Genomic DNA, 115,343 nt, shown 5'->3' with positions numbered 1-115,343 from the left:
AAATGATATTAATGAAATAACAGGGCCGTCTCGTAAAGATAAAGCGCCAGAAGGCGAAAAGCGTGTAGAACTTCATCTTCACACTCCGATGAGCCAAATGGATGCTGTTACTCCTGTTTCTAGGCTTGTTGCCCAAGCTGGTAAATGGGGACATGAAGCTATTGCGGTTACAGACCATGCTGTGGCTCAGTCGTTCCCGGAGGCATATTCTGCGGGGAAAAAAGCTGGAGTTAAAGTTATATACGGTGTAGAAGCGAATTTAGTTAATGATGGTGTACCGATAGCGTATAACGAGGCGCATCGTTTACTTGCAGAGGAAACGTATGTTGTTTTCGACGTTGAAACGACAGGTTTATCAGCTGTATACGACACAGTCATTGAGTTGGCTGCCGTAAAAGTAAAGGGTGGCGAAATCATTGATCGCTTTGAATCTTTCGCAAATCCACATCAACCATTATCAGCGACGATTATTGAATTAACAGGTATTACAGATGATATGTTAACTGATGCACCAGAAGTGGACGAAGTGTTTAAAAAGTTTGAGGAATGGATGGGTGACCATACACTTGTTGCCCATAATGCAAGCTTTGATATGGGCTTTATTAACGTAGGTTTTAAAAAGGCTGGGTTAGAAAAAACGAATAACCCTGTTATTGATACGTTAGAACTTGCACGATTCTTATTCCCAGAAATGAAAAATCATCGATTAAATACGATGTGTAAAAAACTTGATATTGAATTAACGCAACATCACCGTGCGATTTATGATACAGAAGCGACGGGATATTTACTTGTGAAAATGTTGAAAGATGTAATTGAAAAGGGATTTGAATATCACGATCAATTAAATGATAGCATGGGACAAGGGGATGCGTATAAGCGTGGCCGTCCAAGTCATATGACGTTACTTGCCACATCAGATGTTGGGTTGAAAAATTTATATAAACTTGTTTCATATTCTCACCTTAATTACTTTTACCGTGTACCACGAGTACCGAGGTCACTATTAAAAAAATACCGTGAAGGAATTTTAGTAGGAACGGCTTGTGATAAAGGTGAAGTATTTGAGGCAATGATGCAAAAAGCTCCTGAAGAGGTAGAAGAAATTGCACAGTTCTATGATTACATTGAAGTAATGCCTCCAGAGGTGTTGCGTCATTTAGTAGAGCGTGAACTCGTTCGAGATGAAGGACAATTAAAAACAATTATCTCTAACTTAGTAAAACTAGGTGAGACGTTAGATAAACCAGTTGTCGCTACAGGGAACGTGCATTACTTAGATCCAGAAGATGCAATGTATCGTAAAATTTTAGTTAGTTCACAGGGCGGGGCAAATCCGTTAAATCGACATTCATTACCGCCAGTACATTTCCGTACAACTGATGAAATGCTAGAGTGTTTTTCATTTTTAGGTGAGGACAAAGCGAAAGAAGTTGTTGTAACGAATACACAAAAAGTTGCGTCATTAATTGGTGATGTTCGTCCGGTAAAAGATGATCTATATACACCGAAAATTGAGGGTGCCGATGATGAAACACGTGATATGAGTTATAAAATGGCACGCAGTATATATGGTGAAGAACTACCAGAAATTGTAGAGGCTCGCTTAGAAAAAGAATTGAAAAGTATTATTGGACATGGATTTGCCGTTATTTATTTAATCTCACATAAGCTTGTGAAAAAATCGTTAGTCGACGGATATCTAGTAGGTTCGCGTGGTTCAGTAGGTTCATCGTTCGTTGCAACGATGATGGAAATTACAGAAGTAAACCCATTACCACCACATTATGTCTGTCCAAAATGCAAGCAATCTGAATTCTTTAATGATGGTTCGGTAGGCTCTGGTTTCGACTTACCAGATAAAGATTGTCCGACATGTAATGTGGCATATGTAAAAGATGGACATGATATCCCATTCGAAACGTTCCTTGGATTCAAAGGAGATAAGGTACCCGATATCGATTTGAACTTCTCCGGGGAATACCAACCACGTGCCCATAACTATACGAAAGTACTGTTCGGTGAAGATTATGTATACCGTGCTGGAACGATTGGTACAGTTGCGGAAAAAACAGCTTATGGATATGTAAAAGGTTATGCAAATGATCACAATTTAACAATTCGGAATGCAGAGATTGACCGCTTAGTAGCGGGATGTACAGGGGTAAAACGTACAACTGGACAGCATCCAGGTGGTATAATCGTTGTGCCAGATTACATGGATATCTTTGATTTCTCCCCAATACAGTTTCCTGCTGATTCAATTGGTGCTGAGTGGAGAACAACGCATTTTGACTTCCACTCGATTCATGATAATTTATTGAAACTTGATATACTAGGACACGATGATCCGACCGTTATTCGTATGTTACAAGATTTAAGTGGTATTGATCCGAAAACAATCCCAACGGATGATCCAGAGGTAATGAAAATTTTCTCTGGTCCAGAAACGTTAGGGGTAACGGAAGAACAAATTAACTGTAAAACAGGTACACTTGGTATCCCAGAATTCGGTACGAAATTCGTAAGACAGATGTTAGAAGAGACAAAACCAACGACATTCTCAGAATTGGTCCAAATTTCTGGGCTGTCACATGGTACTGACGTATGGCTGGGTAATGCAAATGAGTTAATTTATAACGGTACATGTACGCTGAGTGAAGTTATCGGTTGTCGTGATGACATCATGGTATATTTAATCTATCAAGGTTTAGATCCATCATTAGCCTTCAAAATCATGGAGTCGGTTCGTAAAGGTAAAGGTGTACCGGAAGAATGGGAAGATGACATGAAAGGTAATAATGTACCAGGTTGGTATATTGATTCATGTAAGAAGATTAAATATATGTTCCCTAAAGCCCATGCGGCTGCTTACGTACTTATGGCTGTGCGTATCGCATACTTTAAAGTACATTTTGCACTTTTATTCTATGCGGCATATTTTACAGTCCGTGCAGATGATTTTGATGTAGAGGCGATGGCGAAAGGTTCAGCATCCATACGTGTGAAAATTGATGAAATAGCTCAAAAAGGATTGGATGCAGCGCCGAAAGAGAAAAGTTTATTAACGGTACTAGAAATGACGCTTGAAATGTGCGAGCGTGGATACTCATTCCAAAAGGTTGATTTATACCGTTCGCATGCAACGGAATTTATTATTGATGGAGACTCATTAATCCCTCCGTTTAATGCAGTGCCTGGTCTTGGTACGAACGCAGCCTTAAGTATTGTGGAAGCGCGCAAAAATGGAGACTTCTTATCAAAAGAAGACTTACAGCAACGAAGTAAGGTTTCGAAAACAATTATTGAGTATTTAGATAGCCAAGGTTGTTTAGGAGATTTGCCGGATCAAAACCAATTATCACTGTTCTAATAGGTAGGAAAAGTCTTTGCAAATCAATATTTGCTATGGTATACTATAAACCGAGATAACCATGTCATGTATATTTTGTGAAAAAGAGAGTGGGGAAACCCACTCTTTCGTGTTACTATCTACATTTTATTCATGTAGATAGTAAAGACATTTCTGTCGTATATACATATTTTGTTACAAGTTTTACTTCTTAAATTTGGTAATACTAAGACAGATATTCCCTGCTTAACGGCAGGGGCTTTTGTTAGCTAACGAGAAAGAATAAGATAGACCGTCTTTATGAACGGGATCTTTTCTTGTAAATGGTACATGGCGGCAGGAAGGAGGCTGTTTATGGATAAGAAAGTCACAGAAGTTGTAGAAGCATTTGCGCAGCCAATCGTTGAAGAGTTAAATCTTGAACTTGTAGATGTAGAGTATGTGAAAGAAGGACAAGACTGGTTCTTACGCGTATTCATCGATTCTGAAAAGGGAGTCGACATTGAAGAATGCGGTGCGGTAAGTGAACGTTTAAGCGAAGCTTTAGATAAAGAGGATCCAATTCCTCACCTTTACTTTTTGGATGTATCATCTCCTGGAGCAGAACGCCCATTAAAGAAAGAGAAAGACTTCCAGCAAGCGGTAGGAAAACAAGTGGCAATTAAAACATATGAGCCGATTGATGGCGAAAAGATGTTTGAAGGAAAGTTACTTTCCTACGACGGTACTACAATTACACTACTATTAACAATTAAAACACGTAAAAAAGAAATCCAAATTCCAATGGATAAAGTTGCAAATGCGCGACTTGCTGTTACGTTTTAGTAAGAAGGGGGATCTTCATGAGCACTGAGTTGTTAGATGCTTTGCTCGTATTAGAGTCAGAAAAAGGTATTAGTAAAGATATTATTATTGATGCGATTGAAGCAGCGTTAATCTCTGCTTATAAACGCAATTTTAACCAAGCACAAAACGTTCGTGTGAGCTTTAACCCAGAAGTGGGAACAATTCAAGTTTTAGCACGTAAGGACGTTGTTGATAATGTGTTTGATCCACGTCTTGAAATCTCTGTAGAAGAGGCAAGACAAATTAATCCAAACTACCAAGATGGCGACGTACTAGAAATTGAAGTAACGCCAAAAGATTTTGGTCGTATTGCAGCGCAAACTGCAAAACAAGTTGTAACACAACGAGTTCGTGAAGCAGAACGTGGTGTTATTTACTCAGAATTTAGTGATCGTGAAGAAGACATTATGGTTGGTATTGTACAACGCCAAGATGCTCGTTTCATCTACGTAAGCTTAGGTAAAGTAGAAGCTTTATTACCTGTAAGTGAGCAAATGCCAAATGAGCAATATAAGCCACATGATCGTATTCGCGTATTTATTACAAAAGTAGAAAAGACAACAAAAGGACCACAAATTTACGTATCACGTACACATCCTGGTCTTTTAAAACGTTTATTCGAAATGGAAGTTCCAGAAATTTATGATGGAACTGTAGAAATTCGCTCTGTAGCGCGCGAAGCAGGAGATCGTTCTAAAATCTCTGTGCATGCAGAAAACATTGATGTTGATCCAGTTGGTTCTTGCGTAGGACCGAAAGGACAACGTGTACAACGTGTTGTAGATGAACTAAAAGGTGAAAAGATTGACATCGTTCGCTGGTCAAATGATCCAGTTGAATATGTTGCAAATGCTTTAAGCCCATCACAAGTTGTTAAAGTACTTGTAGATGAAGATGAAAAAGCAACAACTGTTGTTGTTCCAGACCACCAGCTATCATTAGCTATCGGTAAGCGTGGACAAAATGCGCGTCTTGCAGCTAAATTAACAGGCTGGAAAATTGATATTAAAAGTGAGTCTGATGCGAAACAACTTGGAATTGTAACAGAAGAAGATAGCGTAATCGCATTCGGATTCGATTCAGTTGAAGACGAAATCGAATAGAGGTGATGAGTATGAGCAATCGAAAAGTTCCGTTACGAAAATGTATCGCGACGCAAGAGATGAAATCAAAACGAGAGCTCGTTCGCATTGTTCGTTCCAAAGAGGGCGAAGTGTCTATTGATTTATCTGGAAAAAAATCAGGACGAGGTGCATATTTGTCAAAAGATAAAGAATGCATTATGCAAGCCCAAAAGAAAAACATTTTGGAACATCATCTAAAAGCGAAAATCGACAGTTCTCTGTACGAAGAGCTTCTTGAGCTTGTTGAGAAGGAGTCGAAATAAGTGTCCGATTGGAAATCGTTTTTAGGACTAGCAAATCGCGCTCGAAAAATCATTTCGGGTGAAGAACTCGTTTTAAAAGAAGTACGAAGTGGTAAAGCAAAGCTCGTATTGCTTTCTGAAGATGCGTCAGCGAACACTACTAAACGTATCACTGATAAAACGACGTACTACAACGTACCAATGAAAAAAGTCGAAAATCGACAACAATTAGGGCATGCGATTGGGAGAGACGAGCGAGTCGTTGTAGCTGTGTTAGATGAAGGCTTTGCGAAAAAGCTACGTAGCATGCTCGATACAAATTACCGGGGGTGAAGGTATGAGTAAAATTCGAGTACATGAATATGCAAAAAAAAATAATATCTCAAGTAAAGATCTTATGACAAAACTTAAAGAGATGAATATCGAGGTTTCGAATCATATGACAATGTTAGAAGATGAAGTAGTAAATAAATTAGATAATGAATATAACACTGGAGCGGAAAAACCTTCTGTTGCAGATGAGTTTGAAGTAGAAGAGAAAGTTGTTCGCAGTAAAAAGAACAGCAATAAGAAAAAGAAAAAAGGCAAAGGAAATGAAGACAAACGTCAAGATAACTTTGCTGGAAGACAACAAACGCAAATAGTAGAAACACCAGATAAAATTACTTTCTCTGGAAGCCTTACAGTAGGTGAACTTGCTAAAAAGTTAAGTAAAGAGCCATCTGAAATTATTAAAAAGCTCTTCATGCTTGGAATTATGGCAACAATTAACCAAGACTTGGATAAAGATACAATTGAGTTAATTGCTACTGATTACGGTATTGAAGTAGAAGAAGAAGTAGTTGTAAGTGAAACTGAGTTTGAAACATTCATTGATGAGCAAGATGATGAAGAAAACTTAAAAGAGCGTCCAGCTGTTGTTACGATTATGGGACACGTTGACCATGGTAAAACAACATTACTTGACTCAATTCGTAATTCAAAAGTAACTGCTGGCGAAGCGGGTGGAATTACTCAGCATATTGGTGCATACCAAGTTGAAGTAAATGATAAGAAAATTACATTCTTAGATACGCCTGGTCACGCGGCATTTACAACGATGCGTGCTCGTGGTGCGCAAGTAACTGATATTACAATCCTTGTTGTTGCAGCTGATGACGGTGTTATGCCTCAAACAGTTGAAGCGATTAGCCATGCAAAAGCAGCTGGAGTACCAATTATTGTTGCTGTGAATAAAATGGATAAACCAGCGGCGAATCCTGATCGTGTAATGCAAGAATTAACAGAATATGAATTAGTTCCAGAAGCTTGGGGCGGAGATACAATTTTCGTACCAATTTCTGCAATCCAAGGCGAGGGAATTGACAACTTGCTAGAGATGATTCTTCTTGTAAGTGAAGTAGAAGAATATAAAGCAAACCCAAATCGTTATGCAACGGGTACTGTAATTGAAGCACAGCTTGATAAAGGTAAAGGAACTATCGCGACATTATTAGTTCAAAACGGTACACTTCGAGTTGGAGATCCAATCGTTGTTGGAACTTCATTCGGACGTGTTCGTGCAATGGTAAGTGATATTGGTCGTCGTGTAAAAGTTGCTGGTCCATCAACTCCTGTTGAAATTACAGGTTTAAATGAAGTACCACAGGCTGGAGATCGTTTCATGGCATTCGCTGATGAGAAGAAAGCTCGTCAAATCGGTGAATCACGTGCACAAGAAGCGTTAGTTGCACAACGTGGTGAGAAATCTAAATTAAGCCTTGAAGATTTATTCCAACAAATCCAAGAGAGCGATGTAAAAGAAATCAACTTAATCGTAAAAGCAGACGTACAAGGTTCTGTTGAAGCGATGGCAGCGTCACTTCGTAAAATTGATGTTGAAGGCGTAAAAGTTAAAATCATTCACACTGGTGTAGGTGCGATTACAGAATCTGATATCATTTTAGCTTCTGCATCTAATGCAATTGTAATTGGATTTAACGTACGTCCGGATGTGAACGCGAAGCGTACAGCTGAATTAGAGAACGTTGATGTTCGCTTACACCGCATTATCTACAAAGTAATCGAAGAAATTGAATTAGCAATGCAAGGTATGCTGGATCCAGAATTCGAAGAAAAAGTAATCGGTCAAGCGGAAGTTCGTCAAACATTCAAGGTAACAAAAGTTGGAACAATCGCAGGTTGTTACGTAATTGACGGTAAAATTACACGCGATAGTGGCGTTCGTATTATCCGCGATGGTATCGTAATTTTCGAAGGACAACTTGATACGTTAAAACGTTTCAAAGACGACGTAAAAGAAGTTGCACAAAACTATGAGTGTGGTATTACAATTGAGAGATATAATGACCTTAAAGAAGGGGACATCATTGAAGCATACGTTATGGAAGAAGTGAAGCGATGATTGTCGCTTCACTCTCATTCGAGTGTATGATTTACGATGTGCATTCTTTAAAAGAGAAACGGGCAATTTTGCAACGAGTGCTAACTCGTGTGAAACAGCGCTATAATGTAGCTGTTTCTGAAGTTGGGCATCAAGATGTATGGCAACGTACAGAAATTGCGGTTGTTTCCGTATCCTCAAATCGTGTTATCTGTGAAAAAGAAATGAATCGTGTACTGGAGTACATCGATTCATTTCCTGAAATTGAACGTACGATAACACAATTGGAATGGTATTGAATGAGGTGAAGAGTTATGAAATTACGTGCAAACCGTGTAGGCGAGCAAATGAAAAAAGAATTAGGCGACATCATTAGTCGTAAAATTAAAGACCCACGTATCGGATTTGTTACAGTAACAGATGTACAAGTGAGTGGTGATTTGCAAATTGCCAAAGTATATATTTCTGTTTTAGGTGACGAAGAACAGAAAGAAAATACGTTAAAAGGTTTAGCGAAGGCAAAAGGCTTTATTCGTTCAGAAATTGGCCAACGTATTCGTCTTCGTAAAACACCGGAAATTACCTTTGAGTTTGATGAGTCTATCGGATATGGTCATCGAATTGATACACTTTTACATGAAATTAATAAAGACGGTAAACGTGAAGAATAATGGATAGACATTTGTCTATCCATTTTTTCAATGCAAAATAAGTTTTGGATATTTACTAAGAAAGAATTATGATGAGGTGAACATATATGGAAGGTGTAGTATTATTACATAAGCCAAAAGGCATGACATCACATGATTGTGTATTTAAATTAAGAAAGATATTGCGAGAAAAGAGAATTGGTCATACGGGAACATTAGACCCAGATGTAACGGGAGTATTACCACTTTGTGTGGGGAGAGCAACGAAGATTGCACAATTTTTAACAAGTGAAACGAAAACATATGAAGGTGAAGTAACATTAGGGTTTTCAACAACAACAGAAGATGCATCTGGTGAAGTTGTGGAGAAACAAGATGTAAACCGTGTTATTACACGTAAAGAAGTAGAAGAGGTACTAGCGGAATTAACAGGCACGATTGAACAAATGCCACCAATGTTCTCAGCTGTAAAAGTAAACGGGAAAAAATTATATGAATATGCAAGAGCAGGACAAGAGGTGGAACGTCCAGTTCGTACAATTACGATTCATGAATTCGTATTACTTGATGACCGTGAAGTTTTTGAAGGAGAAAATATTTCATTCCGTTTCCGTGTAACGTGTAGTAAAGGAACATATGTAAGAACGTTAGCGGTAATGATCGGGGAGAAACTTGGTTTCCCATCACATATGTCTCACCTTGTAAGAACGGCATCTGGTGAATTTTTATTAGAAGATTGCATATCATTTGAAGAAATTGAAGAAAACGTGCAAAATGGAACAGTAGAGTCTATCTTCATTTCAATTGATGAAGCATTAAGTAAGTTTCCAAAAATGGTTGTAGATGAAAAGCAAGCAGAGAAAATCAAGAATGGTATGTTCTTAAAGAATGAATTAGAAATAACAGCACCATTTATTACAGTGTTTGATAAAAATGATCGTTGCTTAGCAATTTATGAACATCATCCGAAACATCCTGGCATGTTAAAGCCGATGAAAGTACTTGTGAATAATCAAGAACTAAAGCTATAATGAATTATTGGAAGGATTATTACAGAAAAAGGTGAATTCAAGCGTGAAACTTATTCATTTAACTCATCCACATGAACAAAATAAATTAGAATTACCACCTACTGTAATGGCATTAGGATTTTTTGATGGCATTCATTTAGGACATCAATGTGTAATTCGAACTGCGAAAAAAATAGCGGACGACCGAGGATATAAAAGTGCAGTTATGACATTTCATCCTCATCCATCTGTTGTTTTAGGGAAAAAGGATGCGCATGTGGAGTATATTACACCAATGCGTGATAAAGAAAAAATAGTCGAAAGCTTAGGAATCGATATATTATATGTAATTAAATTTGATGAATCATTTGCAGGGTTATTACCACAACAATTTGTAGATGATTATATTATTGGTTTAAATGTAAAGCATGTAGTAGCAGGGTTTGATTATTCATATGGACGTTTAGGAAAAGGAAAGATGGAGACTTTACCATTTCATGCAAGAGGGGAGTTTACACAGACTGTGATTGAAAAAGTTGAATTTCAAGAAGAGAAAGTAAGTTCTACAGCATTACGAAAGTTAATTCGAAATGGCGAAATGGAACAAATTCCATCTATTTTAGGTAGAGCCTATACTGTAGCGGGAACAGTTATACACGGCGACAAACGTGGGCGTCAAATTGGTTTTCCAACAGCTAATGTAGGTTTAAGTGATGAGTATTTATTGCCACCTGTAGGTGTTTATGCAGTGAGATTAAAAGTTCACGATGAATGGTACGATGGTGTATGTAATATTGGATATAAACCGACTTTTAAAGAAGATGAGCGTCAATTATCAATTGAAGTGCACTTATTTGAATTTAACAAAGATATATACGATCAAAATGTTACAGTAGAGTGGCATATGCGTATAAGAGAAGAGAAGAAATTCAATGGCATTGATGAGTTAGTTGAACAAATCGCAAAAGATAAGAAAACAGCACAAGAATATTTTGCGAGCGAAAAGAATATACTTGCTTTTTCAAATGAAAAGTAGTATTCTATGTTATGTACTTTATGACAACCATTGCTTGGCATTGCGACTCACCGACGCTTGCTAGGTAATTGGGGGTTTAATTAATAGGAGGTGAAATAGGATGGCTTTAACACAAGAGCGTAAAAATGAAATCATTGCACAATTTAGAACTCATGAGACTGATACTGGTTCTCCAGAGGTTCAAATTGCTGTCCTAACGGAGCAAATTAACACTCTAAACGAGCACTTACGTACTCACAAGAAAGATCATCATTCACGTCGTGGTCTATTAAAGATGGTTGGTAAACGTCGTAATTTACTAACTTACCTTCGTAATAGCGATATCACACGTTACCGTGAATTAATCACAAAGCTTGGCTTACGTCGATAGTCAAAGAAGCGGGAATATTCCCGCTTTTTTGTTAGGTAAAAATATATCTTCTACGCTTTATAGCTTACTTAATTTTAGGCAATACTAGAGGTAGAATATTGTGATATACTATCCATTTACATAGAAGAATTGAATACTTTAAATTGAGAGGGGTACTTAAATGAGTCAAGAAAAGCAAGTCTTCTCGATAGATTTAGCTGGTCGCCAGCTAACAGTTGAAACTGGTCAGCTTGCCAAACAAGCGAACGGAGCAGTATTAGTAAGATATGGCGATACAGCGGTTCTATCTACAGCAACTGCATCAAAAGAAGCTAAAAATGTAGATTTTTTCCCACTTACAGTAAACTATGAAGAGCGTTTATATGCAGTCGGAAAAATTCCTGGCGGTTTTATTAAGCGTGAAGGTCGTCCAAGTGAAAAAGCAATTTTGGCAAGTCGTTTAATCGACCGTCCAATTCGTCCGCTATTCGCAGATGGTTTCCGTAACGAAGTACAAGTTGTCAGCATTGTAATGAGTGTTGATCAGGATTGTTCTTCTGAAATGGCAGCTATGCTTGGTTCTTCATTAGCGTTATCGATTTCAGATATTCCATTTGAAGGTCCAATCGCTGGTGCGACAGTTGGTCGTATTAATGGCGAATTCGTTATTAATCCAACAGTAGAACAGCAAGAACAAAGTGATATCCACTTAGTTGTAGCTGGTACGAAAGATGCGATTAACATGGTTGAAGCAGGAGCAGATCAAGTGCCTGAAGAAACAATGTTAGAAGCAATTATGTTTGGTCATGACGAAATTAAACGTTTAATTGCATTCCAAGAAGAGATTGTACAAGCTGTAGGTAAAGAGAAATCAGAAGTGAAACTTTATGAAGTTGACGCTGATCTTAATCAAGCTGTACGTGAAATGGCTGAGAAGGATATGCATTCTGCAATTCAAGTACATGAGAAACATGCACGTGAAGATGCAATTAACGAAGTGAAAAAGCGTGTAATTGAGCATTACGAAGCTGAGGAAGCTGACGCTGATACATTAGGACAAGTAAATGAGATTTTATATAAAATTGTAAAAGAAGAAGTACGTCGTCTTATTACAGTTGAAAAAATTCGCCCAGATGGCCGTAAAGGTGACGAAATCCGTCCTTTAGCATCAGAGGTTGGTATTTTATCTCGTACACACGGTTCTGGTTTATTCACACGTGGACAAACACAAGCATTAAGTATTTGTACATTAGGTGCATTAGGCGATGTGCAAATTTTAGATGGTCTTGGTGTAGAAGAATCAAAACGCTTTATGCACCATTACAATTTCCCATCATTTAGTGTTGGTGAAACAAGACCGATGCGTGGACCAGGTCGTCGTGAAATTGGTCACGGTGCACTAGGAGAGCGCGCACTTGAGCCTGTAATTCCATCTGAAAAAGATTTCCCATACACAGTACGCCTTGTATCTGAAGTATTAGAATCAAATGGTTCTACTTCACAAGCAAGTATTTGTGGTAGTACTTTAGCAATGATGGATGCAGGTGTTCCACTTAAAGCTCCAGTTGCAGGTATTGCAATGGGTCTGGTTAAATCTGGTGAGCATTACACAATTTTATCTGATATTCAAGGTATGGAAGATCATTTAGGTGATATGGACTTTAAAGTAGCAGGTACAGCACAAGGTGTAACTGCGCTGCAAATGGACATTAAAATCGATGGTTTATCACGTGAGATTTTAGAAGAGGCATTACAACAAGCGAAAATTGGTCGTGTGCACATTCTAAATCATATGTTATCTGTTATTGCAGAGCCACGTACTGAATTATCAGCTTACGCTCCAAAGATTATTACAATGACAATTAACCCAGATAAAATCCGTGACGTTATTGGACCAAGCGGTAAACAAATCAATAAAATTATTGAAGAAACTGGCGTTAAAATTGACATCGAGCAAGATGGTACAGTATTCATTTCATCAATAAATCAAGAAATGAACGACAAAGCTAAGAAGATTATCGAAGATATCGTTCGCGAAGTACAAGTAGGTGAGATCTACGAAGGAAAAGTGAAACGTGTTGAGAAATTTGGTGCTTTCGTTGAATTATTCAGCGGTAAAGATGGATTAGTTCATATTTCTGAACTTGCACTTGAGCGTGTAGGTAAAGTAGAAGACGTTGTGAAAATCGGTGATGTAATTACAGTTAAAGTTATCGAGATTGACAAGCAAGGTCGCGTAAATCTATCTAGAAAAGTATTGCTAAAAGAAGAGCAAGAAAAAGAAGCTGCTAAAGAAGAAAACAAACAAGAGCAGCAATAAGTAAAAGCCAGTTAAACTGGCTTTTTTTGTTATGTAAAAAACATGATGTTCATATATTTTTATGTCGGTATAGGTATAGTTTTCATTATAACGCTCAAATTAACAAAGATAAGAAGAAAATGTTTTTATATAGTTAATTTGGGAGGGTTTATATGAAAGTTCGTATATTGGCATACATATGTATATTTTCTTTATATGTCAGTTTAGGCTCTTATTCTGTTTTTGCACAAGATAACTTGCATGAAGAAATTCAAAAGCATGCAAAACAGTATGAGATTGCACCTCAAAATGCGATGATTGATAAAATATGGAAGGCAACACCTGGATATAATGGAAGACAAGTGGATATTGAAGCATCGTATAATAATATGAAGAAGCTAAAGGAATTTGATCAAAAATATCTTGAATTCAAAGAAGTCTCACCGAGTGTTCATTTGGAAGATTTATCACCAGCTCCAATTTATAGAGGGCATCCAAATAAAAAGATGGTAGGATTAACAATAAATGTGGCATGGGGAAATGAGTATTTGCCTCGCATATTAGAAATCTTGAAAAAGCATGATGTGAAGGCCACTTTCTTTTTAGAAGGACGTTGGGTGAAAGAAAATTTGCGGTTTGCAAAAATGATTGTCGATGCAAAACAAGAAGTTGGAAATCACTCATACACACACCCTAATATGAAAACGTTATCGTCAGATGAAATACGAGATCAGTTACAAAAAACAAATCGAATGATAGAAGTAGCAACGAATCAAAAAGTAAGATGGTTTGCCCCGCCGAGTGGAAGCTTTCGAGATGAAGTCGTAAAGATTGCAGATGATTTTCAAATGGGAACGATTATGTGGACTGTAGATACAATTGATTGGAAGCGACCTGAGCCGGATGTACTATTGCAGAGAGTAATGAGAAAAATACATCCAGGTGCTATCATATTAATGCATCCTACTTCGTCTACAGCAGAGGCTTTAGAAACAATGATTATAAAATTGAAGGAACAAGGATATAAAGTGGGGAATATAACTGAATTACTGGATGAAAAACGTGTGGATTAAATACATTTGCATGACATTCATCCTTAAACTTGTTATCATTAAATAATAGCGTTTTATTTAGAGAAACTGGCAGTAGGAGGAAAGTTTTTGATTAAAAAATATACTTGTAAAAATGGTGTAAGAATAGTTATGGAGAATATACCAACTGTAAGATCGGTTGCAATTGGTATTTGGATCCATGCGGGATCAAGAAATGAAAATGAAAAAAATAATGGGATTTCTCACTTTTTAGAGCATATGTTCTTTAAAGGGACAGAAACACGTAGTGCACGAGAGATTGCAGAATCATTTGATAGCATTGGTGGTCAAGTGAATGCATTTACTTCAAAAGAATATACTTGTTACTATGCAAAAGTATTAGATGAGCATGCTAAATATGCTCTAGATGTTTTAGCAGATATGTTCTTTAATTCAACATTTGATGAGGAAGAACTGAAAAAAGAGAAGAATGTCGTATGTGAAGAAATTAAAATGTACGAAGATGCGCCAGATGATATTGTGCATGATATGTTAACGAAAGCAACATATGAAACGCATCCACTTGGATATCCTATTTTAGGAACAGAAGAAACGCTTAATACGTTTACAGGTGATACGTTACGTCAATATATAAAAGATCATTACACACCTGAAAATGTAGTTGTATCAGTTGCAGGAAATATTGATGAAGCATTTTTACAAACAGTGGAGCAATATTTCGGTAGTTATGAAGGAACAACAAACCGTGAACAAGTACATAGCCCAATTTTCCATTTCAATAAGGTAGCCCGTAAAAAGGAAACGGAACAAGCTCATTTATGTCTAGGATATAAAGGCTTACAAATGGGACACGAAGATATTTATAACTTAATTGTATTAAATAATGTTTTAGGCGGTAGCATGAGTAGCCGTTTATTCCAAGAAGTACGTGAGCAACGTGGATTAGCTTACTCGGTATTTTCTTACCACTCTTCTTATGAAGATACAGGTATGTTAACACTTTACGGTGGAACAGGTAGCCAACAATTAGATACACTGTATGAAACAATGCAAGAAACATTAGAGACATTGAAAAATACAGGTATTACAGAAAAAGAGCTTATGAATAGTAAAGAGCAATTAAAAGGAAACTTAATGTTAAGTTTAGAAAGTACAAATAGCCGTATGAGTCGTAACGGTAAAAATGAATTGCTTCTTCGTAAACATCGTTCACTTGATGAGATTATTGAAAGTGTAAACACTGTAACAAAAGAAAATGTGGACGGATTAATTCGCAACATGTTTACTGATGAATTCTCTGCGGCACTTATTAGTCCAGACGGAAAACTTCCAAAAGGAATAAAACTATAATCGATTTTTATGATGTATCTGATAATAACCTTCTCTCTTTTTAAATGAGAGAAGGTTATTTTTTTTATACATATAGAATAGGTACTAATTATAGACAATGCAAATGAAAAATTCAGTAGGGGAGTGGAGTATGTATGCGATTAAGTGAATTAAGTGGTAAAGAGGTTGTAGATATAGAAAAAGCGGAAAAAATGGGAGTCTTAGGTTATATGGATTTAGAGATTAATGAGAAAGACGGACAAATACAAACACTTATAATACCTGTAGGGAAGTGGGGAGGTTTTAAAAAGGAACCACAAGAAGTAAGGGTGGCATGGAATCAAATAAAGAAAGTCGGACATGATATGCTTCTTTGTGATAGTATAGATCGTTCAAATTCGGAGTGAAGGATGGCCATTTTGGTCATCTTTTTTTGTATCTACATAGAAACCTGATAAATCATATGTGCATTTGGATTTTCAATCACCATAAACTCGTACATTACATATGATGTGGAGGAAAAAGAAAAAGTAGGCACTTTTCTTATAAATGACAGAAAAAGAAGGTGAATTAGGGAATGTTGACTGAGATGCATATTGCTGTCATAGGAGGAGATGCAAGGCAGCTAGAAGTAATTCGTAAGCTAGTTGAATTGGATGCGAAACTTTCTTTGATAGGGTTTGATCAGTTAGATCATGGTTTCACAGGGGCAGCAAAAGAAAGTATACAAAATTTAGATTTCACTTCTGTAGACGCAATCATTTTGCCGGTTGCAGGTACAAATGCTAAAGGAGAAGTAGATACTATTTTTTCAAATGAAAAAGTTTCAATAACGAAAGAACAAATTGAAAATACACCAGAACACTTTACTATATATTCGGGTATTGGTACACCTTACTTGGAAAATCTCGTATCTACTACGAACCGAAAACTTGTTAAATTATTTGATCGTGATGATGTGGCAATATACAATTCTATTCCAACTGTAGAAGGTACATTAATGATGGTAATTCAACATACCGACTATACAATTCATGGGTCCAATGTAATGGTTCTAGGATTTGGTAGAACAGGAATGAGTGTTGCGAGAGCATTTCAATCATTAGGAGCCCATGTCAAAGTTGGAGCAAGACGATCTGAACATATTGCACGTATTACAGAAATGATGTTTTCTCCTTTTCATATGCAAGACATAGAGAAAGAAGTAGGGAATATCGATATTGTAATCAATACAATTCCGCACCTCGTTGTAACAGCGAATGTTATTGCAAAAATGCCAGCTCATACGTTAGTAATTGATTTAGCTTCTAAACCAGGTGGTACTGACTTTAGATATGCGGAAAAAAGAGGAGTCAAAGCGTTGCTAGCACCTGGATTACCAGGTATTGTTGCTCCCAAAACGGCTGGGCAAATTTTAGCAAATGTTCTTTCTCAGTTATTAGCAGCAGATGCAATTGCAAAGGAGGAAAAGAAATGAGTTTGAAGGGGAAACGAATTGGTTTCGGATTTACGGGTTCACATTGTACGTATGAGGAAGTTATGCCGCACTTAGAAAAATTAATTGCTGAAGGGGCAGAAGTACGTCCCGTTGTTTCATACACTGTTCAATCAACAAATACTAGATTTGGAGAAGGAGCAGAGTGGATTAAGAAGATTGAAGAAATAACAGGTTTTAAAGCAATTAATTCAATTGTTGGAGCAGAGCCACTTGGACCTAAAATTCCATTAGACTGCATGGTAATCGCTCCTTTAACAGGAAATTCTATGAGTAAATTTGCAAATGCAATGACAGATTCTCCAGTACTAATGGCAGCAAAAGCGACGCTAAGAAATGGCAAGCCTGTCGTATTGGCAGTTTCGACGAATGATGCTTTAGGATTAAATGGGGTAAATCTCATGCGCCTAATGGCCACAAAAAATATCTATTTCGTCCCATTCGGTCAAGATGCGCCAGAGAAAAAACCGAACTCAATGGTAGCTCGTATGGAGTTACTGGAAGATACAGTATTAGAAGCGCTGCAAGGAAAGCAATTGCAACCGGTGGTCGTAGAAAAATTCAGATATATGAATTAAAAAACGAAAAAAAACGGACAATTTTTGATGAAACCATCATTCTTACTGTAGAATATGATAAAATTAACGTTATTAAGATTAGAAGGGGTATTGTATACTCCTTCTGATTCTAAGTTATAGAAGGATTGGTATCTAGAAAGGGGCATAGTGATGGAAAAGCAAAAAACTTTTCATGTCGCTGTAGTTGGAGCAACCGGCGCAGTTGGTGAACAAATGTTAAATACTTTAGAGAAACGAGAATTTCCAATCGGGAAATTAACGTTACTTTCATCTAAACGATCTGCAGGTAAGAAACTTGTATTTAAAGGCGAAGAATTTACAGTTCAAGAGGCAACTCCTGAAAGCTTTGAAGGAGTAGATATCGCACTATTTAGTGCTGGTGGATCTGTATCGAAACAATTAGCGCCAGAAGCAGCAAAACGCGGTGCGATTGTTGTTGATAATACAAGTGCATTCCGTATGACAGAAAACGTGCCACTTGTTGTACCTGAAGTAAATGAAAACGACTTAAAAGAACATAATGGTATTATTGCAAATCCAAACTGTTCTACAATTCAAATGGTAGTAGCTCTTGAGCCAGTTCGTCAGCAATATGGTTTAAAACGAGTAATCGTTTCCACATATCAAGCTGTATCAGGTGCTGGTGCGGCAGCTATTGAAGAACTTCATGAACAATCACAAGCAATCTTAAATGGCGAAGAAGTTAAGGCAAATGTTCTTCCTGTATCAGGTGATAAGAAGCATTTCCCAATTGCTTTTAATGCGATTCCACAGATTGATAAGTTCCAAGATAATGGATTTACATTTGAAGAAATGAAAATGATTAACGAAACAAAAAAAATTATGCATATGCCTGAATTAGAAGTAGCGGCAACATGTGTACGTTTACCAGTTGTATCAGGACACTCTGAGTCTGTTTACATCGAAGTAGAAAAAGAAGGCGTAACAGTAGCAGAATTAAAGAGCTTACTTGCAAATGCGGAAGGTATTGTTCTGCAAGATAATCCAGAAGAGCAGTTATATCCAATGCCAGCTACTGCAGTAGGTAAAAACGAAGTATTCGTTGGAAGAATCCGTAAAGATTTAAATAACGATAAAGGATTCCATCTTTGGGTCGTATCTGATAACTTATTAAAAGGCGCTGCATGGAATTCTGTTCAAATTGCAGAGCGCTTAGTAAAATTACAATTAGTGTAAACGGCTAAGAGAAGGTGCAAAATATGAAAATAATTGTTCAAAAATTTGGTGGCACATCAGTACGTGATGACAATGGACGTAAGCATGCGCTTCATCATATAAAGAAATCATTAGCTGCTGGTTATAAAGTAGTTACTGTCGTATCTGCTATGGGTCGTAAAGGTGAACCATATGCAACGGATACGTTATTAAGTCTTGTAAATCAAGAGGAATCTACTATTTCTAAACGTGAGCAAGATTTATTATTATCGTGCGGAGAGTTAATCTCTGCAATTGTTTTCTCTAATATGTTGAATGAGAACGGTGTAAAAGCAGCAGCATTAAATGGTGCACAAGCTGGTTTTGTAACGAATGATGACTTTACGAATGCAAAGATTATTGAAATGAATTGCGATCGTATACATGAAGAGTTAGAAAATGTAGATGTAATCGTCGTTACAGGATTCCAAGGGCAAACGAAAAAAGGTGATACGACAACACTTGGACGCGGAGGTAGTGATACTTCAGCTTCAGCATTAGGTGTTGCACTTCATGCTGAATACATCGATATCTTCACTGATGTAGAAGGTGTTATGACTGCGGATCCTCGTATTGTAAAAGATGCACGTCATCTTCAAACTGTAACGTATAACGAAATTTGTAACATGGCTTATCAAGGTGCGAAAGTCGTTCATCCACGTGCAGTTGAAATTGCGATGCATGCAAAAGTGCCACTTCGTGTACGTTCTACGTATTCTGATAGTGAAGGTACGCTTATTTCAGCATATGACGGTGCTACAAGAGGTCGTGATGTAGAAGAACGTCCTGTTACAGGTATCGCCCACGTATCAAACGTAACGCAAATTAAAGTGCTTGCAAAAGAAACGGCATATGATTTGCAACAACATGTGTTTAAAGAGATGGCGAACGAAGGAATAAGTGTCGATTTAATTAATATTTCACCTACTGGTGTAGCATATACGGTGAGTGATAATGTATCAAGTCATGCAGTTAAATTATTAAAGAACCTTGGATATGAGCCAATTGTGACAGAGCATTGTGCGAAAGTATCTATCGTTGGAGCTGGAATGGCAGGATACCCAGGGGTTACTGCGAAAATCGTTACAGCTTTAGCGGAAAAAGGTATTCAAATCCTGCAATCGGCAGATAGTCATACAACAATTTGGGTTCTTGTAAAAGAAACTGATTTAGTGGAGGCTGTAAATGCATTACATAGTGCGTTTGAGCTTTCAAAAGAAAAGCAACTGGAACAATAAGGAGTGAGACCATGATAGATTTTGGGACAATTGCAACCGCGATGGTAACACCGTTTGATATAAACGGGAATATCGATTTTGCAAAGACAACGAAATTGGTAAATTATTTAATTGATAACGGTACAACAGCAATCGTGGTAGGAGGAACGACAGGAGAATCTCCTACATTAACTTCAGAAGAGAAGGTAGCGTTATATCGCCATGTCGTATCTGTTGTCGATAAAAGAGTGCCCGTAATCGCTGGAACAGGTAGCAATAATACGCATGCTTCTATTGACTTAACTAAAAAGGCAACAGAAGTTGGTGTGGATGCAGTAATGCTAGTAGCACCGTATTATAATAAGCCGAGTCAAGAAGGAATGTATCAGCATTTTAAAGCAATTGCTGAAAGTACGCCGCTTCCGGTTATGCTATATAACGTTCCAGGACGATCTATTGTACAAATCTCCGTTGATACAGTTGTTCGTTTATCAGAAATAGAAAACATTGTTGCTATTAAAGATGCCGGCGGCGATGTGTTGACAATGACAGAAATCATTGAAAAAACAGCGGACGACTTTGCGGTATACAGCGGTGATGACGGTTTAACGTTACCGGCTATGGCAGTTGGGGCTAAAGGTATCGTTTCGGTAGCATCTCATGTTATCGGAAATGAAATGCAAGAAATGATTACAGCATTTCAAGCAGGAGAGTTTAAAAAGGCACAAAAATTACATCAATTACTTGTAAGAGTAACTGATTCGTTATTTATGGCGCCAAGTCCAACTCCAGTAAAAACAGCGTTACAAATGGTTGGATTAGATGTAGGTTCTGTACGTTTACCACTTCTTCCATTAACAGAAGAAGAAAGAGTAACGTTACAATCTGTAATGCAATCTATTCCTCGTTAATAAAAATGACCTAGTGTGAAACTAGGTCATTTTTTTATTGATATGAAAATGTTTGAATCTGTTTTAAAGTGAATATTTTGTAAAATGATTTTAGGATCGCCTTTCTCGTCTGTATATGACCCTATAATATAGAAAACATTTTATGTTGAAAACGAGTATATTACGCTACGCGTTCTCTACTTGTTAAAGTATGATATTGTTCTTTCATTAATTTGGTTCCAACATCTTGTTCTCGATAATGGCTGTCAAATCCTGCTAAAAATTTAACCTTATTAAATTTCTATTAGATTTTGTAATTCATAGCCTTTTGTCATGTAATGCAATGTTTATAAGAAAAGGATCTTACATCTTTAATTTTGTTGAAAAGTAGTTGCTAGTACAGAAAATACTTTCGATTATGTTTTTATAGGAATTGCCTCAAATATGACGTAATCTATAAAAAAGCTTCATTTTATAAGTGTTTTTGTGCAATTCAAGAAAAAAATCTAGGAAATCCATCAAATGAAAGTAATTTACAGTGTTTAAGGTTTTTTTTCAAATAACATGGAGTATAAAAGCAGCGGAAATAAGCCATATACTTTTAGTGCTGTTCCTTTCTTTTACTTTTTCTTTCGCACGATTTAACTTGTGTTCTATTTCTTGTATCAGGTATAATATGGCTAAGTAGCTTAGTACGGGTATGCTTAGCAAAATTGGGAAAAATTATAATTTAATTAAATTTTCATATCATATCGAATAAGATATTTGATTTATATAATGAAAGAGAGGTGAAACCTGGTTTAAAAAATAAACAAGGACATGATATCGCATAACGGTAAGGACATTCGTCTTGGACGGTGAAAATATGGTGGTTGTAGAGTTTCCCCTGGTGTCTCTGCAATTTTAGTGAAATCAGTGTTTGCAAGATTTTTAAACCAGGCAACAACATGAAGAGAAAAGAGAATGAGTCTGTTAAAGTATTTGCTCTTGGTGGAGTAGGTGAAATCGGGAAAAACATGTACTGTGTTGAAATTGATTCTGAAATCTTTATCGTAGATGCGGGGTTAATGTTCCCGGGAGATGAAATGTTTGGAATTGATATCGTTATTCCTGATATTACATATTTAGTGGAAAATCAAGAGCGAGTAAAAGGTTTATTTATTACTCACGGTCATGAAGATCATATTGGTGGAATTGTGTATGTGCTTCGTAAATTATCTATTCCAGTCTATGCAACGAAATTAACAGTAGGACTTATACAAGAAAAACTTGGTGAAGCGGGCATGTTAGGCCGTGTAGACCTAAAAACAATCGATTCAAATTCAACAGTAGAGTTTAACACTACAACAGTGTCATTCTTCGGAACGACACATAGTATTCCGGATTCTGTTGGCGTTTGTTTCCATACATCAAAAGGTGCAATCGTATATACGGGAGACTTTAAATTCGATCAAACTCCAATTGGAAATAGTGGAGCAGATCTTGGGAAAATGGCGCAAATCGGAAATGAAGGTGTACTTTGCCTATTATCTGATAGTACAAATGCAGAGCGTCCAGGGTATACAGGTTCAGAAAAAGAAGTTGGTGTAGAAATTTCTAAAGTGTTCTACGGCGCAGAAGGTCGTATTATCGTTGCTTCATTTGCATCGAATGTACATCGTATTCAACAAGTATTTGATGCAGCTGCCGAAACAGGGCGAAAAGTAGCGGTAGTAGGACGTAGTATGGTGAAAGTAGTAGACATTGCAAGACGTCTTGGTTATTTAGATGTTCCAGAAGGTATGGTTATTTCATTACAAGAAGTAGACAACTTCCCAGAGAAAAAGGTAGCTATTTTAACGACAGGTAGTCAAGGTGAACCGATGGCTGCTCTATCTAGAATGGCAAAACAAGCACATAAACAAATTTCAATTCGTAAAGGTGATACTGTTATCATTGCTGCTTCGCCAATTCCGGGTAATGAAATATCTGTATCAAAAATTATTGATTTGTTATTTAGAGCTGGAGCTGAAGTTGTTTATTACGGCGAAAGAAAAGTTCACGTTTCAGGTCACGGTAGCCAAGAAGAATTAAAATTAATGTTAAATTTAATGAAACCGAAGTACTTTGTACCCGTACATGGTGAGTTTCGTATGCAAAAAGCACATGCGTATTTAGCTGAAGATGTAGGTATTACAAGAGAAAATATCTTTATCGTAGAAAAAGGCGATGTAATTGCTTTTGGTGACGATGAAGCGAACTTAGTCGGTAAAGTACAAGCTGGTAATGTTTTAATTGATGGATTAGGTGTAGGTGACGTTGGTAATATCGTTCTTCGAGATAGAAAGATGTTATCTCAAGATGGAATATTAGTAGTTGTTGTAACACTTGGTAAAGATGAAAAGAAAATTATCTCTGGTCCAGAAATCATTTCACGTGGTTTCGTATATGTTCGTGAATCAGAAGCGTTAATTGAACGATCTACAGAGATTGTACGTATGATTGTTGAGCAGTCAATTAAAGAATATTCGATTGAATGGTCAATGTTAAAACAAAATATTCGTGAATTATTAGGACAGTTCTTGTACGAAGAGACAAAGAGAAAACCTATGATTTTACCGATTATTATGGAAGTATAAAAAAGATCACCCTTATGGGTGATCTTTTTTTCTTTTTAACCCTATCGAATGAAATTTATAACTTAAGAAATAATAGTTATATACGAGTGAAAGGGGATGCGAAATGACAGAACGTGATCGATATACAAATGAAGAAAAAGAAGCTGAGCCAAAAGAAGCTGGAAAAGAGGCTTCAATAGTAGAAAAAATTCAACAGCTTGGACAGACAAATGTACCACAGATGAATGAATCACGTATTCATTGTTTAACGATTATCGGACAAGTGGAAGGTCATGTTCAATTACCGCCGCAAAATAAAACAACAAAATACGAGCATATCATTCCGCAAATTGTTGCGATTGAACAAAATCCAAAAATTGAAGGTTTGCTGTTAATATTAAATACGGTTGGAGGTGACGTTGAAGCTGGACTAGCAATTTCTGAAATGGTAGCTTCACTTTCAAAGCCAACAGTATCTTTAGTTTTAGGTGGGGGACATTCCATTGGTGTACCGATTGCTGTTTCTACTGACTATTCGTTTATTGCGGAAACTGCGACGATGACAATTCATCCAATTCGTTTAACAGGTCTTGTCATAGGTGTGCCACAAACATTTGAGTATTTGGATAAGATGCAAGAAAGAGTCATTCGTTTTGTGACGAAGCACTCGAAAGTAACAGAAGATCGTTTTAAAGAGCTTATGTTTGCGAAAGGAAATTTAACGCGAGATATTGGGACGAATGTAATTGGTGGGGATGCAGTAAAGTACGGTCTTATAGATGATGTTGGTGGTATTGGAAATGCAATTCGAAAATTAAACGAATTAATCGATGTTCGCGCGGAAGGTAGTGCAGAAGGGACAATGTTACAATGATTTTATATACAATTATGCCAGAGCAACTTGTGTATCCGGCCGATTATTCACAATGTGAAAGTCAAAAAGTTGTAAATATAAATGGTGTGGAATTAATGGTTTCTGAAGAGGAACATGGGTGTTATTCTATTGTACGTGTGCTAAGTACGGACCCACTTCACTATTTAGAGTTTGAGCCAGGTCAGAAAATAACCTTTTAGCAAAAAGAAGGATTTTGTTTAGAAGCTATGGTATAATATAAAAAACAAGACGGTTGAGCAGCCATGAGTAGGCTGCTTTCTTCTGTTTATTTAGCATTTTACAAGAAGTGTAAAAATAGAAGATATAAAGACCTGAAAAATAGAGAAAACAGACATATAAATAGAGCGTTTTTAGGAGAGCTTTACTTATATGTAGAACACGAGGTGAAGAAATGGCAAAACAAAAGCAAAGAGGGACGAAGGCAAAGGCAAGACGTACGATAAAGCCAACTTTGTATTATGAAATCGTCGGTTTAACTCTTTTTGCACTTTCAATCATTACGATTTTACAGCTAGGCGTTGTAGGGAAATCGTTTGTGTTATTTTTTCGCTTCTTCTTTGGTGAGTGGTACATAATTGGTGTGTTAGGTGTAATAGCTTTATCGGTTTCCTTTGTTATAAAACGCGGATGGCCGAACCTTTTAAATAAACGGTTAATTGGATTTTATTTAATTGTATTGGCAATATTAATGTTTAGTCATATTACATTATTTAACCTTCTTACAAAAGATGGAGCAGTGCAAAATACTTCTGTTATTGTGAGTACGAAAGATAACTTCTTTCTTGAAATGAAAAAAGGGCCAGATAGCGTTCATTTAGGTGGTGGTATGTTTGGTGCGCTTATGTTCGCGACATGTTACTTCCTATTCGACGAAGTAGGAGCCTATATCATTGGAATTATTTTAGTTATTCTCGGGGTACTCTGTATAACAAATAAACATATTGGAGAAGTGTTAGCTCCAGTTGGTAGAATTCTTAGAAGTCAATTTCAAGTGATACAAGGGGATTATAAAGATTGGAGATCCAAAAGAACGGCTGAACAAACAGAAAAGAAAAAAACAACAAGAAGTACAAGAAGCAAACGTGCTGCAGAACAAGAAGAAGTTATTGAGCCGATGGAAGAAATCCAAATTGATCCGCCAATTATTTCAAATTTCACTGAGAATTATCCTGTAAATGAAGAAGAGGATAAACGAATTGAAGTAGAGCAAGAAGATTTGATCACTTCACCGTTTATTGATGAGACTCCACCAATTGAAGAATCAAAGAAAAAGCGTGGAGAAAAAATCGTTGAATCGTTAGAGAGTGAAGCGCAAGCACCTCCTATGCAATTTTCAAATGTAGAAAATAAAGATTACAAGCTTCCTTCACTTGATATATTAAAATTTCCAAAGAATAAGCAAGTTACAAATGAAAACGCGGAAATTTATGAGAATGCTCGTAAATTAGAACGTACATTCCAAAGTTTCGGAGTGAAAGCGAAAGTAACCAAAGTGCATAGAGGTCCTGCAGTTACAAAATATGAAGTGTATCCTGATATGGGGGTAAAGGTAAGCAAAATTGTCAGTTTAAGTGATGATTTAGCCCTTGCTTTAGCTGCAAAGGACATTCGTATTGAGGCGCCAATTCCCGGGAAATCAGCTGTAGGGATCGAAGTTCCGAACTCAGAAGTTTCGATGGTAACGCTGAGGGAAGTTCTTGATTCTAAGGCTAATAATCATCCGGAAGAGAAGTTGTTAATTGGTCTTGGCCGAGATATTACAGGTGAAGCTGTATTAGCCCGTTTAAATAAAATGCCCCATTTACTCGTAGCTGGTGCGACAGGTAGCGGGAAAAGTGTATGTATTAATGGTATTATTGTTAGTATTTTAATGCGTGCAAAACCGCATGAAGTAAAATTAATGATGATTGACCCGAAAATGGTAGAGTTAAATGTATATAACGGTGTGCCTCATTTGTTAACGCCAGTTGTAACTGATCCGAAAAAAGCATCGCAAGCATTGAAAAAAGTTGTGAGTGAGATGGAACGTCGTTATGAATTATTTGCTCATAGTGGTACACGTAACATTGAAGGATACAATGATTATATAAAAGAACATAATAGTCAATCAGAAGCGAAACAACCCGAATTACCGTATATTGTAGTAATTGTGGACGAGTTAGCAGATTTAATGATGGTTGCTTCGTCTGATGTAGAGGATGCGATTATGCGTCTAGCGCAAATGGCTCGTGCTGCTGGTATTCATTTAATTATTGCAACGCAACGTCCGTCAGTTGACGTTATTACGGGTGTTATTAAAGCAAATATTCCATCGCGTATTGCATTCGCTGTATCTTCTCAAACAGATTCTCGTACAATTCTTGACGGTGGTGGTGCAGAAAAGCTACTAGGTCGTGGCGACATGCTGTTTATACCAATTGGTGCATCGAAACCTGTACGTGTACAAGGCGCATTTTTATCAGATGATGAAGTTGAGAGAGTTGTAGAATATGTTATTGGACAGCAAAAAGCACAATATCAAGAAGATATGATTCCGCAAGATGTTCCTGATACGAAGCAGGAAGTAGAAGATGAATTATATGATGAAGCGGTTCAACTTGTAGTGGAAATGCAAACAGCATCTGTTTCTATGCTACAACGTAGGTTTAGAGTAGGTTATACGCGAGCTGCTCGTCTAATTGATGCAATGGAAATGAATGGTGTAGTAGGTCCATATGAAGGTAGTAAACCGAGAGAAGTACTCATTAATGATGTACAAGAAAAAAGTTCTTAAAAAAAGCCTAATTGTTTTTACAATTAGGCTTTTTTATATAGTGTTTTTGTTATATACTATACTCAGCAATAAAGAAAGGGCTTACATTTATAGGGTCCCTATAGAATACGAATACTTTGAGTATGTTTTATGTAAATGTTCGATATTTAATGCAGAAAAATGTTGGATTTTGTTGACACGTATGAGAGCAAGTGGTAAGATTACTTCGAAAAGAATCACTGCCTCATATAATCTTGGAGATAAGGTCCATAAGTTTCTACCTGGCAACCATGAATTGCTAGACTATGAGGGGAAAAGTGTGTAACAAAGGATGTAAAGGATCTTTGTGCCGAACTTTTTCTCGAAATGAGGAATGTTTATGGTGCAAAGTTTTTTTTATACAGTAAAGAGTGAAAATTTCATTTTAAAAAATTATTATTATTTATTCGACAATTGTGCTTATTTTTAGTGGTTAGTCATTTGTACTATGTTGTAAGTTGAAAAAAGAGAAAAGAAGTCTTACATCAGAGGTCGAATAATTGAAATGCGGGGGAGTCTTATGTCAGTAAAATCCGATAGTCGTCACCTATATTTACGGGTGATTGATCACATCAAAGAAAAAATTAAAGATGGGGCTTATAAAGAACGACAAAAGTTACCATCAGAGTTTGATTTAGCGAAAGAACTTGGCGTAAGTAGAGCGACTTTAAGGGAAGCGTTACGTATTTTAGAAGAAGAAAATGTTGTCATTCGTAGACATGGTGTAGGGACATTTGTAAATGCAAAGCCATTATTTTCTTCTGGAATAGAACAACTTTCTAGTATTACAGATATGATTTCTAGTGTGGGGAAAACACCAGGAACGATTTTTTTATCATCATCTACTACAACTTTAACAGAAGAGGAAAAAGAGAAGTTTAATAGTGAAGATGGTTTTAATGCAGTGATGATTGAACGCGTGCGTACAGCAGATGGGGAACCTGTTGTATATTGTATCGATAAACTTGCAAAAGAAATATTGCCAGATTTATCGGGTTACAATGAGGAATCATTATTAACGGTGATACATAATAACACGCATAAGCGCATAACATATGCGGTTGCTCACATTGAGCCAATTGGCTATCACCCTAAAATCTCACCAATTTTAGAATGTGAGCCTGAAACAGCACTGCTTGTATTAAAACAAATGCACTATGATCAAAATGATGAGCCAATCTTATATTCTATCAATTACTTTAGAGCTGATAAGTTTAGCTTCCACGTATTAAGAAAGCGTATGTAGGTAAGTTCCTTTTTAGGGAGGTGACAGCAAGAAGTAAGGGACAGCAGCGAAAGAATAAATATATATCATTTTTGGAGGGGTTTCTAGTATGAAGAAAAAAGCAGGTCTTTTATTATCATTAACATTAGTAGCAAGTACAGTTTTAGGTGCATGTGGTAACTCGGATAAGGCAAGCAGTGACAAGAAAGACACGAAAGACTTCAAGGTTGGTATGGTAACGGATGTTGGGGGCGTTGATGACAAATCGTTCAACCAATCTTCTTGGGAAGGACTAAAAAAGTTTGGTAAAGATAACGGATTAAAGGAAAAGACAAATTATCGTTACCTACAGTCTGAAAAAGAAGCGGATTATATTCCAAACTTAAAGAAATTTTCAAAAGATAAGTATGATTTATCTTTCGGAATTGGTTATAAATTAGAAGGTGCAATTAAAGAAGTAGCAAAAGAATCTCCAAAACAACAATTTGCAATCGTTGATACTGTAGTAGATGCACCAAACGTAACGAGCATTACATTTAAAGATCATGAAGGATCATTCCTTGTAGGTGCGGTAGCAGCTATGTCAACAAAATCGAATAAAGTAGGATTTGTTGGTGGGATGAAGAGTGATTTAATTAGTAAATTCGAAAATGGATTTAAAGCGGGTGCAAAAGCAGTAAATCCAAACATTGAAATCGTATCTGAATATGCAGAAGCATTTGATAAACCTGAAAAAGGTACAGTTCTTGCATCAGCAATGTATGGTCAAGGCGTAGATGTAATTTATCATGCTGCTGGTGGTACAGGTAACGGTGTATTCACTGAAGCGAAAAACCGTAAGAAAAAAGGTGAAAATGTTTGGGTAATCGGTGTTGACCGTGACCAAAACCAAGAAGGTATGCCTGAAAACGTAACATTAACTTCAATGGTAAAACGTGTAGATATCGCTGTTGAAAAAGTAGCACAAGAAGCGAAAGACGGTAAGTTAAAAGGCGGTAAAGTAGAAGCATTTGGTTTAAAAGATGACGGTGTTGGTATTGCAAAAACAACTGACAACGTGAAAAAAGTTAACCCTGAAATTTTAACAAAAGTAGAAGAGCTTGAAAAGAAAATTACAGACGGTGAAATTAAAGTACCAGCTACAGATAAAGAGTATAAAGAATATGAAGCTTCTCTAAAAAAATAAATAGAGAAATAGCAAAGGTTAGTTCATAGAACTAACCTTTGTATGTATAAAACTTCCGAATTGCTTAATAAGTTAATAGTGTAATAGGGAATGTTCCCTGTTAAAAGGAGGAACACAATGGAATACGTAATTGAGATGAATAACATTACGAAAGTATTCCCAGGCATTGTAGCGAATGATGATATTACGCTGCAAGTAAAGCAGGGTGAGATACATGCTTTACTTGGAGAAAATGGTGCAGGGAAATCCACATTGATGAATGTACTATTTGGTTTGTACCAACCAGAACAAGGTGAAATTAAAATTAAAGGAAAGTCTGTAAACATTACCAATCCGAATGTGGCAAATGAACTTGGTATTGGAATGGTTCATCAGCACTTTATGCTTGTTCATAATTTTACAGTTACAGAAAATATTATTCTCGGAAATGAACCGAAGAAAAAAGGGAAAATTGCTGTTGAGGAAGCTGCTAAAGAAATTCAAAAACTGTCTGAACAATACGGTTTAGCTGTAGATCCATATGCGAAAATACAGGATATTTCAGTTGGTATGCAACAGCGTGTTGAGATTTTGAAAACTCTTTACCGCGGTGCAGAAATTTTAATATTTGATGAACCAACAGCTGTGTTAACACCGCAAGAAATTCATGAGCTAATTCAAATTATGAAAAAGCTTGTGCAAGAAGGAAAATCTATTGTTCTTATTACACATAAGTTGAAAGAAATTATGGAAGTTTGCGATCGTTGTACGATTATTCGTAAAGGAAAAGGAATTGGAACGGTTGACGTTGCAAATACGGATGAAAATAAACTTGCAGAATTAATGGTCGGACGTCAAGTGAATTTTAAAACAGAAAAAATAGACGCGAAACCAAAAGAAGAGGTACTTTCAATTGCAAACCTTGTTGTTCACGATGCACGTCAACTACCTGCTGTAAAAGGCCTTGACTTAACTGTTCGTGCGGGGGAAATTGTTGGGATTGCAGGGATTGATGGAAACGGACAAAGTGAATTAATAGAAGCAATTACTGGTTTACGAAAAGTTGAGTCAGGTTCTATTGCAATTAAAGGGAAAGAAATAACAAATTGGCCTGTTAGAAGAATAACAGAAGAAGGAATTGGTCATATTCCAGAAGATCGTCATAAACACGGACTCGTCCTTGATTTTTCTGTTAGAGATAATATAGTTCTGCAAACGTACTATAAGAATCCGTTTTCAAAGAAAGGGATTTTAAATTTCAGCAAAATTACAGAAAAAGCAAAGGCTCTTATTGAACAGTTTGATGTACGTACACCTAGTGAGCAAACGTTAGCACGCGCTCTATCTGGGGGAAATCAACAAAAAGCAATTATTGCACGTGAAGTAGACCGTGATCCAGATTTATTAATCGCAGCACAGCCAACACGTGGTTTAGATGTAGGAGCAATTGAATTTATTCATAAGAGATTAATAGAGCAAAGGGATAAAGGGAAAGGTGTATTACTTTTATCACTAGAGTTAGATGAAATCTTAAATGTTAGCGATCGAATTGCTGTTATTTATGAAGGGAAAATTGTAGCAATAGTTGATGCGAAAGAAACGAATGAACAACAGCTTGGATTGTTAATGGCTGGAGGAACAAAGAAGGAGCAGGTGGGTACAAATGGCTAAAAAACTTTTAACAGAACGAACGATAAATATTTTAGTCCCAGTACTATCCGTTATTTTTGGCTTACTTGTCGGAGCGATTGTAATGCTAGTTAGTGGTTATGATCCAATTGTTGGTTATAGTGCACTTTGGACAGGGATGTTCGGCAGCGCAAGTGCGATTGGTGAAACGCTTCGTACAATGATACCGCTTATTCTTGCTGGTTTGTCAGTGGCGTTTGCATTTCGTACAGGTTTATTTAATATCGGGGTAGAGGGTCAATTGCTAGTTGGTTGGCTTGCAGCGGTTTGGTTCGGTTATGCAGTTTCACTACCAGCTTTCCTTCATATTCCATTATCTATTTTATTCGCAGCATTGGTAGGAGGAATTTGGGGCTTCATTCCTGGATATTTAAAAGGAAAGTTTCAAGTTAATGAGGTTATTGTAACAATTATGATGAACTATATCGCATTATATGTAACATATGACATCATTAAGCGCTTTTTACATGAAGGTAATGATAAAACGTATGACATTAAAGAGAGTGCATCACTATCTTCAGACTGGCTTGCTTCTATTACTGATGGTTCGCGTCTTCACTGGGGAATTATTGTAGCAATATTAATTGCTATTTTAATGTGGTTCTTATTAGATCGAACAACTTTAGGCTACGAATTAAAGTCGGTAGGATTTAATCAGCATGCTTCTCAATATGCAGGTATGAAAGTTTCTCGTAATGTAGTATTCTCCATGACAATTGCTGGTGCATTTGCGGGGATTGGTGGAGCGATGGAAGGATTAGGAACATTCCAGAGTATGACAGCGATGTCTTCGTTTACAGGAGTAGGATTTGATGGGATTGCTGTAGCATTACTTGGAGGGAATAATCCGTTTGGGATAATCCTTTCAGCTTTATTATTTGGTGGTTTGAAAAGTGCTTCCCCTCAAATGAACTTTGAGGCAGATGTACCATCAGAGCTTATTAATGTAATTATTGCATGTATCATCTTCTTTGTTGCATGTAGTTATGTGTTAAGATGGGCGCTTACACGCATGAGCAAGGAGGGGAAATAAATGAGCTTTTTAGATATATTAGCCATTCTTGTGACGGGTACGTTATATACATCGGCACCTATCATTTTCACAGCACTAGGTGGTGTATTTAGTGAACGATCGGGTGTTGTAAATATCGGATTAGAAGGACTAATGCTATTTGGTGCATTTATTGGAGTTGTTACAAACTTATTAATGGGTGATACTTGGGGAACGATGACTCCGTGGATTGCGTTATTATTTGCGGCAATTGGTAGTGGATTATTTGCATTACTTCATGCGGTAGCTTCTATTACATTCCGAGCAGATCAAGTTGTAAGTGGTGTAGCAATTAACTTCTTATCTCTTGGTTTAACGGTATTTGCAATTAAGAAGATTTTTGATAAAGGGCAGACTGACTTTATTCAGTATCGTATTGAAAAGATTGATATTCCAGGCCTTTCGGATATTCCGGTTTTAGGGAAAATATTTTTCTCGAACGTACCAATAACGTCGTATATTGCCATTATTTTAGCATTCGTTGTTTGGTATGTTATTTATAAAACACCGTTCGGTCTTCGTCTACGTGCTGTTGGTGAACACCCAATGGCAGCGGATACGATGGGGATTAACGTATATAAAATGCGCTATATTGGAGTCTGTATTTCAGGAGTGTTTGCTGGAATTGGTGGAGCGATTTTTGCAATGTCAATTTCTAATAACTTCTCAGGGGCAACTATTACAGGACAAGGTTTCTTAGCTTTAGCTGCTATGATTTTTGGAAAGTGGAATCCACTAGGCGCACTAGGTGCAGCTCTATTCTTTGGTTTTGCACAATCTCTTAGTGTAACGGGCGGAACAATTCCTGTATTAGATCAAATTCCAAGTGTTTTATTAACGATATTACCATATGTATTCACAATATTAGCGCTTGTTGGTTTTGTAGGTCGTTCTGAAGCTCCGAAAGCATTAGGAACTCCTTATGAAAAAGGAAAACGATAAGTATTTTATAAGTATAAAAAAGCTCGCACATTAGTGTGGGCTTTTTTACATAGAATATATTTAATACGGAATTTTACTATGTTCCTTACATATTAAAGTTTTTAGAAAGAATCATATGTAAGCATAATAAGGGAGAAAAGTTGATTTTTTATTTCTAAAAACTGTATATTGAAGAGGAATATTCCTATATACGTAAAGGAGGGCTATAAATGAAACTAATGGAACAACAACTACATGAGTTAGGTGGTTTGCGCGTACATATTATTCCGACTGATAAATATAAAACGAATACCTTTGTATTTCGTTTTAAAGCGCCTTTAAATGAGGAGACGGTGACAGAGCGTGCCCTATTGCCATACGTATTGCAAAGTGCGACAGAAAAATTACCTTCTGTAATTCGTCTTCGTCAATATTTAGAAGAATTATACGGGTCTTCTTTAGCAGTAGATGTAAGTAAAAAAGGGGAAGACCATATTATCTCCATTTATGTAGACATTGCAAATGAAGTATATTTACATGATGCACCACCGTTATTTGAAAAAGCGCTTTCTATGTTGTCGGATATTGTGTTACATCCAGCGACGGAGGGGAACGGTTTCCTACCTTCTATCGTAGAAAGTGAAAAAAGAGCACTGTTACAGAGAATTGAAGCTACTTATGACGATAAAATGCGTTATGCAAACGAGCGTTTAATTGAAGAAATGTGCAAAGTAGAACCGTATCGTTTAAGTGCAAATGGAAAAAAAGAGAGTGTTGCTTCTATTACAAATGAAAGTCTGTATCAATATTATCAAAAGGTGTTAGCGGAAGATGAGATGGATCTATATATTATTGGTGATATTTCAGAAAACGCCGTTGATCTTGTAAGTAAGTATTTTTCTATTTCAGCTCGTCCAGTGAGAGAAAGAAATGTACTCCTTCATAGACGAAATAATGAAGAAAAAGAAGTTGTTGAAAAACAAGAATTAAAACAAAGTAAATTACACATCGGTTATCGTACATTTGTCACATATAAAGATGAAGATTATTTTGCATTGCAATTGTTCAATGGATTGTTTGGTGGTTTTTCTCATTCGAAGTTATTCGTAAATGTGCGTGAAAAAAATAGTTTAGCGTACTATGCAGCATCGCGCTTTGAAAGTCATAAAGGTTTATTATTTGTTATGTCAGGAATTGAAGCGAAAAATTATGAAAAAGCAGTTGAGATTATTAAAGAACAAATGCTTGCGATGCAAAACGGAGAGTTTTCTGAAGAAGAAATACATCAAACAAAAAGTGTCATCCAAAATCAAATATTAGAGGCGATTGATACACCGCGTGGATTTGTAGAAATGCTATATCATGGTATTATTTCAGATCGTACACGTCCAGTTGAAGAATGGCTTACAGGTATAGAAAGTGTGACAAAAGAAGAAATTGTAAAAGTTGCTAAAAATATTGAACTAGATACAATTTACTTTTTACAAGGAACGGAGGGAGAGTAAATGGAGAAAATTATTTATGAGCAATTAAAAGAAACACTCTATTATGAAAAACTTCCTAATGGATTAGATGTATATGTTTTACCGAAACAAGGATTTAATAAAACATTTGCGACGTTTACGACGAAATATGGTTCAGTAGATAATACATTTGTACCATTAGGGAAAGAAGAAATGATTCGTGTACCTGATGGGATTGCACATTTTCTTGAGCATAAATTATTTGAAAAAGAAGATCACGATGCTTTCCAATTGTTTAGTAAACAAGGAGCATCGGCAAATGCTTTTACATCCTTCACACGAACAGCTTACCTTTTTTCATGTACTTCAAACGTAGAACAAAATTTAAATACATTACTAAACTTTGTGCAAGAGCCTTATTTCTCTGAAAAAACAGTTGAAAAAGAGAAGGGGATTATTGGGCAAGAAATTCAAATGTATCAAGATAACCCAGATTGGCGTTTGTACTTTGGGTTAATTGATAGCTTGTTTGTAAAACACCCAATTAAAATTGATATTGCAGGGACAATCGAATCTATTAGTAAAATTACGAAAGATTTATTATATGAATGTTATGAAACATTTTATCATCCGAGCAATATGTTATTATTTGTTGTGGGTGCAATTGATCCAGAGAAAACAATGGATTTAGTACGTGAAAATCAAGCAAAAAAAGATTATAAAAACCAGCCAGAAATTGTGCGTTCATTTGAAGAGGAACCAAATGAGGTAAATGAAAAGAAAAAAATTATTTCAATGCCTGTGCAAACACCGAAATGTTTAGTTGGTATTAAAGCGACTAATTTAAAAGAAAAAGGGCAAGCGCTTTTAAAACAAGAAATTGCGCTTACGTTACTTTTAGATTATTTATTTGGAAAAAGTTCTGTTCATTACGAAGCTTTATATAATGAAGGGCTTATTGATGATTCATTCTCGTATGACTATACAGAAGAAAATAACTTCGGTTTTGCAATGGTTGGCGGTGATACGAAACAACCTGATGAATTGGCAGATCGTTTAAAAGATATTTTATTAAAAACAGATTATGATCAATTAGATGCGGCGGCATTAGAACGAGTGAAGAAAAAGAAAATTGGTGGTTTTTTACGCTCGTTGAATTCACCAGAATATATTGCAAATCAATTTACACGATATGCGTTTAATGAATCTAGTCTATTTGATGCATTGACTGTATTAGAAGGGCTAACCGTTCAAGACTTACAAGAAGTAGCAAAATTATTGTTATCAGAAGAAAAAATGAGTGTTTGTCAGGTGTTACCGAAAAAATAACATTTTAAAGATACCCTCATCTTATCATTGAAAAATTGTAAGATGAGGGTATTATTTAGTTGTGTAAAAAGTGAACTTGTAGAGATAAGAGAGGGAATTTATGAAAAAGTATGCGTTAGTAACTGGAGGGAGCGGAGGGATTGGCTCTGCTATTTCGAAACAATTAATTCAAGATGGATATACAGTTTATGTTCATTACAATAACAGTGAAGGAAAGGTATTGGAATTGCAGAAAGCATGGAGGGAAGTTATCCCTGTGCAAGCGAATTTGGCTTCTAGTGATGGAGCTGAGCAATTGTGGAGACAAATTGAACATCCTATTGATGTTATTGTATATGCAGCTGGGAAGAGTATTTTTGGACTAGTAACAGATGTAACAAACGATGAATTGGATTATATGGTAGAACTTCAAGTGAAGAACGTATATAAATTACTTTCAATGGCACTTCCGCCTATGATTGGGAGGAGAAGTGGTAATATTGTAATTGTTTCATCTATATGGGGACAAATAGGGGCTTCTTGTGAAGTGCTTTATTCAATGGTAAAAGGGGCGCAAAATTCATATGTGAAAGCTTTGGCGAAAGAAGTGTCTTTAAGTGGATTACGTGTGAATGCGGTAGCACCAGGAGCAATTGAAACGGAAATGTTAAGTGTTTTTTCTGAAGAAGATAAAATGGGAATTGCTGAAGATATACCATTAGGTAGAATAGGGTTACCAGAAGAAGTAGCAAAAACAGTTGCATTCCTCGTATCACCAGGAGCATCTTACATAACTGGACAAATCATCGGAGTGAATGGTGGTTGGCACTGTTAAAAATTTCTTACATAAAAAATGAACAGTTGCACAAATTAAGCATGATTTTATTACTCAATAGTGAGGTGCTTAATTATGTCAGTATTAGATAATTTTGATCAGTGGAAGAGCTTTTTAGGAGATCGTTTAGAGCAAGCGCAAGGAAAAGGTTTAGACGGCGGTGCGGTATCAGATATGGCATTTCGTGTTGGCGACTACCTTGCTAATGAAGTAGAAGGACGCAATGACCAAGAGAAATTATTAGCTGAGCTTTGGAAAGTTGCTGATGAACAGGAGCAACATACCATTGCAAACTTAATGGTTAAGTTTGTACAACATAAGTAAAAGTAGAGAGGAGATTCTCCTCTCTACTTTTTTTGTATAATAATTACACAGGATAGATTATACATTTAGCTTCCCTATTAAGGTGAAATCATATAATATAGTACGTAGGTGTAAAGTAAGCAAGGGGAGTGATCTTGGATGATTGAATGGTATTTTGAATATGAAATACATAAAAACCGACCTGGCTTGCTTGGTGACGTTTCTTCGTTAATCGGTATGCTCGGCATTAATATTGTCACAATTAATGGTGTAGATAATGCACGACGTGGGTTACTTCTTATGTGTGATAATCAAGAGCAAATCTCTAGACTTGAATCAATTTTAAATACGATGGATAACATAACGGTAACGAAATATCGTCCGCCCAAGCTAAGAGATAAGCTAGCGGTTAGGCATGGTAGGTACATACAACGAGATGCAGATGATAAGAAAACATTTCGATTTGTGCGTGATGAATTAGGCTTACTTGTAGACTTTATGGCAGAAATTATGAAAAAAGAAGGCCATAAACTAATTGGGATACGCGGAATGCCTCGTGTCGGAAAAACAGAATCCATTGTTGCTGCAAGTGTTTGTGCAAATAAAAGGTGGTTATTTGTATCATCTACTCTTATTAAGCAAACTGTTCGTAGTCAATTAATTGAAGATGAGTATAGCGATGACAATATTTTCATCCTAGATGGAATTGTGTCAACGAAGCGTGCTAACGAAAGACATTGGCAGCTCGTTCGTGAAATTATGAGATTGCCTGCAACAAAAGTTGTAGAACATCCTGATGTATTTGTGAGTCAGTCAGAATACACATTGGATGATTTTGATTATATTATCGAGTTGCGCAACGATTATGATGAAGAAATTCAATATAATTTAGTAGATGAAATTGAGCAAGGTACGCAAAATAATTTCTCTATGTTTGACTTTTAAAGAAATATTGAGGTGTTAGTAGTGACGGAATTGGGACAAAAGCTGAAAGAAGCAAGAGAAGCGAAAGGCTTGACTATTGATCAGCTGCATGAGATTACAAAAATTCAAAAACGCCATTTAGTGGCAATTGAAGAAGGCAATTATGATGTATTGCCAGGAGCTTTTTATGCGCGTGCATTCATTAAACAATACGCAGATGCGGTTGGATTAAATGGAGAAGAACTGCTTGTAGAACATCAGAGTACGATACCACAATCTGAAAAGCGTGAAGTTCCACAAGTATCAACGGGACAAAAAACACAAGAAACAATGCAAAAATCTTCATCATGGCCAATTGCAGATCACATGCCGAAAATCTTAGTTGCGTTGTTAGTAATCGCAGTTGGAGTGGTAATCTGGTTTGTGTTTCAAGCGTTAACTGGAAAAGATGATGAAAAAGTTCCGAGTGCTCAAAGTGAGAAAATTGAAGTTCAAAAAGCAAAAGATTCTCCGTTAGATACGAAGAAAGATGAAGCGAAAGCGGAAGAGCCAAAAAAAGAGGAACCAAAGAAAGAAGAACCAAAGAAAGAAGAGCAACCAGCACCACCAACGGGACAGCAAGAAGTGAAAGTAGTTGGAACAACTGGTAAGGTATCTACTTTGGAAATTCATAATAATAAAACGTTAGAATTGGAAATCATAGCGAAGGGTACAAGCTATGTAGATGTTAAAGATGATGCGGGTAACGAAATTTTAAACACTACAGTACAAGGTGGTCAAACAGAAAAACGTGATGTATCAACATTAAAAGAAGTACGACTTAATATTGGAAATGCAACGAATGTTGAAGTTAAACTGAATGGCCAAGTGGTTGCTTTCCCATTGGACCCAGAAAAAGAACTTCACCAAAGATTGGTGATAAAAAACCAAGGGATAGGGCAACCTGCACAATAACAGTCATCGCTTCGATGACTTTTTTCAATGAACAAATGTTTTTGATATGATGGAGGAATAGCTGTGAATTTACCAAATAAAATTACAATATCTAGAATCTTCTTAATTCCAATTTTCATGGTAATTATGTTAGCGCCCTTTAATTGGGGTTCATACACAATTGGTGATGTTGATTTACCAATTCAACATTTAGTGGGGGCACTTATCTTTATCGTTGCTTCAGCTACAGATTGGATTGATGGACATTACGCAAGGAAGTATAATCTTGTAACGAACTTAGGAAAGTTTCTTGATCCGTTAGCTGATAAATTACTTGTTTCAGCAGCACTTATTACATTGGTAGAGATGCGATATGTACCGGCTTGGATTGTTATTGTAATTATCAGTCGTGAGTTTGCTGTAACAGGTTTACGTCTTGTACTTGCTGGAACAGGGGAAGTAGTTGCGGCAAATCAGCTAGGGAAAATTAAGACATGGACACAAATTATTGCGATTGCAGCATATTTATTACACGATGTACCTTTAAATTTAATCCATATTCCAGTTGCGGATATCTTCATATGGATTGCATTAATCTTTACTGTTATTTCAGGATGGGATTATTTCTGGAAAAATAGAGCTGCTTTTGTAAACTCAAAATAGAAGTTTATGGGGGAATTGGGATGAATGCTGAGATTATTGCGGTTGGAACTGAATTATTACTTGGACAAATTGCAAATACAAATGCCCAGTTTTTATCTGAAAAGTTGGCTTCAATTGGAATTAACGTGTACTATCATACTGTTGTTGGTGATAATAATAAGCGACTGCAAAAGGCGATTGAAGCTGCGGAAGAACGTGCTGATATCCTTATTTTTACAGGTGGATTAGGACCGACAAAAGATGATTTAACGAAAGAAACAATAGCGACTAGTTTAGATGAAAAGCTTGTGTATGATGAAAAGGCATTAGCCTTAATAAGTAATTACTTTAAGCGTACAGGCCGTGAATTTACGGAGAATAATAAAAAGCAAGCGCTCGTTTTAAATGGAGCAACAGTATTTGCAAATGACCACGGTATGGCGCCGGGTATGGGGGTAAATAAGAACGGAAAAGTTTATATTTTATTACCAGGGCCGCCAAAAGAAATGAAACCAATGTATGTAAGTTACGTAGAGCCTTTTTTACGTAATTTTACAACAGGAGAAAACATTTATTCACGTGTGCTTCGTTTCTTCGGTATTGGGGAGTCCCAATTAGAGGTGAAAGTTCAAGATTTAATTGATGGACAAACAAACCCAACAATTGCCCCGCTAGCAAATGATGGAGAAGTGACATTACGTTTAACCGCTAAGCATCAAAATGTTAGCGAAGCGGAGAAACTAATTCAACATGTGGAAGATTTGATTTTAGAAAGAGTAGGAGAATTTTTCTACGGATATGACCAAGAATTTTTGCATTATAAGGCAATCGAGTTATTGAAGAGAAAAGGGTTAACTTTAGCATGTGCAGAAAGTTTAACAGGTGGTCTTTTTGGAAATCAAGTAACTGAAAATGCTGGTGTTTCTTCTGTATTTAAGGGCGGTGTCATTTGTTATCATAATGATGTGAAGCAACATGTTTTACGTGTGCCTGAAGAAGTATTGCATACTGATGGTGCAGTTAGTAAGGAATGTGCTCGTTATCTTGCTGAAAATGTTAAGGATTTATTAAAAGCGGATATCGGAATTAGTTTCACTGGGGTAGCAGGGCCAGATGCTTCAGAACAGAAAGAGCCAGGAACAGTATTCGTTGGATTAGCGATTAAAGGTGAACAAACTGCAGTCTTTCCTCTTAATTTAAGTGGAAGTCGTCAACAAATTAGAGAACGATCAGCAAAATATGGATTTTATCATTTATATAAAAAGCTAGAAGAGATATAAGTCTCTTCTAGCTTTTTTTATAGTTAAATTCCGTATTTGTGTGATGGAAAATAAAAAAATCGAATAAATGTTCGATTTTTGTTGGCAAATTGAATTGAAAATAGGTATAATAAGATTAGCAATTCAGTTAAGGAGGAATTTTGAATGAGTGATCGTCAAGCGGCATTAGATATGGCGTTAAAACAAATAGAGAAGCAATTCGGTAAAGGTTCAATTATGAAATTAGGAGAACAAGCGGAACGTAGAATTTCTACAATTTCAAGTGGTTCTTTAGCACTTGATGTGGCGCTAGGGGTAGGCGGATACCCACGTGGCCGTATTATCGAAATTTACGGACCTGAAAGTTCAGGTAAAACGACAGTTTCATTACATGCAATTGCAGAAGTACAACGTCAAGGTGGACAAGCAGCATTCATCGATGCGGAGCACGCAATGGATCCTGTATATGCACAAAAATTAGGCGTTAACATAGATGAATTACTATTATCACAGCCTGATACAGGGGAGCAAGGATTAGAAATCGCAGAAGCACTTGTACGAAGTGGTGCGGTTGACATTATCGTAATTGACTCTGTAGCAGCTCTTGTACCGAAAGCGGAGATTGAAGGAGACATGGGTGACTCACACGTAGGTTTACAAGCACGTTTAATGTCACAAGCACTTCGTAAGCTTTCAGGAGCAATCAACAAATCAAAAACAATTGCAATCTTTATTAACCAAATTCGTGAAAAAGTTGGGGTTATGTTCGGAAACCCAGAAACAACTCCAGGTGGTCGTGCGTTGAAATTCTATTCAACTGTCCGTCTTGAAGTGCGTCGTGCGGAGCAATTAAAGCAAGGTAACGACATCGTTGGTAATAAAACAAAAGTAAAAGTAGTGAAAAATAAAGTAGCGCCACCATTCCGTGTTGCTGAAGTTGATATTATGTACGGAGAAGGTATTTCAAGAGAAGGTGAAATCTTGGATATGGCTTCTGAGCTTGATATCGTTCAAAAGAGCGGTGCTTGGTATTCTTATAATGAAGAACGCTTAGGACAAGGTCGTGAAAATTCGAAGCAATTCTTAAAAGAGAATACGGACTTAAGAGAGGAAATTGCCTTCTTTGTTCGTGATCATCACGGAATTGGTGAAGATTCTGGTGTGGAAGACGCGGAAGATTCAACTCTTCAAGATTAAAAAATAAAAGACACGGGTCCCGTGTCTTTTATTTTTTTACCTTCTATTAAAGAGGTATCTATCGTAGTGGTTAAAATATTTTTTTGACTCAAATGGGATGTGTAAAGAGGAATATTCATACGTTTTAAGGGAATAAAATGGTATTTACTAAGGTTTTCCAGGATAATATGCTATCAATTTTTCAAATTCAGATAACATTCAGGACTGAAGGTAAAGAAAGTAAAAGTAGACAACGCTTGACAATGAAAATTACGATAGATACAATGAGAATGTATATTTTTTCTTATATACGATATACTCTTCTCAAGAAGAGAAGTAATATTCGGAGTAAGGTTTAAATCTTACCGAAATAATAATATGACATTTTAATTGTGAAATGAAGAAAGTCCCTTAAAAAAGCGGGACGACGGTCTTTGCTGTATGTTGTAATCAATGTACATGCCGACAGTCTTTTTTCATTCATAGCAAGGGGAGGTGAAATCATGAGTAATACAGTTTGGATACTCATCTCCATTTTGCTTGCAACAACAGTCGGTGCAGTTGTTGGCTTTTTTGTTCGAAAGTCTATTGCTGAAGCGAAGATTAATGGTGCGGCTAATGAAGCGAAACGTATTCTAGACGAAGCGAATCGTGAGGCTGAAGCACTTAAGAAAGAAGCGCTTTTAGAAGCAAAGGATGAAATTCATACACTTCGTACAGAAGCTGAATTAGAAATTCGTGACCGTAGAAGCGAATTACAAAAACAAGAAAATCGTTTAATGCAAAAAGAAGAGAACCTTGATCGTAAAGACGAAACGCTCGATAAACGCGAGCAGCAGTTAGAGAAGAAAGAGGATTCTCTTGTAGCGAGACAACAACAGATTGAAGAGTTGGAAAGCAAAGTGGGAGAGTTAGTTCAAAAGCAACAAACAGAATTAGAGCGCATTTCCAATCTGACACGCGAACAAGCGAAAGCAATTATTCTTGGTAAAGTAGAAAATGAAGTTTCTCATGAAATCGCTGTTATGGTAAAAGAAAGTGAAGTTCGCGCGAAAGAAGAAGCGGATAAGAAAGCAAAAGAGATTTTATCTCTTGCAATGCAAAGATGTGCAGCTGATCATGTTGCTGAAACAACCGTTTCGGTTGTAAATCTTCCAAATGACGAAATGAAGGGACGTATTATCGGGCGTGAAGGTCGTAATATTCGTACGTTAGAAACGTTAACGGGTATTGACTTAATTATCGATGATACACCAGAGGCGGTAATCCTTTCTGGATTCGATCCAATTCGTCGTGAAACAGCTCGTATCGCTCTTGATAAACTAGTACAGGACGGACGTATTCACCCAGCGCGTATTGAAGAGATGGTCGAAAAATCAAGACGTGAAGTGGACGAGTATATTCGCGAAGTCGGAGAGCAAACAACGTTTGAAGTGGGTGTTCACGGATTACACCCAGATTTAATTAAAATTTTAGGTCGTTTAAAATACCGTACAAGTTATGGACAAAACGTCTTAAAACACTCTATGGAAGTTGCATATTTAACTGGACTTATGGCAGCAGAGCTTGGCGAGGATGAAAAACTAGCAAGACGTGCTGGTCTATTACATGATATCGGAAAAGCGATTGACCATGAAGTAGAAGGTAGCCACGTTGAAATTGGTGTTGAACTCGCAACGAAATATAAAGAGCATCCTGTAGTTATAAACAGTATCGCATCTCACCATGGTGACACAGAACCAACTTCTATCATTGCAGTTTTAGTTGCAGCAGCAGATGCTTTATCAGCTGCAAGACCGGGAGCTCGTAGTGAAACGCTTGAAAACTACATTCGTCGTCTTGAAAAGTTAGAAGAGATTTCAGAGTCTTATGAAGGCGTTGAAAAATCATTTGCAATTCAAGCAGGACGTGAAGTTCGTATTTTGGTAAAACCAGATACAATCGATGATTTAGAAGCTCATCGTTTAGCTCGTGATATCCGAAAACGTATTGAAAATGAACTGGATTACCCAGGACATATTAAAGTAACTGTTATTCGTGAAACACGTGCAGTGGAATACGCAAAATAAAGTGGTGAAACACCACTTTATTTTTTTGTGTTGGAATTGGATAAAATAAAGACAGTTAGTTATATAGCGTAAAAGTGAAACAAACTTATAATAAACATATTATAAGGAATTTCCTTAATGCTATAGCAATAAAAAATGCAGTACATAGAAAGGGTAAGACATATGAGAATATTATTTGTTGGGGATGTAGTAGGATCTCCTGGTAGAGGTATGATTCAACAATACGTACCGGCATTAAAGAAAAAATATACACCTACAGTAACAATCATTAATGGAGAAAACGCAGCAGGTGGCCGTGGGATTACAGAAAAAATATATCGAAACTTTTTAGAGTGTGGGGCGCAAGCAGTTACACTTGGAAACCATGCTTGGGATAATCGTGAAGTATTTGAATTCATCGATGATGCAAAATATCTTGCAAGACCAGCTAACTTCCCAGAAGGAACTCCAGGAAAAGGACTTATCTTTGTGAACTGTAATGGAACAGAAGTTGCAGTTATTAACTTACAAGGACGTACTTTCCTTCCTCCGATTGATTGTCCATTCCGTAAAGTGGATGAATTAATTAATATTGCGAAAAAACGTACGAATATTATCTTTGTTGATTTCCATGCGGAGACTACAAGTGAAAAACAAGCGCTAGGTTGGTATGTAGATGGACGTGCTACAGCAGTAGTAGGTACGCATACGCATGTCCCTACAGCGGATAACCGTATTTTACCAAGCGGAACGGCATATATTACAGATGTTGGGATGACAGGGCCATATGATGGAATATTAGGTATGGACCGAGAAGCGGTATTGAAGAAGTTTTTAACGAACTTACCGGTACGATTTGAAGTAACAAGTGGTAGAACGCAATTAAGTGCAGTGTTAATTGATGTGGATCCAAATACAGGAAAAGCAAAGAAAATTGAGCGCATTTTAATTAATGACGATCAACCATTTTTTGAGTAAATTTCCGTTAAATTTTAGATAAGTTATTATATTTTAATTTTTTAGAAAAATTACGAAAATTTAGCAGGAATACGCGCCATTCCTCGTGAATATAAGTTAAAGTGAAATAATTGCTAATACTTTTTAAAGAAACGAGGAGGAAACGCGGAATGGAAATATTAAAAGTTAAAGCAACGTCGGTCCCTAATTCTGTAGCTGGTGCACTTGCAGGTGTTATTCGCGAACGCGGAACAGCAGAAATTCAAGCTATTGGTGCAGGTGCATTGAACCAAGCGGTAAAGGCAGTAGCAATCGCAAGAGGATTTGTAGCGCCTAGTGGTTTGGACCTGATTTGTATCCCAGCGTTTACAGATATTATGATTGATGGCGAAGAGCGTACAGCAATAAAATTAATTGTAGAACCTCGTTAAGTTTTAAACAACCTGTTTGCAGTATGCAAACAGGTTGTTTTTATAATGGAGGAATGAAAATGAAAATTTTTGATGCTCATTGTGACGTGCTTCTTCAGTTATGGAGTGCACAAGGGAAAAGGAATTTTAACGATGATTCACAATTACATATTACATTTGAACAGTTAAAGAGAAGAAAAGGAAGTATACAATGTTTTGCTATATATGTACCAGAAACAGTGGCATATGAAAACCGATTTGAAGCAGCATTACAAATGGTAGATATTTTTTATAATGAAATTTTATCCCTACCAGGTGTAAAGTTTATTCAGACACAAGATGATATTAACATGTTAAAACAGGACGAGGTTGGAGCGATATTAACACTAGAAGGATGCGAAGCAATTGGAAAAGAAGCAATGAAATTACGGTTGTTGTATCGCCTAGGAGTACGTTCTTTTGGGCTAACATGGAATTATGCCAATCTCTTAGCTGATGGTGCGCTAGAGACACGTGGGGCGGGTTTAACGAATTTTGGTAAACAGGTTGTACAAGAACTGAATGCGCTACATGTATGGACTGATGTGTCTCATCTAAATGAAAGAAGTTTTTGGGATGTTATAGAGATTGCAAAAAATCCTATTGCTTCCCACTCAAATTGTATGAAACTTTGCGAGCACCCACGTAATTTAAACGATGAACAACTTAAAGCTCTTATAAAGAAAAATGGCATGATCGGTGTCACTTTTGTACCGCAGTTTCTAACAAGTGAAAGGCAAGCAAATATAACTGATATCATAAAACATATCGAATATATTTGCTCGCTAGGTGGAGAAAACAATATAGGGTTTGGTTCAGATTTTGATGGGATTGTAGATACGGTTGTCAATGTATCTGCCTATGGAGATTATGAAAATGTCATGAATGAGCTTTATAAATACTATGCTGCATCTACTGTAGAAAGATTTTTATATGATAATTTTGTTGAACATATGAGTTTTTAAGTTTGTGGTTTAAAATTCAGAAAAATTAAAATTAATTCATTTGATTTTATTGCTTTTTTTAAGACCTAATACTAGAATGAAAAACAAAATAGCTTTATACTAAAGATTCAGGGAAATCAGAAGAGGCATAATTTGCGTCCGTTGTAGTTTATTTGCATAAAAAATGCTAAACTATTACTGTAAAAAAATACACTACAATGAATGCAGCCAAAAGGGGTGTAGGAGATGATTAGTCAACTTTCATGGAAAGTTGGAGGCCAACAAGGTGAAGGAATTGAAAGTACAGGAGAAATCTTCTGTATTGCATTAAACCGATTAGGATATTACCTATACGGTTACCGCCACTTCTCATCACGTATAAAAGGCGGCCATACAAATAATAAAATTCGTGTAAGTACAACAGAAGTACGCGCGATCTCAGATGATTTAGATATTTTAATTGCTTTTGACCAAGAAACAATTGATTTTAACTTCCACGAACTACGTCCAGGTGGAATTGTAGTTGCGGATGCGAAATTTAATCCAACAATACCCGACAATACAGATGTAAATCTATATGTGATACCGTTTACAGATATTGCTTCAGAATTAGGCACATCATTAATGAAAAACATGGTTGCTGTTGGAGCATCAAGTGCAGTATTAGGATTAGACGAAACAGCTTATTTAGATGTTGTTGAAGAAATCTTTGGTCGTAAAGGAGAGCAAGTCGTTCAAAAGAATATGGACGCAATTAAACGCGGCTCTCAATATATGAAAGAATTACTAGGTGAGAAAGTAAACATGATGCAGCTTGAAAAAGCTGATGGTAAAAAACGCATGTTTATGATTGGAAACGATGCAATCGCATTTGGTGCGGTAGCTGGTGGTGCTCGTTTTATGTCAGCATACCCAATCACACCTGCATCAGAAATTATGGAATACTTAATTAAAAAATTACCGAAAGTCGGCGGAACAGTAATCCAAACTGAGGATGAAATTGCAGCTTGTACAATGGCAATCGGCGCAAACTATGCTGGTGTTCGTACATTAACTGCATCTGCTGGTCCTGGTCTGTCATTAATGATGGAAGCAATCGGTTTAGCAGGTATTACAGAAACCCCATTAGTAATTGTTGATACACAACGTGGTGGTCCAAGTACGGGATTACCAACGAAACAAGAACAGTCTGACTTAATGGCGATGATTTACGGTACGCATGGTGAAATTCCAAAAATCGTAATGGCGCCAAGTACAGTTGAAGAAGCTTTCTATGACATTGTAGAAGCATTTAACTTATCTGAAGAATACCAAGTTCCTGTTATTTTCTTAACAGATTTACAGCTTTCGTTAGGAAAACAAACAGTAGAACCACTTAAATTAGATAAAGTGGAAATTCGTCGTGGTAAGCTTGATTTAGAAGCAGAATTACCAGAACGTGAAAATAAAGCATACTTCAAGCGTTATGAAGTAACAGAAGACGGCGTTTCGCCGCGTGTTTTACCTGGTATGAAAAATGGTGTTCACCATGTTACAGGTGTAGAACATGATGAAACTGGAAAACCATCGGAATCAGCAATAAACCGTAAAGATCAAATGGACAAACGTTTCCGTAAAATGGAGAACTTGAAGTTTAATACCCCTGTTTATAAAAATGTTAAGCATGAAGAAGCAGACGTATTGCTTGTTGGATTTAACTCAACTCGTGGTGCGATCGAAGAGGCAATGACGCGTTTAGAACAAGAGGGTATGAAAGTAAACCACGCTCATGTGCGTTTAATTCACCCGTTCCCAACAGCTGAAATCGATCCACTTGTGAAAAAGGCGAAGCGTGTTGTAGTAGTAGAAAACAATGCAACAGGTCAACTTGCTAACATTATGAAAATGAATCTTGGTAATGGTGAGAAAATTTCTAGTCTTTTAAAATATGATGGAAACCCATTCTTGCCGAAAGAGATTTACAACGAATGCAAAAAAGGGGTTGTATTAAATGGCAACATTTAAGGACTTTCGTAACAGTGTAAAGCCAAACTGGTGCCCAGGTTGCGGAGACTTCTCAGTGCAAGCTGCAATTCAACGTGCAGCAGCTAACGTTGGCTTAAATCCAGATGAACTTGCTGTTATTTCTGGTATCGGCTGTTCAGGCCGTATTTCAGGTTATATTAATTCATATGGTGTGCATAGTATTCATGGTCGTGCCCTTCCGATTGCACAAGGTGTGAAAATGGCAAATCGTGATTTAACAGTTATCGCTTCAGGTGGTGACGGTGATGGATTTGCGATTGGTATGGGACATACAATCCATTCTATTCGTCGTAATATCGACATTACGTACATCGTAATGGATAACCAAATTTACGGGTTAACAAAAGGGCAAACTTCACCACGTAGTGAAGCGGGATTTAAAACGAAAAGCACACCACAAGGTTCAATTGAACCATCACTAAATGTAATGGAAATGGCTTTAACAGCTGGTGCGACATTTGTGGCGCAAAGCTTTTCGAGTGATTTAAAAGAATTAACACAAATTATTGAAGCTGGTATTAATCATAAAGGATTTTCATTAATTAACGTATTCAGTCCATGTGTTACTTATAATAAAGTAAATACTTACGATTGGTTTAAAGAGAACTTAACGAAACTAAGCACAGTAGAGGGATATGATCCATCTAATCGCATGATGGCTATGCAAACGTTAATGGAAAATAACGGTTTAGTAACAGGTTTGATTTATCAAAATACTAAGCAACCATCATATCAAGAACTTGTTAAAGGCTATAGTGAAGAGCCTTTAGTGAAATCTGATTTAAATATGGATCAGAAAATGTTTGATGAGCTTGTTGCTGAATTTATGTAATGTAAGAAGAGGAGGTTGCCGATTTGGCAACCTTTTTTATGTGCAAAAAATATAGGGTAGTTTTATTTACTTAGAAAATTCAGAATGGTAAAATAATATGTAAATCGTTGTATGAAAATGGCAAGTTCATTGCTTATGAAATGTAAGATAATAAAGGGCCTCTGGATTGTTAAAATTGGCGAAACACGTCATACTATGGTAATGTTTATAGGGATAAAGCAATATGCTTTTGGGTAGGACAACAAGAAATGATAAAAAGGGAATGTCTATTTGCGTGGGGAAGACTTCATTCTTATGAATGATTAGATTGATTACTCAAGTTTCAAAGGACAAGTTATCTCCAAGCTATCTAACCATTTTTGAGGTGAGTCTAAGCGCATTAAAATGGACTATAGAGTGTGTATAGTTAAGGGTGAAAGGAGATTACCGATGAACGAGCAACAACGATTAGCAAGTCAACAAGCAAATTCCTCTACGAAAAAAGAAGAGAAAGATTATAGTAAATACTTTGAAAGTGTATATCAACCACCTTCCTTAAAGGATGCGAAAAAGCGCGGGAAAGAAGAAGTTAAAATTGAACGGGATTTTGGCTTACCTGAAGAGTTTCGCAATTTTGGTACAGGCCGAAAGTTCTATATTCGTACATATGGTTGTCAAATGAATGAGCATGATACGGAAGTAATGGCAGGTATTTTCACAACGCTTGGATATGAACCAACTTTTTCAACTGAGGATGCAGATGTAGTTTTATTAAATACTTGTGCGATTCGTGAAAATGCTGAAAATAAAGTGTTTGGTGAACTAGGCCATTTAAAGTCACTAAAACGAAGAAATCCGGACCTTTTAATTGGTGTATGTGGTTGTATGTCTCAAGAAGAATCTGTTGTAAATAAAATTATGCAAAAAAATCAGCATGTAGATATGGTATTTGGAACGCATAATATTCATAGATTACCGTACATTCTAAAAGATGCGATGTTCTCGAAAGAGACGGTAGTTGAAGTATGGTCAAAGGAAGGCGACGTAATTGAAAACCTTCCGAAAGTACGTCGTGGTGATATTAAAGCTTGGGTAAATATTATGTATGGCTGTGATAAGTTCTGTACGTATTGTATTGTACCGTATACACGCGGAAAAGAGCGAAGTAGACGTCCAGAAGATATTATCCAAGAGATTCGTCATTTAGCTGCAAATGGTTATAAAGAAATTACGTTACTTGGACAAAACGTAAATGCATATGGTAAAGACTTTGAAGATGTAGAATACGGTCTTGGCGATTTAATGGACGAACTTCGTAAAGTTGATATTGCCCGTATTCGTTTTACAACGAGCCATCCACGTGATTTCGATGATCACTTAATTGAAGTGCTTGGCAAAGGTGGCAACCTAGTAGAACATATCCATTTACCAGTTCAATCTGGAAGTACAGATATGTTGAAAATTATGGCGCGTAAATATTCACGTGAGCATTATTTAGAACTTGTAAGAAAAATTAAAGAAGCAATTCCAGATGCAGTATTAACAACAGATATTATCGTTGGTTTCCCAAATGAAACAGATGAGCAATTTGAAGAAACGATGTCGTTATATCGTGAAGTAGGATTTGATACTGCCTTTACATTTATTTATTCTCCTCGCGAAGGTACACCAGCTGCAAAAATGAAAGATAATGTACCGATGGAAGTAAAGAAAGAACGTCTTCAACGCTTAAATACACTAGTAAATACGTTGGCAATTGAAAAGAATAGTCGTTATAAAGGTCAAATTGTAGAAGTGTTAGTTGATGGGGAAAGTAAAAATAATCCGGAAGTACTTGCAGGTTATACTCGTACGAATAAACTTGTAAACTTCGTCGCTTCAAAATCTTTAATTGGTCAGCTTGTGAAAGTAAAAGTAATGGAAGCAAAAACTTGGTCTCTTAACGGGGAATTAGTTGAAGAGCCGATTGAGGTGAAATAATAGATGAAAGTATATTCGAAAGATGACATTGTTGAACAAGCGAAAGAATTAGCAAAAATGATTTCTGAAACAGAAGAAGTTGATTTTTTTAAGAAAGCAGAGGCGCAAATTCATAAAAATGAAAATGTAAAGCGCGCAATCGATGAAATTAAAGCACTGCAAAAACAAGCAGTAAACTTGCAACATTACGGGAAGTGGGAAGCTTTAAAAAAGGTAGAAGCTGAAATTGATGCATTGCAAGATAAGTTAGACAGTATTCCAGTCGTACAAGAATTTAAATCTTCACAAACATACGTAAATGATTTATTACAGTTAGTTGCTAGTACAATTTCTAACAACGTTACAGATGAAATATTAATTTCAACTGGTGGCGATGTACTTAAGGGTGAAACTGGCGCAGCGGTAGAAAGTAAAAAAGGAAATTGTGGTTGTTAAAGAGATGTCATATTGACATCTCTTTTTTTTAGTTGATTAAACGTAAGTTCTTCTCAAAAAAAGAATGACACATTCCGCTATTGTCACGCATATGATTAAGTGAATAGTGATTGAGGAGGGTTACGAATGTCCGAATTTAGAGAGATTATTACAAAAGCAGTGGTTGGAAAAGGACGTAAGTATACAAAGTCAACGCATACATGTGAATCGAATAATGAACCAACAAGTATTTTAGGGTGCTGGGTAATTAACCACTCGTACGAAGCAAGAAAGAATGGGAAGCATGTGGAAATTGAAGGTTTCTATGATGTGAACACTTGGTATTCATTTGATGGAAATACAAAGACTGAAGTTGTAACAGAACGTGTGAACTACACGGACGAAGTAAGCATTGGTTATCGTGATAAAAACTTTTCTGGTGACGATTTAGAAATTATTGCTCGTGTTATTCAGCCACCAAATTGTTTAGAAGCGCTTGTATCACCAAACGGTAATAAAATTGTTGTAACTGTAGAACGTGAATTTGTAACAGAAGTAGTTGGAGAAACGAAAATTTGTGTAAGTGTAAATCCTGAAGGCTGCGTAGAATCAGATGATGATTTCCAAATTGCTGATGATGAATTTGAAGAATTAGATCCGAACTTTATCGTTGATGCAGAAGAAGAGTAATAGAAAGCTAGGGAGAAGTTCTTCCTAGCTTTTTACTTTATATAAGTGGCGCTGAATGAACATGATTCTTTATGAAATATGTTATAATGAAGAAAGACTCCTGAAATAGGAGATATGGATGTCCGTGAAATGTGACATATATGAAAATTGATTACTATGTAAGAATTATGGAGGAAAAGTATGACGCAATATACCCCTATGATACAGCAATATTTAAAGGTTAAGGCAGACTATCAAGATGCCTTTTTATTTTTCCGATTAGGCGATTTTTATGAAATGTTCTTTGAAGATGCCGTTAAAGCAGCTCATGAGCTTGAAATTACATTAACGAGCCGAGATGGTGGCAGTAGTGATCGTATACCGATGTGCGGTGTACCGCATCATGCAGCTAAAAACTATATTGAACAACTTGTTGAAAAAGGATATAAAGTAGCTGTTTGTGAGCAAGTGGAAGATCCAAAAACAGCTAAAGGTGTAGTGCGCCGTGAAGTAGTACAACTAATTACGCCAGGAACGATGATGGAAGGGCGTACGATTGATGAGAAAGAAAATAACTTTTTAGCCGCATTAACACATTTTGAAGATGGATCATATGCATTAGCTTGTAATGATTTAACGACTGGACAAAATACAGTAACGTTGTTAACAGGTTCAGTAGAAGATATTTTATTAGAAGTGTATGCAACTGGTTCGAAAGAAATTGTTGTAGATTCTTCATTTTCTAAAGATGAATTAAATAAATTAACTGAAACGTTAAAAATGACAATCTCATATGAAGATGCAACGGCAATTCCTGAAGGATTAGAACATCTTGTGAAAAATGTTTCGCAAGCAAAGTTAATTAAAGCAATTGGACGCTTATTTAACTATGTGATAAGAACGCAAAAACGTTCATTAGATCATTTACAACCTGTAGAAATTTATTATACGAATCAATTTATGAAAATTGATGTGCATTCAAAGCGAAATTTAGAGCTGACAGAAACACTTCGAACGAAAGAAAAAACAGGATCATTATTATGGCTATTGGATAAAACAAAAACAGCTATGGGTGGTCGTATGTTAAAACAGTGGATGGAACGTCCACTTATTCAGAAAGAAAAAGTTGAAGAGCGTTTAGAAATGGTTGAAACATTTGTAAATGATTACTTCTTACGTGAAGATTTAAAAGAAAAATTAAAAGAAGTATATGATTTAGAACGTTTAGCAGGAAAAGTTGCATTTGGTAATGTCAATGCAAGGGACTTATTACAGTTAAGACGATCTTTACTTCAAGTACCAGCTATTTTAGAAGCGATTAGTTTGTTAGATAATGCTTATGCAGCAAGGTTAATTCAAGGGGCGGATCCATGTGAGAGCTTAACTGAATTACTAGGAAGAAGTATTCAAGAAAACCCACCGCTTTCTATTAAAGATGGAGATATTATTAAAGACGGTTATAATGACAAGCTTGATCAATATCGTTACGTTAGTAAAAACGGAAAAACGTGGATCGCTGAGCTTGAAAAACGAGAGCGTGATATTACAGGAGTTAAATCGTTAAAAATCGGGTACAACCGTATTTTCGGCTACTACATTGAAGTGACGAAGGCGAATCTTGCAGCACTTCCAGAAGGCCGCTACGAACGAAAACAAACGCTTGCTAATGCTGAACGTTTCATTACAGATGAACTGAAAGAAAAAGAAACGTTAATTTTAGAAGCAGAAGAAAAAATTGTACAACTAGAATACGATTTATTTACAGCGCTTCGTGAAGAAGTAAAAGTATTTATTCCGAAATTACAACATTTAGCGAAAGTAATTAGTGAATTAGACGTACTGCAAAGTTTTGCGACAGTTAGTGAAGAAGAACAGTTTGTAAAACCTGTACTAACAACGAAGCGTGAAATCTTTATTAAAGATGGTCGTCATCCTGTCGTTGAAAAAGTATTGAACGGGAAATTGTATGTACCGAATGATTGTATTATGCCAGAGAAGATGGATGTCTTTTTAATTACAGGACCGAACATGTCTGGTAAAAGTACGTATATGAGACAGTTAGCACTTGTAACGGTTATGTCACAAATTGGTTGTTTCGTACCAGCAACAGAAGCAGTATTACCTGTATTTGACCAAATCTTTACGAGAATTGGTGCAGCAGATGATTTAATTTCAGGTCAAAGTACATTTATGGTCGAAATGTTAGAAGCGAAAAATGCAATTGCAAACGCATCAGAAAGAAGTTTAATTTTATTCGATGAAATTGGACGAGGTACATCTACGTATGATGGCATGGCACTTGCACAAGCGATTATTGAACATATTCATGACCAAATTGGTGCAAAAACGTTATTCTCTACGCATTATCACGAATTGACTGTGTTAGAAGAGAGTTTAGATCAACTGAAAAATGTACACGTTTCAGCAATTGAAGAGAATGGAAAAGTAGTATTCCTTCATAAAATTCAAGATGGAGCAGCTGATAAAAGTTACGGAATTCACGTTGCGCAACTTGCAGAGCTTCCAGATAGCTTAATCGCTCGTGCGAAAGAAGTATTAGCACAACTAGAAGGACAGGAAGAAATTATTATTCCAAAGCGTGTAGAAGTAAAGGTACAAGAAGTTGTTCCAGAACCTGTAGTTGTAAAAGAAGAACTGGCAGAAATACAAGAAAAGAAAGAAGAGACTGAAGAAGAGTCACAACTATCTTTCTTTGGAGGAGACCAATCTTCAAAAAAACAAGACAAGCCTGTGCTTGATCAAAAAGAAAGCGCAGTACTTGCGCAAATTAAAAAAATCGATTTACTTGATATGACACCTTTAGAAGCGATGAACGAATTGTATCGCTTACAGAAGAAGTTAAAGAAAGGATGAGTAAGTAGATGGGGAAAATTCGCAAACTCGATGACCAACTCTCTAATTTAATTGCGGCAGGGGAAGTAGTAGAGCGCCCTGCCTCAGTCGTAAAAGAACTTGTGGAAAATTCTATCGATGCGAATAGTACATCTATTGAAATCCACTTAGAAGAAGCTGGGTTATCGAAAATTCGTATCATTGATAACGGTGATGGTATTGCAGAAGAAGACTGTATCGTCGCTTTTGAACGCCATGCGACGAGTAAAATTAAAGATGAAAATGATCTGTTTCGCATAAGAACACTCGGTTTCCGCGGTGAGGCATTGCCGAGTATTGCCTCTGTTAGTGAATTAGAATTAATTACTAGCACAGGTGATGCACCTGGTACACACCTTATTATTAAAGGTGGAGACATTATAAAGCAAGAGAAGACTGCGAGCCGAAAAGGAACAGATATTACAGTACAAAACTTATTCTTTAATACACCAGCGCGTCTTAAATATATGAAAACCATTCATACAGAGCTCGGAAATATTACAGATATCGTGTATCGTATTGCAATGTCACATCCAGAAGTATCGTTAAAACTGTTTCATAATGAAAAGAAATTGCTTCATACATCAGGTAACGGTGATGTAAGACAAGTACTTGCATCGATTTACAGTATTCAAGTTGCGAAGAAGCTTGTTCCAATTGAAGCTGAATCTTTAGACTTTACAATTAAAGGCTATGTAACATTACCAGAAGTAACGAGAGCATCTCGAAATTATATGTCAACGATCGTAAATGGTCGTTACGTTCGAAACTTTGTACTAATGAAAGCAATTCAGCAAGGATACCATACATTACTGCCAGTCGGCCGGTATCCAATTGGCTTCTTATCTATTGAAATGGATCCAATGCTAGTTGACGTTAACGTACATCCAGCGAAGTTAGAGGTTCGTTTTAGTAAAGAACAAGAATTGCTAAAGCTGATCGAAGAAACATTGCAAGCTGCATTTAAAAAAATACAGCTCATTCCAGATGCAGGCGTAACAACGAAGAAAAAAGAAAAAGACGAAAGTGTGCAAGAACAGTTCCAGTTTGAGCATGCGAAGCCGAAAGAACCATCTATGCCGGACATTGTTTTACCAACTGGCATGGATGCAAAACAAGAAGAACCGCAGGCTGTGAAACAGCCAGCGCAGCTTTGGCAACCGCCGAAACAAGATTGGCAACCACCACAGTCGCTCATAAGAGAAGAGCAAAGTTGGCAACCATCCACTAAACCGATAATCGAAGAACCAATTCAAGAAGAGAAATCGTGGGACAGTAATGAAGAGGACTTTGAACTAGAGGAATTAGAAGAAGAAGTTCGGGAAATAAAAGAGATTGAAATGAACGGGAATGACTTACCACCACTTTATCCAATTGGACAAATGCATGGAACATATATTTTCGCTCAAAATGATAAAGGCTTATATATGATTGACCAGCATGCCGCGCAGGAACGTATTAATTATGAATACTTCCGTGATAAAGTAGGAAGGGTAGCGCAAGAAGTACAAGAGTTACTTGTACCGTACCGTATTGATCTATCTCTTACTGAATTTTTACGTGTCGAAGAACAGTTAGAAGAACTAAAAAAAGTCGGGCTATTTTTAGAACAATTCGGCCATCAATCCTTTATCGTCCGCTCGCATCCAACATGGTTCCCGAAAGGACAAGAAACAGAAATTATCGATGAAATGATGGAGCAAGTTGTTAAACTAAAAAAAGTTGATATTAAAAAGTTACGTGAAGAAGCAGCCATCATGATGAGCTGTAAAGCGTCCATTAAAGCGAATCAATATTTAACGAACGATCAAATATTTGCCTTACTGGAAGAATTACGTACAACAACAAACCCATACACATGCCCACACGGAAGACCGATTCTTGTGCATCATTCTACTTATGAGTTGGAAAAGATGTTTAAGAGGGTTATGTAGAGTGAATAAAATTACTTTTCAAAAGGGAGCAACATTTACTGTTGCTCCCTTTTAATATGTAGATTTAATTGTTAAACGAAAATAAGGTGGAGTAATTTTGCAGTTTATTTCTTGGTTGCGTTAGCTTAAATTTATCTATGTATAAAAAAGCGCTGTATACAGCACTTTTTAAAAGGTGCATGAATTGTATAATAAAGATTTCTACATTACTAACCAAATAACTATGCATGGCCAAATGTTGCTTCTTATTTGGCTAATTGTTATAAGGATCTATACAATTATTTATTTTTATTATTATTGATTTTTTCAGTGTATAGAACTTGCTCTTTATAGTGCTTCTTAATTGGAAAGTTATGTGTACCTGTCCCGTTCTTGAATTTTTTGTCAATGGGGTTCTTTAGAGGAACTGTTGTAGTTTCAGTAAATTCATATGGGTAATTTATTTTAGATTTATCTTCAAACATGAAAATGCCTCCTTTTAGGATCTCCTAAATTCTTTACTATAACATGATATGCATATAGATATTTTTTGGACTAGTTATTTATATAGGTTAATGGAATTTAATTACATAACTACTGAAACATTTTAAAGGAAAACAATTTGAGAAAGAAATGGTATGAATAGCTGTTGGCTCTTATTGTTTTTTTTGTTTGACAGCACAGTGAATTATGTATATAAATTCAATATAGATTGTTTTTATAATATGGTTTATATGGGATTTTCCTGATAATATAATGTGGAATATTATAGTGTTATTAGGTTATTAGGAACATTTAATGCTGTTTCATAACTGAAAGGGAATTGAAAAAAAACTGAAACTTTTCTCATAAAAATTCAATCTAACTTGAAAAATGAAAGGAAAATGAAATTTTCCAAAAGATATTCTTTGTTAAGATAAAAAGCATACATACAAAAAGTATTGATATATCTTAAAAATGTATTTTCAAGATATAGTGGGGGAAAAGATGAGATTAGAAAAACAATTAATAAAAAAGATGTATTATGAAACATTCCTAATGGAGAATGAAACAAAACCAACTCTTGACGTACTTGGACAAGCTTATGTAAACGAAGAAAAAAATGAGATTTCTGATGGGTCTTATATTCGTTTTGCACAAGGTGAATTTTATTATCGTCATCAAGATTTTGAAGCAGCTATTTTTAAATGGGAGAAGGTTAGTAATGAATTAGCACCATGGGCACAAAAAAATATTGCGGATGCTTATTTCGAACTTAATCAGTTATCATTTGCTGAAAATATTTATACTTCTATTACCACTGATAATAAAATATTGATGACCGAAATTAGACTACAATTACTTTCTCTTTACATTGAGCAAAATAATTTTGACTCAGCTTTCGGTGTTATTAAAGAAGCAGTTTCTTTAAATCCTGATTATCCGAATGTCACAAAAATTGCCCGTTCCTTTTATGAGGAACAGCAAGATTTTGATAGTGCAGTAGAGCTTGCTGTGAATGAGTTAATTCGCATAGAATCGTATCCTTGGTTTGAGGTGTTAAAAGGATATATCGATAAAGGGTTTACTAAACATATTTCACCAGACTATTTTTATGATGCATTAGCTACATTAAATAATGTAGATCAAGTACAATTTACGCAAATGGTTTCATCACTCTGGAACAGTTATAAAAATGAAAAAAATTACTTATTGTGGCTTAACACAATAAATGAATTTTTCTTACATATTGAAATACATTCGTCCGATATATGGAACAAAGTTTCTGCTCTTTACGAAGAAACGTACTTTGCATTAATTCAAGGTCAATATACGCTTAGACAATTAAACGATATCATACCAAATCTGTTAGCAAATTGGTTAAAGGTAGTCAATCCATCTTATGCTGTATTTCCATCTGCAGCTGTATTGGCATGGGATGAGATTTTCCCTTCCAAAATAGATTCAGCAAATATAGAACATGCGGAAAACTTATTGTCACATTCTATTAATCATGTAAATGGCTTAGAGTACAGCTTACATCTTTTTGAATCTATTACACAATGGGCACAAAAGCACAATATAGAAATAGGTCACCGATTTAAATGGCTAGTTGACGAGCTCGCAGATTTAAGAACAAATCGTATTTTAGTAACGGGAACTTCAGGAAACGGAAAAACTACATTTATTAACTCTATATTAGGAGAAAATATATTAGAAAAATCAATTTCAAATGTAGTAGTTTTAAAAAATGATGCTCATATAGAAATAAACGCCATAACAGACTCAGCAATTACAACAACGGAAGATGTCTCTGATTACCATAATATGATGTCCCAGCACCATCAAACATATAGAGATAGAGCATGTGTTGAATTTAAATTACCATGCAGATTTTTAAATGAAAATAAACTTACATTTGTAGTGACACCTGGCTTTAATAGGAATAACGACACTAGAGATGAGATATTCGAATATTTAAATTCTGTAGACGAATTACTGTTCGTATTGAATGCGGATTCACCTTTTACTGATAAAGAACGTGACATTCTATTAAGTATTCAAGAACATACGCCAAATTTACAAATTCATTTCTTATTAAATAAAATTGATAACATTTACAGTGAAGCAGAAGTAAAAAGGGTATTACATGATACGGCAGCGAGAATAAACACATATTTCCCACATGCGAGAATTTTCCCTTATTCTTCGTTATATACAAGTAGTCAACAATTAAATGATTTAACTGAGTTTATTCATTTTAACTTTAATCATAAACATATCGATGCAGAACGTACTGAAAAGTTATTATATTTCATTCGAAAAACAATTACATATCTTTTGGGTAAACGTGTTGAGAAAGAAAACAATCTAGTGGATGCTATTAATTGGAATGAAGATATGCTAGTGAAACTAAACGGTAGCATTAATAACCTTACTGCATTTGAGAGGGAAAAAATTCATTTCATTACACAATCATATCGTTCAATGAAGACTGAAATTACGAATGATCTTACTGAAAATATCCCGAAGATATTAAAGAGTTGTTCTAATATAATTAGTGAAGAAAGTGATTTCGGGCACATGGATACGGAACTAAATAAAGCAATGAATGAAAGAGTGCATAAATATTTAGAACAAACTGTACTATCTAATCTTGCTCTTTCTATGCAAAATTGGATTGCAACTTCTAATAATGAGCTTCTTCAAAGTCAAACGTATTTAGAAGAACTTAGTGAAGGGCTTAATTCACTATTTGGAGAAAATAGAATACAGTTAGAATGTGACTTTAAAGTGCTTGATGACTGGCGCAGAGATACTGACAGGATGACGACTAGAATACAAATGGACGAAGTAAATATTTTACGTCGATTTACGCCAGCACAATTTTTACTGAAAAGTGCCGGTAAATTATTTGGAGTTCTTCCTAAAAATAAATCTATGCTATATAACAAATACAAACAGTATGTAGAAAATGAAGATTATACTGAGGTAACGGCTTCTATTATGAAGAAATTTTTCTTGCAATTTGAGCTGTTTGAAAACACACAAGAGCGAGATATTAATATATTCTTTAGGAATCCATTTAACTCCTTAAAGCAAGCTGTAGAAAACACGCATATAGAAATACAAGAAAAACAAGAGATATTACATAAGATGAAATCAAATCCTGAAATCTATCATGATTCTATCATGCTCTTTGAATTGAGATTGCGTCAATGTGAAGTAATTTTAAATATAGGTAATGATAATACCTATACGGATGTAGCTTTAGAAACAAGCGTAGAATAAAAGTAAAAGGGAGCAACTGTAATAAGTTGCTCCTTTTTCATATATAGATTATTTTTCTGTTTCTTTAATTTTAGTTTGTACTTCGCCAGTTTTAATTTTATTGCTTTCTGAGAAGCGTAATAAATCGCCTTCAATAATTTTGTCAGACATTCGTAATTCATTTTGGGCACGTTTAATGAGGGTTTGAGCTTCTTTTTTTGGTAAATCTACAATTTCACCTGTTATACGGTCGTAGAAAGTGTTGTTTTTGTATGCATACTTATCTGTAACGAAGCTACCATCACGTAAAACAACAAAGCCAGTATATTCATCTGAAAACATATCATGGCCAAAACGGATATCATTCGTAGAATCAACACCTAATAAATTTAGAATAGTAGGTTTCATATCGATTTGTCCCGTAGGCTTTGAAATAGTTTGACCTTCTGTTTGTCCAGGAATATGAATATATAAAGGTGTACGTTGTAAATTTAAAGTATCAAATTCTGTTATTTGATCTTTTTCTAAAAACTGTGCCATTGCACGATTATGTTTTTCGGAAATGCCATAATGATCACCGTATAACACAATAATAGAATTATCGTAAAGCCCCTCGGCCTTTAGACGTTCAATAAATTTTTTAATGGATTCGTCTAAGTAACGTGCTGTTACGATGTAACGATCGAATACGCCATTATCAGAGTTGTATGGTTCAATGAATTTTGTATCTTCATCATACGTAAATGGATAATGGTTTGTTAAAGTAAGGAAACGGGCATAGAATGGTTGATTAACAGTTTTTAATATATCTACTGATTGATCAAAGTATTCGATATCTTTTAATCCCCAATTTAAATTTGTTTCTGGTGTGATTTTGTAATCAAGCTCATTATAGTAACGGTCATAACCAAGAGCAGAGTACATAATATTACGATTCCAAAATGTTGCGTTATTCGCATGAAATACAGAAGTGAAATAACCTTGCTGACGTAAAATTTCTGGAGTTGCAGTATAATCATTGTTACCGTGTGTAAAGAATACAGCTCCTCGATTTAATGGATACAACGACGTATCGATTAGAAATTCAGAATCAGATGTTTTCCCTTGACCAGTTTGATGGAAAAAGTTATCAAAGTAATAACTTTCATTTATGAATTCATTTAGGAATGGTGTAACTTCTTGCCCGTTCACTGATGCGCCTATTAAGAAGGTTTGCAAGGATTCAAGAGTGACGACAATTACGTTTTTTCCTTTCGCTGTACCAAACATATTAGGGTTTGGCTCGCTTTGGTTTGCTTTTACGTAGTTTTCAGTTTCTTGTAATTTACTACTATCAGCAAGCGCTTTTTGTGAACCGGCTTTTACTTGCAGTGTTAAGTCATATACTTGGTGAGTATATAGGCCTAAATTTTTGACAAGCATTACTCGGTCGAATGATCTCGTTAATAATTCAGGGCGCTCTTTTTCTGCAAGATGTAGATTCGCAAAGAATACACCAATTGTTAAAAGAAAGTATAACAAGCGTGTAGAATGAGTTACACGTTCTGTTTTAAAGACCAATGATTTCTTTTTTAATAAAATAAAGAAGAAAACAATGTCTACGAATGCGAGTATAATTTTGTAGTTTAATATTTCTATAATACTGCCGCCTAATTGTCCAAAGTTTGAGGTTTGTCCAAGTACTGGTAATGTAACGAAATCACTATAAAAATCATAGAACATTACATTTCCAACGAGTACGATTGTTAATAAGAAATTAATACATAGCGCTATATAATTTCGCTTTTCACCAGTTGAAAATAATGCTAATCCAACAAATGCTAATGATGCGGCTAGAGGACTAATAAACAAAATAAGCTCTTGCGTTGAAGACTCGATTTTTAAATCAAAACTGAATCGCGTAATAAGATATGTTTTTAACCATACTGCTAAAGCCATTATTATAACAAAGCTTATATTTTGCATTTGTAAATTTATTTTATTCTTCATTTTTACACCTTCTTTATACAATTTATTTAACTGAAGTTATATATTATGTTTTTATAACTATTAGAGTGTAATGAACCATTTAGACTCTGTTTTCTAAAGGGAATAATTTGAAGTATTCATATACATACAATGGGGATTTTTAAAGCGTAGTAGCATAAATATAACTCTTTTTGAGAAACGGGCAGAACCAGTCATAGTTGTAGTGAAATTGACTTATAGACATCCTACCATATTAAACACTATGATGATGTTACAAAATATCGAACAAATGAAAGTGAAAATGGATAGAGACTTTTAAAACTGTTGACATTCAATTTATTAGAATTGAATACCAACAGTTTTAAATATGTAGTTATATTACATATGTATCTTGTAAAATTCCGATTTTTTGTCGGTTAATCATTAGCCGGGAAGGATAGGAGGGCTTATTAATATATTTTTACTATATAAGTAAAGTGTTTTGAAATTAGGAATATTTGACTAGAATCTTAATGATAGAAATTAAATGTCAGATAAGTACTTTCCAACATACAGACCACTTGCAGCTGCTTGAGATAATGAGTGCGTAACGCCTGAACAATCTCCAATTAAAAATAGCCCATGTATACTAGTTTCAAAATGATTATTAATTTTTATCGTAGGAGCATAGAACTTTCCATCAATTCCATATAGTAAAGTATGTTGATCAATAGGTTCTTGTATAAATTGTTCTAAACGTAATAAAAATTCTTTGAGCCCTTCAATATATAATTGAGGAATTTCTTGATTCAAATCTCCATAATCCCCCTGTAGTGTAGGCTGTATACGGCTATGTTCCATGCTGTTTTCCGCTGTAGGTTGTTTCTTTAGTAAGTCCTCTAAGCGCTGTATAACAACCCGATCTCGTCCTTGGTTAATGCCTTTAATAATTGAACTTGCGTATACATTTGCTTCTTTGAGAGTTGGAAAATAGCGAGGAATAAATAAAGTGAAATTTAAATTAGAAGTGCCAGTTCCTTGCTCTCGAAAATTTTGACCGTCAGGCATAACTAAACCTTCTTCGTACTTTCGAATGATGCGTCCTTTTGGATTCATACAGTAAGTAGTTGCTGTGAAATGCTCACCTTGATAAGAAAGTTTTGTTTCAAAAGTATCTTTTAATATAGAACGTAATTGATGTTCTTTCATTTCTACTCTAATTCCTAAATCTACACGTGTTTGCTCCTGAGAAATATTTAGGGAACTGCACATTTCTTTTAACCAATCGGCCCCAGAGCGCCCAGTTGCAAATACTAGTTGCTTAGTTTGAACTGTTCCTTGATTTGTATCTATTGTAAAATGATCTTCCTGTTTCAGAATATGTTGTACATCTATATGAAATTGGATCTTTATTTTCGTCAGTAAAAATTCATAGAGCTGCTGAAAAATGTTACTGGAAAGTGTAGTACCAAGATGTCTTACTTCTGTTGTTAGCATTTGTAAACCACACGCTTCAGCTCTCTTAGTGAGACTTGAATTTTCAGTAGAATATTTTGAAACCGAACTTCCACCAAACTGACATAGAATTTCATCTACTTCAGCCATGAGTTGTATAAAACCCTCTTTACCGACTTTTTTCTCAAGTTCTCCGCCAAATCCGTTTGTATAATTAAATTTCCCTTCAGATTTGCCTAAACCACCAAACCCGAAATATTTATCACATGTAGTACAATTACACACTTTTCCTTCGTCTAAAGGACAATGGCGATCTTCTAGCGCTTTACCTTTATCAAGAATTAAAACTTTTTTGTTACTTTTAGCTAGTGAATAAGCCATAAAAATGCTACTTACTCCAGCGCCGATAATTGTAACATCATACATATTCTTTCACCTGCTAACGAATAGTTTGTTTTTTATTTTTCTAGTGTATAACAATTTTATGAAGGTAAGAAATAGCTTTTATTAATAAAGTGGGAGTTTTTGAACTTGATGCTTTATTAATTTCTCCGAGTGGTGGAGTAAATACAAAAATTTTTATTTGAAAGAAGAAATAGTTTAAAAAATCACTATGTCATATGATTAATAACATCTTACATATAAAAAAACAGACCTTTTAAGTGAAGAGGCCTGTTAATGATTTTAAATCTTATTTAGCAAACACATGGTTACCAATTACTGCTACTGTTTGACGTGTCGTAATCCACTTGTCCGTTGATGTTTTTGGATTGTAGAAATAAATCCAGTCTGAATCTACTCCATTTGTGGAGATAGCCTCTTCTATAGCCATTTTTGCTTCTGCACTTGCAGGTTGATTAATTCTTCCATCTGTAACAGGAGTAAATGCATATCCGTATTTAATAGGTTCATAAATAACGCCTGTTATTGTATTTGGAAAACCTTTTGCATTTACACGATTTAGTATAACTTTGGCTACTGCTACTTTTCCTTTATAGGATTCGCCACCTGCTTCAGCGGTAACTAAGCGTGCCATTAAGTCTTTTTCTTTTTGTGAAATACTTGAGTTGATTTTTAAATGTTGTCCTGTATAAAGCTTGTTTCCGACTGTATTGTTAATTTGTTTTATAGATTGGACAGTGACATTATAACGCTTTGCTATCGTTTCTAATGAATCTCCCGGTTGTACTTGATAAATAATTTGTTCAGAAATGTTCGCAGGCTTGGCGTTTTGAGGAACAGTGATTTCATTTGATTTCACGGACCCTGGAATATGTAACTGTTCGCCAATAAAGGTTTTATCGTTTCCTTTATTATTAGCCTGTTTAATGGATTGTATTGAAACTCCGTATTGTTTACTAATGCCCCAAAGTGTATCGTTCTTTTTTACTGTATGAATGGTAGAAGCTTCAGCTGTACTTTGACTACATACGAATGTAATTGCGGCCGCAGATAAAGGAATTATATGTTTTATTTTTAGTAATTTCATTGTAAATCCTCCTAAGAAAAAATTAAGGTGAAACGATTAAGTAATGTAGTTTGAAATGTGTATATGCGTAATATATTAATGTAAGTATATTAGCACATATAAAATAAATAATCACTATAAGTTTCATATTCGTTTAGTGTAGAGTCAGAATATGAAATATTGCATATGAAAATACATTGAAGTTCATATTTCTGATTACTATAATCTATTTAGTAGAAAGGGAATACGTTATAGAATTAATCATTATAGATTAATATAATGATTAATAATTATTAATAGGAGGATTGATGTAATGAAAATATTTCAAAAAATGTGTGCGTCAACTGTAATCATTACAACACTTTTAGGAACAGGAGGCACTATCAATAGTGTATATGCTGATTCTATAGAACAGCAGAGTAAATTAGGGATAGAACAAGAAACAGATAAGCAAATCATTGTAAAATTTAAAGCGGATTTGGATTTGCCATATGAAGATGGTATTGAAAAACAAATACAATCTCAAACGAATGATAAAGTAATAAAAGATCTTTTGACAGAATATCCAGATGTAACATTTACTCGTTTATTCACATCTGTAAGCCCGGAACAAATACAAAACCTTGAAGTGAAAGCACCTAATCATGTATCTACAAGTCTATTAAACTACTATATTCTTCAAAATCAAAATAGTGGGTATGAAGAAGAAATAGTAGATAAGTTAAAGGCATCTTCTTTAATAGAAGATGCGTATATGAAGAAACAAGAGAAAATAATGCCACCTGAAGTGCAATCATCAAGTGTAGCTCTTAATCCTAATAACAATCCTAGATTTAAAAAACAAGGTTATCTTGAAGCAGCCCCATACGGTATTAATGCGCCTTTCGCCTGGGGAATTCAAGGCGGTAATGGAAATGGTATTACTTTTGTTGATATGGAATACGGATGGCTATTAAATCATGAGGATTTATTACATCAAAATATTGAATTAATGTCTGGAAGAAATATAAATCAGCATGTCGGTCATGGGACGTCTGTACTAGGAATTGTATCCTCTGAGGACAATGAAGTCGGGAATATTGGGATTGCGCCAAAAGCGAAAGCAAAGGTTATCTCTCAAATAAGAGATAACGGACAGTATAATACGGCTGATGCAATATTAAGCGCTGTAAATCAGTTAGAAGCTGGGGATGTTTTATTATTAGAGGCGCAAGCATCCTTTGATGGATATGGTGATAAATATTTACCTGTTGAAGTACAACCAGATATTTTTGATGCAATTCGTGCTGGTACAGATAAGGGAATTGTAATTATAGAGGCTGGAGCAAATGGGTGGAATGATTTAGATCAGTTCAAAGATAGAAAAGGTAAGCAAGTCTTAAATCGTAATAGTAAAGATTTTAAAGATTCGGGTGCAATTATGGTAGGAGCTGGCTCTTCATCTTTCCCTCATGAACGTATGTGGTTTTCGAATTATGGAAGCCGTATTGATGTGTACGGATGGGGAGAAAATGTAGATACAACTACAGCCGAGCAAAGTAGAAGTGCTGTAAATCTTTATACTTCAAGCTTTAGCGGAACATCTAGTGCCTCGCCAATTATTGCTGGGGCAGCGACTTTAGTACAAAGCATTGCTAAAGAAAATTTAGGACAACCATATAGACCAAGTGAACTAAGAGCAATATTAAGCAACCAGAGCACAGGAACAAAATCTAAAGATCCATATGCAGATAAAATTGGTGTTTTACCAGATTTGAAGTCTATACTAGTAAACTTAGGTTATGAACAAAGAAAATCAAACGGTGGAAATGAGTTACAAGTAACAGAAAATGAACCAAACAATGAGCCTAGACAGGCAAATAAAGTTAACTTTCATACACCGGTGAAAGGAACGCTACATAATAGTGATAGAGTAGATGTATTTACTTTCCAAATTGACTCACCGGAAAATATTAATATTTCTCTACTAAATGAACAAAATATCGGAATGACATGGGTACTTCATCATGAATCAGATTTAAATAACTATGTAGCATATGGTGAAAATGAAGGAAATGTAGTTAAAGGAACTTATAATGCAAAGCCAGGGAAATATTATTTATACGTCTATAAATATGAGAATAAAGATGGTTCATATGTATTGAACATAAAATAAGCAAAAGGAACTTCAGATGAAGTTCCTTTAAATTTTTCTAATTTAGTATATGTGAATGATTTTTTAACTTTACTTCTATGCAATATTTCATATTGATGAAATGTTATTTATTTTTTATGAACTAGCTTATATTATATTCAATAAGTTTGATGTAAAAACAGAAAAAGTGAGGGATAATAATGAGCAATAAGAAGTTAATTTTGAAATTATTCATATGTAGTACAATATTTATCACATTTGTATTTGCTTTACATGATAAGAGAGTAGTTGCAGCTAGCTCTGTTAATGAGCTTGAAAATTGGTCAAAATGGATGCAACCTATACCTGATAATATCCCGTTAGCACGAATTTCAATTCCAGGAACACACGATAGTGGGACGTTCAAGTTGCAAAATCCGATTAAGCAAGTGTGGGGAATGACGCAAGAATATGATTTTCGCTATCAAATGGACCATGGAGCTCGCATTTTTGATATAAGAGGACGTTTAACAGATGATAATACGATAGTTCTTCATCATGGGCCATTATATCTTTACGTAACACTGCATGAATTCATAAATGAAGCGAAACAATTTTTAAAAGATAACCCGAGTGAAACAATTATTATGTCTTTAAAAAAAGAGTATGAGGATATGAAAGGGGCAGAAGGTTCATTTAGTAGTACGTTTGAAAAAAATTATTTTGTTGATCCTATCTTTTTAAAAACAGAAGGAAATATAAAACTTGGAGATGCTCGTGGGAAAATTGTACTACTAAAAAGATATAGTGGTAGTAATGAATCTGGAGGATATAATAATTTTTATTGGCCAGATAATGAGACGTTTACCACAACTGTAAACCAAAATGTAAATGTAACAGTACAAGATAAATATAAAGTGAATTATGATGAGAAAGTAAAATCTATTAAAGATACGATGGATGAAACTATGAACAATAGCGAGGATTTAAATCATCTATATATTAATTTTACAAGCTTGTCTTCTGGTGGTACAGCATGGAATAGTCCGTATTACTATGCCTCTTATATAAATCCTGAAATTGCAAACTATATAAAACAAAAGAATCCTTTGAGAGTGGGCTGGGTAATTCAAGACTACATAAATGAAAAGTGGTCACCATTATTGTATCAAGAAGTTATAAGAGCGAATAAGTCATTAATAAAAGAATAAAGATGATGAGAGTAAGAAGCGATAAAATATATCGCTTCTTATTTCTTTTCCAATAACCAACAATAGAAATTGTACTTTTATAATAGAAAAAAATAAAAACATAAGATATAATCATACATATAAAATTTGTACCTATAAATTTTATATATGTGAATGAATTTGATTTGTTGTAATGAAATGGAGGTATATACTATGAAGTTTCCACATGATTTTTTATTCGGAGCTGCTTCAGCTTCTTATCAAGTAGAAGGTGCATGGAATGAAGATGGAAAAGGTGTTACGAATTGGGACGAGTTTTCAAAAATTCCTGGCAAAACATACAATGGAACAAATGGTGATGTAGCTGTTGATCATTATCATCGATATAAGGAAGATGTTCGCTTAATGGCTGAGATGGGATTAGAATCGTATCGTTTTTCTATTTCTTGGGCGAGAATATTGCCGACTGGAGATGGAAAGGTAAATGAAAAAGGGATTGAATTTTATAACAACTTAATTGATGAATGTTTAAAATACGGGATTGTGCCGTTTGTCACTTTATATCATTGGGATTTACCATTACCGTTAGAAAAAGATGGTGGATGGACGAATAAAAGAACAGCAGAGGCTTTCGTAAAATATGCAGAAACTTGTTTTAAGGCATTTGGTGACAGAGTTAAGCATTGGATTACTTTTAATGAGACAGTAATGTTTTGTGGATTAGGTTATTTAAAAGGTGCACATCCACCAGGAATCCAAAATGATGTTCCAAAGTATTTTCAAGCGACTCATTATGTATTTTATGCACATGCGAAAACAGTTGCGGTGTACAAGCAGCTGAAACAATATGGTGAGATTGGGATTACACATGTTTTCTTACCTGCTTATAGTGTGGATGATCAAAAAGAAAATATACAAGCAGCAAATCATGCGAATGAATATGAAACGTATTGGTATTATGATCCAATTTTAAAGGGCGAGTATCCGTCTTATGTTGTACAACAATTAAAGGAAAAAGGATGGACTCCTAATTGGACGGTTGAAGAATTAGAAATCATTAAACAAAATGCAGAAGAAAATGATTTTATTGGCTTGAATTATTATCAACCAATACGAGTAGAAAGATACGATATGGATATAAAGAGTGAGGAACATTCTCGAGAAAACTCAACGCTTGCTCCAGGTAACCCTTCTTTTGATGGTTTTTATCGAACAGTTAAAATGGATGATAAAACATATACAAAATGGGGATGGGAAATATCTCCCGAAGGTTTCTTAGAGGGATTGCATATGTTGAAAGCGCGTTACGGTGACATAAAGATGTATGTAACGGAAAATGGACTTGGTGATGAAGATCCAATCATTGACGGAGAAATTGTAGATGTTCCGAGAATTAAATTTATTGAAGCGCATTTAAAAGTAATGAAGCGTGCAATTGAAGAGGGAATTAACTTAAAAGGTTATTATGCATGGTCAGTGATTGATCTTTTAAGTTGGTTAAATGGATATAAAAAGCAATATGGCTTTATTTTTGTCGATCATAATGATAACTTAAAACGTAAGAAGAAACTTTCGTTTCATTGGTATAAACGTGTGATCGAAACGAGAGGGGAAGAGTTATAACAGATAAAAGCGTATTTTAGGAGAAAGTGTATGAGTGCAAAGTATAAACAAATTGCAGATGTGTTAGAGCAAAACATTCGAGATGGGCTTTTTAATGAAACGAAAAAACTACCTACAGAAGAAGCGTTGATGAATCGATTTGAAGTAAGCCGTAATACGATACGTAAAGTAATTAGTCAGCTTGTGAATAGAGGTTATATTTTTCAAGTGCAAGGTAGTGGCATGTTTTTACGCGAAACTTCTGTAACAGATTACATTAATTTAGGAAGTTTACGTGGATTAACGAAAAATCTTGTTTCACAAAATATTGAAACGAAAGTGTTAGAGCTGGAAGTAATAGATGCGGACGAAGAGATAGCAAAGCGGATGCAATGCGAAGCTGGAACTAGGTTGTATTTTTTGAAGCGCTTAAGAATTGTAGATGCTAAACCATTCTCTATTGAAGTAAGTTATTTCAAAAAGGATATTATTCCATATTTGAACGAAGAAATAGCATTAAGCTCTGTATACAGTTATTTCATTGAAGATTTACGATTAAATATTGGTTTTGCTGATAAAGTTATTAGTTGTGAAAAAGTAAATAAAGAAAATGCACAGCTTTTAGAATTAAATGAAGGTGATCCGGCGCTTCTTATTGAAAATACAGTGTATCTTGTAAATGGAACAATTTTTGAGTTATCTCAGTCGATGTTTCATTATGAAAAGGCGAAACTTTTAAATCGAATTAATTTTAAATGAAAAATTATCGTGTGAAAAAAGCAACTGGTCCTAAGTGATCAGTTGCTTTTTATTTTTTAAGTGGATGAGCAAAAAAACACGAAAGTGGTTGGTCCGCTTTTTGCAAACATCTATTATGATAAGAGAAGAAAGGTAGTATGTTATCAACGTTTTAAAGAGGAAGGTTTTTATGTAAGTTCTTTAATTAAAATAGATGGGTCTTAGAGAGGTGAAAAGACAATGAGTTTTGCAATTTCACTAGTCGTTATTATTGTAATTGTATCGCTATTTGGGACTGTACTAGTTGCAAGAAACGTGGAGGAGAATTACGGTAAGTCTACAAAAAGAAATGTGAAAAACTTATCTGCAATCTATATTCTTCTTCTTTTTGTTCTACTGGCCGGGGTAACATGGTACGCGGTAATGATTTAATAGTTTGTAAAAGAACTGAAATGAGAGTATGAAGTTGGAATTTCAGAAGCTATTGAGTAATCAGAAAGAGAACCATTTTGGATATATCCATTTACGGATAAGAAAATGTGACTAATTAATACTATTTTTACGGTGAATACTGTTAGTAAAAAATGAGGATAGTTCGTTTTGAAAGGAGGAAACTAGATGGAATGGAAACCAAATCGTGCAGATAAGACACCTGTATATAAACAAATTGCTGATTATATTGAAAGAGGCATTTCTTCAGGTGAATTTCCTTCTGATAGTAAGTTACCTTCTGAGCGTATATTGGCAAAGGAATTACAGGTGAACCGGAGTACAATAGTAGCTGCGTATGAAGAATTAAAATCACTTGGAGTAGTAGAACGGCAAAAGGGAAGCGGAACACGGGTTAATACAGACATATGGGGTGTCTCACATAAACGAATACCGAACTGGGGTAGGTACGTGGAGGATGGATCGTTCTTACCTAACGTACCACTCGTTCAACAAATTCGAACGGAAACACAAAAAGATGATTTAATTAATTTAGCGAGTGGTGAACTGTCACCAGAATTAATTCCGAGTGATAGATTTCGAACAATTTTGGCGGAGAAAACATTTATGGAAAATCTCGGCTATGACCATCCACTTGGAAATGAGATGTTGAGAAAAACAATTGCAGCACATGTTCAGCAATATAAACAAATTGAAGCAGATTCAAGCTCTATTCTTATTACGTCTGGAGCACAACAGGCGCTTAATCTTATCGTTCAATGTTTATTAAAACCTGGCGATGCGATTGCGATTGAAGATCCTTCATATTGTTTTTCACTTCCAATGTTTAAATCGGCCGGTTTAAACATATTTCATTTACCTGTTGATGAGCATGGAATGAATCCAGATGACTTAATCGATTTGCACAAAAAGCATCGTATTCGTATGGTCTTTTTGAATCCAGATTATCAAAATCCAACAGGTACTGTGCTTTCATTAGCGAGACGTAAAAAGATTTTAGAACTGTCTTCTGAGTTCGGTATACCAATTGTAGAAGATGATCCGTATAGTTTAATTTCTTTTAATGGAGAAGTGAACCCGACATTAAAATCAATGGACCAAAATGGAAATGTTCTTTATATAAGTTCATTATCAAAAATTGTTGCATCAGGATTACGTATTGGATGGATAATTGGTCCTACACGCGTAATTGAGCGTTTAGCAGATGCAAAGCAACAAGTTGATTTTGGCCATAGTGTATTTACGCAGTGGGTAGCAAATCAATTTTTAGAATCAAAGGATTTTCATACACATATTACGATACTTCGTGGACAATTGAAGCAAAGAAGAGATGAATTAATTGCAGAGCTTGAAGGAACATTGGGAGACCGAGTTGAATGTTTCGTGCCAGAGGGTGGAATACATGTATGGTGTAAAGTGAAAGGAAAGTTTGATGAATATCACTTATTAGGTGAATCTATACGGCATGGTGTCGCATTTGTTCCGGGCAGTGTTTTAGGTTCGAAAAATGAATATATACGATTTACGTTTGGTAGAGCGAATATAGAACAAATTCAACTTGGAATTAAACGGTTTGCCGACACGCTAAATGAAATTTCATAATATGGATGTGTAATAGTGAAATGAGGGAAAGAAATGAAGTACGTGATGCTTTTACTTCAAGTAGGCGTGCTATATATATTTAGCTTAGTGGGTACGTGGATTCAGGAAATATTCCATCTATCAATACCGGGAAGTTTAATAGGGATGTTAATGCTGTTCCTGCTCCTTTTCACTCGCATTTTACCGTTAAAATGGTTTGAGTTAGGTGCGGAAAAGTTAATCGTATTTTTACCGTTATTTTTAATCCCTTCGACAACAGGGCTGATGGAATACGGGTCTTTTCTTTTAAGTAAGGGGAGTATTATATTCCTTTTAGTAGTTGCAAGTACTGTAGTAACTTTGATTGTTTCAGGGTATATAAGTCAATTATTAATAACAACAAAAAAATAAAATCGACAAGGTGCACGATTCAAATGGTCTTAATTATTATTACTGTAGCAATTTATTTCTTGGCGACAAAGCTATATAAAAAATTTACGTTTGCATTTACGTTACCGGTGTTAACAGTTACGGCAATTATGATTTGTTTATTTTTCATTTTTGGTATTTCTCATCATGAGTATAGGGAAAATGGAGGAGACATTCTTTCAAGCTTATTGAGCCCTGCAATTGTAGCATTAGCCATACCTCTATTTAAAGAGCGAAAGATACTTATGAAAAATTTTTTATCGATACTTATTGGAGTAGTAATAGGTATAGTGGCTGTAACGAGTATGAATGTAGTGATTGGCGGAATTTTAAATATAGATAAGGAACTTATATTAACTACTTTACCACAGTTAGCAACGATGCCTATTGCCCTATCATTAGCGGATCAAATTGGTGGTATTCCATCTATGACTTCTAGTTTTGTAGTTGTTGCAGGAATAACAGGTGCTATTATCGGACCAACAGTACTTAAGCTTTTCAGTATAACAAGTACGATTGGAAAAGGAGTTGGAATGGGCTGTGCATCACATATTATCGGTGTGAGCCGTTTAGTGAAGGAAGGCGAGAAAGAGGCGACAATCGGTTCGGTAACGATGATTGTAACTGGAATACTCATTAGTATACTAATACCGTATGGAACGAAATTTATTTTTTAAATGTAATGGAGATGATAACAATGACAACATGGTTTATAGTTACATTATTTGTTTTTGGAGCTATTAAAGTATTAGTTTCTAGCATGCCCACTTCTGTTGTAGAATCAATTATTAGTAGATTTGAATTGCATCAAAAGCTTGAGGCGGAAAATACTTCTATATCGATAGATGGAAAAAATATAGAGGGAGAAATGAAACTACAAGTTATTCATGAATTTAATGAGGCTTTGTTTTTAGATAAACATTATTTCCCGCCGCACGGAGAAGGGACACCAATAGTCATTGATACGAAGAAAGGGAATAAAGAGATTAGATTTTCGCTATATAGCTATGAAGAACATGTTGATGTCATTAAGCAATATAAGAAGAAAGTCGTTGCCTATCGTTTACGCTCTAAAAGCCTTCAAACACTGGCACCATTAGCAATAATGGAAGAGTATGCTTAAGAAGGGACCTATAATGGTCTCTTTATTTTTTTATCCAATTATATACGTTCCAAATAAAAGAATAAAAAATCATATAACCAAATAAAGAATATGTATGGTTCCAATTCGCACTATGTACAAATAAATCTAAACTTTCAGCAATCTGTTCAAAAAGGCTAGCGCAAATACCGATCGAAATAATAAATAGAATTCTAGAAACTTTAGATAATTTTTTTGAAATGTGTATAAAGATAACTGTTAAAATCGGTAGTACGAACAATGTAAAAGCTATATTAACTGAAAATGTGGATGAGAAGGGTCTAGCTGGAAAGGAATATATTTGTTTATGAACAAAAAAAGCATCTAAACAAGTTCCAATAATAGAAGAGAGAAAGATTGTAACTACTAATGCTAGAAACTCATTCTTCTTCTCGGAGGAGGACATTTTTCTTTGCGAGAATTGCGAGTTCAATTTTTTCGAGTGTTTTGCAGTAGTCTTCTGTAATTTGTCCATTTATATTTTCCTCCTTATCAACTAAGTAATTTACAACTTGCCAATCGGTAAACCAATCTTCACTGTCAACTTCTTCATGCTTCATATCTCGCCATGCATAGATGAGTGAAGGACTGTATATACGATAAGCGCCAATTCGCAACTGGCATTTCTTTATTCGGCGCTTATAAAACTCACGGGAAAAAGATTCATTTACACTTGAAAATAAATGGGGCCAGTAATCTTTCCTTGATCCTGTATGCGGATGATGTTGGGCCCAGCTTATTATTTGAGATAAAACATGTGTATCTCGAAATAATAATGAATACAATCTTTTTCCAATTAATATTCGTTCATGTAAGGAAGTGAAATGTTTCATTGTATCACCAAATAGTAATACTTTTTGTTTTTTATCATTTTCGTAGAATGGGAAAAGGATATGATTAAACTGAAAGAAATCAAAGAGTTTAAATCCAATACTATTTAGTACAGTCTTTTTAAATTGTACATTTTGAATCACTCTTTTTTCTAAGTAGTTTTGTTCATTAACAATAGTTGCAATCGCTAATGTTTTTTTGTTGCCTGTTTTCCAAAAATCGTTCCACATCGTTTCCATAAATGTAGAAACATTTAGGTGAGGGAGAAGGTGAAATAACTTTTGTGATCTCTTTACACTTTGTTCGTAAAGTAAAAATTGAGGGTATACATCTTGGAAAATAAGCCAATTCCCTCTTTCTAAAAAAGAAAAAAATATGAATTGATCTTTCTCTGATAAAATTCTCGTATATAAATCGCCCTTTAAATCAGTCATATTCCAACCGCCGTTACGTGATACCATATGCCCAAGCAGTGCCCAATGTATTTCTGGATATTGAATGTAAAATTGGTAGTATGCGCGTGTTCTTGTAACATTATTTTTATTTAGCTGTTCTGTTTGTATTTTTATTTTGTTGATGATGAGTTGCTCTTCTTTCGTTAATTTATACATGGTATCAGAAGGAATAAGTTTGCTTTTTTGTTTCAATTCATTTTTTACATCGAATAGGGAGAGAGGCAGTGCTTTGGAAGGTCCGTTATATGTATGATATGAATTGTTTCGGTCCATTCCGTTACCTCCCTTTTTCATAAATTTAAACATGATTATTGGCTATGAATCATTCTATTTATTTTATTACGAGTATAAGAAATAAATGAGCGGTGTTTTTTTACAAGGAATTTATTTATCATGCAAACAGTATAAAAAATCTTACTGTTGTGAGGTGAAATGAAAAACAGAAACTAAGTTTAATAGTTTCTGTTTTTTTATTTTGTCAATTAAATGTAACAAACGACGATTATGATTTGAATCAATTGAAAATAATTCAATAAATATTATTTAAATTGAGATGTTTCGTAGGAGGAAAAGGAATGTTAAATAAAATAATTTTAATTACTGGTGGTACAGGTTCGTGGGGGCATGAACTTATAAAACAACTATTAGAAAAATCACCGAAAGAAATTAGAGTTTTTTCAAGAAATGAAACGGTCCAGTTTGAAATGCAGCAACAGTTTATAAATGATGATAGGCTAAAATTTATTATTGGAGATATTCGTGATAAAGATCAACTAGTCTATGCATGCCAAGGTGTACATTATGTATTCCATCTTGCAGCTTTAAAACACGTTCCAGTATGTGAGTATTATCCTTATGAAGCTATAAAAACTAACATACATGGTACGCAAAATGTAATTGAAGCCTCTACACAGACGCAAGTTGAAAAAGTTATATATGTTTCAACGGATAAAGCAGCTGATCCATCAAATACGTATGGGATGACAAAAGCAATTGGTGAAAAATTAATGGTTCATGCGAATATACAAACGAAGAAAACAAAATTCATTTGTGTTCGTGGTGGAAATGTTTTAGGAACGAGTGGAAGTGTAGTACCGCTTTTTAAACAACAAATTAAAAGATCTTCACAAGTAGCGATTACCGATGCGAATATGACTAGATTTTTCTTAACAGTTGAAGATGCTGTTGGATTGTTATTTAAAGCAGTATATCAAGGTAGAGGCGGGGAAATCTTTGTTATGAAAATGCCGGCATGTAAAATAACAGATTTAGCAGAAGTGTTAATTGAAGATTCAGAAAAAAACGTTAAGGTAAAAGAGGTAGGGATAAGACCGGGTGAAAAATTAAGTGAAATGCTTCTATCTGAGGTAGAGAGTAAAACAAGTATAAGTTTTGATCAAAATTATTTTGTGGTACTACCGACTATTCCTATAGAAGGACTTCAAGAATATTATTCTAGCTATCCGCTAGTGGATGTAAAGAGTTTTAGTTCTCAACAAGACTTGCTTGCAAAACATGAGGTGAAACAAATGCTATTAAAAGGAGGGTTTTTGCGATGAAAAAAAATGCGAGCCTTTTAATAACTGGTGCAAATGGTTTCACAGGACGCCATGCTTGCCAATATTTTTTAGAGCAGGGCTTTCATGTAATTCCTATGTTTCAAAATCGTGCACATAGAGAAAAAATTAGAAATGGTATTACTTGTAATTTAACTAATAAGAGCGAAGTAATGAAGGTAATGAAACAAGTAAAGCCAGACTACGTATTGCATTTAGCAGGAAGGAATTCGGTTATAGAATCTTGGACAGCTGCTCTTGAGTATATAGAGATTAATGTAATAGGAACGTTATATTTATTAGAAGCAATTAAGCAAGAAGCCTCGGATTGTAGAACATTAGTTATAGGATCTGCTTTGCAAGCAGATAGTATGAACGAAATAAAAATTTCAAATCCATATAGTTTAAGTAAAACGATGCAAGTCATTATTGCAGAGGCTTGGGGAGGATTAATGGATTCAAATATTATCATTGCAAAGCCCTCAAACTTAATTGGTCCAGGGGAATCGAATGGCATTTGTTCGATTCTCGCAAAGAAAATGATAGATATAGAATCAGGTAGAAGTAAAGCCATTATTGAAGTAAACAGTTTGAAAGATAGTAGAGATTTTCTAGATGTACGTGATGCGATTAAAGCGTATCATGTGTTATTACGAGATGGAATAAATGGAACACAATATAATATCGGATCAGGAGTAAAACGATCTTTATTAAATGTACTAGAACAATATAAAGAATTAACACAGCTAAATTTTTTTATAGAGGAAACAGAGAAAAATGGGAGCGACTCAAATGAGAGTTTAGCAATAGAGGAAATAAAAAGGTTAGGTTGGATCCCAGAAATTGAATTTCATCAATCATTAAAAGATGTACTTGAGTATGCGAAGTGTAGTGACATCTGCATGCAATGAAAAACAAAAAAGGGTGTAAGAAATATATGAATGATTATGAAATAATAGATAATCAAAATACGCTATTTCTTTCAATTGTTGATACGTTGGATTGGAGAGATGAAGAAGCGCATGTATTGCGTCTTTATGAGGCAATACATAAATATCAAGCGTATGTAGAAGAAAAAAGGGTTAATCAAATAAAATCAGCATTAGAGACGGAAACTAGATATGTAATTCAAATCTTTGCTCAATACGAGTGTAGTGAGTATGGAAATGATTTTTATGAACTCATTAACGATCTTTTACAAGATATAGAGGTGGAGTTAAAGATTTATATAAAAAATAATAAGTTTATTTACATTTAAAAGGTAAAGAGAAAGATAGATTTTTAATAATAAAGGTGGGTATAAGTTATGAGCAAAACGATTCTTTTTACTGGGGGCGGTACAGCCGGACACGTTATGATTAATATTGTATTAATTCCTAAATTTATAGAGAAAGGCTGGAGAGTCGAGTATATTGGATCAAAAAATGGAATTGAAAAATCATTAGTGCAAAATGTTAAATACAATAGTGTTTCAACGGGCAAGCTTAGGAGATATTGGGATTGGGAAAATTTTAAAGATCCTTTTAAAATTATACGAGGTTGTTTACAAAGTTATAAATTAATTAAGAAAACAAAGCCTGACGTTATCTTTTCAGCAGGAGGATTTGTTTCAGTTCCTGTAGCTATAGGAGCATGGTTAAATCGTGTGCCTATAATTATACGTGAACCAGATAGCACATTAGGACTTGCCAATAAAATAGCATTACCTTTTGCTACAAAGCTATGCACAACATTTCCTCAGACAGGAGAAAATGTAAGTAATGAGAAGAAGGTTTATGTAGGACCAATTGTAAGGGAAGAAATTGAGAAGGGTAACGTATTACGAGGAAGAAGATATTGTGAATTTCAGCAAGATAAACCAGTATTATTAATTATGGGTGGGAGTCAAGGTGCTAAGTGGATAAATGATATGGTAAGGGAATGTTTAGATACAATACTATTAAACTTTAATATTATTCATATATGTGGTAAAGGGAAGGTAGACCCATCTATTGGCATGGAGGGATATATGCAATTTGAATATATAGGCGACGAGTTGCCGCATATACTAAATATGGCAAGTGTTGTAGTTTCTAGAGCGGGTTCTACTGCTATTTCTGAATTGTTATTTTTGAAGAAACCGATGTTGCTTATCCCGTTAACTAACAGTTCCAGTAGGGGAGATCAAGTTTTAAATGCTGAATATTTTTCACGGCAAGGATATGCTGAAGTTATACTCCAAGACAGAGTAAGTACGAATACATTTATACATGCAGTAAATAAGTTGTATACAAATAAAGAGAAATATATTCAAAACATGAATGGATATAAGAAAACAAATGATGAGGGAATTCATCAAATAATAGATATAATAAATGAAGTGGTGAAGTAATAGAAATGTAAATAGAAAAACAAAAGGAAAGAAGGTATCTTCTTTCCTTTTTACTATATTTGTTCAAATTCATTATTATTTATTCTAATTAGTTATGTACTATCGGTGAATGCCGTTTTCTAATAGCTCAGTAAATGCATGAATATGAATAGGTTTACTGTAATAATAACCTTGAATAAACTGACATTTATTTTTTTGAAGGAAATTTACGTGCTCTTTTGTTTCTACACCTTCAGCAATGACAGACATTCCTAATGTATTTGCTAATGTGATGATCGTTTTAATAATTTCCATTCCATCATCACATGTTTCAGACATTGTAATAAATTCTCTCGGGATTTTTAACGTATCAATTGGATATAAAGGTAAGTAGGCTAGCGAAGAATAACCTGTACCAAAGTCGTCGATTGAAATGTGAATCCCTAAACTTTTTAGTGTACGCAGTTTTATCAATGTTTCTCGCTCATCCATCATTGCAATTCGCTCTGTTAATTCAAGATCAAGAGAGCTTGCTGGTAAACCTGTATTTGTTAAAGTAGAAGAAATAGATTTTACAAAATCCTCTTGTTCAAATTCTTTAGCAGATAAATTTACACCTATTTTTAAATGTGAATATCCGAGTGCGTGCCAACGTTTCATTTGCTTACAAGCCTGCTCTAATGTCCATTTACCTATTGAAATAATTTGTAGTGTTTCTTCTGCAATCGGAATAAACTCGTATGGAGAAATAATACCTAATTCAGGATGATTCCACCTAATTAAAGCTTCTGCACCGATAATTTTATTAGATTCACTATCAACTTGAGGTTGATACAAAAGGAACAATTCTTCATTTTGTAGTGCGTTTGGTAAATCTTTTTCTAATCGCAATCGTCTTTCAATTTTTTTAGCGATTACATCGTCATAAATAGATACAGAGTTAAGTTCTTTTGCTTTTGCATCATACATTGCAACATTAGCGTTTTTCAAAAGTGTAGCGGTATCGATTCCGGAATGTGGATAAATAGCGATGCCGATACTCAGTGATAAAGTTAATTTATGCTCATGTATGATAAATGATTTTTTCATGCATTCAAATAATTGGTTACATAATTGGAATAAGTAATCTTCGTCAGTATAGTTTTCAATTATGATTGTAAATTCATCGCCACCGATTCTTGAAAGATGAGTATGTGATGGAAGACATGATTGGAATCGCTTTGCTACTTCTTCTAATATGTAATCTCCTGACGAATGTCCAAGTGTATCGTTAATTGCTTTAAAGCGATCTAAATCTAAATATAATAATGCAAACTCGCTTTCTGTTATTTTAGCATTTTTTATAACTCTCTTTAATTTCTTATGGAAAAAGGCACGGTTCCCAATTTTCGTTACAGTGTCATGGAATGCTAAATATTTTATTTCTTCTTGCTGTTTTTTTAGTGCAGTAATATCTTTCACCATAATATAGCTTCCTGAAATTTGTCCGTCTATTATAATAGGAATGATTGTAACGTATAAAAAATAAGTAAAGCCATCTTTATATTGAGAACTAAGTTGTAAGAATGCCGATTCTTGTTGTTTCACTTTTTCTAATGCCAATGCTAGCTTATGCTTATCTTCATCTAAAATGATCGAAAAACAAGTTTCGCCTAGTAACTCATCCGTTGGTGCCCCAAGTAGTACACTCCCAGCCTTATTTACATTTAAGAATGTTCCATTTAAATCAATGGTGAAAATAGGGTCAGGATGATATTCATATAATGATTTAAACTTTTGTTGTTTTTGAGAAAGAGCCTCTGATTTATGAACTAAATCAGACGTCCGTACAGTAACTTTTTCTTCTAGTTGGGCATTAAATGCCTGTAAACGTTTTGTTAAGGAATTGTTTTGCATACGTACGATAGAATGACGAATGAGTACGAAAATAAAAGTAATACAATTCCCTGTAATGAGAGTTGAAGATGATGTTTGTTCTTTTAATGTAAACCCGATTAGTATTGCAACAGCAAGATAGGGAAATACAACTAAAGCTTTTTTTCCTATTATAGGGTTTACAATGAAATAATTTTTATGGCTATTATGATCTTCTGAAATAGAGCCAGCTATTGCAATAAGTAATATAGGTATTCTATATAAAAGACGTAATAAAGTTATTGTTTCTGTTGATAAGTGGTTATTTAAGTAAAAATAAATATAGTTAAAAGTTGCAGAACTTATTAATACAAAAATAAATATATAAATTTTCCGTTTGGAATTAAAAATTGTTGGACGGAAAAAGAGACTAACACCTAGCAGTAGAAATAATAAATCTGCAATTGGATATAAAAATGAAAGGAAAACATCTCCTAGTGAAAGAGCGAATATATTTAAATTTGGTTGATTAAATAAATACCATTCTAATGTAAATATGGAAGTAAGCACTATGCATATATCACAAATAAAGAACGCTTTTTCCCATTTATTGCATTCCTTTAAGATTTTATAGGAGAAAGCGATAAGACAGAAAAATAGAAAAAACATGTAAAATACATCAGAAACCGTAAAACGATGTATTGGAATTTCGAAGAAGCTATCTTGATATGTATATACTATTTTCCCTAATAAAAAACTACCAATTGCTATTGTAATACATATCCAAAACGGATTTGAACTGACTTTTTTAGAATATATAGAGTAAATTAGTGATACAAATGTAATGGCTTCAACGACAAGTGAAGCGAAGCGTACATCTGAATTTGAAAAATGAGTAGGGAACAGATAGAAAAACATAAAATAGATTGAATAGCATATTAATGTTCCGATTAATATACATAATTGTAAATTTTTATTTAATTTCAATGAAATCACCTTCTTTAATTATGCACTATGTTCGTTATATCTATACATAATAATATTATTTAAGAATTGTATCAGATTTCCTTATAAAAATCATGTTTATAAGGAAAGTGTTAAAGAGTATAAGTATTCTCAAAATTGAAAAAATATTACAGTGGATAGTATAGACTGTATCAAGACTTTAAATAGAAATTGTATATTTAGTCATCCTTTGAATTGTAAAGTTTTTTTAGTGATTTGTAAGTGGAGATGCAAAATTGCATATAAAATGATGAGGATTTTTTTTAGGTGAGATTTTTATTTTTAGTCTGAAAATTAATATTTGTAGAAATGTTAGGAAAAGATATAAAATAAGAACGTGTATTCTTACAGAGTGGAATAGTATTGCCACTCAATAGGGAGGTTTTTTTATGATATATCGAATTAAAGATGCAGAAATATACTATGAAATTGTGGGGGAGGGTAAACCGGTCATTATCATACATGGCTGCGCTCCTGACCATAGGTTAATGATGAAATGTATGGAATCAGTATTTCAGAAATATGAAGGTTATAAGCGAATATATATTGATTTACCTGGAATGGGAAAATCGAATGCTCCAAATTGGATAAATAGTTCACATCGTATAGTAGATGTGCTTATCACATTTATTGAGGAAATCATTTGTACTGAAAAATTTTTATTGGTAGGAGAATCATATGGAGGCTATTTAGCCAAAGGTATACTTGCAAAGATGTTTGAGAGAGTTAGCGGATTACTATTAGTATGTCCTGTTGTTGTAGCGGAGCCAGAAAAAAGGATTCTTCCAGATAAACAGATAATTGTACAAGATGAGGAATTTTTAAATACGCTCACTTCCACAGAAAGAGAGGAGTTTTGTGAGTTAGCTGTAATAGCAAATGAATATACATATACGCGATTTAAAGAAGAAATTAAGCCTGGGTTAGATGTTGCTAATTATGAATTTATTGAAAGGTTGCAAAAGAATTACTCTCTTACTATGGATTTTCAGCATGAAAAATATGAAAATCCCGTTCTTTTACTGACTGGAAGACAAGATATATCAGTAGGTTATCAAAATATTATAGAAATTATTGAAGAATATCCAAGGGCAACATTAGCAGTGTTAGATATGGCAGGGCATAATTTACAAATTGAGCAGCCTGAATTATTTGAGAGTTTAGTAGGAGAATGGATTAGACGAACAAATCAGCACAGTTTATAAAGTATTTTAGTATTACCCCTAAGTGTTGAAATGGGATAAATGAACGTGATTTATTAACTTATCTCGCTATTTGCCGGGCAGCCCGATTAGTGAGGGCTGATTAAAGATTCACTTTATAAAAAATTTTAAGGAGAAATTATGAGCACATATATTTATATGGTTAGACATGGTGAATCACCAAAACTAGAAGGAAATGAAAGAATGCGTGGATTAACTGAGAGGGGACATATGGATGCCCGTGGAGTAACTGACATATTAAAAGCGGAGAGGATTGATACTTTTATTTCCAGTCCTTATAATCGGGCTATGCTAACGATAGAGGAGTCAGCTAATTTCCATGAAAAAGAAATAGTAGTATATGAAAATCTTAAAGAGTGTATGTTTTCAAGTGAGGATCAGGTTATATCAGACAAGGAGGTGTATCCACTTGTACAGAAGATGTTCTCTAATCCGGACTTTGCACGAACGGAAGGAGAGTCATATGCAGATTGCCAGAGAAGAGTAGTGAAAGTATTAAAAGAAATCTTAATGGATTTTCGAGGATGCAAAATTGTAATTGGTACACATGGGCTTGTCATGACATTAATGATGAACTATTTTGATAAACAATATGGTTTTGAATTTTTAATGAATACGTCAAAACCGGATATATATAAGATGGAGTTTAAAGAAGAACAATTAATGAATGTAAAGAGATTATGGAAAGCGGAATAAAATTAGTTGCATGGATTTTGTTGTAAAAGTTACTTTTATAGCAAAGTCTTTTTTTGAATAGAAAGCATCTTTATCAACTATTTTTAGAATGTTAAATCAATAAGTAATTATTCAGTATTTGAATAAATTATTGGGAAATTGGTTTAGGGAAACAATTTTAAATGTGTCAAAACTCCAAACGTTGGATTTATATTCAATAGGAGAAAAAGATGTAGAATTTTGTCTTACAGTCCCCGTTTACTTTTCATTTCATTACATATAGGCTTTGTGGTGTAAGGGAGGACATTACCTTTACGCAAAATCTATAAGGAGGTCATTGTAATGAAACAGATTAAAAAGTTTGCGGGAGTTGCTTTAGCGGGGACGATTGGATTAAGTGGACTACTGTTTTTAGAACCAAGTGTAAGCGTTGCGGAAGCACAGCAAGTGAAAGTGGAAAATTTCAATACAATTGATGTATCGATGAATCTAAATGAATTGTATGTATTAAGTGGCAGAAGCATTGATATTCTTTCTGGAGATAAAGAAGCAATTCAGTTAAATAAATACACAATTAGTTTTAATAAACCTGGGAAGTATGTGATTAAAGTAAATGGCTGTATTCATGATGATGTATATACTTTTATTGTGAATGAGTAGTATATATTCTTAAATTGCGAGATAAAAACAGAAACACCCTATTTGCGATGAGAGTCGTAAATAGGGTGAATTTATTTGTATTAAGCTGTACTTTAAATATGCTCACTAATTTTCTTTTTGCCATGTAAAGTATGTAAAAGTGTTTGAAACATCTTAAATGATTGCTGAAAGATTGGACTTTGAATAAAGGTATACAGAAAAGTTACGATGAAAACAGGACCTCCTAGCATAAATCCAATAACTAGTACAATACATTCTACTATGATTCTAGCACGGCTAATAGAAAGTCCTGTTTTGTCGGAAATAGTAAGCATGAATCCATCACGGGGGCCAGCGCCAATCCCAGCCGCAACGTACATACCTCCCCCGATACCTGTAATGGCAATACCAGAAAATAAAATGAGTAAGTTTATCCATAAATAATTACTAGTGTCTGGAAGCATGTTTGATTGTAAGAAAAAGTCCATAATGGGACCGATAAGTAGTGCATTCAAAAATGTACCCACATTTATATATTTTCGATCTACTAGTAAAGATATTAGAACGAGACATAACCCACATATGACACTCCACGTACCGATGGTCCATCCAAACTTTTGGTAGAGAGCCATATTTAAAACTTCCCAAGGGTGCAAGCCTAGAAATTTAACTTTGACTGCAAGAGCGTTTCCAAGGCCAAAGAAAATTAATCCTAAGAAAAAAAGAAAATAGCGAAAGAGAGTTAGCCTCATCTTTAAAACCTCCCATATTTTATAATTATGTATGTTACCTGTTACGGTTTTAATGTACAAATATTATGTCTTTTTATCATTCGTTTAAAAATGTTAACAATGTAAATGAAATATACATCTTCACAGTCAAAAAAGTTAAAATATTTCGTTTTAAGGATTATAATGGAGAGAGAAACATAAAAGGGAGTGAATGAACTTGAAGCAAGAACTTATTGAAAGATTTACGAGATATGTAAAAATTGATACGCAATCGAATGAAGAAAGCCATACAGTACCAACAACACCAGGACAAATTGAGTTTGGTAAGTTATTAGTGGAAGAGCTAAAAGAGATTGGGTTAACAGAAGTAACGATGGATGATAATGGCTATGTAATGGCAACACTTCCAGCTAATACGGACAAGGATGTTCCTGTAATCGGATTTTTAGCTCATTTAGATACGGCAACAGACTTTACGGGGAAAAACGTCAAACCACAAATTCATGAAAATTTTGATGGTAATGCAATTACGTTAAATGAAGAGCTAAATGTTGTGTTAACACCAGAGCAGTTCCCAGAATTACCATCATATAAAGGACATACGATTATTACAACTGATGGTACAACACTGCTAGGAGCAGATGATAAAGCTGGTCTTACCGAAATTATGGTTGCAATGAACCATTTAATACATAATCCGCAAATTAAGCACGGGAAAATAAGAGTAGCATTTACACCGGATGAAGAAATTGGTCGTGGGCCAGCGCATTTTGATGTAGAAGCGTTTGGTGCATCATTCGCTTATACGATGGATGGAGGTCCATTAGGTGGTTTAGAGTATGAAAGTTTTAATGCTGCAGGTGCTAAGTTAACGTTTAACGGAACGAATACACATCCTGGAACAGCGAAAAATAAAATGCGCAATGCTACTAAACTTGCTATGGAGTTTAATGGGGATTTACCAGTAGAAGAGGCGCCAGAATATACAGAAGGCTATGAAGGATTCTATCATTTACTTTCTTTAAATGGTGATGTTGAGCAAAGTAAAGCGTATTATATTATTCGAGACTTTGACCGTGAAAATTTTGAGGCACGTAAAAATAACGTTAAAAATATTGTGAAGACTATGCAAGAAAAATATGGCGAAGATGCAGTCGTTTTAGAAATGAATGATCAATACTATAACATGCTTGAAAAAATTGAACCGGTAAGAGAAATTGTTGATATTGCATATGAAGCAATGAAAAGTTTAGACATTGAACCAAATATTCATCCGATTCGCGGAGGCACAGATGGATCACAATTATCATATATGGGATTACCGACGCCGAATATTTTCACTGGTGGTGAAAACTATCACGGTAAATTTGAGTATGTTTCGGTAGATACTATGGAAAAAGCCGTTCAAGTTATTGTGGAAATTGCAAGACGTTTTGAGGAGCAAGCTTAAAAAAGAACCAAGTAGTACGAATGTGCTACTTGGTTCTTTTAATATAGTACTCGCCACAAATAAAAAGTCGCATAAGACTCCCAATTAGCCCAGTTTGCCGCGAAATCTTTTATTTCATTTTTTGTCGGTTTATTTTCGGAACCTGTTATAAATTTAATTGCATTATGCAGACCAACATCATCAATTGGAAAAGCCGAAGGAAATCTTAAACAACGCATTAAAACATAGTTGGCAGTCCATGGTCCTATACCATGGATAGTAGTTAATTGTTTCTCAGCAACCTTTACATCTTGTGTTTGCAGTAAATCCTCTTTTGATAATTTTCTCTCTGTAATAAGCTTCGCAATACCGATTAAATATTCACATTTTCTAGTCGTCATTTTTAATTGTTGAAGATTTTCTACATGTAGATTTGCAATTGTTTCAGGTGATGGGAATATCCAATGTTTTCTACCGTCCCATTCTACATAACTTCCAAATTGCTCAACTAATCTCCTTTTTAGCGTATAAGCATATGTTAGGTTAATTTGTTGACCGATAATTCCCCAGGAAAGTGCCTCAAATAAGTCTGGAATGCCTAAAGTACGAAGGCCATAATATTGTTCAATTGGTCCTTGAAGGAGTAAATCATGTTTAGCTAATGTATAAAATGGGGCTAAATCAGTAGTTAAATCAAACCATTCTTTTACATAGTTAACTACAGCTTCACGTATCGATTTTTCAGATGTATATGGTTCTTCTAAACAACGTATTTGAATATTTCCATCTGTATTCACACTAATTTCAACTAAAGGATTTACATCTTGAACAGGGATAACTTTATAAATTTTGTTATCTTCAATATGGAACATACATTCATTGTTAGAACGTGATAGATAACGTAAATTTTCTTGGAAACAAAATTCTTTTGGAACTGCTATAGATAATGCGCTATTATATTCTGTTGTCATATGAATTCCACCTGCAACTTTTCTAATGTAAGCAATTTTTTCTTCATTTCTAATCCGCCCCTAAATCCGGTTAGTTTCCCATTCTTCCCAATAACGCGGTGACAAGGAATGGTAATAAGAAGAGGGTTAGCAGCAATAGCAGAAGCAACGGCGCGCACAGCTTTAGGTTTTTGAATTCTTTCAGCAATTTCTGTATAAGAATATGTCTTTCCATAAGGAATTTCACGTAACGTATTCCAAACAGATAATTGAAAATTAGTTCCATAAGCATCGATAGGAAATGTGAAAGTTTCTCGCTTGTTTTCTAAATACTCGATAACTTCTTGCGTATATATTTGCAAGTAATCTGGACTATGGGTCAATATATGTTGGGGCAGTTTTTTTCTAGCCCATATATTTAATTCTTCAAAGTTTTCGTCTTGTGATCCAATGAAACATAGTCCATTTTCAGTTGCAGCAATATGAAATCGCCAATTTTTATGTGTAAGTAGCGTCCAATATATATAATTATTTTTGTAGGAATTCATTATCGTATCCCTCTTTCATTTCGTTCTTTTTTCGATATTCAGTAGGAGTAAATCCGGTTTTCTTTTTAAATAAAGTTGCGAAATACTCTGGGTTTTCTATCCCGACAGCAGTACTAATTTCTTTAATAGATTGATTTGTGTGTAAAAGGTATTCGGTTGCTTTAAGAACCCTGAATTGTTGTATATATTCTATAGGAGTTAACCCTATTATTCTTTTGAAAGTACGTTGTAAATGAAAAGGGCTACCGTGACACATTTCCGCAAGCATGTCGAGAGTTAAGGATTCGTCATAATGCTTTTCGATATAGTCTTTAATTTGTTCTACCCACTCTTCATTAGGTAAAGTGATCCCATTTGGCTTACAACGTTTGCACGGGCGAAAGTTCTCACTTAATGCTTGCTCTGCATGATGAAAAATTCGTACATTGTTTCTATTCGGTATTCTTGATTTGCATGATGGTCTGCAAAAGATTCCAGTTGATTTCACAGCATAAAAGAATTTGCTATCATAGGAAGAATCATTATGAATAATTGCTTGCCAATACTCATTTGTTAATGTAACTCCTTCATTGTGCATAGAACATCACCTCTGAAATTAGTATAACCTGAATAAAGTGCGTATGTATGTATTCATAAATGTAAGAGCAAGATTACAAAGGTGAAAATATGATTGTTTTCTATTTTGTGATAGCATGAAATTTGGAAATAAACATCAAGAGGAGGACTATAAATGAAGTTAATTTCATGGAATGTAAATGGTTTGCGAGCTGTTATCGCAAAAGGTGGATTTTTGGAATATCTTGAGGAATCAAGTGCTGATATATTTTGTCTACAAGAGATTAAATTACAAGAAGGGCAAATTGATTTAAATCTAGAGGGATATTATACATACTGGAATTATGCTGTGAAAAAAGGATATTCAGGAACAGCTATTTTTTCGAAAAAAGAACCGCTTTCAGTTACATATGGTTTAGGCATTGAAGAGCATGAACAAGAAGGGCGACTTATTACTTTAGAATTCGAAGATTTTTACATGATAACGTTATATACACCAAATTCAAAACGTGGATTAGAACGATTAGATTACAGAATGAAATGGGAAGATGATTTCAGGTCCTATATCAAACGATTAGATGAGAAAAAACCAGTAATTTTTTGTGGAGACTTAAATGTTGCTCATAAAGAAATCGATTTAAAAAATCCAAAAAGTAATCGTAAAAACCCTGGATTCTCTGATGAGGAACGAGAGAAATTTACATGTATTTTAGAAGAAGGATTTGTTGATACGTATCGTTATCTTTATCCTAATCAAGAAGGTGCATATTCGTGGTGGTCGTATCGTATGGGCGCGAGAGCGAAAAATATCGGATGGCGTTTAGATTATTTTGTTGTTTCGGAAAGAATGAAAGACCAAATAACAGAAGCGAAAATTAATAGTGAAGTAATGGGATCTGACCATTGTCCAGTTGAATTACATATAAATTTCTAAAAAAAGAAGTATCCATCTAACATTAGGCGGATACTTCTTTTTTAATTCAGTTTGTTAAAATTTTTCAAATCTTTCTTGAAATAATTGCATATTAAATATATACTTAGTAACGATAATCATTATCAATGAAAAATATTATCAATGGATGAGGTATAAAAGAATTATAGCTTAGGGGAAGTGAACGAGAATGAGTTCTGGATAGAATTATTAATCTAATGAAATATATATGTAAGACAAGTTTCATATAGTTAAATTTTATTGAGAATATAGTTTGGAAAATTCGAGAGGAGATATATAAAGATGAATAAGAAGTTATTTACATTAGGGATGGTTACAGTTTTAAGTGTAGGTTTAGCGGCATGTAATAGTGCGGATAAAACTTCAGGCGAGCAAAAACAACAGACAAAAGCTACGGAAACGAAAAAAGATGAAAAACGTAAAATTACATATTTAGGTAAAGAATATACAGTGCCAGCAAAAGTAGATAAAATTGCGACAGCTAGTTTAGAGTCAATGGAAGATGCGGCAGTACTTGGAATTAAACCAGTTGGTGCCATTACTGTTGGTGGTAAATTACCGAAGTATCTTGAGAAAGATTTAGAAGGTGCGAAATCTGTTGGTGAGAAAATGGAACCAAATTTCGAAACATTACTTCAATTAAAACCAGACGTTATTACATCAAGTACGAAATTCCCAGCAGAAACAGCTGAAAAGTTTACGAAAGTAGCTCCTACATTCCCGGTATCACACGTTTCAACAAATTGGGAAGATAACTTAAAGTTAATGGGAGAATTAACTGGTAAAAAAGATAAAGCAGAAAAAATTATTAAAGACTACAATTCGGACGCTGAAAAAGCAAAAGCAAAACTAGGAGATAAGTTAAAAGATAAAAAAGTACTTGTCATTAGACTAAGAGCAAATGACTTATTCCTATACCCAGAAGGAGTATACTTTAACCCTGTAATTTATAAAGATCTTGGACTAACTGCTCCAGAACAACTTAAAACGGTAAAAGCACAAGAAAAAATTTCTTTAGAAAAATTAGCTGAAGTTAATCCTGATTATATCTTCTTGCAATACGAAGCAAGTGAAAATAATAAACCGAAAGTGCTAGAAGATATTGAAAATAATCCAATTTGGCAAAGTATGAACGCTGCGAAAGAAAAGAAAGTATTTGTAAATGTTGTAGACCCAATGGCACAAGGTGGTACAGCTTGGAGTAAAACAGCATTCTTAAAAGAAGCAGTGAAAAATTTATCTAAATAATACAATAAGTAAGGTGCGTTGAATGATATGCAGAAAACAAATGCAGTACCAGTAACTATATTATGTATAGCACCCATACTCATCTTATTTACAGTTATACTTTCGATTTTGTATGGGGCAAAAAGTATTGACGCTGAAACAGTGTGGAACGCATTATTTCATTTTGATTCAAGCGATGTAAATCATAATATTATTATTACTTCACGTTTACCAAGGGTAGTTGCAGCTCTTTTAGTCGGAGCATTTCTAGCCATATCAGGAGCACTTATGCAGGGGATGACAAGAAACTATCTTGCATCCCCTTCTATTATGGGTGTGACGGATGGCGCTGCCTTTGTTATTACACTTAGCATGATTTTTCTTCCGGGAATGTCATCAATTGGTATGGTTTTATGTTCAATGATTGGTTCTGCACTAGGAGCCGGTATCGTGTTTGGTTTTGGTTCGCTCCTTCAAAATGGCTTATCACCAGTTAGGTTAGCGATTATAGGAACAGTTATTGGAACATTTTTAAGTAGTGTATCGGCTGCAATGGCTTCGTATTTCCAAATTTCTCAAAATGTTAGTTTTTGGTTTAATGCAAAGTTAGATCAAGTAGATCCTAATATCATTAAAATCACGATACCGTTTGGGATAATTGGAATAATTTTAGCACTGTTAATATCAAAATCTATTACCATTCTTTCATTAGGCGAAGAGGTTTCTATTAATTTAGGGCAACGTACAAAACTAGTTAAAGCGATGGCAATTTTATCGGTAATTTTCTTAACAGGAACAGCAGTTGCTTTAGTGGGGAAAGTTGGTTTTGTAGGTTTAATTATTCCGCACATTACCCGCTTTATAATTGGGGTAGATTATAAGTGGATTTTGCCATGTGCAGGTGTTATTGGTGGCGTTTTCTTAGCGTTATGTGACGTTTTGAGTAGATTTGTAAACTATCCATTTGAAACACCTATTGGAGTCGTTACCTCTTTAATTGGAATTCCTTTCTTCCTTTATTTAATCCGTACTAGAGGAGGAGAGCGACATGCCTAAAAGTTCAAGTCAACGTTTCGGAATGACGATGGGGATTATTATATTTTTAATACTATGTGCTATTTATATTAGTTTAACAAATGGTACGTTCGATATTACGATTACAGATGTATTTAAAACACTGTTTAGAATTGATCCAGTACCAGAACATGATTTAGTTATTTTTGAGTTTCGCCTTCCGCGCATCGTAATTGCTGGATTAGTAGGATTAGGCCTTGGTGTTGCGGGTGCCGTTATTCAAGGGATTACGAGAAATGGGTTGGCGGACCCAGGTATTTTAGGCGTAAATGCCGGAGCAGGAACAGCGATTGTCATTTTTATGTTTTTCTTTCAAGGGCAATTAAAAAGCACAGACTGGGTTTCTATTATGATGATGCCAATGTTTGGTTTAGTAGGCGGATTAGGTGCAGCTATCATCATTTATCTGTTTTCTTGGAAAAACGGTAAATTAGATTCGCAGCGACTTTTATTAACAGGGATTGCAATTGGATCAGGATTTGGAGCCTTTTCTATGTACTTATCACTCAAAATGAAGTCAACTGATTTTGAAATGGCCGCAGTGTGGGTGTCTGGAAGCATATATAGTGCGAACTGGAAGTATATTGTGGCTATGTTACCATGGCTTATTATCTTAATTCCGCTTATACAAAAGAAAGCTTATTTATTAGATTTATTTCAATTGGAAGAAACGAGTATTACAAGTTTAGGTGTTTCAGTAGAAAGAGAGAAATCGATTTTACTATTAAGTAGTATCGGGCTTGTGAGCGCATGTGTTGCTGTTTCAGGGAGTATCGGTTTTATTGGCTTAATGGCACCGCATATAGCGAAAAGGCTTGTCGGTATTCAACATAAGTATATAATTCCTACGTGCGGCGTAATCGGAATGTTTCTTGTAATTGCTTCAGACTTTATTGCGAAAACAGTTTTTACACCTGTAGAGCTACCAGTTGGAATCGTTATTTCTATTGTCGGTGTACCGTATTTCTTATATTTACTTTATAAGGCGAAAGCGTAAGAGGAGGAATAAAAGTGAGTATTTTAAGTGCAAAAAATTTAGAAACAAGTTATGAAAAGCTTACAGTGTTTCGCGATTTAAATGTGGAAATACAAGAAGGAAAAGTAACGACAATTATAGGTCCAAACGGTTGCGGTAAATCGACATTGTTAAAAACAATGGGAAGAATTTTAAAACAAAAAAGCGGTAAAGTATATTTGCAAGGACAGGATTTACATACAATTCCAACGAAAGAAATTGCGAAGCAGTTAGCTTTACTCCCGCAAACTCCAATTGCACCAGGTGAACTTAAAGTGGAAGAATTAATTTCTTATGGACGCTATCCACATCGAAATAACGTAAATAAGTTAACGACAAAAGATAAAGAAATGATTGATTGGGCATTAGATATAACGAAAACTTCTGAATTTCGAACGAGACAAATTGCAAATTTATCAGGTGGCCAAAGACAGAAGGTATGGCTAGCGATGGCATTAGCACAAGAGACAGAAGTGTTGCTATTAGATGAGCCAACTACATACCTTGATATGTCTCATCAATTAGATGTATTACAAATTGTGGAGAAGTTAAATAAAGAACATAATTGTACGGTTGTTATGGTATTACATGATATTAACCATGCAGCAAGATTTTCAGATGAAATTATTGCAATGAAGGAAGGAGAAATTGTTACAACTGGTAGCCCAGAAGAAATCATTACAAATGAAGTGTTAAAAGAAGTATTTCATATTGATGCACGTGTCATGATTGATCCGTATAACGGGGCTCCTGTTTGTTTCGGTTATGATAGCGTTGTATCTCAAGAAGAAAAAATCGAAATATATGTAACAAGTTAAAAAGGGGGGGATAGGGTGAATACTACAGTTGAAAAACAGCAGATTATAACATCTAATACAGAGCAGTGGAAAATGTATTCAAAATTAGAAGGTAAGGAATATCAAATTCATATTTCAAAGCCGAAGCAACCAGCACCGGATTCAGGATATCCTGTCATTTACGTATTAGATGGCAATGCCTTTTTTCAAACATTTCATGAAGCAGTTAAAATACAATCAGTAAGAGCGGAAAAAACCGGTGTTTCACCAGCCATTATAGTAGGAGTGGGTTATCCAATTGAAGGCGCATTTTCAGGGGAAGAAAGGTGCTATGATTTTACGCCTAGCGTAATTTCAAAAGATGCCCCTTTAAAACCAGACGGTAAACCGTGGCCTAAAACAGGAGGAGCACATAATTTCTTTACTTTTATTGAAGAAGAACTGAAACCACAAATTGAAAAGAATTTTGAGATTGATAAAGGTAAGCAAACTTTATTTGGGCATTCTTTAGGTGGCCTATTCGCTTTGCATATACTATTTACAAACTTGAATGCTTTTCAAAATTATTTTATTAGTAGTCCATCTATATGGTGGAATAATAAATCCGTTCTTGAAAAAGAAGAGAACCTTATAATTGAATTAAACAATGCTAAGTTTGAAACAGGAGTGTTCCTTACAGTTGGATCACTTGAACGAGAGCATATGGTTGTAGGTGCAAATGAATTATCAGAGCGCCTTCTCCAAGTAAACCACGATAAACTTAAATTTAAGTTTTATGAAGCTGAAGGGGAGAATCATGCATCTGTTGTGCCGACGTCTTTAAGTAAAGGATTGAGGTTTATTAGTTACGTATAGGAAAAAAGGTAAGCAATTGCTTACCTTTTTTCCTTATTGTTTAAAGGCAATGTATCCATCAATTAAAAAACTAGTGAAAAAGCGAGTCATTTGAGTAAAGTCACATTCCTTCATGATAGTTAATAAATTAGCTTCGGAAATAGGGAATATTTCTGTTTCAAAAGAATTTTCAAATCGGTCCCAATCTTCTAATGGAATTTGATTTTGCATCATATGGTTGCGCCAAGCATGTAATTGTGTAGAAAACATACTCGTATGGGGCACACCATTTATTGAAGAGAGAAAGAATGGCGCACCAGGCTTTAGGCGACTACTGATGTCATTAATAAGTTCTTTTTTCTCCTTATTAGTTGGAATGAAGTGCAGGACAAGCATACAGGTGGCAGCGTCAAATAACTGATTTGGTAATAATGTGTGGATAGTTCCATGTACAAGATGAACATGATTTTGTATGCCTTCGTTGTTAATTCTTTTTTTAGCTAACTGTAGCATGCTTTCAGATGGATCGACACCTGTAAAATATAAATTACTATTTTGTTTGCCTATTGAGAGAATTTCTTGTCCGCCACCAGCACCTATAACTAGCAAATTGGGATTGATATTTTCTTTAGGGAGTGTAGTAAACAAGAAATGATTCATCATTTCATATAAGTGGTAGTAGCCTGGGATTTTACATGGAATTCTTTGTTCATATGAATTTACGGTAGTATCATTCTAATTCATTTTAAACCTCCTAAGTATGTGTTTTATAGGTTTATTATGAAATGAAATTATGAAGGGGAACAATCCCGTAAATCTGGGGGGGAAGAGGATGCATGAAAAAACAATGAAAGAAATTACAATGGTGGCGAATCATATAAGTTCTATAAGGTCATTTCAAGATTCATTTCTCCACTTGATACGTAAAGTCATTGATTTTGACGCCGCTTGTTTTACAACTATAGACCCGATTTCTTTTTTATCTACTGGGGCATTTACCGATGAGAGTGTTGAAAAGATTCATCCACAATTGTTTATGAATGAATTTTTAGAAGATGATTTTAATAAATTTAAATGTTTAACAGAACACTCTCCTCATGTTGCTTCTCTAAGTATGGCGACAAATGGTGAACAAAAGAAAAGTTCGAGATACCGAAATATTTTAAAACCAGCAAATTTTGGAGATGAATTAAGGGGCGTTTGTATGAGTAAGGGAAAATGTTATGGCCATCTTAGTTTATTTCGAGGAAGTACAAGTCCCGCGTTTCATATCGATGATTGTAAGTACTTAGCAACGATAGTCCCAATTGCTGGAGAGGCTTTAAAGAAGGCAGTTCCTATACCTTTTTCAGAAGAGAAGGTGATAGGCACAGGCACGATTATAGTAAGTGAGGAATTTAATGTATTATATTGGAATCAAGATGGCAGCGAGTGGCTTTCAAATCTTAGAAAGTATGAACAGTTAAATATAAAAGAAATACCAAGACCAATACGTGCAGTTTGTTCAAAAGTAAAGGCTAACGAGTATAATGTAGGGTGTATGAATAGAGAAGAAAAAGTTTGTCTACCTTTAGCCTATGGCCATTTTTTAATCATTCGGGCTAGTAAGTTAGAACATACAAGTAGTTTTCAAGATGGTTATATTGTTCTATTCGAAAGAGCAAGACCGGAAGAGATTTTTCCACTTATTATGGAAACTTATAGTTTTACAATGCGTGAGAAGCAAGTAATACGTAAAATTCTTACAGGTATGTCGACAAAGGAATTAGCCCAAGAATTTTTGTATATCTATATACACGGTACAAGATCATTTAAAATCCATTTTTGAAAAGACTGGGGTAAGTAGCAGAAATGAACTTGTGTGGGAAGTATTTTCGAAGTTTTGCTTTGATGCCACTGAATGAAAATAAAACAAGTCTACAAAGATCACATGAAGTACGGTGGATGAGTTGTAGAATTGAGCTTAAAAAGGTTATGGATGAGACATTCCATAACCTTTTTAATATGTAGAATTGTCCTTTTTGAAAGTTTTGTTTCAACTTTTCGTCTAAAGAGACAAAAAGTTGTCACAATTCGGTCACAATTAGCATAAACATAAAATAGACGAAATGAACTTATTTCCAAAAGGCTTGGTTTATTACAATCAGGATTCGTAGAGCTGAAAAAGCATGGATGAAAAGTTCACTATATTCCCAAGGAGGTAGATCGTATGAAAACAATTCTTGCTATCGCTGGACTTATTTGGGTTCTATCGCATGGCATCCCAATTTATGAAGGAGAACAAATTCGCAGTGCTCTGAATAAAAATTTTAATGAATATCATATCATTGATCGGCAAGATAATGTTGTGACAGTTCGAGTGAATGATTGTTTTCATACGGTAACCGTTGAAGGAACTTCAGTAGTGAATGATACAAAAGTATGTGATCAGCAATAATTATATATGGAAAGAAAAATTCTAGGGTTAAATATCTGAAAATTAAAATTAAAACATTATAGACGAAGAATAAGCGGGGGCGGGTAATCCCCGCTTATTCTTGTTTCACTTTATTGAATTTTGATGAGAGATATAATGATTTTTTGACAAAAAGGAAAGGGTATACTGAAAATTGAGATTAAGAAGCTAATGAGTTGTTAAGAATAATCATAAAGTGAAAATATACTCTTATGGGGTATCATGCGTAGATATTTAATGCTATAATTGGTATACTCATAAAAAACAATTATTTTATTGGATGAAGAGAAACTTTAAGAAGGTGATAATATGGATCATAAAGAGCATGAAGCAGTAACACATAGATCAGAAAAAGAAAAAGAACAGATTATAAATAGATTAAAGAGAATTGAAGGACAGGTCCGCGGTATTCAAAACATGATTGAAAATGATCGTTATTGCGTAGATATTTTAGTGCAAATTTCAGCGATTAATGCAGCGATGAAAAAAGTAGGAATGGGCGTTCTCAAAAATCATACGAGTCATTGTGTTTCAGGAGCTATTAAAAATGGAAATGGTGACGAAGCAATTGAAGAATTGATGACAGTATTTGAACGTTTTTCAAAAGCGTAAAAACAAGCTAGTATTTAACTGGCTTGTTTTTTTGTTTACCCTCATATTGGATTTGGGTGTATTGTAGTGAAAAAGTGTGTGTAAAATAAACTTTTAGAAAATAATTGAAAAATCATGATACAAAACCATTGATTACCTTAGGGGGGTATGGTAAGATGTAATTGTGATTAACAAACAATGAATAAACAAGAGGAGGATTTTAAATGGAACAGTTAACATTACAAGTTGAAGGTATGTCTTGTGGACATTGTGTAAATGCTATCGAAAGCAGCGTGAAAGAGCTAAACGGTGTTGAACAAGTGAAGGTTCAATTAGCAGAAGGAACTGTTGAAGTTACTATCGACTCGTCTGCTGTAACATTAAAAGATATCGTTGCTGTAATCGAAGATCAAGGATACGATGTTCAATAATTATTTTTAGATATGGAAATAAATCGTACTTTAAATGAAGTACGATTTATTTTGCTAATAATTATACCTCATAAGGGTATATAGAGGTGAGAGACATGAATGAAAAAAAAGAGGCCAATCTTCAAATATCAGGAATGACATGTGCGGCATGTGCAAATAGAATTGAAAAAGGTCTAAAAAAAGTAGAAGGTGTTCATGAGGCAAATGTAAATTTTGCGCTTGAAAAAACAAAAATAATGTACGATCCAACTAAAACAAATCCGCAACAATTCAAAGAAAAAGTTGAATCATTAGGATATGGAATTGTAAGTGATAAAGCTGAATTTACTGTTTCAGGAATGACATGTGCAGCATGTGCAAATAGAGTTGAAAAGCGTTTAAATAAGTTAGATGGTGTGAACAAGGCGACAGTAAATTTTACTTTAGAATCAGCCACAGTAGACTTTAACCCTGATGAAGTTAATGTAAATGAAATGAAGAGCGCGATTACGAAGCTAGGATATAAATTAGAAGTGAAACCAGATGATCAAGATGCATCAACTGATCATCGATTACAAGAAATTGAAAGACAAAAGAAGAAGTTTATTATTTCGTTTATTTTATCTTTCCCATTATTATGGGCAATGGTTAGTCATTTCTCATTTACGTCATTTATTTATTTACCAGATATGTTAATGAACCCTTGGGTGCAACTAGCACTTGCAACTCCTGTTCAATTTATCATTGGTGGACAGTTTTATGTTGGGGCTTATAAAGCGTTACGCAATAAAAGTGCTAATATGGATGTTCTCGTGGCACTTGGAACGTCGGCCGCGTATTTCTATAGTGTATATTTAAGTATTCAATCTATTGGTTCTTCGGAACATATGACAGATTTATATTTTGAAACGAGTGCGGTACTTATTACATTAATTATTTTAGGTAAATTATTTGAAGCGAAAGCAAAAGGGCGCTCATCAGAAGCAATTAAAAAATTGATGGGTTTACAAGCGAAGACAGCTACAGTTGTGCGAGATGGAACAGAAATAAAAATTTTGATTGAAGAAGTAGTAGCTGGTGATATCGTCTATGTAAAGCCTGGTGAAAAAATACCAGTAGATGGTGAGATTGTAGAAGGAAAATCAGCGATTGATGAATCGATGTTAACGGGTGAAAGTATTCCTGTTGATAAGTCAATTGGGGATGTAGTAATAGGTTCGACAATAAATAAAAATGGTTTTTTAAAAGTGAAAGCAACTAAAGTAGGCAGAGATACTGCATTAGCTCAAATCATTAAAGTAGTAGAAGAGGCACAAGGTTCAAAAGCTCCTATTCAAAGGGTAGCGGATCAAATTTCAAGTATTTTTGTACCGGTTGTAGTTGTGATTGCGATTATCACATTTGCAGTATGGATGATATTTGTTACACCTGGTGATTTTGGCGGAGCACTTGAGAAAATGATAGCAGTACTTGTTATCGCTTGTCCATGTGCATTAGGTCTTGCAACGCCTACATCTATTATGGCAGGATCAGGAAGATCGGCTGAGTATGGTATTTTATTTAAAGGTGGAGAGCATTTAGAAGCAACGCACCGATTAGATACAGTTATTCTAGATAAAACAGGTACTGTGACAAACGGAAAGCCTGTGTTAACAGATATAATTGTAGCAGATGGATTCCATGAAGAAGAAATACTACGTTTAGTAGGTGCGGCAGAAAAAAATTCTGAACACCCACTTGCAGAAGCGATTGTGGAAGGAATTAGAGAAAAGAAAATTGATATTCCAAGTTCAGAAACGTTTGAAGCGATTCCTGGATTTGGTATCGAATCAGTCGTAGAAGGAAAACAATTATTAATTGGCACACGTCGATTAATGAAGAAATTCAATATTGATATTGAAGAAGTTTCAAAATCAATGGAAGAGCTAGAACGAGAAGGAAAAACAGCAATGCTTATTGCAATCGATAAAGAATATGCTGGTATAGTTGCCGTTGCAGATACTGTGAAAGATACTTCAAAAGCAGCTATCGCAAGACTGAAAAAAATGGGTCTAGACGTTGTGATGATTACAGGGGATAATACACAAACTGCTCAGGCAATTGCAAAGCAAGTTGGTATTGATCACGTAATTGCAGAAGTATTGCCAGAAGGAAAAGCAGAAGAAGTGAAAAAACTGCAAGCAAATGGTAAGAAAGTAGCGATGGTTGGAGACGGGATAAATGATGCTCCTGCTCTTGCTACAGCGAACATTGGTATGGCAATTGGAACGGGAACGGATGTAGCGATGGAAGCAGCGGATATAACGTTAATCCGCGGTGATTTAAATAGTATTGCTGATGCGATCTTTATGAGTAAAATGACGATAAGAAATATTAAACAAAATTTATTTTGGGCATTAGCTTATAACGCGTTAGGAATTCCAATTGCGGCATTAGGTTTCTTAGCCCCTTGGGTTGCTGGAGCAGCGATGGCATTTAGTTCTGTATCCGTTGTATTAAATGCATTACGATTACAAAGAGTTAAATTAAAATCTTAAAAAGCTACATTAAGTAATTGAATAGAATTAAAAAACAATACTTTGAATAAGTATTGTTTTTTTGTTCGTATAGAAATTAAAACGATATAATAAAGAAGAATTATGGAATCGTATATAGTAGAAAAGTTAAGAGGTAGTTTGGTAAGGAGACTTATATATGTTAAAAGATATTATAATTAGAACATTTCAGAAAGAAGATTTAAATCAAGTATTACAATTGTTCTATGAAACAGTTCATACGGTTAATGCAAAAGATTATAATGAGGATCATTACGTAGATCGTTTATTTACACATAAATATTATCAGGGGAAAAGGATAGCCTCATCCATATTACAGAAGTTAGAAAAAGAAGCAGTGAACCTAGGGCATAGGGAAATCTATACAGAAGCGAGTATTACAGCAAAACCTTTCTTTGAAAGTAAAGGTTTTATTTGCATAAAGGAACAAAAGAAACAGCATAATGGTCAGATTTTTATTAATTATGTTATGAAAAAAATATCCTTCTCATAAATGAGAAGGATATTTTTCATTATTTTACAGCTTCTTTTAGTTCTTTACCAGCTTTGAAAGCAGGTACTTTAGAAGCTGCGATTTGCATTTCTTCACCAGTTTGTGGGTTACGGCCTGTACGAGCAGCTCTTTCACGAACTTCGAATGTACCGAATCCGATAAGTTGTACTTTTTCACCAGCAGCTAAAGTGTTAGTGATTGATTCTACTACAGTTTGTACAACTACAGTAGCTTCTTTTTGAGAAATCTCAGCATTTTGTGCTACGTTTTTAATTAATTCTGTTTTGTTCATGTTTTTCACCTCATATGTAAATAATGCTATTTAAGTTGTTATTATAACGTATAAAACATTCGAGAACAAGTGTACGTACATATATTCGCAAAAAAAATGAAATTTGTAATATTTTTTAGGACATTTTATAGACATTCCATTTAAGCGGACAGAGATTTGTTCTTCATTTCAGTCTTCTCTTGATGAGAAGGTAGTTTCTTATTATAAGATATGAAGTAAGGTAGTGCTACAAATAACATACCTCCTACTAAATTTCCAAAGAAAACAAAAATAAAGTTTGGAAAATATTCAGCCCAAGTGAAATGACCGGCAAAAATTGCGGCTGGGATGACAAACATATTTGCTACAACGTGTTGAAATCCAATCGCAACAAAAGTCATAACTGGGAACCAAATACCGATAATCTTTCCGATAAATTCTTTACTTCCCATACTGAGCCAAACAGCTAAACAAACGAGCCAATTACATCTGATTGCAGAAATAAATGCTTGCAATGGTGTATCTTGTAGTTTCGCTTGAGCGATAGAAATAGTTTTCGCTAAAAAAGCTCCTTCAGTTAAGCCGACGATATGACCGAAAAAATAGGCTACGAATACAGCTCCTATGAAATTGCTAAATGTAACAATAACTAAATTTCGTATGAAATAAAATAAAGTAATTTTCTTTTGGAGCCAGGCCATAGAAACTGTCATCATGTTACCAGTTACTAGTTCACCGCCTGCAAGAATAACGAGAATGAGACCAACAGGGAATACAGCAGCGCCTAGAAAACTAGAAAATGATCCCCAATATTTTGGCATTGTCCCAATAACATGAATATCGAGTAAATACCCTAATGCGATAAAAGCGCCACCAAAAAAACCAAGAATTAGCATAGGGAGCAATGATAAATGAGCTTTTTTTCTTCCTGAATTCGCAGCAAGTTCCGTAATTTCTTCTGGTGTAAATACAGACATGAATAATCCCTCCGTAATAAAATGATGAAATGAATAGGAAAAATTTCAAAAATCTATGTATTATAAAAATATGTTATGACTTCTGTATAAAATTGTCAAAGTGAATAGAGAGGAAATTACATATTGATAACATTGTTCATATTGTCACATGAATGTAACAATAAGGATTTAAAGTGTTTCTAGAGGTGAAAACATGAATACGAATCATGTAAAAAAAGAACGAAAAAAATCAATCGTAAAGATATTTATTATTAGTTTTATAAGTATATTAATGATACCAGTAAGTTTGTATTATTATGCGACAGAAATAGAACGAAAACTAGTAACCGTTACGTGGAATGAAATAGAAGCTTCTACAATTCCTAAAGAGTTTAATAATAAAAAAATATTGCAGTTTTCAGATGTACATTTAGGACCAGAGTTTACACTGAAACAACTTGAACATTTAGTGGAGAAGATGAATGAATTACATCCAGATATAGTAGTTTTTACCGGAGATTTAATAGATAAATTTGGGTCTTATAGTGCGGAAAGAGAAGCAGCGAAGGCTATTTTGCAGAAAATTTACGCTCCCTTAGGGAAATATGCTGTGTTTGGGAATCATGATAGGGGCGGGGGCGGTAGTTTATTTTACAAAAAATATATGGAGGAAGCTGGTTTTTCTGTATTAGTAAATGAAGTGCAGAAAATTAAAGTGGAAAACGGCAAATATATTACAATATCAGGTTTGGATGATTTTCTATTAGGGAAGCCGCAAATAGATTCAACTTTAAAAAACTTGAAACAAGATGATTTCAACATGTTATTAGTACATGAGCCGGATGTTGTAACCAAAATAAATCGTTACCCAGTGGATCTTCAACTGTCAGGACATAGTCACGGAGGACAAGTCCAAATTCCTTTCGTAGGTCCATTAATTACTACCAAACTAGCTGAGAGCTATGTTGAAGGTATGTATGAAGTAGAGGGGAAGAGTAAGCTGTTATATTTATATGTAAATCGAGGTATTGGGACAACCCGAATGCCTGTTAGATTTTGGAGTGTACCAGAACTTTCAGTATTTGTATTGAAGCAAAATAGTAACTAATGTATTCAATTCCACATCATCATTCTCAATTTGATTTTGATGAACGAGATATGGTAATTTATGGTAAATAAAAAACAACAATAGGTCCTATAACCTATTGTTGTTTTTTATTATTTTTGCAAGGGAAGAGTATCAAAATATGTTCTGTAATTATTAGAGAATTCAAAGTTGTTTTTTGCATCCCAATTAATAGACCAAGACATTAGGCCGCGGAATGCAGGATAGCCACTTTGGTTAGAAAGTTTATACTTTCCTCCGAACGGAACTCCTTTAATGATATAATTTAAAGCTTTTTTCATTTCAGTTGGCGAAATGTATCCACCACTTGGAGCTGCCGCTGGTGCTGCTGGAAGCCCAATCATAACTTGATCTGAGCGAAGAGCTGGGAAAATGTTATTTGGATTACCACCTACAGGAAAACCATGTAAGAGCATATCTGCCATAGCGACTTCGTAGTCTGCAGTACCTTGATTGTAGTTATTACCGTCCATTCCAACCCCGCTGCCAGCGTTGTAGTGTTGAACGTGAATGTATGTTAGTTTATCTTTCACTCCGTAAATAATTGGTAAATATGCACCCCAGATACTTCCGTATGCGCTATAACCGCCTTGAACATAGGCTGTTTCAGGAGCCATGCTTAATAGAAAATCTGGACCATAATGATCTGAGATTGTTCGAATAGCTGATATAAGATTTACGATTTGGGGAGTAGTTTGGTTTTTGAAATTAATGTCATTTCCGTTTAAGTAAATACCTGATTCAAGGTCAATATCTATTCCATCAAAACCGTATTTATCGATTAGAGATTGTATGGAATTAATAAAACGTTGCTTAGCGGCATTGTCAGGAAGTAAAACGACTCCATTTTGTCCTCCTATTGAAAGAACTACTTTCTTTCCTTTACTTTTTAAATAAGAAATATCTGATTTGAAGTCTGCATCTGTACCATACACAGGAGAAAATTCAACAGTGGAACGATCACCACCAGTTTCACCAAAAGATACATTGATTACATCCCATTTTGGTGAAACGTCTTTTAATTTAATAATGCCAGTACCGTTATCAAAGTTATGCCAGTATCCAACGAGTAATTTTGAACCTAAATTGTTTGCTGCTTGTGTTTGGAAAGGGGATAGCGGTAGTAGTAAGAACAGTACTAAAATACAACAAAAAAATTTGAACTTGTTTAACATATCAACACTCCTATACAAAAAGTTGTCTAGATGTATAATCTTGTTTATTTAATAATATCTGAAAATTCTTTCTTTCGTAAGAGGACTATAATTTTCTCAACAATTGTGTGTGGGAAAGTATTAAACCTAATGAAATAATTTTTGAAGGAGATTGAATTGCAATTGTTAAATTCAGAATATTTTGATATATTTTAACGTATAGAACAAAATCTTTCGCACAGTACTCTTACATAAATTTCAAAATTTAGTTTGGAAGGGGATGTACAAGAGTTGGATAAAAATCTAAAGAAAGATCTCAAAATACGCCACATTACAATGATCTCAATTGGCGGCGTAATAGGGGCTGGTTTGTTTGTTGGAAGTGGTGCCGTTGTACATTCGGCAGGACCTGGTTCTATCGTTTCATATGCATTAGCAGGACTTCTAGTCATTTTCGTCATGAGAATGCTAGGAGAAATGGCAGCTGTAAATCCGACAAGTGGTTCATTTGCAACGTATGCAAGAGAAGCACTTGGTCCATGGGCGGGTTATACAATAGGCTGGTTATACTGGTTTTTCTGGGTAATTGTTATTGCAATAGAAGCCACAGCAGGTGCTGGTATTATCCAATATTGGATTCCACAAATACCGCTATGGTTATTAAGTTTAATATTAACAATTTTATTAACGCTGACGAACGTTTTTTCGGTGAAATCATTTGGAGAGTTTGAATATTGGTTTTCTTTTATTAAAGTAATAAGTATTGTTTTGTTCCTTTGTCTAGGTCTTGCTGTTATTTTAGGATTTGTTCCAGGAACAGAAGCACCCGGCACTTCGAATTTAATTGGACAAGGTGGGTTTATGCCAAACGGTATAAGTTCGGTCTTGCTTGGAATTACTGTTGTTATATTTTCATTTATGGGATCAGAGATTGTAGCAGTAGCGGCTGGTGAATCTGCAGAACCTGTAAAAGCAGTAAAAACAGCAACAAACAGTGTGATTTGGCGTATTCTTGTATTTTTTATTGGGTCTATAGCGGTAGTTGTTACGCTACTGCCATGGAATTCAGCTAACATATTAAAAAGTCCATTTGTAGCTGTACTTGAACATATAGGAATACCAGCGGCAGCACAAATTATGAATTTTATCGTTTTAACAGCTGTACTTTCTTGCTTAAATTCAGGCTTATATACAAATTCAAGAATGCTTTTTTCAATGGCAGAAAGAGGAGATGCGCCAAAGTCATTTTTAAAATTGAACAGTAGTGGTGTTCCTGTTCGAGCGGTTTTATTTGGAACGGTCTTCGCTTATATTGGAGTTGTTTTTAGTTACATTTCTCCAGATAAAGTCTTTTTGTTTTTAGTGAATGCATCTGGCGGGATTGCGTTACTAGTTTATCTCGTTATTGCAGTTTCGCATTTAAAGATGCGTAAAAAAATGGGGAAAGTAGAACAAAAAAATTTGAAAGTGAAAATGTGGCTTTTTCCGTATGTAACGTATGTTACAATTGCTGCTATTATAGCAGTTTTAGTTGCGATGTTCGCAATTGATACTTTACGTTCACAAGCACTTTTAACAATGTTTGTTACAGTTCTTATCATACTTTCTTATTTTATTTTTAATAGAAATAAAAATAGCACAGTTTTGAATCCTAAAAGTAAGAATGAGGAATCTGTTCGATTCTAATTTTCTTATTTTCGAAGAGAGTTACACCCAGTCATTGCTATAAAAGAATCATATATAATCATAGAAACAAGTAATTACTATTGTCATAGTGGATATAAACTTTTTTCTTGACTTTTTATACGAAGGCGAGCAAAATGGTAAAAAAGGAAGGGGGGATGATGATGGAAGAGTACGTATTAGAGCTGTATAACCTGTTATATACGACAGAATGGCAAGATATTGTTTCGTTTCTAGGAATAGTATTTTGCATGAAAATTGTAATTGTATATATGGAAGAGCAAGGTATGTTCTATTCCTTCTCATCTCCGTTCGATGTGCAGCGCGAGCCGTTGCTAAACTATGCCAATGTGAATTACGAACAATTTCCTTTTGTAGTTTTCTTTATGATTCGATTTATTACAGCAATTGTAAAGAAGAAGGAAAGTGATGATGAAGAGTGCCACGCAACTTGTAAGGTAGCTAACGTTTTTTAAGCTAAATACAAGGAGGAGATTTATATGTGGTTTCGATTTCTTATGATTGGTTTCTTTTCATTAACAGCAATTTCATTAATGGGATATCAAGTGTCTGAAATTTTTCAAGCATATAGCGATACATTTTTTAACAAAAATTAATCGCGTTGCTATTTGAATAATAAAGCGATAAAATCCTTCTTAAGAAGTTTTATTAAGAAGGATTTTTTTCTTTGTTTTGTCTTGCTGTGTCAAACTATTGTCACATTTACACTGTGAATAATATGTTAAAATAGTGAGGTTACGTATACATACTTGAAGGAAGAGGGAGTGACCATTTTGGTGGATCAATTAACAAATCAGAAAAGCTATGCTCCTATTGTGATAACGCTTTCTGTAATTGTAAATGCGATTATTTTATTTTTGTTCTTTGGACCTGTTGGCTATGAAGGAGAAGTACATTTTGATGTAACGATTTTACCAATGTTAAACGCGATTTTTAATAGCTTTACGTTCGTATTTTTATTAGCAGCGTTATTCTCTATTATTAAAAAGAATGTGAAAATGCATCGTGGTTTCATCCTTGCAGCATTTACGACAACTTTACTATTTTGTGTGTCGTATTTATCGTATCATTACTTAGCACCGGCAACACATTTTGGCGGAGAAGGATTCATTAAATATGTGTATTTCATCATTTTAATTACACATATTATCCTAGCAGCAATTATCGTACCACTTGCATTGTTTGCACTTGTATTTGGTTTTACAAATCAATTAACACGTCACCGTAAAATTGTACGTTGGACAATGCCAATTTGGTTATATGTAAGTTTATCTGGTGTTATTGTGTACTTAATGATCTCACCTTATTATCAATAAAAGTCTCAGCCTTTAGGCTGGGGCTTTTTTGTTAAGCAAATCTTTTTGTGAAATGAAAAAAATATGGTATACAAAAGTATAGTTGCTTTTCAAATAGAAGGGATGGTAAAGAAATATGCAAAATTTTGTATTTCGTAATCCAACGAAACTTATTTTCGGTAAAGATCAATTAGAACAGTTAAAAACTGAAATTCCACAGTTTGGTAAGAAGGTTCTTCTCGTATATGGAGGAGGCAGTATTAAAAGAAACGGTATTTATGATAATGTGATTTCTATTTTAAAGGATATTAATGCAGAAGTATTTGAATTGACGGGTGTTGAACCGAATCCTCGTGTATCAACTGTAAAGAAAGGGATTCAAATTTGTAAAGATAATGGAGTCGAATTTATTTTAGCAGTTGGTGGAGGAAGTGTAATCGACTGTACGAAAGCGATTGCTGCTGGTAGTAAATATGATGGAGATGTATGGGATATTGTAACGAAAAAAGCATTTGCTAGTGAGGCATTACCATTTGGTACTGTACTTACTCTTGCTGCGACAGGTTCTGAAATGAATGCAGGCTCGGTAATTACAAATTGGGAAACGAATGAAAAGTATGGATGGGGAAGCCCAGTTACATTCCCGCAGTTTTCAATTTTAGATCCAGTTCATACTGCATCTGTGCCGAGAGATCAAACGATTTATGGTATGGTAGATATTATGTCACATGTATTAGAACAATATTTCCATCATGGAACGAATACAGAACTACAAGATCGTTATTGTGAATCTGTTTTAAAAACAGTAATTGAGACAGCTCCCAAGCTTTTAAGTGATTTAGAAAATTATGAGCATAGGGAAACAATTTTATATTGCGGAACGATGGCGTTAAATGGTATTTTAGCGATGGGAGTAAGAGGTGACTGGGCAACTCATAATATTGAACATGCAGTTTCTGCTGTTCATGATATACCGCATGGAGGCGGCTTAGCAATTCTATTCCCTAACTGGATGAAGCATGTCGTAGATGAAAATGTAAGTCGTTTTAAACAGTTCGCTATTCGTGTATTTGAAATAGAAACAGATGGAAAAACAGATAAAGAAGTGGCGTTAGAAGGAATTGAGGCACTGCGTCAATTTTGGACTTCGATTGAAGCGCCAGCAACATTAGCTGATTACGGTATTGGAGAAAATGAAATTGATATAATGGCTAATAAAGCGATGGCGTATGGTGAATTTGGTAACTTTAAAAAATTAAATAAAGATGATGTTCTAAGTATATATAAAGCTTCTTTATAAGTGAATTTAGAAAAGAAACCTATTTGATTGTTTGATCGAATAGGTTTCTTTTTTTGCTTTTTATAAACGTTTATGAATGTTTGTGATTATTTTTGATTGTTTATGGTTGATTTTTGTGACCGTTTTCATTATACTGTAATCAAAGAAGAGGTGAATAAAATGTTAACTCCTGAACGTCATCAAATGATATTGCAACTTGTAAAAGAACAGAAAGTTGTAAAATTACAGCAATTAGTTGAAAGAACAGAAAGCTCTGAGTCGACAATTCGCCGTGATTTAGCACAATTGGAAAAGCAAAGGTTATTAAAAAGAGTTCATGGTGGTGCCGCTGTTTTAACAGGAAAAGGGCAAGAACCAACGATGGTTGAAAAATCATCCAAAAACATTCAAATAAAACAACAAATTGCTAATTATGCGGCTAGCGTTGTTGAACAAGGTGATTGTATTTATTTAGATGCAGGGAGTACAACATTTGAAATGATTCCATTTTTAATCAATAAAGATGTTACTGTCGTTACGAATGGACTTATGCATATTGAAGCTTTAGTTGAAAATAATATTCGTGCGTATTTACTAGGCGGAATGATGAAGAGTAGGACGAAAGCTTTAATCGGTGCTATGGCACAGGAAAGTATGCAGAAGTATCGCTTTGATAAATGTTTTTTAGGTGCAAATGGTGTACATGAACAGCTTGGCTTTACAACGCCAGATCCAGAAGAAGCGCTCCTAAAACAAATGGCACTAACATTAGCAAACGAAGGATATTTCTTAATTGATGAAAGTAAGTTTTCAGAAGTTGCGTTTGCGAAAATTGCAAATGTTGAAGATGCAAATATTATTACAAACCATTTAGAAATTGATTTAGAAAAATATAAAAAACAAACCAATGTAATTGAGGCTGATAAACAATGATCTATACAGTTACTTTAAACCCATCTATTGATTATGTAGTGCAAGTTCCTTCTTTTGATTTAGGAACAATAAATCGAGCGGAGAAAGATATGAAGTTTCCTGGAGGAAAAGGAATTAATGTTTCTCGTGTTCTTCAGCGTTTAGGTGTTAAAAATATAGCACTTGGATTTACTGGTGGATTTACTGGTCAATTTATTAAAGAGGTATTACATGACGAAGGTGTAACAACAAACTTCGTCCAAGTAGATGAAGATACTCGCATTAATGTGAAAATAAAAGGGAAAGAAGAAACAGAATTAAATGGCCAAGGTCCTATTGTAACAAAAGAGCAGTTCGAACAGTTAATGAAAAAAATTGAGAGTATGCAACCTGGAGATTGTGTTGTACTCGCTGGGAGTGTACCGATCTCTATTCCAAGTACTTTTTACGAATCAATTGCTGCGTTTGGAGCTGAAAAAGGTATTCGTGTAGTAGTAGATGCAAGTGGAAGTGCACTGCAACATGTAATTAAAAATAAGCCATTTTTAATTAAGCCAAACCACCATGAACTTGGTGAGTTGTTTGGAGTGGAGCTTTCAACAGTAGAAGACATTTTACCTTATGGAAGAAAATTAATTGAACAAGGTGTAAAACACGTTATCGTATCGATGGCTGGAGAGGGAGCTTTATTATTTACGGCAGAAGGTATATATGAAGCGACTGTTCCAAAAGGTGTTGTAATTAATTCAGTTGGGGCCGGAGATTCTCTTGTTGCAGGGTTTGTAGGCAAATATGAACAAACAAAAGATATTGAAAAGGCATTTCAATACGGCGTTGCAACAGGGAGTGCAACAGCATTTTCAGCTGATTTATGTAAGAAGGAAAAAGTAGAAGAATTATTGTCGCAAGTAATTGTAGCTAAGCGATAGGGGGAAGCAACATATGAAAATTACAGAACTATTAAAAAGGGATACAGTCATTATGGATTTGACAGCTTCAAATAAAGAAGCTGTCATAGATGAATTAGTTGAGAAATTAAACGGGGCAAATCGTTTAAATAGTAAAACGGAATTTAAAGAAGCTATTTTAAAGCGGGAGTCCCAAAGTACGACTGGAATAGGGGAAGGTATTGCAATACCTCATGCGAAGACAAAGGCTGTTAAACAACCATCGATTTGTTTTGGTAGAAGTGTAAGCGGTATCAATTATGAGTCGCTTGATGGACAACCGGCATACTTATTCTTTATGATTGCTGCAAGTGAAGGAGCGAATAATACTCATTTAGAAACGTTGTCTCGTTTATCGACATTATTAATGGATGAAGGGTTTCGCAAGCAACTATTAGAAGCGAAGGATGAAAGTGAGCTTCTTCAACTATTTGATGAAAAAGAGAATGAAAAAGAAGAAGAGATTGAAGTCGCAAAACCAGAAGGAAATGAACCGTACGTACTTGCTGTTACAGCTTGCCCAACTGGAATCGCTCACACATATATGGCGGCGGATAGCTTAAAAGCAAAAGCGGCAGAGTTAGGAATAGCGATTAAAGTTGAAACGAACGGATCAACAGGTATTAAAAACGGTTTAACGAAAGAGGATATTGAACGTGCAACAGCTATTATTGTTGCGGCAGATAAACAAGTAGAAATGAATCGTTTTGCTGGTAAACATGTCATTCAAGTGCCAGTTGCTGATGGGATTAGAAAAACGGAAAATCTGCTTAAACGAGCTGTCAAACAAGATGCACCAATCTTTAAAGGTGTAAAAGAGGATGGGAAAACAGAAAGTATTGAGAGAGAAAAAGGATTAGGAATTTATAAGCATTTAATGAGCGGTGTAAGTAATATGCTTCCATTCGTTGTTGGTGGCGGGATTTTAATAGCGCTAGCATTTTCGTTTGGTGGTATAAAGGCGGAAGGTCCTTTAGCTGAATTGTTCATGTCAATTGGTGGAGGAAAAACAGGTGCATTTTTATTCCTTGTACCAATTTTAGCTGGATTTATTGCAAGCTCTATTGCTGATCGTCCTGGTTTTATGCCTGGTGTTGTAGGTGGATTTTTAGCGGCGAATGCGAATGCTGGATTTTTAGGTGGATTAATTGCTGGTTTCTTAGCTGGATATGTTGTTTTAGGGTTAAAAAGATTATTTTCAGGACTACCAGTACAATTAGAAGGAATTAAACCTGTTTTGTTATATCCAGTCTTTGGATTATTGATTACAGGAGTTGTAATGCAAAAAGTAGTAATTCCGCCTGTAGTAGCATTAAATGAAATGTTGACAGGGTGGTTAAATGGTTTAAATGGTACGAATGCTATATTACTAGGTCTTATTTTAGGTGGTATGATGGCAATTGATATGGGTGGTCCAATTAATAAAGCGGCATTTACGTTTGGTATTGCTGCAATAGAAGCACAGAATTTTGGAGTGCACTCAGCAGTTATGGCTGGTGGTATGGTACCGCCACTTGCGATTGCATTCGCAACTACATTCTTTAAATCAAAGTTTACAGAAGCGGAACGTAAATCTGGTTTAACAAATTATATTATGGGGGCATCGTTCATTACAGAAGGTGCGATTCCGTTTGCAGCTGCAGATCCGGTTCGAGTAATCGTAAGTTGTGTTGTTGGTTCAAGTATTGCAGGTGCGTTATCTATGTTATTCCAAATTACATTACCGGCACCGCATGGTGGATTATTTGTAATAGCGTTAGTAAATAAACCGTTACTATATATTTTCTCTATATTAATTGGAACAATTGTCTCGGCTATTATGCTAGGTGTTTGGAAAAAGAAAGTTCAATAACAAATAAAAAGAGAGTAGCTTTTAGTAGCTGCTCTCTTTTTATTACAAAAAAATAAGTTAACAATGGAATATTGATGTTTTTTGGTAAAAGATGTAACGAATTGTGAATTTTTTGTAACAAAAAAGTAACACTGTAATTTTTTCTGGAAAAAAGTTCTTGTGCTCGTATATGAAAAATATATGAAAACCACTGGAGATTGTATGAGAACTACATTTTATTAATATGGAAATTTATGTTACAACTCGTTAATTGTATATTACGAATGCTTTGTAATTGTGTGATTTCTAAAAATTCTAAAAATCTGTTGCTATAATGAAAATACGAAAACAAAGCAAATGGAGGCTATTCATGAAAAAATTATTAAGTATAGCAACAGCAGCAGTTTTTGGTCTTGGGATTTTTGCGGGTTCTGCTAAAGCGGAAACAATTGTAACAACAGACGTATTAAATGTTAGAGAAAACCCAAATGTAGAGTCAAAGCTTGTAGGTAAAGTGTTAAGTGGGAATACACTAGATGTTATAAATACAGAGAATGGATGGACAAAAATTAAGTTAAACGGTAAGGAAGCGTTTGTAAGTGCTGATTTTACAAAGAGCACATATTATGTAACGGCGGGCGTATTAAATGTTCGTGCTGGAGCGAATACTGATTCTGAAATTTTAGGTAAACTTAATAAAAATGATGTGATTGAAACGACGAATCAAGTTCAAAATGAATGGTTACAATTCGACTACAATGGAAAAGTCGGATATGTTCACGTGCCATTTTTAACAGGAACGGCACCTGTAATTGAAAAGAAAGAGGTTGTAGCTCAAGAAGAAGCGCCGGTTAAAAATAATACAGCAGTTAAGAATAAAGAGTCTGTTAAGAGTAACGATTCTATTAAGAATGTAGAATCAAGTAAACCTGTGGTAAAAGAAAAGCCGGCTGCAAAACCAGTTGCGAAATCTACTGAAACAAGTGCGCCTACTGGTGGTCGTGAAATTACAGTAGAAGCGACGGCATATACAGCAGATCCGAGTGAGAATGGTTCGTATGGTGGTCGTGTATTAACTGCAATGGGGCATGATTTAACAGCAAATCCAAATATGAAAGTAATTGCTGTTGATCCGAAAGTAATTCCGCTTGGATCAAAAGTATGGGTAGAAGGATATGGAGAAGCGATTGCTGGAGACACTGGTGGTGCGATTAAAGGAAATCGTATTGATGTATTAGTCGGTTCAGATGGTAGTGCTAATAGCTGGGGGCGCAAATCTGTAAAAGTGAAAGTTATACAATAGGTTATCGATATTAATATAAAAAGCGGTTGCTTGAAATTATGTAAGCAGCCGCTTTTTATGGATTATTGAAAGGGATAAATAGTTTTACCTGTAATAATTTTATATGCACTGCAAAATTGTGTTTGTATATATTCTGTATTTTTATTTTCTG

Annotated in this window: 103 protein-coding genes, 1 pseudogene and 1 riboswitch (2 of these 105 only partly in view); of the genes and pseudogenes, 88 read left to right on the top strand and 16 right to left on the bottom strand. The window is 34.9% G+C overall.

What is annotated here, in order from left to right; all coding sequences use genetic code 11:
- The 49 genes from QCI81_RS06030 to mutL all read left to right on the top strand — a co-directional run.
- Positions 1 to 3,373, top strand: the 3' portion of a protein-coding gene (locus QCI81_RS06030) for a PolC-type DNA polymerase III (RefSeq protein ID WP_053563760.1). 929 nt of this gene lie to the left of the window's left edge; the window shows 3,373 of its 4,302 coding nt (coding positions 930-4,302); its start codon lies off the left edge, out of view; the stop codon is at positions 3,371 to 3,373.
- A 333-nt stretch (positions 3,374 to 3,706) separates the two neighbouring features.
- Positions 3,707 to 4,177: a ribosome maturation factor RimP gene (gene rimP / locus QCI81_RS06025; protein ID WP_000359095.1), complete on the top strand. Its 471-nt coding sequence runs from the start codon at positions 3,707 to 3,709 to the stop codon at positions 4,175 to 4,177.
- A 17-nt stretch (positions 4,178 to 4,194) separates the two neighbouring features.
- A complete protein-coding gene (nusA, locus tag QCI81_RS06020) occupies positions 4,195 to 5,301 on the top strand; it encodes a transcription termination factor NusA (RefSeq protein WP_000102598.1) in 1,107 nt (368 codons plus the stop codon).
- A gap of 11 nt (positions 5,302 to 5,312) precedes the next feature.
- Complete coding sequence (gene rnpM, locus QCI81_RS06015) at positions 5,313 to 5,585, top strand: RNase P modulator RnpM (protein WP_000071125.1); 273 nt, start codon at positions 5,313 to 5,315, stop codon at positions 5,583 to 5,585.
- A complete protein-coding gene (locus tag QCI81_RS06010) occupies positions 5,586 to 5,897 on the top strand; it encodes a YlxQ family RNA-binding protein (protein ID WP_001286522.1) in 312 nt (103 codons plus the stop codon). It begins immediately after the preceding gene.
- 4 nt (positions 5,898 to 5,901) lie between these two features.
- On the top strand, positions 5,902 to 7,968 hold the full coding sequence (gene infB, locus QCI81_RS06005) for a translation initiation factor IF-2 (protein WP_000036347.1): 2,067 nt from the start codon (positions 5,902 to 5,904) through the stop codon (positions 7,966 to 7,968).
- Positions 7,965 to 8,246 (top strand): DUF503 domain-containing protein, encoded by a 282-nt coding sequence (locus QCI81_RS06000; protein WP_000634350.1) that lies wholly within the window; start codon positions 7,965 to 7,967, stop codon positions 8,244 to 8,246. Before infB ends, QCI81_RS06000 begins: the two co-directional genes overlap by 4 nt.
- 15 nt (positions 8,247 to 8,261) lie before the next feature.
- Complete coding sequence (rbfA, locus tag QCI81_RS05995) at positions 8,262 to 8,618, top strand: 30S ribosome-binding factor RbfA (protein ID WP_000776437.1); 357 nt, start codon at positions 8,262 to 8,264, stop codon at positions 8,616 to 8,618.
- Positions 8,619 to 8,704: 86 nt separating this feature from the next.
- The gene (truB, locus tag QCI81_RS05990) at positions 8,705 to 9,628 is read left to right on the top strand and encodes a tRNA pseudouridine(55) synthase TruB (RefSeq protein WP_000399362.1); all 924 of its coding nucleotides are present in this window, start codon (positions 8,705 to 8,707) and stop codon (positions 9,626 to 9,628) included.
- Positions 9,629 to 9,671: 43 nt separating this feature from the next.
- Positions 9,672 to 10,643 (top strand): bifunctional riboflavin kinase/FAD synthetase, encoded by a 972-nt coding sequence (gene ribF / locus QCI81_RS05985; protein ID WP_000766703.1) that lies wholly within the window; start codon positions 9,672 to 9,674, stop codon positions 10,641 to 10,643.
- 100 nt (positions 10,644 to 10,743) lie between these two features.
- On the top strand, positions 10,744 to 11,013 hold the full coding sequence (rpsO, locus tag QCI81_RS05980; protein ID WP_001229392.1) for a 30S ribosomal protein S15: 270 nt from the start codon (positions 10,744 to 10,746) through the stop codon (positions 11,011 to 11,013).
- Positions 11,014 to 11,173: 160 nt separating this feature from the next.
- Positions 11,174 to 13,312 carry a polyribonucleotide nucleotidyltransferase gene (gene pnp / locus QCI81_RS05975; RefSeq protein ID WP_000076745.1) on the top strand — a complete coding sequence of 713 codons (2,139 nt, stop codon included), beginning with the start codon at positions 11,174 to 11,176 and terminating at the stop codon, positions 13,310 to 13,312.
- A 152-nt stretch (positions 13,313 to 13,464) separates the two neighbouring features.
- On the top strand, positions 13,465 to 14,364 hold the full coding sequence (locus QCI81_RS05970; protein ID WP_053563762.1) for a polysaccharide deacetylase family protein: 900 nt from the start codon (positions 13,465 to 13,467) through the stop codon (positions 14,362 to 14,364).
- 87 nt (positions 14,365 to 14,451) lie between these two features.
- Entirely contained in the window at positions 14,452 to 15,693 is a 1,242-nt protein-coding gene (locus tag QCI81_RS05965; RefSeq protein WP_000593001.1) for a M16 family metallopeptidase, read from the top strand.
- 134 nt (positions 15,694 to 15,827) lie between these two features.
- Positions 15,828 to 16,079 carry a YlmC/YmxH family sporulation protein gene (locus QCI81_RS05960; protein WP_001239757.1) on the top strand — a complete coding sequence of 84 codons (252 nt, stop codon included), beginning with the start codon at positions 15,828 to 15,830 and terminating at the stop codon, positions 16,077 to 16,079.
- A gap of 170 nt (positions 16,080 to 16,249) precedes the next feature.
- A complete protein-coding gene (gene dpaA, locus QCI81_RS05955; protein WP_063548471.1) occupies positions 16,250 to 17,149 on the top strand; it encodes a dipicolinic acid synthetase subunit A in 900 nt (299 codons plus the stop codon).
- On the top strand, positions 17,146 to 17,745 hold the full coding sequence (dpaB, locus tag QCI81_RS05950) for a dipicolinate synthase subunit B (protein WP_000053596.1): 600 nt from the start codon (positions 17,146 to 17,148) through the stop codon (positions 17,743 to 17,745). Before dpaA ends, dpaB begins: the two co-directional genes overlap by 4 nt.
- A gap of 150 nt (positions 17,746 to 17,895) precedes the next feature.
- On the top strand, positions 17,896 to 18,942 hold the full coding sequence (gene asd, locus QCI81_RS05945; protein ID WP_000414846.1) for an aspartate-semialdehyde dehydrogenase: 1,047 nt from the start codon (positions 17,896 to 17,898) through the stop codon (positions 18,940 to 18,942).
- 23 nt (positions 18,943 to 18,965) lie between these two features.
- Entirely contained in the window at positions 18,966 to 20,198 is a 1,233-nt protein-coding gene (gene dapG / locus QCI81_RS05940) for an aspartate kinase (RefSeq protein ID WP_071729816.1), read from the top strand.
- An 11-nt stretch (positions 20,199 to 20,209) separates the two neighbouring features.
- On the top strand, positions 20,210 to 21,088 hold the full coding sequence (dapA, locus tag QCI81_RS05935; RefSeq protein ID WP_000564763.1) for a 4-hydroxy-tetrahydrodipicolinate synthase: 879 nt from the start codon (positions 20,210 to 20,212) through the stop codon (positions 21,086 to 21,088).
- A gap of 926 nt (positions 21,089 to 22,014) precedes the next feature.
- Positions 22,015 to 23,685 carry a ribonuclease J gene (locus QCI81_RS05930; RefSeq protein WP_000823089.1) on the top strand — a complete coding sequence of 557 codons (1,671 nt, stop codon included), beginning with the start codon at positions 22,015 to 22,017 and terminating at the stop codon, positions 23,683 to 23,685.
- 103 nt (positions 23,686 to 23,788) lie between these two features.
- Positions 23,789 to 24,538 (top strand): translocation-enhancing protein TepA, encoded by a 750-nt coding sequence (gene tepA / locus QCI81_RS05925; protein WP_000139807.1) that lies wholly within the window; start codon positions 23,789 to 23,791, stop codon positions 24,536 to 24,538.
- Entirely contained in the window at positions 24,535 to 24,738 is a 204-nt protein-coding gene (locus tag QCI81_RS05920) for a YlzJ-like family protein (RefSeq protein ID WP_000605020.1), read from the top strand. Before tepA ends, QCI81_RS05920 begins: the two co-directional genes overlap by 4 nt.
- Positions 24,739 to 24,950: 212 nt before the next feature.
- Positions 24,951 to 27,332, top strand: a complete 2,382-nt coding sequence (locus QCI81_RS05915; RefSeq protein WP_071729818.1) for a DNA translocase FtsK — start codon at positions 24,951 to 24,953, stop codon at positions 27,330 to 27,332.
- 203 nt (positions 27,333 to 27,535) lie between these two features.
- Positions 27,536 to 27,637: riboswitch (purine riboswitch) on the top strand.
- Between the two features lie 233 nt (positions 27,638 to 27,870).
- Positions 27,871 to 28,596 carry a GntR family transcriptional regulator gene (locus QCI81_RS05910; RefSeq protein ID WP_000114182.1) on the top strand — a complete coding sequence of 242 codons (726 nt, stop codon included), beginning with the start codon at positions 27,871 to 27,873 and terminating at the stop codon, positions 28,594 to 28,596.
- A gap of 88 nt (positions 28,597 to 28,684) precedes the next feature.
- Positions 28,685 to 29,761, top strand: coding sequence for a BMP family lipoprotein (locus tag QCI81_RS05905; RefSeq protein WP_000725773.1), 1,077 nt, complete (start codon positions 28,685 to 28,687; stop codon positions 29,759 to 29,761).
- A gap of 117 nt (positions 29,762 to 29,878) precedes the next feature.
- Positions 29,879 to 31,411, top strand: a complete 1,533-nt coding sequence (locus tag QCI81_RS05900) for an ABC transporter ATP-binding protein (protein ID WP_071729820.1) — start codon at positions 29,879 to 29,881, stop codon at positions 31,409 to 31,411.
- On the top strand, positions 31,404 to 32,462 hold the full coding sequence (locus QCI81_RS05895; protein ID WP_001085255.1) for an ABC transporter permease: 1,059 nt from the start codon (positions 31,404 to 31,406) through the stop codon (positions 32,460 to 32,462). Before QCI81_RS05900 ends, QCI81_RS05895 begins: the two co-directional genes overlap by 8 nt.
- Complete coding sequence (locus QCI81_RS05890; RefSeq protein WP_000008857.1) at positions 32,463 to 33,422, top strand: ABC transporter permease; 960 nt, start codon at positions 32,463 to 32,465, stop codon at positions 33,420 to 33,422. It abuts the gene before it with no gap.
- Between the two features lie 209 nt (positions 33,423 to 33,631).
- Entirely contained in the window at positions 33,632 to 34,906 is a 1,275-nt protein-coding gene (gene yfmF, locus QCI81_RS05885) for an EF-P 5-aminopentanol modification-associated protein YfmF (RefSeq protein ID WP_000772413.1), read from the top strand.
- Positions 34,907 to 36,193: an EF-P 5-aminopentanol modification-associated protein YfmH gene (gene yfmH / locus QCI81_RS05880; protein WP_000411277.1), complete on the top strand. Its 1,287-nt coding sequence runs from the start codon at positions 34,907 to 34,909 to the stop codon at positions 36,191 to 36,193.
- Between the two features lie 100 nt (positions 36,194 to 36,293).
- Positions 36,294 to 37,007: an elongation factor P 5-aminopentanone reductase gene (gene ymfI, locus QCI81_RS05875; RefSeq protein ID WP_023522827.1), complete on the top strand. Its 714-nt coding sequence runs from the start codon at positions 36,294 to 36,296 to the stop codon at positions 37,005 to 37,007.
- Between the two features lie 75 nt (positions 37,008 to 37,082).
- Positions 37,083 to 37,331, top strand: a complete 249-nt coding sequence (locus tag QCI81_RS05870) for a DUF3243 domain-containing protein (protein ID WP_000114444.1) — start codon at positions 37,083 to 37,085, stop codon at positions 37,329 to 37,331.
- 138 nt (positions 37,332 to 37,469) lie between these two features.
- A complete protein-coding gene (locus tag QCI81_RS05865) occupies positions 37,470 to 38,255 on the top strand; it encodes a DUF3388 domain-containing protein (protein ID WP_000574107.1) in 786 nt (261 codons plus the stop codon).
- A gap of 21 nt (positions 38,256 to 38,276) precedes the next feature.
- Complete coding sequence (locus QCI81_RS05860) at positions 38,277 to 39,188, top strand: helix-turn-helix domain-containing protein (protein WP_000137474.1); 912 nt, start codon at positions 38,277 to 38,279, stop codon at positions 39,186 to 39,188.
- Positions 39,189 to 39,251: 63 nt separating this feature from the next.
- The gene (gene pgsA, locus QCI81_RS05855) at positions 39,252 to 39,830 is read left to right on the top strand and encodes a CDP-diacylglycerol--glycerol-3-phosphate 3-phosphatidyltransferase (RefSeq protein WP_001052977.1); all 579 of its coding nucleotides are present in this window, start codon (positions 39,252 to 39,254) and stop codon (positions 39,828 to 39,830) included.
- Positions 39,831 to 39,850: 20 nt separating this feature from the next.
- Positions 39,851 to 41,089, top strand: a complete 1,239-nt coding sequence (gene cinA / locus QCI81_RS05850; RefSeq protein WP_029443109.1) for a competence/damage-inducible protein CinA — start codon at positions 39,851 to 39,853, stop codon at positions 41,087 to 41,089.
- 144 nt (positions 41,090 to 41,233) lie between these two features.
- A complete protein-coding gene (recA, locus tag QCI81_RS05845) occupies positions 41,234 to 42,265 on the top strand; it encodes a recombinase RecA (RefSeq protein WP_071729821.1) in 1,032 nt (343 codons plus the stop codon).
- Between the two features lie 482 nt (positions 42,266 to 42,747).
- Positions 42,748 to 44,313 carry a ribonuclease Y gene (gene rny, locus QCI81_RS05840; protein ID WP_071729824.1) on the top strand — a complete coding sequence of 522 codons (1,566 nt, stop codon included), beginning with the start codon at positions 42,748 to 42,750 and terminating at the stop codon, positions 44,311 to 44,313.
- 162 nt (positions 44,314 to 44,475) lie between these two features.
- Positions 44,476 to 45,270 (top strand): TIGR00282 family metallophosphoesterase, encoded by a 795-nt coding sequence (locus tag QCI81_RS05835; RefSeq protein ID WP_001221097.1) that lies wholly within the window; start codon positions 44,476 to 44,478, stop codon positions 45,268 to 45,270.
- Between the two features lie 149 nt (positions 45,271 to 45,419).
- On the top strand, positions 45,420 to 45,680 hold the full coding sequence (spoVS, locus tag QCI81_RS05830) for a stage V sporulation protein SpoVS (RefSeq protein ID WP_000404341.1): 261 nt from the start codon (positions 45,420 to 45,422) through the stop codon (positions 45,678 to 45,680).
- 59 nt (positions 45,681 to 45,739) lie between these two features.
- Positions 45,740 to 46,663 (top strand): dipeptidase, encoded by a 924-nt coding sequence (locus QCI81_RS05825; protein ID WP_071729826.1) that lies wholly within the window; start codon positions 45,740 to 45,742, stop codon positions 46,661 to 46,663.
- A 225-nt stretch (positions 46,664 to 46,888) separates the two neighbouring features.
- Positions 46,889 to 48,646: a 2-oxoacid:acceptor oxidoreductase subunit alpha gene (locus QCI81_RS05820; protein WP_000625417.1), complete on the top strand. Its 1,758-nt coding sequence runs from the start codon at positions 46,889 to 46,891 to the stop codon at positions 48,644 to 48,646.
- Complete coding sequence (locus tag QCI81_RS05815; RefSeq protein ID WP_000190155.1) at positions 48,633 to 49,499, top strand: 2-oxoacid:ferredoxin oxidoreductase subunit beta; 867 nt, start codon at positions 48,633 to 48,635, stop codon at positions 49,497 to 49,499. Before QCI81_RS05820 ends, QCI81_RS05815 begins: the two co-directional genes overlap by 14 nt.
- A gap of 429 nt (positions 49,500 to 49,928) precedes the next feature.
- Entirely contained in the window at positions 49,929 to 51,458 is a 1,530-nt protein-coding gene (gene miaB, locus QCI81_RS05810) for a tRNA (N6-isopentenyl adenosine(37)-C2)-methylthiotransferase MiaB (protein ID WP_071729827.1), read from the top strand.
- 3 nt (positions 51,459 to 51,461) lie between these two features.
- On the top strand, positions 51,462 to 51,893 hold the full coding sequence (locus tag QCI81_RS05805; protein WP_000870460.1) for a YlbF/YmcA family competence regulator: 432 nt from the start codon (positions 51,462 to 51,464) through the stop codon (positions 51,891 to 51,893).
- A gap of 126 nt (positions 51,894 to 52,019) precedes the next feature.
- On the top strand, positions 52,020 to 52,562 hold the full coding sequence (gene cotE, locus QCI81_RS05800) for an outer spore coat protein CotE (protein WP_001288799.1): 543 nt from the start codon (positions 52,020 to 52,022) through the stop codon (positions 52,560 to 52,562).
- 180 nt (positions 52,563 to 52,742) lie between these two features.
- Entirely contained in the window at positions 52,743 to 55,415 is a 2,673-nt protein-coding gene (gene mutS / locus QCI81_RS05795; RefSeq protein WP_071729829.1) for a DNA mismatch repair protein MutS, read from the top strand.
- Between the two features lie 8 nt (positions 55,416 to 55,423).
- Positions 55,424 to 57,367, top strand: a complete 1,944-nt coding sequence (mutL, locus tag QCI81_RS05790) for a DNA mismatch repair endonuclease MutL (RefSeq protein WP_353810640.1) — start codon at positions 55,424 to 55,426, stop codon at positions 57,365 to 57,367.
- Between the two features lie 278 nt (positions 57,368 to 57,645).
- Here mutL and QCI81_RS05785 read toward each other — a convergent pair whose 3' ends face one another.
- Positions 57,646 to 57,831 carry a hypothetical protein gene (locus QCI81_RS05785; protein ID WP_000461138.1) on the bottom strand — a complete coding sequence of 62 codons (186 nt, stop codon included), beginning with the start codon at positions 57,829 to 57,831 and terminating at the stop codon, positions 57,646 to 57,648.
- A 502-nt stretch (positions 57,832 to 58,333) separates the two neighbouring features.
- Between QCI81_RS05785 and QCI81_RS05780 the strand changes: the two genes are divergently transcribed.
- The gene (locus QCI81_RS05780) at positions 58,334 to 61,117 is read left to right on the top strand and encodes a dynamin family protein (RefSeq protein ID WP_071729831.1); all 2,784 of its coding nucleotides are present in this window, start codon (positions 58,334 to 58,336) and stop codon (positions 61,115 to 61,117) included.
- Positions 61,118 to 61,165: 48 nt separating this feature from the next.
- Here the strand turns inward: QCI81_RS05780 and QCI81_RS05775 are convergent, their stop codons facing one another.
- The 3 genes from QCI81_RS05775 to QCI81_RS05765 all read right to left on the bottom strand — a co-directional run bounded on the left by QCI81_RS05775 (position 61,166) and on the right by QCI81_RS05765 (position 65,987).
- On the bottom strand, positions 61,166 to 63,085 hold the full coding sequence (locus tag QCI81_RS05775) for an LTA synthase family protein (RefSeq protein ID WP_071729833.1): 1,920 nt from the start codon (positions 63,083 to 63,085) through the stop codon (positions 61,166 to 61,168).
- Positions 63,086 to 63,586: 501 nt separating this feature from the next.
- On the bottom strand, positions 63,587 to 64,924 hold the full coding sequence (locus tag QCI81_RS05770) for an NAD(P)/FAD-dependent oxidoreductase (protein WP_071729835.1): 1,338 nt from the start codon (positions 64,922 to 64,924) through the stop codon (positions 63,587 to 63,589).
- Positions 64,925 to 65,189: 265 nt separating this feature from the next.
- On the bottom strand, positions 65,190 to 65,987 hold the full coding sequence (locus tag QCI81_RS05765) for a cell wall hydrolase (protein WP_071729837.1): 798 nt from the start codon (positions 65,985 to 65,987) through the stop codon (positions 65,190 to 65,192).
- Positions 65,988 to 66,279: 292 nt separating this feature from the next.
- On the opposite strand from QCI81_RS05765, the gene QCI81_RS05760 reads away from it, so the two are divergent.
- The 9 genes from QCI81_RS05760 (at position 66,280) to QCI81_RS05720 (ending at position 75,192) form a co-directional block, all read left to right on the top strand.
- Positions 66,280 to 68,121, top strand: a complete 1,842-nt coding sequence (locus QCI81_RS05760) for a S8 family peptidase (RefSeq protein ID WP_071729838.1) — start codon at positions 66,280 to 66,282, stop codon at positions 68,119 to 68,121.
- Between the two features lie 179 nt (positions 68,122 to 68,300).
- Complete coding sequence (gene plcA / locus QCI81_RS05755; RefSeq protein WP_000066297.1) at positions 68,301 to 69,290, top strand: phosphatidylinositol diacylglycerol-lyase; 990 nt, start codon at positions 68,301 to 68,303, stop codon at positions 69,288 to 69,290.
- Positions 69,291 to 69,482: 192 nt separating this feature from the next.
- Entirely contained in the window at positions 69,483 to 70,892 is a 1,410-nt protein-coding gene (locus QCI81_RS05750) for a glycoside hydrolase family 1 protein (protein WP_000671628.1), read from the top strand.
- A gap of 30 nt (positions 70,893 to 70,922) precedes the next feature.
- Complete coding sequence (locus QCI81_RS05745; RefSeq protein WP_001274912.1) at positions 70,923 to 71,630, top strand: GntR family transcriptional regulator; 708 nt, start codon at positions 70,923 to 70,925, stop codon at positions 71,628 to 71,630.
- Positions 71,631 to 71,849: 219 nt separating this feature from the next.
- Positions 71,850 to 72,041, top strand: coding sequence for a hypothetical protein (locus tag QCI81_RS05740; protein WP_000006458.1), 192 nt, complete (start codon positions 71,850 to 71,852; stop codon positions 72,039 to 72,041).
- A gap of 186 nt (positions 72,042 to 72,227) precedes the next feature.
- Positions 72,228 to 73,661, top strand: a complete 1,434-nt coding sequence (gene pdxR, locus QCI81_RS05735) for a MocR-like pyridoxine biosynthesis transcription factor PdxR (RefSeq protein ID WP_071729842.1) — start codon at positions 72,228 to 72,230, stop codon at positions 73,659 to 73,661.
- Positions 73,662 to 73,694: 33 nt separating this feature from the next.
- Complete coding sequence (locus QCI81_RS05730; RefSeq protein ID WP_071729844.1) at positions 73,695 to 74,051, top strand: CidA/LrgA family holin-like protein; 357 nt, start codon at positions 73,695 to 73,697, stop codon at positions 74,049 to 74,051.
- A 23-nt stretch (positions 74,052 to 74,074) separates the two neighbouring features.
- Entirely contained in the window at positions 74,075 to 74,746 is a 672-nt protein-coding gene (locus tag QCI81_RS05725; protein WP_065229232.1) for an LrgB family protein, read from the top strand.
- Positions 74,747 to 74,766: 20 nt separating this feature from the next.
- Positions 74,767 to 75,192 (top strand): YfmQ family protein, encoded by a 426-nt coding sequence (locus QCI81_RS05720; protein ID WP_071729846.1) that lies wholly within the window; start codon positions 74,767 to 74,769, stop codon positions 75,190 to 75,192.
- Between the two features lie 22 nt (positions 75,193 to 75,214).
- Here the strand turns inward: QCI81_RS05720 and QCI81_RS05715 are convergent, their stop codons facing one another.
- Together QCI81_RS05715 and QCI81_RS05710 are read right to left on the bottom strand one after the other, a co-directional pair.
- Positions 75,215 to 75,616 (bottom strand): CBO0543 family protein, encoded by a 402-nt coding sequence (locus QCI81_RS05715; RefSeq protein ID WP_071729848.1) that lies wholly within the window; start codon positions 75,614 to 75,616, stop codon positions 75,215 to 75,217.
- Entirely contained in the window at positions 75,591 to 76,769 is a 1,179-nt protein-coding gene (locus QCI81_RS05710; RefSeq protein ID WP_071729849.1) for a DUF2515 domain-containing protein, read from the bottom strand. Before QCI81_RS05710 ends, QCI81_RS05715 begins: the two co-directional genes overlap by 26 nt.
- 302 nt (positions 76,770 to 77,071) lie before the next feature.
- On the opposite strand from QCI81_RS05710, the gene QCI81_RS05705 reads away from it, so the two are divergent.
- From QCI81_RS05705 to QCI81_RS05690, 4 genes are read left to right on the top strand one after another with little or no spacing between them, the layout of a single operon-like run.
- Positions 77,072 to 78,055 (top strand): UDP-N-acetylglucosamine 4,6-dehydratase family protein, encoded by a 984-nt coding sequence (locus QCI81_RS05705; protein WP_071729851.1) that lies wholly within the window; start codon positions 77,072 to 77,074, stop codon positions 78,053 to 78,055.
- Entirely contained in the window at positions 78,052 to 78,963 is a 912-nt protein-coding gene (locus QCI81_RS05700; RefSeq protein ID WP_071729853.1) for an SDR family oxidoreductase, read from the top strand. The genes QCI81_RS05705 and QCI81_RS05700 overlap by 4 nt, the downstream gene beginning before the upstream one ends.
- Complete coding sequence (locus QCI81_RS05695) at positions 78,960 to 79,310, top strand: DUF6572 domain-containing protein (RefSeq protein ID WP_015055176.1); 351 nt, start codon at positions 78,960 to 78,962, stop codon at positions 79,308 to 79,310. Before QCI81_RS05700 ends, QCI81_RS05695 begins: the two co-directional genes overlap by 4 nt.
- Positions 79,311 to 79,358: 48 nt before the next feature.
- A complete protein-coding gene (locus QCI81_RS05690; protein WP_053563777.1) occupies positions 79,359 to 80,423 on the top strand; it encodes an undecaprenyldiphospho-muramoylpentapeptide beta-N-acetylglucosaminyltransferase in 1,065 nt (354 codons plus the stop codon).
- A gap of 99 nt (positions 80,424 to 80,522) precedes the next feature.
- Here QCI81_RS05690 and QCI81_RS05685 read toward each other — a convergent pair whose 3' ends face one another.
- Positions 80,523 to 83,243 (bottom strand): sensor domain-containing protein, encoded by a 2,721-nt coding sequence (locus tag QCI81_RS05685; protein WP_000773568.1) that lies wholly within the window; start codon positions 83,241 to 83,243, stop codon positions 80,523 to 80,525.
- Positions 83,244 to 83,650: 407 nt separating this feature from the next.
- Here QCI81_RS05685 and QCI81_RS05680 point away from each other — a divergent pair, with 407 nt between their 5' ends.
- From QCI81_RS05680 to QCI81_RS05670, 3 genes are all read left to right on the top strand, one after another.
- Entirely contained in the window at positions 83,651 to 84,466 is an 816-nt protein-coding gene (locus QCI81_RS05680; protein WP_071729856.1) for an alpha/beta fold hydrolase, read from the top strand.
- 138 nt (positions 84,467 to 84,604) lie between these two features.
- A complete protein-coding gene (locus QCI81_RS05675; protein WP_053563780.1) occupies positions 84,605 to 85,180 on the top strand; it encodes a histidine phosphatase family protein in 576 nt (191 codons plus the stop codon).
- 321 nt (positions 85,181 to 85,501) lie between these two features.
- Complete coding sequence (locus tag QCI81_RS05670) at positions 85,502 to 85,819, top strand: hypothetical protein (RefSeq protein WP_053563781.1); 318 nt, start codon at positions 85,502 to 85,504, stop codon at positions 85,817 to 85,819.
- Positions 85,820 to 85,911: 92 nt separating this feature from the next.
- Here the strand turns inward: QCI81_RS05670 and QCI81_RS05665 are convergent, their stop codons facing one another.
- Complete coding sequence (locus QCI81_RS05665; protein ID WP_071729857.1) at positions 85,912 to 86,550, bottom strand: YczE/YyaS/YitT family protein; 639 nt, start codon at positions 86,548 to 86,550, stop codon at positions 85,912 to 85,914.
- A gap of 196 nt (positions 86,551 to 86,746) precedes the next feature.
- Between QCI81_RS05665 and pepT the strand changes: the two genes are divergently transcribed.
- Positions 86,747 to 87,979: a peptidase T gene (pepT, locus tag QCI81_RS05660; protein ID WP_071729858.1), complete on the top strand. Its 1,233-nt coding sequence runs from the start codon at positions 86,747 to 86,749 to the stop codon at positions 87,977 to 87,979.
- Positions 87,980 to 88,017: 38 nt separating this feature from the next.
- Here the strand turns inward: pepT and QCI81_RS05655 are convergent, their stop codons facing one another.
- The 3 genes from QCI81_RS05655 to QCI81_RS05645 are packed head-to-tail and all read right to left on the bottom strand — an operon-like array spanning position 88,018 to position 90,033.
- The gene (locus QCI81_RS05655; protein WP_071729859.1) at positions 88,018 to 88,929 is read right to left on the bottom strand and encodes a DNA glycosylase; all 912 of its coding nucleotides are present in this window, start codon (positions 88,927 to 88,929) and stop codon (positions 88,018 to 88,020) included.
- Positions 88,926 to 89,456 (bottom strand): methylated-DNA--[protein]-cysteine S-methyltransferase, encoded by a 531-nt coding sequence (locus QCI81_RS05650; protein WP_071729860.1) that lies wholly within the window; start codon positions 89,454 to 89,456, stop codon positions 88,926 to 88,928. The genes QCI81_RS05655 and QCI81_RS05650 overlap by 4 nt, the downstream gene beginning before the upstream one ends.
- On the bottom strand, positions 89,437 to 90,033 hold the full coding sequence (locus tag QCI81_RS05645; protein WP_000551322.1) for a bifunctional transcriptional activator/DNA repair enzyme AdaA: 597 nt from the start codon (positions 90,031 to 90,033) through the stop codon (positions 89,437 to 89,439). The genes QCI81_RS05650 and QCI81_RS05645 overlap by 20 nt, the downstream gene beginning before the upstream one ends.
- 153 nt (positions 90,034 to 90,186) lie before the next feature.
- Between QCI81_RS05645 and QCI81_RS05640 the strand changes: the two genes are divergently transcribed.
- From QCI81_RS05640 to QCI81_RS05615, 6 genes are all read left to right on the top strand, one after another.
- Positions 90,187 to 90,945: an exodeoxyribonuclease III gene (locus QCI81_RS05640; protein ID WP_071729861.1), complete on the top strand. Its 759-nt coding sequence runs from the start codon at positions 90,187 to 90,189 to the stop codon at positions 90,943 to 90,945.
- A gap of 300 nt (positions 90,946 to 91,245) precedes the next feature.
- Positions 91,246 to 92,211: an iron-hydroxamate ABC transporter substrate-binding protein gene (locus tag QCI81_RS05635; protein WP_001035498.1), complete on the top strand. Its 966-nt coding sequence runs from the start codon at positions 91,246 to 91,248 to the stop codon at positions 92,209 to 92,211.
- A 27-nt stretch (positions 92,212 to 92,238) separates the two neighbouring features.
- Positions 92,239 to 93,246, top strand: coding sequence for a FecCD family ABC transporter permease (locus QCI81_RS05630; protein WP_001173064.1), 1,008 nt, complete (start codon positions 92,239 to 92,241; stop codon positions 93,244 to 93,246).
- Positions 93,239 to 94,261 carry a FecCD family ABC transporter permease gene (locus tag QCI81_RS05625; protein ID WP_023522806.1) on the top strand — a complete coding sequence of 341 codons (1,023 nt, stop codon included), beginning with the start codon at positions 93,239 to 93,241 and terminating at the stop codon, positions 94,259 to 94,261. The genes QCI81_RS05630 and QCI81_RS05625 overlap by 8 nt, the downstream gene beginning before the upstream one ends.
- 14 nt (positions 94,262 to 94,275) lie before the next feature.
- Positions 94,276 to 95,097, top strand: coding sequence for an ABC transporter ATP-binding protein (locus tag QCI81_RS05620; protein WP_000025764.1), 822 nt, complete (start codon positions 94,276 to 94,278; stop codon positions 95,095 to 95,097).
- A gap of 15 nt (positions 95,098 to 95,112) precedes the next feature.
- On the top strand, positions 95,113 to 95,931 hold the full coding sequence (locus QCI81_RS05615; protein ID WP_001098699.1) for an alpha/beta hydrolase: 819 nt from the start codon (positions 95,113 to 95,115) through the stop codon (positions 95,929 to 95,931).
- A 33-nt stretch (positions 95,932 to 95,964) separates the two neighbouring features.
- On the opposite strand, the gene QCI81_RS05610 is transcribed toward QCI81_RS05615, so the two are convergent.
- The gene (locus QCI81_RS05610) at positions 95,965 to 96,573 is read right to left on the bottom strand and encodes a methyltransferase (protein WP_003315192.1); all 609 of its coding nucleotides are present in this window, start codon (positions 96,571 to 96,573) and stop codon (positions 95,965 to 95,967) included.
- Positions 96,574 to 96,742: 169 nt separating this feature from the next.
- Here QCI81_RS05610 and QCI81_RS05605 point away from each other — a divergent pair.
- The 6 genes and pseudogenes from QCI81_RS05605 (at position 96,743) to QCI81_RS05580 (ending at position 102,414) form a co-directional block, all read left to right on the top strand.
- A pseudogene (locus tag QCI81_RS05605) lies at positions 96,743 to 97,814 on the top strand (helix-turn-helix transcriptional regulator).
- A 305-nt stretch (positions 97,815 to 98,119) separates the two neighbouring features.
- On the top strand, positions 98,120 to 98,347 hold the full coding sequence (locus QCI81_RS05600) for a hypothetical protein (RefSeq protein ID WP_000849103.1): 228 nt from the start codon (positions 98,120 to 98,122) through the stop codon (positions 98,345 to 98,347).
- 327 nt (positions 98,348 to 98,674) lie between these two features.
- Positions 98,675 to 98,977 carry a metal-sensing transcriptional repressor gene (locus tag QCI81_RS05595; RefSeq protein ID WP_000349637.1) on the top strand — a complete coding sequence of 101 codons (303 nt, stop codon included), beginning with the start codon at positions 98,675 to 98,677 and terminating at the stop codon, positions 98,975 to 98,977.
- A 203-nt stretch (positions 98,978 to 99,180) separates the two neighbouring features.
- Complete coding sequence (gene copZ, locus QCI81_RS05590) at positions 99,181 to 99,387, top strand: copper chaperone CopZ (protein WP_000436973.1); 207 nt, start codon at positions 99,181 to 99,183, stop codon at positions 99,385 to 99,387.
- Positions 99,388 to 99,482: 95 nt separating this feature from the next.
- The gene (locus tag QCI81_RS05585) at positions 99,483 to 101,903 is read left to right on the top strand and encodes a heavy metal translocating P-type ATPase (RefSeq protein ID WP_353810638.1); all 2,421 of its coding nucleotides are present in this window, start codon (positions 99,483 to 99,485) and stop codon (positions 101,901 to 101,903) included.
- Between the two features lie 157 nt (positions 101,904 to 102,060).
- On the top strand, positions 102,061 to 102,414 hold the full coding sequence (locus tag QCI81_RS05580) for a GNAT family N-acetyltransferase (protein ID WP_353810637.1): 354 nt from the start codon (positions 102,061 to 102,063) through the stop codon (positions 102,412 to 102,414).
- 19 nt (positions 102,415 to 102,433) lie between these two features.
- Here QCI81_RS05580 and QCI81_RS05575 read toward each other — a convergent pair whose 3' ends face one another.
- The gene (locus tag QCI81_RS05575) at positions 102,434 to 102,706 is read right to left on the bottom strand and encodes an HU family DNA-binding protein (protein WP_001043904.1); all 273 of its coding nucleotides are present in this window, start codon (positions 102,704 to 102,706) and stop codon (positions 102,434 to 102,436) included.
- Positions 102,707 to 102,846: 140 nt separating this feature from the next.
- Positions 102,847 to 103,662 (bottom strand): formate/nitrite transporter family protein, encoded by an 816-nt coding sequence (locus tag QCI81_RS05570; protein ID WP_353810635.1) that lies wholly within the window; start codon positions 103,660 to 103,662, stop codon positions 102,847 to 102,849.
- 193 nt (positions 103,663 to 103,855) lie between these two features.
- On the opposite strand from QCI81_RS05570, the gene QCI81_RS05565 reads away from it, so the two are divergent.
- Positions 103,856 to 104,749, top strand: coding sequence for a metallophosphoesterase (locus tag QCI81_RS05565; protein WP_075718845.1), 894 nt, complete (start codon positions 103,856 to 103,858; stop codon positions 104,747 to 104,749).
- A gap of 110 nt (positions 104,750 to 104,859) precedes the next feature.
- Here QCI81_RS05565 and QCI81_RS05560 read toward each other — a convergent pair whose 3' ends face one another.
- Positions 104,860 to 105,942 (bottom strand): chitinase, encoded by a 1,083-nt coding sequence (locus tag QCI81_RS05560; protein WP_353810634.1) that lies wholly within the window; start codon positions 105,940 to 105,942, stop codon positions 104,860 to 104,862.
- Positions 105,943 to 106,212: 270 nt separating this feature from the next.
- Here QCI81_RS05560 and gabP point away from each other — a divergent pair, with 270 nt between their 5' ends.
- The 8 genes from gabP to entD all read left to right on the top strand — a co-directional run bounded on the left by gabP (position 106,213) and on the right by entD (position 115,192).
- The gene (gene gabP / locus QCI81_RS05555; RefSeq protein WP_353810633.1) at positions 106,213 to 107,607 is read left to right on the top strand and encodes a GABA permease; all 1,395 of its coding nucleotides are present in this window, start codon (positions 106,213 to 106,215) and stop codon (positions 107,605 to 107,607) included.
- Positions 107,608 to 107,741: 134 nt separating this feature from the next.
- Positions 107,742 to 108,080 carry a hypothetical protein gene (locus tag QCI81_RS05550; protein WP_003271231.1) on the top strand — a complete coding sequence of 113 codons (339 nt, stop codon included), beginning with the start codon at positions 107,742 to 107,744 and terminating at the stop codon, positions 108,078 to 108,080.
- 318 nt (positions 108,081 to 108,398) lie between these two features.
- Entirely contained in the window at positions 108,399 to 108,941 is a 543-nt protein-coding gene (locus QCI81_RS05545; RefSeq protein WP_071729867.1) for a DUF420 domain-containing protein, read from the top strand.
- A 115-nt stretch (positions 108,942 to 109,056) separates the two neighbouring features.
- Positions 109,057 to 110,220, top strand: a complete 1,164-nt coding sequence (locus tag QCI81_RS05540) for an iron-containing alcohol dehydrogenase (protein WP_001179068.1) — start codon at positions 109,057 to 109,059, stop codon at positions 110,218 to 110,220.
- 159 nt (positions 110,221 to 110,379) lie between these two features.
- The gene (locus QCI81_RS05535; protein ID WP_000957288.1) at positions 110,380 to 111,132 is read left to right on the top strand and encodes a DeoR/GlpR family DNA-binding transcription regulator; all 753 of its coding nucleotides are present in this window, start codon (positions 110,380 to 110,382) and stop codon (positions 111,130 to 111,132) included.
- Positions 111,129 to 112,040 carry a 1-phosphofructokinase gene (gene pfkB, locus QCI81_RS05530; protein ID WP_000640853.1) on the top strand — a complete coding sequence of 304 codons (912 nt, stop codon included), beginning with the start codon at positions 111,129 to 111,131 and terminating at the stop codon, positions 112,038 to 112,040. The genes QCI81_RS05535 and pfkB overlap by 4 nt, the downstream gene beginning before the upstream one ends.
- A gap of 13 nt (positions 112,041 to 112,053) precedes the next feature.
- Positions 112,054 to 113,910 carry a PTS fructose transporter subunit IIABC gene (locus tag QCI81_RS05525; protein ID WP_063548405.1) on the top strand — a complete coding sequence of 619 codons (1,857 nt, stop codon included), beginning with the start codon at positions 112,054 to 112,056 and terminating at the stop codon, positions 113,908 to 113,910.
- A 349-nt stretch (positions 113,911 to 114,259) separates the two neighbouring features.
- Positions 114,260 to 115,192, top strand: a complete 933-nt coding sequence (gene entD / locus QCI81_RS05520) for a cell wall-binding protein EntD (protein ID WP_023522798.1) — start codon at positions 114,260 to 114,262, stop codon at positions 115,190 to 115,192.
- A 62-nt stretch (positions 115,193 to 115,254) separates the two neighbouring features.
- Here the strand turns inward: entD and QCI81_RS05515 are convergent, their stop codons facing one another.
- Positions 115,255 to 115,343: the final stretch of a hypothetical protein gene (locus QCI81_RS05515; RefSeq protein ID WP_000814431.1), read on the bottom strand. Its footprint extends 157 nt past the window's final position; 89 of the gene's 246 nt are visible here — the last part of the coding sequence; its start codon lies off the right edge, out of view; the stop codon is at positions 115,255 to 115,257.

The organism is Bacillus cereus group sp. MG20 (assembly GCF_040459885.1).
In the GTDB taxonomy this organism is placed as follows: Bacteria; Bacillota; Bacilli; order Bacillales; family Bacillaceae_G; genus Bacillus_A; species Bacillus_A cereus.
This window is presented reverse-complemented; position numbering and strand designations above follow the sequence as displayed.

Excerpts from the sequence above, each read along its gene's own strand:
- QCI81_RS05910 (WP_000114182.1), top strand. The coding sequence starts at position 27,871 with ATGTCAGTAAAATCCGATAGTCGTCACCTATATTTACGGGTGATTGAT.
- QCI81_RS05865 (WP_000574107.1), top strand. The coding sequence starts at position 37,470 with ATGATTGAATGGTATTTTGAATATGAAATACATAAAAACCGACCTGGC.
- QCI81_RS05715 (WP_071729848.1), bottom strand. The coding sequence starts at position 75,616 with ATGTCCTCCTCCGAGAAGAAGAATGAGTTTCTAGCATTAGTAGTTACA.
- QCI81_RS05720 (WP_071729846.1), top strand. The coding sequence starts at position 74,767 with ATGACAACATGGTTTATAGTTACATTATTTGTTTTTGGAGCTATTAAA.
- rnpM (WP_000071125.1), top strand. The coding sequence starts at position 5,313 with ATGAGCAATCGAAAAGTTCCGTTACGAAAATGTATCGCGACGCAAGAG.
- QCI81_RS05705 (WP_071729851.1), top strand. The coding sequence starts at position 77,072 with ATGTTAAATAAAATAATTTTAATTACTGGTGGTACAGGTTCGTGGGGG.
- QCI81_RS05675 (WP_053563780.1), top strand. The coding sequence starts at position 84,605 with ATGAGCACATATATTTATATGGTTAGACATGGTGAATCACCAAAACTA.
- QCI81_RS05740 (WP_000006458.1), top strand. The coding sequence starts at position 71,850 with ATGAGTTTTGCAATTTCACTAGTCGTTATTATTGTAATTGTATCGCTA.
- pnp (WP_000076745.1), top strand. The coding sequence starts at position 11,174 with ATGAGTCAAGAAAAGCAAGTCTTCTCGATAGATTTAGCTGGTCGCCAG.
- QCI81_RS05625 (WP_023522806.1), top strand. The coding sequence starts at position 93,239 with ATGCCTAAAAGTTCAAGTCAACGTTTCGGAATGACGATGGGGATTATT.
- pfkB (WP_000640853.1), top strand. The coding sequence starts at position 111,129 with ATGATCTATACAGTTACTTTAAACCCATCTATTGATTATGTAGTGCAA.
- dpaA (WP_063548471.1), top strand. The coding sequence starts at position 16,250 with ATGTTGACTGAGATGCATATTGCTGTCATAGGAGGAGATGCAAGGCAG.
- QCI81_RS05915 (WP_071729818.1), top strand. The coding sequence starts at position 24,951 with ATGGCAAAACAAAAGCAAAGAGGGACGAAGGCAAAGGCAAGACGTACG.
- QCI81_RS05700 (WP_071729853.1), top strand. The coding sequence starts at position 78,052 with ATGAAAAAAAATGCGAGCCTTTTAATAACTGGTGCAAATGGTTTCACA.
- dapG (WP_071729816.1), top strand. The coding sequence starts at position 18,966 with ATGAAAATAATTGTTCAAAAATTTGGTGGCACATCAGTACGTGATGAC.
- cinA (WP_029443109.1), top strand. The coding sequence starts at position 39,851 with ATGAATGCTGAGATTATTGCGGTTGGAACTGAATTATTACTTGGACAA.
- QCI81_RS05550 (WP_003271231.1), top strand. The coding sequence starts at position 107,742 with ATGGTAAAAAAGGAAGGGGGGATGATGATGGAAGAGTACGTATTAGAG.
- yfmH (WP_000411277.1), top strand. The coding sequence starts at position 34,907 with ATGGAGAAAATTATTTATGAGCAATTAAAAGAAACACTCTATTATGAA.
- nusA (WP_000102598.1), top strand. The coding sequence starts at position 4,195 with ATGAGCACTGAGTTGTTAGATGCTTTGCTCGTATTAGAGTCAGAAAAA.
- QCI81_RS05815 (WP_000190155.1), top strand. The coding sequence starts at position 48,633 with ATGGCAACATTTAAGGACTTTCGTAACAGTGTAAAGCCAAACTGGTGC.
- mutL (WP_353810640.1), top strand. The coding sequence starts at position 55,424 with ATGGGGAAAATTCGCAAACTCGATGACCAACTCTCTAATTTAATTGCG.
- QCI81_RS05630 (WP_001173064.1), top strand. The coding sequence starts at position 92,239 with ATGCAGAAAACAAATGCAGTACCAGTAACTATATTATGTATAGCACCC.
- QCI81_RS05695 (WP_015055176.1), top strand. The coding sequence starts at position 78,960 with ATGAAAAACAAAAAAGGGTGTAAGAAATATATGAATGATTATGAAATA.
- QCI81_RS05540 (WP_001179068.1), top strand. The coding sequence starts at position 109,057 with ATGCAAAATTTTGTATTTCGTAATCCAACGAAACTTATTTTCGGTAAA.
- QCI81_RS05770 (WP_071729835.1), bottom strand. The coding sequence starts at position 64,924 with ATGTATGATGTTACAATTATCGGCGCTGGAGTAAGTAGCATTTTTATG.
- QCI81_RS05690 (WP_053563777.1), top strand. The coding sequence starts at position 79,359 with ATGAGCAAAACGATTCTTTTTACTGGGGGCGGTACAGCCGGACACGTT.
- asd (WP_000414846.1), top strand. The coding sequence starts at position 17,896 with ATGGAAAAGCAAAAAACTTTTCATGTCGCTGTAGTTGGAGCAACCGGC.
- QCI81_RS05565 (WP_075718845.1), top strand. The coding sequence starts at position 103,856 with ATGAATACGAATCATGTAAAAAAAGAACGAAAAAAATCAATCGTAAAG.
- copZ (WP_000436973.1), top strand. The coding sequence starts at position 99,181 with ATGGAACAGTTAACATTACAAGTTGAAGGTATGTCTTGTGGACATTGT.
- dpaB (WP_000053596.1), top strand. The coding sequence starts at position 17,146 with ATGAGTTTGAAGGGGAAACGAATTGGTTTCGGATTTACGGGTTCACAT.
- QCI81_RS05650 (WP_071729860.1), bottom strand. The coding sequence starts at position 89,456 with ATGAATTCCTACAAAAATAATTATATATATTGGACGCTACTTACACAT.
- pdxR (WP_071729842.1), top strand. The coding sequence starts at position 72,228 with ATGGAATGGAAACCAAATCGTGCAGATAAGACACCTGTATATAAACAA.
- infB (WP_000036347.1), top strand. The coding sequence starts at position 5,902 with ATGAGTAAAATTCGAGTACATGAATATGCAAAAAAAAATAATATCTCA.
- QCI81_RS05805 (WP_000870460.1), top strand. The coding sequence starts at position 51,462 with ATGAAAGTATATTCGAAAGATGACATTGTTGAACAAGCGAAAGAATTA.
- QCI81_RS05905 (WP_000725773.1), top strand. The coding sequence starts at position 28,685 with ATGAAGAAAAAAGCAGGTCTTTTATTATCATTAACATTAGTAGCAAGT.
- QCI81_RS05655 (WP_071729859.1), bottom strand. The coding sequence starts at position 88,929 with ATGACAACAGAATATAATAGCGCATTATCTATAGCAGTTCCAAAAGAA.
- QCI81_RS06000 (WP_000634350.1), top strand. The coding sequence starts at position 7,965 with ATGATTGTCGCTTCACTCTCATTCGAGTGTATGATTTACGATGTGCAT.
- truB (WP_000399362.1), top strand. The coding sequence starts at position 8,705 with ATGGAAGGTGTAGTATTATTACATAAGCCAAAAGGCATGACATCACAT.
- QCI81_RS05645 (WP_000551322.1), bottom strand. The coding sequence starts at position 90,033 with ATGCACAATGAAGGAGTTACATTAACAAATGAGTATTGGCAAGCAATT.
- QCI81_RS05870 (WP_000114444.1), top strand. The coding sequence starts at position 37,083 with ATGTCAGTATTAGATAATTTTGATCAGTGGAAGAGCTTTTTAGGAGAT.
- spoVS (WP_000404341.1), top strand. The coding sequence starts at position 45,420 with ATGGAAATATTAAAAGTTAAAGCAACGTCGGTCCCTAATTCTGTAGCT.
- QCI81_RS05640 (WP_071729861.1), top strand. The coding sequence starts at position 90,187 with ATGAAGTTAATTTCATGGAATGTAAATGGTTTGCGAGCTGTTATCGCA.
- mutS (WP_071729829.1), top strand. The coding sequence starts at position 52,743 with ATGACGCAATATACCCCTATGATACAGCAATATTTAAAGGTTAAGGCA.
- cotE (WP_001288799.1), top strand. The coding sequence starts at position 52,020 with ATGTCCGAATTTAGAGAGATTATTACAAAAGCAGTGGTTGGAAAAGGA.
- plcA (WP_000066297.1), top strand. The coding sequence starts at position 68,301 with ATGAGCAATAAGAAGTTAATTTTGAAATTATTCATATGTAGTACAATA.
- QCI81_RS05970 (WP_053563762.1), top strand. The coding sequence starts at position 13,465 with ATGAAAGTTCGTATATTGGCATACATATGTATATTTTCTTTATATGTC.
- QCI81_RS05710 (WP_071729849.1), bottom strand. The coding sequence starts at position 76,769 with ATGGACCGAAACAATTCATATCATACATATAACGGACCTTCCAAAGCA.
- rny (WP_071729824.1), top strand. The coding sequence starts at position 42,748 with ATGAGTAATACAGTTTGGATACTCATCTCCATTTTGCTTGCAACAACA.
- QCI81_RS05600 (WP_000849103.1), top strand. The coding sequence starts at position 98,120 with ATGAAAACAATTCTTGCTATCGCTGGACTTATTTGGGTTCTATCGCAT.
- QCI81_RS05890 (WP_000008857.1), top strand. The coding sequence starts at position 32,463 with ATGAGCTTTTTAGATATATTAGCCATTCTTGTGACGGGTACGTTATAT.
- QCI81_RS05730 (WP_071729844.1), top strand. The coding sequence starts at position 73,695 with ATGAAGTACGTGATGCTTTTACTTCAAGTAGGCGTGCTATATATATTT.
- QCI81_RS05595 (WP_000349637.1), top strand. The coding sequence starts at position 98,675 with ATGGATCATAAAGAGCATGAAGCAGTAACACATAGATCAGAAAAAGAA.
- rbfA (WP_000776437.1), top strand. The coding sequence starts at position 8,262 with ATGAAATTACGTGCAAACCGTGTAGGCGAGCAAATGAAAAAAGAATTA.
- miaB (WP_071729827.1), top strand. The coding sequence starts at position 49,929 with ATGAACGAGCAACAACGATTAGCAAGTCAACAAGCAAATTCCTCTACG.
- QCI81_RS05760 (WP_071729838.1), top strand. The coding sequence starts at position 66,280 with ATGAAAATATTTCAAAAAATGTGTGCGTCAACTGTAATCATTACAACA.
- QCI81_RS05920 (WP_000605020.1), top strand. The coding sequence starts at position 24,535 with ATGATTTTATATACAATTATGCCAGAGCAACTTGTGTATCCGGCCGAT.
- rimP (WP_000359095.1), top strand. The coding sequence starts at position 3,707 with ATGGATAAGAAAGTCACAGAAGTTGTAGAAGCATTTGCGCAGCCAATC.
- QCI81_RS05825 (WP_071729826.1), top strand. The coding sequence starts at position 45,740 with ATGAAAATTTTTGATGCTCATTGTGACGTGCTTCTTCAGTTATGGAGT.
- QCI81_RS05560 (WP_353810634.1), bottom strand. The coding sequence starts at position 105,942 with ATGTTAAACAAGTTCAAATTTTTTTGTTGTATTTTAGTACTGTTCTTA.
- QCI81_RS05610 (WP_003315192.1), bottom strand. The coding sequence starts at position 96,573 with ATGATGAATCATTTCTTGTTTACTACACTCCCTAAAGAAAATATCAAT.
- entD (WP_023522798.1), top strand. The coding sequence starts at position 114,260 with ATGAAAAAATTATTAAGTATAGCAACAGCAGCAGTTTTTGGTCTTGGG.
- QCI81_RS05780 (WP_071729831.1), top strand. The coding sequence starts at position 58,334 with ATGAGATTAGAAAAACAATTAATAAAAAAGATGTATTATGAAACATTC.
- QCI81_RS05575 (WP_001043904.1), bottom strand. The coding sequence starts at position 102,706 with ATGAACAAAACAGAATTAATTAAAAACGTAGCACAAAATGCTGAGATT.
- QCI81_RS05535 (WP_000957288.1), top strand. The coding sequence starts at position 110,380 with ATGTTAACTCCTGAACGTCATCAAATGATATTGCAACTTGTAAAAGAA.
- QCI81_RS05525 (WP_063548405.1), top strand. The coding sequence starts at position 112,054 with ATGAAAATTACAGAACTATTAAAAAGGGATACAGTCATTATGGATTTG.
- QCI81_RS05775 (WP_071729833.1), bottom strand. The coding sequence starts at position 63,085 with ATGAAGAATAAAATAAATTTACAAATGCAAAATATAAGCTTTGTTATA.
- QCI81_RS05785 (WP_000461138.1), bottom strand. The coding sequence starts at position 57,831 with ATGTTTGAAGATAAATCTAAAATAAATTACCCATATGAATTTACTGAA.
- QCI81_RS05835 (WP_001221097.1), top strand. The coding sequence starts at position 44,476 with ATGAGAATATTATTTGTTGGGGATGTAGTAGGATCTCCTGGTAGAGGT.
- QCI81_RS05635 (WP_001035498.1), top strand. The coding sequence starts at position 91,246 with ATGAATAAGAAGTTATTTACATTAGGGATGGTTACAGTTTTAAGTGTA.
- yfmF (WP_000772413.1), top strand. The coding sequence starts at position 33,632 with ATGAAACTAATGGAACAACAACTACATGAGTTAGGTGGTTTGCGCGTA.
- QCI81_RS05895 (WP_001085255.1), top strand. The coding sequence starts at position 31,404 with ATGGCTAAAAAACTTTTAACAGAACGAACGATAAATATTTTAGTCCCA.
- QCI81_RS05585 (WP_353810638.1), top strand. The coding sequence starts at position 99,483 with ATGAATGAAAAAAAAGAGGCCAATCTTCAAATATCAGGAATGACATGT.
- QCI81_RS05750 (WP_000671628.1), top strand. The coding sequence starts at position 69,483 with ATGAAGTTTCCACATGATTTTTTATTCGGAGCTGCTTCAGCTTCTTAT.
- QCI81_RS05670 (WP_053563781.1), top strand. The coding sequence starts at position 85,502 with ATGAAACAGATTAAAAAGTTTGCGGGAGTTGCTTTAGCGGGGACGATT.
- QCI81_RS05900 (WP_071729820.1), top strand. The coding sequence starts at position 29,879 with ATGGAATACGTAATTGAGATGAATAACATTACGAAAGTATTCCCAGGC.
- ymfI (WP_023522827.1), top strand. The coding sequence starts at position 36,294 with ATGAAAAAGTATGCGTTAGTAACTGGAGGGAGCGGAGGGATTGGCTCT.
- QCI81_RS05960 (WP_001239757.1), top strand. The coding sequence starts at position 15,828 with ATGCGATTAAGTGAATTAAGTGGTAAAGAGGTTGTAGATATAGAAAAA.
- QCI81_RS05765 (WP_071729837.1), bottom strand. The coding sequence starts at position 65,987 with ATGAAATTACTAAAAATAAAACATATAATTCCTTTATCTGCGGCCGCA.
- rpsO (WP_001229392.1), top strand. The coding sequence starts at position 10,744 with ATGGCTTTAACACAAGAGCGTAAAAATGAAATCATTGCACAATTTAGA.
- QCI81_RS05665 (WP_071729857.1), bottom strand. The coding sequence starts at position 86,550 with ATGAGGCTAACTCTCTTTCGCTATTTTCTTTTTTTCTTAGGATTAATT.
- QCI81_RS05570 (WP_353810635.1), bottom strand. The coding sequence starts at position 103,662 with ATGTCTGTATTTACACCAGAAGAAATTACGGAACTTGCTGCGAATTCA.
- QCI81_RS05680 (WP_071729856.1), top strand. The coding sequence starts at position 83,651 with ATGATATATCGAATTAAAGATGCAGAAATATACTATGAAATTGTGGGG.
- QCI81_RS05930 (WP_000823089.1), top strand. The coding sequence starts at position 22,015 with ATGAAGAGAAAAGAGAATGAGTCTGTTAAAGTATTTGCTCTTGGTGGA.
- tepA (WP_000139807.1), top strand. The coding sequence starts at position 23,789 with ATGACAGAACGTGATCGATATACAAATGAAGAAAAAGAAGCTGAGCCA.
- dapA (WP_000564763.1), top strand. The coding sequence starts at position 20,210 with ATGATAGATTTTGGGACAATTGCAACCGCGATGGTAACACCGTTTGAT.
- QCI81_RS05745 (WP_001274912.1), top strand. The coding sequence starts at position 70,923 with ATGAGTGCAAAGTATAAACAAATTGCAGATGTGTTAGAGCAAAACATT.
- QCI81_RS05820 (WP_000625417.1), top strand. The coding sequence starts at position 46,889 with ATGATTAGTCAACTTTCATGGAAAGTTGGAGGCCAACAAGGTGAAGGA.
- QCI81_RS05725 (WP_065229232.1), top strand. The coding sequence starts at position 74,075 with ATGGTCTTAATTATTATTACTGTAGCAATTTATTTCTTGGCGACAAAG.
- QCI81_RS05580 (WP_353810637.1), top strand. The coding sequence starts at position 102,061 with ATGTTAAAAGATATTATAATTAGAACATTTCAGAAAGAAGATTTAAAT.
- recA (WP_071729821.1), top strand. The coding sequence starts at position 41,234 with ATGAGTGATCGTCAAGCGGCATTAGATATGGCGTTAAAACAAATAGAG.